Below are 96312 nucleotides of genomic sequence, written 5' to 3'. Positions count from 1 at the left end.
TTTTGGCATGGTGACAACTTGATTTTTAAATGAGTGATATTTCTTCTTTCCCGAATAGTATCTTTTTTGCTCATCATTGTCTTCAGGTCTTTCTATAGCTTGCTCAAAGCTATCTACAATTAACTCAAAATCCTGTAATAGTTCCTGAGCAATTGCATAATCTCCCTCCTGATTTTCTAATTGTTCTAGCATACTAGATGGTAAAATCTTCCTCAATATTCCTAGCCAGTAATGAAATGTATCATTTGCTTCTGTCTTGGAAATACCAAACTGTAATCCTAATACTTCAAATGTTGGCATTTGCCTGAGATAAAATAGTGTCAGGTATATTTCTTCTTCAATTTTTAATTTTGGTTTACGTCCACCACCTGCTGCATTAACACGTCGTTTATTTTTTTCTAAGAGCGCTTTTTGCTCCTGATGAGTTAACTTCGCCACCTCTATCAATGAAATAAATTGATCATAGCTGATTCCCAGTATACCCCTAGCGCGTTTTGGGTACATATGTATATAATTGGTAATATTTTTCATCTTTGGTAGAACCACGGTATATTTTCCATTTACCGTTCTACCATTTTTCCGTTATATATTTCGGACAGGTCTAATGATGAAATATAAAAGCCCTTTTGGGATCTGTCAAACGAGTTTTATGCCACTGCCATCCATCACTCTTGACATATCTTCTTTTTCTCCATGCCTCTGCAAAATTCGCACACACTGAACGAGAAGACCGACGTATTTGGTCAGTCAGAGAATATCTTTCTTCCGCAGGAAACTGTTTTGATAACTCAAAAATTATCATCGCTGCATTAAACGCTTTTTGATATATTACTAAATCTTCATGGGTTTTAATTCTTCTTGGTTCTTCTTCCTTGTCCACTTTCCTTCCTTGTCTACCTTGTCTTTCTCCATTATAAATCTCTATGTAAAAAACCTACCCCTGTGAGCCTTTTCAAGGGGGATCTGAAAATATTTGATACATCATGAGAGACTTTTAAAACATCCTCTAACATCAAAATCCTCGATTTCTTGATAATTCGAGGATGTGTGCCTTTTTTGACTTAATATATATGTAAGTGCATTAACTCTTACTAAAACTTGGTTGTGCCAAAGAACGCAACAACAGTTTTCTACCTAATTCAATATCTGATGGCGCACATTGCCAGTCTGGATGTGCTGTCATTAACAAACTTTCTAAAGTCTCTTGATCAAAAAGATGACACACAGGAGCGTGATTGACTTCTGCTTCTATAGTATAGCAGTTATTACTTATGCACCGAATTATACAACGGTTAGAAATTCTGGCTAGATTCAAGATTTCGCCTGGTTGTAAAGAACGAAACTTGCGAATCACCTGCTTAAACTCTTCAATCGAAGAAACTATTAACCCTGGCAGAGCTAATGTTACCTTTTTCTCTCCATTCACCGCAATCCAGTAGTGACGACTAGGATCAATACCTTCTAACCAACGAGATTCATCATCAAGACGATAGCGGGGTGATAAGCAAAATAAAGGTTTCATAAGCAAGGTGATGAATTTAGTATCAACTTCAGGCTCTTCGATTACCCAAACTGGGTTCCTAATTTTGCAAAGCAGCCTTGTATCTTAAATTATTTGATAAATATCACTAATAAATCAAATAAATTTAGCAAAAGTTATTAATTTTCTTCATATTTCTTAATAACTTACCAAAGTTGTCAGCCAAAAGCTGATCATTCGATTTTGGATTTACGTTAGCGAAGCGGACGCAGCGCAGCGAGTATTTTCTCGTCCTGAAGGACAGGGGAGCGTACCAAATTTGTTAATCTAAAATCTAAAATCTAAAATTTCCGGTCAGTTAACCTGTTTGGGTATAGTAGTTTCCAGCTTGAGACAATTAGCACCATTAACCTGCAAACGATACTCTACTTTATCCATGAGACGATTCATAATTAACCACCCATAACCACCTTCTTGTTTTTGACTAGGATGGGGAGGAAAGTAAGTAGATATATCAAAACCTTGACCATAGTCCCAAATTTCGAGCGCCAACTTGCAATCATTGAGTTCCAAACGCAGTAAAATTGGCGAGCCAGGCTGGTCTTTGTGAGCATGACGTACAGCATTAGTGTATGCTTCAACCAATGCTAAACGCAGACGACCTGATTGTTCTGACCAATCTACAGAGTCTCCCAGATGGATTTTCAAGCATCCTAGCAACCAAGTTTCGACAATATTGACAAAAATCAAGTCACTTGGCACATGAAGCTCACTTTTCATTAGTTACAAAACCTCCAGGGAAAGTAGAGTTTGGTCATCTTCTTGCACAGGATTATTTGTTTGAATACGAGTGAGTAAATTTTCAAGAGATAAAGGTTGAAACTGCTCTTGTATAAGTTGCCAAATACCTTCTTGCTTGAGCATAGAAAAGTTATTAGGTGTAGTGCTACTATCAGTTTTTATAGAACCTTTTGAATTTATTGATACTTTAGCTTCTGTAATTCCATCACTAGCTAATAGTAGGGTATCTCCAGGAGAGAGAATTAAGCGCCCTGACTGTGCTTGCCATTGGGGTAAAATACCCAGGGGAACGCTACGGACTTTGAGGTAATGCGGTTGAGTGACTAAAGTTGCTGATTTTGACCACAAGAAAGGATAGATATGACCGGCATTAGCATAGACAAGTTCCTGGGTAGTTCTGTTATAAGATGCAATAACAAGAGTAATAAAATAATTGTTACTGATTAAGTCATCAGCTAGAGCATAGTTGAGATTTTGCATAACAATATGCGGCTCCGCTGGTGATTCTTGAGATAATTCCCGACGCAACAGAGAAATAGCACTGGCCATAAATAAAGCCGCTGGTACACCTTTACCGGAAACATCACCCACAGCCAGCCACAAATCACCTTGAGGATGGACAAAGACTTCAAAAAAATCTCCTCCTACTTCCCGTGCTGGGTGACAGCAAGCTTGTATTTTTACACCATCAATTTTTGGTAAGGTTTGACGGAGCAGATTGTTTTGAATTTGGCGGGCTAATTGCAGTTCAACCCGGATTTGCTGTTGTTTTTCTTGCAGACTTTGGTAGAGTTTAGCTTGGGAGAGGGCTAAAGCTGCTTGTTCTGCCACACCTGTAATTAGTTGGATATCTTCATCTTGCCAAGGTTGTTGACTTCCCCATTGATAAAGAGTCATTACAGCTAGTAAGTGCTGCTGGTAGCTAAAAGGTACAACTAGGTAGTGATAAGGATTTTGATCATAAGTATCTTGAGCTAATTGATATTTTTGGGTGTGGAGAACTTCTGTAATTAAAGGGATAGAGTCTAGAGGTGGGGTGATTTCTAAGGAGTGAGGAGCATGATAGGAAAACTGGTTTTGTGTCATGCGATCGCCCTCTACTATTCTCAATACACAACTGGTAGCAGCAAATGTTTGTCCAATAGTTACCACAATCTTTTGTAAGCTGCTGTCATAGTCCAAAGATTCTCGAATTGCTGTGGTTACAGCATTAAATAAAGATTCTCTTTTCAGAGCATGGCGGAGTTCTCTTGTACGCTTTTTAACTAAAGTATAAGTATCCCGTCCCTGCTCAACTAATGTCTTGAGTTGTTCAGGTTTCCAAGGTTTAGTGATGTACTTGAACACCTGACCAGAGTTAATTGCATCCACCAAATCTTCAACATCCGTAAAACCAGTCAGTAAAATACGAATTGTGTCGGGAAAACGTTCTACTGTCCGACTGAAAAATTCAGTCCCGTTGATATCTGGCATTCTTTGGTCAGAAATAATTATAGCCATCTCCCCCACCCGATCTAAAATTGCCAAAGCATCATGGGCATTAATGGCTTTATATACTTTAAAGTCTCGCCAAAAAGTGCGGTAGAGCAAGTCCAGATTGTCTGGCTCATCATCTACCACCATGAGTTTAAGCTTTTTTACCTCTTTCTCAGTCATATCTGACCATATTTTTAGATACTTTTATTTATGGCAGGTAACTCTTCACAATGAACAGGAAAAAACTATTGATTTTTAGTAATTAGCTGTACATGATATCACTTATTAGCAGTTAATAGCCCACGATTCCAGAACGCAAAGCCTACTACTCTTCATACCATCCTTGTCTGGTAAACCGATGATTTTTAGGTCAAAGAAGAATGGTGCAAAAAGTAAGCTGATATTTACAATCCGTCTGGGAAAAAATTTGATAAACTAAGCTTCTAAATAATTTAGTGTAAATCTCATAAGAATCTACTATGTATAAATTAGATACAAAATTTTCAGTATTAGGTTTACCAGTTCATCTGATGACAAACTATCCCAACTGGTTGCTAGAATGTCTCCAAGAAGGTAGGGGAACTCATGTAGTCACGCTTAATGCAGAAATGACTATGCAAGCAGAGCGTAATCGCTTCCTAGCAGAAGTAATTCAAGATGCTGATCTGGTGATTCCAGATGGAGCAGGGGTAGTCTTGTATTTGCAGTATTTATTAAGGCAAAAAGTAAAACGTTGTCCAGGAATTGAATTAGCAGAAAAATTGTTACAAGAAATCGCTCAACAAAAAACAGACACCAAAATATTTTTCTATGGAGGAGCTACGGGAGTAGCTGCAAATGCCGCAAAGTTGTGGCAGCAGCAAATTCCAGATTTGAATATAGTAGGGACTCACTCTGGATATCATTCCCCAGAAGAAGAACAAATATTACAGCAGACTTTAACTCAATTGCAACCACAGGTAATATTTGTGGGTTTAGGAGCGCCACGTCAAGAGTTATGGATCGCTAAAAACCGCCATTTCTGTCCTCAAGCAATTTGGATCGGGGTTGGTGGTAGTTTTGATATCTGGTCTGGGAGAAAAACTCGCGCTCCCCGTTGGTTGGCAAATAACAATTTAGAATGGTTGTATCGTTTGTATCAAGAGCCTTGGCGTTGGCGACGAATGCTGGCTTTGCCTGAGTTTGTACTCAAAGCCTTTGTTTATCGGTTGACTGCCAAGAGTATCCATGCTGGGTTTTGAATGGGTAATTGGTGATAAGGTGGGAGAATAACTTTCTACCTGTTCCCAATTCCTCATTCCCCATTCCCCATTCCCTGAGAACTAACTAGGGGTTGCTGAATAAACCCAAAATACTCGTAAATCAAAGGTTTGAGGCTGATTAGGAGGAAAGAAAGTGCAAGATTTTTGAAGGGTATACCTTAAAAACTGTGCATTTTGGGTCTGATAAATTAGAAAATCTGGGGATAACAGATAGCTAAAACTATTCCCTATTCCCTATTCCCCGCCTCAACGAAGGGACTTTTTCAGCAAACCCTAACTAATAAACTTCTTGCTTAACAGTTGTAGAGATTTTTTGAGTTATGGGTACAAGAGGTTTGGCAGTGCTGGATATTACCATTTGTAAACCGTCCACGGTTTGCAAACTATTCAACGCTGCTCGGCGAACTACCATTTCCTCTTCCCTACTCAATAAAAGTTGTAAACATTCAATAACATCTTGCTTTACTGAAACATCAACTTGTTTACGAGTGATGAATTTAGTTAGTTGGCGCACAGCAAGCAAGCGTTTTAAAGGATCTGTTTCTGTTAAGTTATTTAACACTTGTTCCAGATGCTCTTCCTCTTGATTTCCGTGAAAGCTGAAGATTTGCCACACCAACAAAATTAAAGTTAGTAATGTCCCAAACCCTTGCAAAATAGCACCAACAGCTATCCAGAGACTTGGAGAATCAACCCAAATGGCAGCGGCCATATAAGTCATAAAAGTAGCAATACCACCACTAGCAACTGCTAAAGCTAACCGACTGTTAGCACTGTTTAAATACCTGCGTATTTCTAACCAACTTATTTGCCAGTTCCATTTAGGTATTGCATAAGCGATGAGCATTACTCCAATGCCAACTGCAAGTGCTAACAGCAACTTCCAGTTCCAAAACAGCATAGCAACGATGATTGTTAAGAAACCAAGAATGCTTCCAGGTTCAGATAAATGTTTTAATCTTCGCGGCTTTGGGCTTCCTGTCTTAATCTCTGGAAGCCGGTTGATTAATTGCCGCCAAGAAGACGAAGCCTTTGTCACAGTTTTTACCTATTTAATATCAGATTTTTTGATTCGGGGACAGAATGTCCACCTTTCAAGAATTATATTTGATTCATGGACGTTCCGCCGACAAATCTAACCTGTGCTTAATCTAACGCTTAATCTCACGATGGTCAGAAGTTATCTTGTTCTGAGTTAGTTAATAATAAACGAGAATGGAAAACTTGTACCCAATCAGTGAGCATTTTAGAGCTATTTAAGTGGTACGAGTAAGATTAGTTACAAACTTCAACAAATAAGACTTATGTTACAACCTCTAGGATTTGAGCAATTCTCTATAAATACCTCATTAGGTAGGATGATATATTATACTGCTAGTTGCTCTCCTTGGCAAGACAAAAGCGAACAATCTGACAGGGAAACTTTGTTGTTTCTGCATGGTTTTGGAGGTGGTTCTTCTGCTTATGAGTGGTCGAAAGTATATCCAGCTTTTGCGGCTGAATATCAAGTTATTGCACCAGATTTAATCGGTTGGGGTCGCTCGGAACATCCGCAACGCAGTTACAAAATTGAGGATTATTTGACAAGCATTCAAGAGTTTATTGAGCAGACTTGTACAAAGCCGGTGATTGTAATAGCCTCTTCTCTGACCGCAGCTTTTATAATTAGAGTGGCGATCGCTCGTCCCGATTTATTTAAGTCTTTAATTCTTGTCAGTCCTGCTGGACTTTCTGACTTTGGCCAAGACTACTCTCGCAGTTTTTTTGCCCAGTTGATCAGTGTACCTGTGGTTGACCGTTTGTTATATAGTACAGGTATTGCTACTGATGCAGGTATTCGCAGCTTTTTGGAGCAACGACAATTTGCCCAGTCAAATCGAGTTTATCAAGAAATTGTAGACGCTTATTTACAATCTGCCCAACAACCAAATGCTGAATATGCAGCTTTATCTTTTGTTCGGGGAGACTTATGTTTTGATTTATCTCTTTACATTCAACAGTTGACAACTCCCACTGCTATTATTTGGGGACAAAAATCACAATTTACAGGTCCTGATATTGGTCGTCGTTTTTCAGAAATGAATCCCCAAAGTATTAGATTTTTTCAACCTTTAGAAAATGTGGGATTAACTCCCCAATTAGAATTACCTGCGGTGACAATTGGATTAATTCGTAAGTTTTTAACTTTGCTAAATGGGTGATTGGTGATTGGTGATTGGGGACTGGGGATTGGGGACTGGGGACTGGTGACTGGTGACTGGTGACTGGTGATTGGGTAATCAATTTTATTTTTCCCAATTACCCATTACCAATTACCCATTACCAATTACCCATTACCCATTACCAAAATATTATTTATCTTGTAAACGAATATCAATGACAGAAGCGTTGAAATTATAGTTAAACCCTTCTAATTCAAAAGGCATACCTATTTTAACTTTACTATTACCTAAAACTGGACCACTATCAGTAACTTGAGCTTTGCCTTCTAATGTCAAAAGAAAATCTGTACTAAAATTGTTTGCCCTTGGATCTGCTAATTCTTTAACTGTACCATCTGGTTGGGGAACAGTGACAGTTCTTGCTAGTTGTTGAATAGATTTAATGCCAATTTGTCCGTAGGGTTGATTACGAATAATTACATTTGTTTTACCGCCTTTGATAAATCCTTGTTTAAATAACTGCTCAGGATTGCGGACATTTAAACCACGCACTACTAAGTCTACTTCAATAGGTACTGTCTTTGTGCCGACTTGAGCAACAGAACCGGATGTTCCAGGAAATATAAAGATGCCGATGATCACTAATAAGATTACCAGCGCAGCACCCAAATCTAGTAAGTTGATTTTGCCGAATAAGCGACCTTTGGAATCTAAAATACGCATAACAAGTTTTTTTGAGGTTGGGGTGAATTAAAACAGAGTTTTCAAGGGAAGTAACAATTGTTCCTACTAGATAATCAATTAATACGGTTGAATAGTGCAGTTATGCGACAGTCTATCATGGCTGGTATAGTTAGGATCAGGCTGGCTGATAGAACAGTTGACAATTTCTGATTTTTAATCATAGCGTAGACTTTAGGGATTGAGTTGAGAATGCAACCTAGTAAGCTGTAAATGCGTCCTTATTTTCAGTTCTCACACAACTCTCTTGTCACGCTGATTATGATTAACTGGAATAAATTTTTGGCAAGTTACCGTGTATGGCGGCGGCGCTGGTTATATCCGTTGATTTCAGTAATTGTTGCTATAAGTCTGTGCTTGAGTACACCCTTGCCCAGCAAAGCCATAGACTTATTACCACTTTTATTCAAAGGTGTACAAGTATTTCAATTATCTAATTTATCTACTCGTCAGGAAGTTGAGCTTGGTAGGCAGATGAATAATGAACTGCGCCAAGAGGTCAGAATTTCCCGGAATCGGCAGCTTAATAGCTATATAGAAGAAGTTGGTAGAAGGTTAGCAGCTAATAGCGATCGCTCTAATATTCCTTATACTTTCCAGGTAGTTGAAGATGATGCGGTAAATGCTTTTGCAACTTTAGGCGGTTTCGTTTATATAAATACAGGATTGATACAAGCTGCGGAAAATGAAGCAGAATTAGCGAGTGTTATTGGCCATGAAATGGGGCATATTGAGGGTAAACACTTGGTTAAGCAGATGCGACAAAGAGCGATCGCTAGTGGTATAGCAACAGCTACTGGCTTAAATCGCAGTCAAGCTGTAGCTATAGGTGTTGATTTAGCTCTCAACCGTCCTCGCAGTCGTCAGGATGAATATGATGCTGACACAAGAGGACTAAGAATTTTAACACAGGCTGGTTATGCTCCCTCTGCGATGGTTTCGTTTATGAAAAAGTTACAGGGAAGAAGTGTTATTCCCACCTTTTTGAGTACACACCCTGGAGCAAGCGATCGCATTAAGTCACTTCAACGCCAAATAGACAGTTTGCCAAGTCATAGCAATGATGGCTTAGATAATGCAGCTTATAAGAAAATCGAGTGAGCCAAAACCACGCCCGATCAAGTATCGGAGCGTGGCGGAGATACTTGATCGTACTATGGCTTCGCCACGCAAGCTATCAGGCGGTGGATGTAGGCGAACGGCTTGCCCATGCGTGGAGCAGTCATGATATATTGTTTTTCAACAGGCAAGTGTCAATAGACTCGTTGCTTATGGCGACGACTGACTTGGATCTGATGTGGTGAAATCCTCGTAACTGCTTTTTCCAAAGGCAAAGTACGAACCTTGTTGTTAAACACATTGGCTTGATAAACTAAGTTGTTGGTAATATCCAATCCGGTTAACCAACCACTACGGGGATGATAAGCACCTGTATCAATATCTAACCAGCCTTCTCCTTGTGCTAATTGACCAGGGGCAACCCCTGGTAAAGTGAAGGTGATGGTATGACCAACAATAATTAACTTATTACTAAAGTATGGTAGTTCCATGCTGTGAAATTCATCACGTATCCAGCAAAGTTCCTGGGAGGTTTGTTCAGAGACAGACTTTCTGGGGTCAACACCTGCATGGGTTAACCAAACATCTCCCAAATCAAGATATGTTGGTAGATTTGCCAACCAATCTAGATGGTCTTGGGGAATTTGTGCTGATTGATAACTGGTAATCGTTGCTTGTCCGCCACTATAAAGCCATGCCTGTATTGTTTGATTAGAGTTAAAATCCTTACTCATTACACTTAAAAGCATCAACTCATGATTACCGAGCAAACAAGGATAGTTATTTTTCTTAACAAAATCTACTACCTGTGCGCTTTGTGGTCCACGATCTATTAAATCCCCCAAAAAATAAACTTGATCTTCTGATGTAGGGGCAAATTCCTTCAGAAGTATCATTAGACCTTGATAGTAACCATGTACATCACCAATAATGATTCTGCGTGGCCTGGTTTCACTCATTTGTTCTAGTTGGGAATCAATAAATTGACTGATATAGTTTTACTACAGTTTTATTTGTGGTATTTTCATCTGTAGGGTTGACTGATATCTGATTAATTATACAGAAATTCTTAACAAGAAATTTTAACAAAGCTCGGAACTATGACTAGATAGCCATCACAGACCATTCTACAGGTGTGTAAGTTTTGTATTGCACAAGAGAAAAAACCACTAAATTGTTAAGTGATATTACAAACTTTGGAAAAATATTGAGAAATCGTCCGTCAGCCAAACATGGTTCTAAGGTAGAACCTATAGGATAGACTTGAGGCAAATAATGATGAATAAGAATAATATTCAAAACTATCGCTTTGTCTGCACCTTGACATTTGGCGATATATACGGTCAAATCATTGCTTGGTTAATTACAATTACCATTAGTTTGGCATCAGCTTTAGCATTGATGGGCGCTAGAAGACCAGTCTATGCTTTAGCTACGGTAGGACTTGTGATTGTTCTCACTTTGCCTTTCTTGCTGTTTGCTTTTGTTACCACGTTGTTAAATCATATCGAATTGGCTGCCGTAGAACCAGGAACAAAAACTGAACCTATACCTGGTAATATTTCTCAACAACAGCCTGTTCAAGCTACCAGTTAATATTGGTGACTGGTGACTGGTGACTGGTGATTGGGAATAAACTAAGAATTGATAATGAAGAATAGTATCCCTGTTTATGGACAGGGTATTTTTTTGGAATTAAGGATTGAAAATAAAATGTTAGAACATGATGTAATTATTGTTGGTGGTGGTTTAGCGGGATGTCGAGCGGCGTTAGAAATTGCTAGAACTGATCCCAGTTTAAAAGTTGCCGTCGTTGCTAAAACCCATCCTATTCGTTCCCACTCAGTGGCTGCCCAAGGGGGGATGGCAGCATCTCTAAAAAATGTTGATCCTGAAGATAGTTGGGAAGCACACGCTTTTGATACGGTTAAAGGTTCTGATTATTTGGCGGATCAAGACGCTGTAGCTATTCTAACACAAGAAGCGTCAGATGTGGTGATTGATCTAGAACATTTAGGAGTTTTATTTTCCCGTTTACCGGATGGTAGAATTGCTCAAAGGGCGTTTGGTGGACATTCCCATAACCGCACCTGTTACGCAGCAGATAAAACCGGTCATGCAATTTTACATGAATTAGTCAATAACTTACGCCATCATGGTGTGCAAATTTACCAAGAATGGTATGTAATGCACCTGATATTAGAAGATGGACAGGCTAAGGGTTTGGTGATGTTTCACTTGGTAGATGGACATATTGAAGTAGTGCGGGCTAAAGCCGTGATGTTTGCAACGGGGGGATATGGTCGTGTTTATAACACTACTTCTAATGATTATGCTTCCACTGGTGATGGTTTGGCAATGACAGCTTTGGCTGGTTTACCGTTGGAAGATATGGAATTTGTGCAATTTCACCCAACAGGGTTGTATCCGGTAGGGGTATTAATTTCCGAAGCAGTACGTGGTGAAGGTGCTTATTTAATTAATGCTGAAGGCGATCGCTTTATGGCGAATTATGCCCCAAGTAGAATGGAACTTGCACCCCGTGATATTACATCCAGGGCGATCGCCTACGAAATTCGCGCAGGAAGAGGTATTAATACTGACGGTAGTGCCGACGGTCCCTTTGTTTACTTGGATCTGCGACACATGGGTAAAGAAAAAATCATGAGTCGTGTACCCTTCTGCTGGGAAGAAGCACACCGTTTAGTTGGTGTAGATGCAGTCACCCAACCCATGCCAGTACGTCCTACTATTCATTATTGCATGGGTGGTATACCAGTGAACACAGATGGACAAGTGCGCCGCAGTGCAGATGAGTTGGTAGAAGGTTTTTTTGCGGCTGGGGAAACCGCTTGTGTATCTGTGCATGGCGCGAACCGTTTAGGTAGTAACTCGCTGCTAGAATGTGTAGTTTATGGCAGACGTACTGGGGACAGTATAGCTAGATATGTGCAAAACCGCAAATTACCAGCAATAAATGAACAACATTATATAACAAAAGCAAAACAAGAAATTCAAAGTTTATTAGATCAAAAAGGAAAATATCGCATAAATCAAATTCGCCAAGAATTTCAAGATACAATGACTCAATTTTGTGGAGTATTTAGAACCTCTGAATTAATGAGTGAAGGGTTGGAGAAAATAGGAGCAATACAACAGAAATATACAGATATTTATTTAGATGATAAAGGCAGTTGTTGGAATACGGAATTAGTAGAAGCGTTGGAATTAAAAAGTTTAATGGTAGTAGGAAATACGATTTTACAATCTGCATTTAATCGTCAAGAAAGTAGAGGAGCGCATTTTCGGGAAGATTTTCCAAATCGGGATGATGAGAAGTTTTTGAAGCATACAATGGCATATTATTCACCTGGGGGTATTGATATTCAATATATGCCGGTGGTGGTGAATATGTTTGAGCCAAAAGAGAGGAAGTATTAAGTTTATTTAGAGGAATTTTCTCACGCAAAGACGCAAAGGCGCAAAGGAAGAGAAGAAGGTAAAAATTCTTCTTTCTCTGCGTTCTCTGCGTCTGGAGCGGTTCGTTTAAAAAAAGAGGTTCTTCAGTACCTAGTATGCCAAACTATTAATTAAACATCAAAAATGTGTTTAAAAATAAAGGCAAAAAGCCATATCCCATGACAAATACCTAAAATGTTAATAAATAATGCCCGTATTTATTATATCATAAGGGTTTTATGGTTTTTGTGAACGCAATCTAGCATAATATGTAATGAAGACCCAAAAAAGATAGGATTGAACCACGAAGGAGCGAAGGACAAGAAGGAAGAGAGGAGGAAGGAAGAAGGAAGAGAGGAAAAAGCAAGAAAAAAGTAATGTTATTTTGTTAATAACATAGAAAATGAAGTATAATATATATTCTATCTTGATTGATAATTCATTCTTTTTTATGTTCAGTCTAGAGATTGTGGAATTATGACACAAATCACTTATCAAGTTGAAGCATTTTGGGATGCAGAAGCAGAAGTTTGGGTTGCAACTAGCGAAGATGTACCAGGTTTGGTAACAGAAGCTTCGACAATTGAAGTTTTAACAGAAAAATTGCGAGTTATGATTCCAGAATTATTGGTGTTGAATAATATTGTACCTGCTGATTATTTAGGTTATATTTCATTTATTGAACTTGTTGGAACATAATAAACAGAATCGGTTTCATCTAAATTATAGGATAGATATTTAAAATGCGTAGTAAAGAACTTGTGGTATTACATCAAAAAATTTCAGAACTAAATACACATTATTCACATTTTATTTTTATTTCTGAACAATTCATTATTGATAACAAGTCGAAAATAGAATATAATCCAGATAAATATACAAGTGATTTATTTCTAACAAACAAGTTTGCCGATCAGTTTAATTCACGGATCACAGAAATTATAGATGAGAGTGAAAAAACTAGAAATTTTATTCTACGCAGTTTATTTGTTTTAAGTTATTCTCAGTTTGAAATTTATTTGAGAGATGTTTATTCTTTTGCAAAAACTTATATTACAAGTCTACCTGAATTATTTCCTAATAAAATATTAGACCAAGTCGAGAAAAATATTAAAATAATAGATACCGATGGATTGTCAGAAATAGAGTTTAAGACATTAGAATATATATCTTTGAGACGTAATAGCATTGTTCACAGAGATGAAAAACGTGCATATCAAAAAGAGATTGCAGACTGTATAAAAGAAAATGGCAAAGACTTAAACAAATTTTGGTTAGGAGAAAATAATCTTCAAGTCAAGGTACTAGACTTTACAAAAAAACAAGTTTATCACTTTGAATCTATGGAATTAATTGATATTTTAAATATTATTCGCAGGTTATCAGAAAAAATTGATCATCTGATAATTACCAAGATTGGTGTAGATAACCTCTATAAATATCTGATTAAGGAATTTGAAGATCAGTATAAGCCTATTCAATCATGGGAAAATAAAGACAGAGAAAAACTTATAAAAAAGTTTCAACACTTTGCAAGAATTACATTAGGTGCTATACTGAGTTATGATGAAGTAAATAACTTATTGGGGAAGTAGCTCAATGGTAGAGCCCCCTCTTGAAAAGGGTTCTTACGAGAACCTTTTCCAAGGGGACGGTTGTGGGTTCAACTCCCATCTTCCCCATAAAATGTAGGTAGCTAGTTTATATTTGGTGTTACCCGTGTCTGCAAAAGATATATTTCACGAAGCAGTAAAAACCGCTTTACAAAAAGAGCAGTGGTTAATTACAGATGATCCACTAAAATTCAAATTTGGCAGCGTCAAATTTAAAATTGACTTAGGTGCTGAAAAATTAATTGCTGCTGAAAGAGAAAATGAGAAAATCGCAGTAGAAATCAAAAGTTTTATCAATCCTTCCGCTATTACCGATTTTTATGCTGCTTTGGGTCAGTTTCTCAGTTATCGTCTGGCTTTAGAAGCTATTGAAGCAGATCGTATACTATATATATATGGCAGTTCCATTTGAAGTTTATCAGACATTTTTTCAACTTGAGTTTACACAAATAGCTCTCAAAAGGTATCAAGTTTTATTAGTGGTATATGAACCAGAGAATGAGGTGATTGTAAAATGGATAAAATAACCAAATATCGAGAATACATTAAAACCCTACTCACAAATTACGCCAAAGACGATATTTCCACTAACGAAGTAGATGTACAACTGATCTTTGACACAGAAAACGACCATTATCAATGGATGAACGTGGGATGGGAAAATTTAAACCGCGTGTATATAACTATCATCCACCTAGATATTAAAAACGGCAAAATTTGGCTACAACAAAATTTAACAGAAGAAAATCCCGCCGCAGACTTAGTAAAAATGGGCGTTCCCAAAGAAGATATTGTACTAGGTTTACATCCTCCTTATAAACGTCCCTATACAGATTATGGAGTAGCCTAAAAATCTCTCTTCCTCTCTGCGACTCTGCGCCTTTGCGTGAGAAAATAAAAACATCTACCACCCATAAAAAAACCATGATGCAAACCCAAGAAAAATCCCAAAATCAACAACAAATCAACTGGAAACCCATCATCAAAAAATTCATTGCTGTACTGGGAGAAAAAGGAGTAGTGCAACGCAAAGAAGAACTATTAACCTACGAATGTGATGGTTTAACCAGCTATCGTCAACGTCCCGCAGTAGCAGTTTTACCCCGCACTACTGAACAAGTAGCAGAAATTGTCAAAATATGCAATCAATATTCTGTTCCTTTCATCGCTAGAGGTTCGGGAACAGGTTTATCAGGTGGTGCTTTACCCGTTGAAGATTCGGTTTTAATTGTCACTTCTTTAATGCGGCAAATTCTCAAAATTGATTTAGAAAATCAGCGTGTAGTTGTGCAACCAGGAATTATTAATAGTTGGGTGACACAAGCTGTTAGTGGTGCTGGTTTTTATTTTGCACCAGACCCTTCTAGTCAAATTATCTGCTCAATTGGTGGTAATATTGCGGAAAATTCGGGGGGTGTACATTGTTTAAAGTATGGTGTCACAACTAATCATGTTTTAGGTTTAAAAATCGTCCTTCCTGATGGTTCAATTGTTGATGTCGGTGGACAAATTCCTGAAATGCCAGGTTATGATTTAACAGGTGTTTTTGTAGGTTCAGAAGGAACTTTAGGAATTGCCACAGAAATAACTTTAAAAATCCTCAAAAGTGCCGAATCAATTTGTGTTTTATTAGCAGATTTTACCAGTGTGGAAGCTGCGGCTGCAAGTGTTTCTGATATTATCAGTGCGGGGATTATTCCTGGTGGTATGGAAATGATGGATAATATTAGTATTAACGCTGTGGAAGATGTTGTTGCTACTAATTGTTATCCCCGTGATGCGACGGCAATTTTATTAGTAGAAATTGATGGTTTAGAAGTAGAAGTTGCTGAGAATAAAAAAAGAGTGGCTGATATTTGTTTACAAAATGGAGCGAGAAATATCACTTCTGCATCTGACCCAGAAACGAGGTTAAAATTGTGGAAAGGCAGAAAAGCAGCTTTTGCAGCAGCAGGTCATATTAGCCCAGATTATTATGTACAGGATGGGGTAATTCCTCGGACACAATTACCTTATGTTTTGAATGAAATTGAGGCTTTAAGTAAAAAACATGGTTATAGAATTGCCAATGTTTTTCATGCGGGTGATGGTAATTTACATCCTTTGATTTTGTTTGATAATTCTATTCCTGGGGAATTGGAAAAAGTGGAAGAAGTGGGGGGAGAAATTCTCAAATTATGTGTTAAAGTTGGTGGTAGTATTTCTGGTGAACATGGCATTGGTGCTGATAAAAAATGTTATATGCCAGATATGTTTAGTGATACAGATTTAGAAACTATGCAATGGGTAAGGCAAGTTTTTAATCCTCAAGGTTTGGCTAATCCTGGTAAAATGTTTCCTACACCCCGCACCTGTGGAGAAGCTGCAAAAGCATCACCTCAAAAGTTTGCTAATGTAGAAAGGTTTTAATTTGATGATACATTAGTCATTAGACCTGTCCGACAATCAATGTAGAGACTATAGAACGTCTCTACAAGGGTTTCAGGTTATGCACATTTCATTACCGGAGATGTCTATTAGTAATATTTATCCTGATTCCTGACTCCTTAAATACAATGATTAAACTCGATCAGTTTTTAAAGTTTGTAGGTATAGCCTCTACTGGAGGTCAAGCTAAAATCATGATTGTTAATGGTGAGGTGAAAGTTAATGGTGAGGTGGAAACTCGACGGGGGCGTAAATTATTAGAAGATGACACCGTAACAGTCACAGGGAAAACATTTACAGTAGGGGATATCATTTCCTAATGAGAAACATAACACAATAGCACTCGCTTGTATTTGTCAAGCAGCTTATTATAGCAACATGAATACAATAGACTTCTCCGAAAAAGATGTAGGGACAATTCATGAATTGTCCCTACGAATGGGTTTCAGGTTATGCTTATGTAATTTTCGGAGATATCTAAAATATTAGGACTTACGCACTGTACAAATTCACCATGATGTGCATGAACGAAAATCCGTCGTTTCAGGCTTTTGTCGATTAACTTCCGATCAATAGCGATCACTCAAAAATCATTAAAAAATCACGTTAAAAAGCCTGAAATCCGTACCTCATATTTGGTTGATCCTGTCAATGCGTAAGTCCTAAATATATAAGAAATTTTTTTAGCAAAATACACCTATTGATCATTAATTTGTTGTATCATAGTTTTCCCAAGGTAATTTTCTGCAATTCAACTTCATCAAAGCTTGTTGCGGATCTTTCAAAACTTTATTGAAAGACTATCCTAGTCTGTCTGAAAATCAATGATAGGATTCTCAAACTGCTGTATGAAGTTTTCAAAACTTTCATTTCAATGGATCAAATATGAAACTAATTAAAAAATCTGAAAAGTTACTTCTCGATAAAATCAAGAGTATGGAGTTAGAAGAGGAAAATATTCTAACTGAGATTACTAATGAACCAGAACCGTTAGTTGAGGAGAGAAGAGTAATAGATATAGAAAATCAAGTTCCTGATTATATTCCTGTGCGGGATAATCCCATAGTTCATTCTGTTGGTAACACAGGGTGGCAGGTTTCTGAGATTTGGAAGGAGATTAGATTGGATAATTTTTGCAATACTTAGTCAAGTAGGGTTTGCTGAAAAAGTTGAAAAAAACCTTGAGGAGAATTGAGTGGGGAGTCAGGCAGCAATAAAGATAAGATTTTATTGTCTAAACTTCACTAAATAATCAATTTCACTAATCAACCCACAAGTGTTGAATCCTGCAATAAAACTTTACAATCTTTGCATTTTACCCAGGTAAAATCCATTGTCTATTGAGAATAGAGTCATTAATTGCTCAAATTTGGTATCACCAATACCAATGCACAATTTAGACAATATCCTCAAAATCTTAACATTCAACACTTCTGCATAGATCCCAAATGAGTTCTAAGCTGTTGTGCATTTAATTTGTATAAGTGGAACAGGCAAGAGGCTTGTTCCACAAGAGTTCAGAATATTAGGATTATACAATTTAGCGGTGTAACAGCTTATTGAGTGAGAAGCAAAGGGTTTTTTATCTCACATTCCGCACCCCCAGTGTCACAATCGGTAATTTCGGTTCTTAGTCCAAGTTGAGGATAATTTTGATACAAAAACGTCGAAATCTTAGATGGCGATCGCCAATCTCAAATTCCCAAACGACCAATCTTCGTTGTGTGACAGTCTAGGGTGCGGAAGGTGGGTTTTATACCAATTCTATGTGAGGTTGCGCTATAAATTGTAGGGGCAATTCATGAATTGCCCCTACAATGTATAATTTGACAAAAGTCTGATTATTGCATCTTCATACAGAAATGGTATTGAGTTTATTAGGATTGAAAGAATAACAAGTCTGAGATAAAACCAGCCTCATGCGACATTTTATCCTGGTCTTTTGTGCTGATAAGCTGTTATGCCTTTAACTTGAATAATTAATACAAGCAAGATGCTTGTGCTACTGTAACTTCAGGTTTTTTAATTATACAGTTTAGCTGCATATCAGCTTACTTTTATTCTTTGGTATGGAAGATGGATTTAAAAAATACGAAAATCCAGAGAAAACAGAAGCTGAACCAAAATATTATCATATCATTACATAATCCTGAGCAATATCATTTGATTTTGTAGTTATATATAGTTATATACAGCAGATTGCAAATCAATCAGGCTTCGCCGTGAGCGTCAGCCGATAGCGTGGCGTTAGCCATACGGTACAGAATATAAGTTAAAAACTATACACAAAACCAGTTTTACTCCTGACTCCTGACTCCTGCTGTATATGAGTAACCTAAGTTTATTTAGCAGATGAATAGGGTAATATATCGTTGTTTTTCCTTCTTAATTTGTTTGGGTTTTATATTCAGTTTAACCATATTTCCGATTTCCTCAACTTCGATTGTTTCTCAAAAAACAAGTTTTTTAACTACAGAAGTTCGCGGTGTTTGGTTGACTAATGTTGCTAGTGGTGTGCTTTTTGTACCTTGGGGTGTTGAAAGGGCAATAAACCAATTAGCAGCACTGAATTTTAATACTATTTATCCAGTGGTTTGGAATAGAGGTTACACTTTCTATAAAAGTAAGGTTGCTGAAAGTATAATTGGTGAAAAAACCGAACCTTTGTTGAATTTCATCAATAGTGGAAATGATGTTTTAGAGAAGTTAGTCAGGTTGGCAAAAAATAAAAATTTAAGCGTGATTCCTTGGTTTGAATATGGGTTTATGACTCCCCCTAATTCTGCTTTAGCAAAAGCACATCCAGAATGGTTAACCAGTGGGCAAAAAGGCATAAATTCTGTTCACGAAAATCTCCCAGAAGAAATTAACCAGAATGGTGTTTTTAATCGGCAGGTATGGTTAAATCCTCTCCATCCCCAAGTGCAAGAATTTATATTGGGTTTAATTTTAGAAGTTGTGAAAAATTACGATGTTGATGGTATTCAAGTTGATGATCACTTTGGAATGCCTGTAGAATTTGGTTATGATTCATTTACAGTTAAACTTTACCAAAAAGAACATTTAGGAAAGACTCCACCAACTGATCCTTATGATGCAAAATGGATGCAGTGGCGAGCAGATAAAATTACTAATTTTATGGGCAGAATCAATCAAGCAGTCAAAAAAATTAAGCCCCAAGCGAAAATATCCCTTTCTCCTAATTCTCAGTATTTTGCCTATAAATATTATTTACAAGATTGGGAAAATTGGGTAAATAAAGGTTGGGTAGATGAATTGATTTTGCAGGTATATCGAGATGATAAAAAATCTTTTATTGCCGAAATTGAAAAACCTGCGGTAAAATTAGCAATGAAGAAGATTCCTGTGAGCATTGGCATTTCTACAGGAACTTTACTTAGTCCTGTAGATATTGAAAGTATTAAAGAACAGGTACAAATTGTGCGAGATCATAAATTCTTTGGCTTTTCTTTCTTCTATTGGGAAAGTTTGTGGGGTTACATCTCTCCTGAATCACCCCAAAAACGACGTAAGGCTTTTTTAGAGATGTTTGCCAATAAGGCTGTTAAACCTTTAAATTTAAATAGAACTTACGTAAGATTAGACTAAAAACCCCATTCTTGCTTAGGGGTAATCATGAATTACCCCTACTTTTATTCTGTTTTGCGTCAGTTGTGTTAAATAAAGTATAATTTCCCAAAAATAAAATGGAATTAGCCGCTATCAAAAATAAATTCAGTAAATTGTATACTTTTACTTTGGTGTGGAGTTTGACTACTTTAGGTAGTTTTATCTTCAGTTTATTTTTGATTGAAATTGGTGAAAAGTCTGATGTCAGAGTGTTAGATGTTGCTATTGGTGGATTTGCGATCGCCCTTCCCCAATCTTATCTCCTCAGACAAAAAATTTTACCTTTAAGCTGGATGATCTCCACAGTCTTAGGTTGGGTACTCATCACTACTATCGGTGTTGGTGCTGTGGGTTGGTTTGTACTGTCAACAGAGTTGTTTTATTTCCGCATCTTCTTTGGAATTATTTCCGGGGGTATTGGTGGTATGGTAATTGGACTGGCACAATGGTGGTTAGCTATTCCCTCATCACTCCCTTGGGGATGGTGTTGGATGTTCCTCAATTGTGCAAGTTGGGCAGTAGCTCTCAGTATTGGTTCGGTTATAGGTATATTTTTACGTCATTGGACACAGTTATTTTTAGGTGAAGTTGTCGGTTTAGCTATCACCTGGTTGGTAGTCGGTATCCTTACAGGAATCAGTGCTTACAGGTTGTTTAGGTGATTGGTGATTGGGTAGAATTAACTCATGACTAATAACTAATGACTAATGTAAGGGCGAAGCATTCGGAGAATAGCCTTTGGAAAAAACTGATCATTTATGGTTAAGCGGTATTATTAATGTTGAAAATGCAGATCAGCAAATCACCTTCACTGTTAAATTTCCCCTGCATCCAGTTTTTCAACTGCCCCACTAGCGCCAGCCTCAAAAGTCTGCTATTATAGTTTTTATTGATGGGTGATTAGCTCAACGGCAGAGCATCGGACTCTTAATCCGCTGGTTCTGAGTTCGAATCTCAGATCACCCACTGCTTTCATGCCAAATCAGTATTTTAAAACATATATATGTGATAAATTTATTTTTATATTATCAAATTCCCAAACTTAGGACTCCACCACCCTTTTGCAGTATGAAAATAAGCCGCATCCTTATGTTTTTTATCCTTCCAAGAATCTTGACCAGAACACCGTAACATAGTTTTATTCTCCCCATCTTTAATATAACTATACTCCTCCAACGGTTTCTTACATACCGGACAAGGATAAGATGTGAGTTTAGTTTCCGATTTATTAGTCTTTTCATCTGCTGATGTTTTAGTTTTCGGTGCTTCCCAACGTTTATGAAAATCACTCCAAAACAAAACAATATTTTCACACCCACTCACACATTTAAGAAAGTATTTCTTCTTCACCTTACTACTAGGAATTTTCGCTAAAAAGTTACTACATTCAGGACATTTGGTTTTTGAACTTTCATATTTACGCTCAACTTTACCATGATTATTATCAGTATTTCCTGAATTAATAACCACAGTTTTAGCTTTAGACAGCGCAGGGACAAAATAACTTTCATTCCAAGTAGTTAAATAAGATTGCCAGGAATTTTTACCTTCAGCAATTTTATCTAATTCGGCTTCCATCTTGGCGGTAAATTCTGCTTCTAATAAATCCGGTAATGCCTTTTGTAAAAACTCATCAACTTCTAACCCTAAACTTGTAGGATGAAGATGATCTTTTATTAATTCAATATAATTACGTTTCTTTAATGTAGCCACTGTAGGCGCGTAGGTACTAGGACGACCAATACCTTTTCTTTCCATTAATTGTACCAGTTTTGGTTCACTATATCTTGGTGGTGGTTGGGTTTGTTTCTTTTCATGTCCGGCATTTTCTAAAGTTAATTTTTGCCCCTGTTGTACAATTGGTAAAACGGCATCTTTACCCAAATTAGGCCAATATTTCGCATAACCATAAAATTCTACAACTTGTCCCCTAGCTTGCCATAAAATATTACCTGATTGAGTAATTATTAAAGTCTTTCTCACCTGTGCGGGACGACATTGAGACGCAACTGCTCTTTTCCAAATCATCACATACAGGTTAAACTCATCTTCAGGTAATTCTGCTCGTAACTGTACCGACGGACGAAATACATCTGTAGGACGAATTGCTTCGTGTGCTTCTTGTGCTGTTTTGCTACTACGATGTTTTGTTACTTGTTGTGGTACGTTTTGCGGATCATGATCTTCTAACCATTTACGCGCACTGGCACAAAATTCAGGACTTAACATCACTGAATCTGTTCGCATATAGGTAATTAAACCCGCCTCATATAGCTTCTGTGCCACCTGCATAGTTTTTTCCGGGGCAAATTTCAGTTTAGATCCGGCTGCTTGTTGTAGGGTGGAAGTAGTAAAAGGTGGAGGGGGTTGACGATAGGTGAGTTTACCTTCAACTTGGATGACTTGATGGGGATGTTGTTTGGCTTCTGCAACTAATCTATCTGCTTCTGCTTCTGATAAAACCCGCTTAGATTCTGGTTTGTCTGGGTTATTACTAGCTGCATCATCGTGGGTTTCCGTTTCCGTTTTTGGTGTTTCTGTGGGAGTGTTAGCTGTACCTTTGTAAAAAACGCGAAATCCTTCTTGATAATCTACCCACACACTCCAATAATCTTGGGGGACAAATACTTGTATTTCTCTTTCGCGCTGACAAATGAGGTGTAATGTCGCGCTTTGTACTCTACCGACGCTTTTTGCACCATTATTTAATGCCCAAACTAGAGGACTACCTTTGTATCCTACTAGCTTATCGAGACAATCTCGACATAATCCCGCACCGATTAAGTTAGAATCAAGTTTTCTAGGATGAGCGATCGCACTTTTAACCGCCGATGGTGTAATCTCAGTATAAACTACTCGCTTGGGTTCTCTTAATCCCAGGGTTTCTTTGAGATGCCAAGCAATGGTTTCTCCTTCTCTATCTGGGTCCGTTGCTAAAATGACTTCATCAACTTGTTTAACAGCAGTTTTAAGTTGTTGAATGGTTTCTTTAGCGCGTTGGTCACGGGGGATATAATGGCAGCGGACACTGTTACCTTCTATTGTAAATCCTAGCGAATCTTCACCCTCGTTACTGAGTTCGCGGATATGTCCACAACTAGCACGAACTATCCAATCTGTACCGAGAATTTGACTCAGTTTTTTGACTTTACCGGGTGATTCAACCACTAAGAGGCGTTTGGGCATAGCGTACAAAACCTTAACCGAAAAGTATAGAATTAATTATGATCATGGGTTAAAGTAAAAACCATAGATTTTTTTACCATCTTCAAATCTATATTCACAAGAAAATCGCCGAAAGGCACGGAAGCCACTTGGCTATCTTACAGTGGAGGAAGTGCCAACGGCGAATTTATTCGCCGCGAATATGATATGATTGGACTGCGAGTAGGAACAACCATCTACACGAAGAAGTATTTTGATCAGGAGAAACCCCTGATTTATCTCGTCTCGGCATTTGACCGCAGCCTGGGTAAACAAGCAAAGGCAAATATGGAGTGTAATACCGCCAAAATTTGATGGACTCGGAAAGCAAAGAAACATAAAAGTAAACGCAATTGCAATACCTGTCGTACTGGTAGTTGTTTTGAGCGCGTAGGGGGATAATTGACTATCCCTTTTGAGCAAGTCTTAAAGAATCTGCGTGTCTTTAGACCGCAGAGTGTCAAGATTGTACATATCATCGGGATCATAACCCACATCACCGACAAAACAGAATAGACATCTCCAGAAAGGAAATTATGGAACCTATTTATGGGGGCAGGGCGAAGCTTATGGGATATCTAGATGTCTGATTTTTCCGTTAAATTATCGCCCATAAGCTTCGCCCCTACAAATTATGACAAATTAATAGATATCTCCGAAAATTACATAAGCATAACCTGAAACCCATTCGTAGGGACAATTCATGAATTGTCGCTACATCTTTTTCGGAGAAGTCTAATACATTCTATTGTGGAAATGTCTAATGATATAGCTAAATTTAAGGTTCTTTTTTCAAACACAAATTTATCCTTTGGTAGCATTACCAGTAGTGTTACCAGTTAGTCGTGTGTGGGTGATACTGGTCTTACTATGTATGCTGCTTGGTTGTAAATACTTTTATATGTTTGTTTACAAATCAGGTTTTGATCCTCCCAACCCCCTTGAAAAGGGGATCTAAAAATATGTGATACACCATGAGGACTTTTAAAATATCTTCTTATATTAATAAATGTTGCATTTTCTCATCTAAAGCTTAATCCATAACCAGCTTGCATCCAAATATTACTGAGATAGAAAAATTGATATTACTAAGTGCAAATATTGGAAGCATTACCACACAATAGTTACAGCATTTAACAGCTAATATTTTTAACTGATTTCTCAATAACTCGCTTATTGACAAATCAGCCAAAACTCATTTGCTGAAAACGTAAACTTTACGTTATATATGTCAGAGAATTTTTATATTAATCTCAATAACTCGCAGCAGTTGGACAATATTAAAATTAGTACCTAAATTAAATTATCTAATTCGGAGGTAATTAAAAATTATGAAACTTACTATAGAAATCAAGCGATTAGTTGAATAACAAAAATCATTTTTCAACTAACGTTATTTCCCAGGTGAATTTTGGAGAAAAACTGATGTTAAACATCAAAAATGAATTATTTGCTGAACTCACTCCTGAACTTGCTGCTAATATTAACGGTGGTCAAGGTGAACAAGGTGAACAAGGTGGTAAAGAGGATAAAAGTAAGTTCAATTACAGCAGATATCTCAAAGCATTGGGTATTGCTTACTTGAGTCCCCCAGAAGTTGGTAGCATCACAGATAAGGAAGCGTTGTTAGCCCAATACCAAGGCTGGGAAGACTAGCAAAATTGATTTATTTAGGGTTTGCTGAAAAAATGCAAAACGCAGATAAATCAAAAGTTTGAGGCTGATAAATAGGAAAAAAGTGCAAGGGTTTTGAAGGGTATACGTGAAAAAGTGTGCATTTTTTGGTATTTCGAGAGATGGAAAAGGAATTTTCAAACTTCCTCCTGACTCCTGACTCCTGACTCCTGACTCCTATCCCCTCATGGAAAGACTTTCTCAGCATGTCCTATTTATAGGCTTCTTCCACTAAGATTCAACTACTAAAAATAAATCCCGCTTTTAATCCAATTCATGAATAACCAGATACCCGACTTCTTTGAGAAGTTGTAGAGACGTTCCATGGAACGTCTCTACTTTATAGCATTTACCAAGTTAGTGAGGTACAGAGTTTTTTATCTTAGGGAATTGGGAATTGGGAATTGGGAATTGGGAACAGTAAATAAATTAGGGTGTACCTCATGAGACTGGGAAACGCTATATAACCAGATGTTTACTCAAAACAGCAAGTAATAGCTAACTCTGCATGATTGAATAAAACCTCTTTCTCCAGTTGATAAACTGGATATTGAGGTGTAATTTCTAATAAATTTTCGACTCTTGCCCTAGCAGCTTCTACTATTTCTTCATTTAAACTACCATTACTCAAACAATGAGTAAAATCTTCGGCTATTTTATAGGTTCTTTCTAGAGAGGAAGAATTGATATTTCGTGATACTATAAATAAATCACATCCAGCATTAAAAGCCCGTGCTACTGTTCCCGGACGCATGAACATATCCGCAACAGCTTTCATATCTAAATCATCAGAAACAATCACGCCCTTAAAATTTAATTCTTGGCGTAAAATGTGATTTAAAATAGTTTTAGATAATGTCGCTGGAACTTCTGGATCAATTTGCGGGAACAAAATATGTGCTGTCATAATTAGCGGTATTTGTTCCTGAATTAATGCTTGAAAAGGGATTAACTCTCTGTTTCGTAAATCTTCTAAACTTAAATTTAATATTGGTAACTCTAAATGAGAATCTGTGCTAGTGTCTCCGTGTCCAGGAAAGTGTTTAGCACAACCAAGTATACCCTCTTCCCTGAGTCCTTGATAATATTCCCGCGCACTCTGACTAGCAGTTTTGGGAGTGATACCAAAAGCGCGAGAACCAATAATGGGGTTTTGGGGGTTGGAAAAAATATCAGCGACAGGGGAAAAAGAAAGATTAATTCCCAGTGATTTTAATTCTATAGATGTAGCTTTGGCTACTTGATAAGCTTGGGACTTCACCAAATAAGCACAAGGAAAACGAGTAATAGGAAATGGAGTTCTGACAACCCTTCCACCCTCATGATCGAGGCTGGTAAATAGAGTTTTCCGTTCAGTATATTCTTTAATTTGTTTAAGTAAATCTTTAAACTTCTCTAACCAAACTGGATAAGGAACACCATCAAGAAAGTTTTTAGCGAAAAAAATCACCCCCACGGGTTTTAACTCACTCAATGCCCGCTTATCATCATCACTAAGAGTTGTACCAGAAACACCAAGAATTAAATGATTACCAAATTTTTGTAAATCTTTCATATTCAGGAGGCAGGAGGCAGGAGGCAGGAGGCAGAAGGCAGAAGGCAGAAGGCACGAGGCAGAAGGCAGAAGGCACGAGGCAGAAGGCAGAAGGCAGGAGGCAGAAGGCAGAAGGCAGAAGGCACGAGGCAGAAGGCAGAAGGCACGAGGCAGAAGGCAGAAGGCACGAGGCAGAAGGCAGAAGGCAGGAGAAAGTAAATATTTCCTGTTTCCCCAGTCACCAGTCACCAGTCACCAGTCACCAGTCACCAGTCACCAGTCACCAGTCACCAATCACCAGTCACCAATCACCAGTCACCAGTCACCAGTCACCAGTCACCAGTCACCAGTCACCAGTCACCAGTCACCAGTCACCAATTTCCCAAAGCCATGCCAAATGTAACAGAATGCAAAGTATAATGAAAACGACAAAACTATTAAGAAATATTGAAAACAGTAGGTTTAAATGCGAGTAGCTATTGCCGGCGCTGGTTTAGCAGGACTTTCCTGCGCTAAATATCTAGTAGATGAGGGTTACACTCCCATTGTTTTAGAACGGAGGGATGTACTCGGTGGTTTAGTAGCAGCGTGGAAAGACTCTGATGGTGACTGGTACGAAACCGGTTTACACGCCTTCTTTGGGGCATATCCCAATATGTTACAACTACTCAAAGAGTTAGGTATTGAAGACCGACTCCAGTGGAAACAGCATACCCTGATTTTTAACCAACCAGATAAACCAGGAACTCTCTCCCGTTTTGATGTTCCTGACATTCCCTCACCATTTAACATCATTGCTTCCATTATGCGGAACAATGATATGTTGACCTGGGAACAAAAGATCCGTTTTGCCATTGGTTTGTTTCCTGCCATCGTGCGGGGTCAACAGTATGTAGAGGACATGGACAAATACAGCTTCGCTGAATGGTTAAAAAGACAAGGTATAGGTGAAAGAGTCGCTAGTGATGTATTTATTGCTGCTTCCAAAGCCTTAACTTTTATCAACCCTGAAGAAGTTTCCTCTACAATTTTATTAACCGCCCTCAATCGGTTTTTACAAGAACGGTACGGATCAAAAATTGCCTTTTTGGATGGTTCACCCACAGAAAGACTTTGCCAACCCATCGTAGATTACATTACCAAACGGGGTGGAGAAGTCAGACTCAATGCGCCCCTAAAAGAGATTTTGCTGAACTCCGATGGTACAGTTAAAGGTTTCTTGCTGCGGGGTTTAGATGGAAAACCAGATGAAATAGTAACAGCAGACTTTTACGTTTCAGCCATGTCGGTTGACCCATTAAAAGTGATGTTGCCAGAACCTTGGAAAAAAATGGAATTTTTCCAGAAATTAGACGGTTTAGAAGGTGTACCAGTAATTAACCTGCATTTGTGGTTTGATCGGAAATTAACAGATATTGATCATCTATTATTTTCGCGATCGCCCCTCCTCAGCGTTTATGCTGATATGAGTAACACCTGTCGGGAATATGCTAACCCGGATCGGTCAATGCTGGAATTAGTTCTCGCACCTGCCAAAGACTGGATTAGCAAATCTGACGAGGAAATCATCTCCGCTACTATGGCCGAGTTGGAAAAACTCTTCCCTGACCACTTTACAGGAGACAACCCAGCAAAACTGCTGAAGTCTCATGTCGTCAAAACGCCCCGTTCAGTTTACACAGCTACCCCTGGTCGTCAACAGTACCGCCCAGACCAAAAAACCCCTATAGCCAACTTCTTTTTAAGCGGAAGTTATACCATGCAACGCTATTTAGGCAGTATGGAAGGTGCAGTGCTTTCTGGTAAGCTAACAGCACAGGCGATCTCTCAAGCGCCATCGGTAGCCAATACTTCCAACCTGCAAACGCTAACTCGACCGCCCGCAACGAATGCTGCAACTGCCTGATTCACCCCCGCGCATGAAAACGCTGGTCTCTGTAGACGAGTCCTACAAACTTTGCCAAGAACTCACAGCCAAGTACGCCAAAACCTTTTACCTGGGTACATTGCTGATGAGTCCGGCAAAGCGTCAATCTGTTTGGGCAATATACGCTTGGTGTCGCCGTACAGATGAATTAGTCGATGGTCCTGCTGCTGCTAGAACCACCCCAGAAACTTTAGAACTATGGGAAAAGCAGCTGGACTCAATTTTTGCTGGACACCCATTAGATAATTACGATGTCGCTTTAGTAGATACCCTGCAACATTTCCCTTTGGATATTCAACCCTTTCGGGATATGATTGCGGGTCAGCGCATGGATTTATACCGCAGTCGCTATGAAACCTTTGAGGATTTGTATCTCTATTGCTACCGCGTTGCTGGCACTGTGGGCTTGATGTCAACCACGATTATGGGTGTAGATACCAGCATCTATACCGCCCCTTGGCATCGAAATCAAAAACCCTATTTACCCATAGATGAAGCGATCGCCCTGGGTATCGCCAACCAACTAACTAACATTCTTCGTGATGTGGGCGAAGATGCACGTCGGGGTAGAATTTATCTTCCCCTAGAAGACTTGGCTAAATTCAACTATAGCGAAGAAGAACTTTTCCAAGGTGTATTAGATGAACGTTGGCGTTCCCTAATGCGGTTTCAAATTGAACGAGCTAGGGAATTTTATACTAAAGCCGATAAGGGAATTACTTATCTTGACCCGGATGCCCGTTGGCCAGTGTGGGCAGCATCTATGCTCTATGGACAGATTTTAGATGTAATTGAGCGCAATGATTATGAAGTTTTCAGTCAACGTGCTTATGTTCCCCAGTGGCAAAAATTACGCACCTTACCAGTTGCTTGGATGCGATCGCAAGTGCTATAGAAGGAGGCAGGGGGCAGGAGGCAGAAGGCAGGAGTTTTTTATTTTGGATTTTGGATTTTGGATTGTTTTTGTGATCTCCAATCTAAAATCTAAAATCTAAAATCTAAAATTTTCTTCCCCAGTCCCCAGTCACCAGTCACCAGTCCCCTGTTCCCTGACAAATCACAAAATATCTCTTGACGAACCAAAAAACCACTGCTAATATAGTATAGTGTTACCTCTGGAGAGGTGGCTGAGTGGTCGAAAGCGGCAGATTGCTAATCTGTTGATGGAATCGTAAGGTCCATCCGAGGGTTCGAATCCCTCCCTCTCCGTTTACAAATTATAAAAACTCTAGTTGCGGAAAAGAATTCAAGGCAATTCCTTGATAATAAATACTCATTCCTAGATTTCCAAAACTTAATGTTAATATTTAGCTTGTGGAGTTTGAGCCATTAACCAGCTAAACTAATCAGTTAGTTTAATAATTGATTTTCAAGCTCCTCAACATAGAGGAGTGAAAGGAAGATATGCCAAAATTGAGTGTTTCCCTAGCCTTGAGTTTAGTAACTATAGCCAGTAGTTTGTTCATGGCTGCTTGTGAAAATACCACTACAACAAATAATACAGGCACAAACGGAACTACAACTACCCCAGAAGCCAGCACTACCACAACAACCAGCAGTGCTAAAGGTTTGAAAATTGGTAGTTTATTACCAACAACAGGTGACTTAGCTTCCATCGGTCAACAAATGGTTGGTTCAGTTCCCCTACTGGTAGAAACCGTCAACGCTTGTGGAGGAGTCAACGGAGAACCAGTCACATTAATAGAAGTAGACGATCAAACAGATCCTAAAGCTGGTGCAGCAGGTATGACCAAACTAGCAACAGTAGATAAAGTTGCTGGTGTCGTGGGTTCATTTGCTAGTAGTGTTTCTACCGCTGCCATTTCCGTTGCTACCCCTAACAAAGTCATGTTAATTTCCCCTGGTAGCACCAGTCCCGTATTTACCGAAAAAGCGCAAAAAGGCGATTTTCAAGGATTTTGGGCGCGGACTGCTCCCCCAGATACTTACCAAGCATTAGCTTTAGCCCAACTTGCTAAGAAAAAAGGTTTTCAACGAGTTTCTACGGTCGTCATCAACAACGACTATGGTGTAGGTTTTGAAAAAGCATTTGTAGAAACTTTTGAAAAATTAGGTGGAACAATAGTTAATAAAGATAAACCAGTTCGTTACGATCCCAAAGCCCAAACCTTTGATACTGAAGCTGCTGCTGCTTTTGCAGGTAAACCAGATGCGGTATTAGCAGTCATGTATGCCGAAACAGGTAGTTTATTCCTCAAAGCTGCTTACCAGCAAGGTGTAGCTAAGGGAGTACAGATCATGCTGACTGACGGAGTAAAATCAGATGCTTTCCCGGAACAAGTAGGTAAAGGTCCTGATGGCAAATATCTGTTAACTGGGGCTATTGGTACTGTTCCTGGTTCTGATGGTAAAGCATTAGCAGCCTTTAAGAAATTGTGGCAAGAGAAAAAAGGCGGAACACCAGGAGAATATGCACCTCAAGCTTGGGATGCAGCAGCTTTGTTGGTATTATCAGCCCAAGCTGCTAAAGAAAATACAGGTGTCGGTATTGCTGGTAAACTTCGAGAAGTTGCTGCTGGTGAAGGAACAGAAGTTAGTGATGTCTGTGAAGGACTGAAACTACTGAAAGAAGGGCAAAAAATCAACTACCAAGGTGCAAGCGGTAATGTAGATGTTGATGCTAACGGTGATGTAGTTGGTGTTTATGATGTTTGGACAGTAGGAGATGAGGGTAAAATAAAGGTGATAGACAAAGTTAGTCCTCAGTAAACATTTTTCCTGGTAAGCTGTTGTGCATTGAATTTTTATACGTGGAACAGGCAAGAGGCTTGTTCCACAAGAGTTCAGAATATTAGGATTATACAATTTAGCTGTGTAACAGCTTACTACTACCAAAAACAATTTATTTGCCAAAATTAAATTACAGCAAATTTCTTCCTAATGATGTACCTCATCTACCTAGAAACTGCTGTATTTATTTTATAAAATCCTGTATTGATTTTCAATTAACGAAAATTTTGTTCAATAATTTCAGTTACATTTTGGCGAATCAGTTCAATAATTTCATCAAAAAATGATCCCCCATTGGGTAAATCACTTAAATAAGGATCCATCACTGCTGATCGCAAAATTGACATTTCCTCTGGAGTGGTTGCTAGTCCCAAACGTTGAGCATAATTATTAATAAATGTCTCACCATAATCTGCCAATCTAAAAATAGTTCTAGTTAGCATGAATTGGTATTTGTGAATATTTTCAGCTTCACCACTTTGGTAGTAATGAATGTGAAAACGATCATAAATTTGATTATTCAACTCATTAAATAAATCAGCGTTATCATTCAGACGATGATCGCAATGTTTGAAATTAAAGGCGTAACTGAGAATATTTTGATCCGGTCCAACTTCCCGCAATAATGCCATAGCTTCCGGATCTGCAAGTATTTGACTTTGATTTTTTCCCTGGAGATGTTGACGCAAATGGGCTATATAATGCTCATGTTCACCATTAATATAATCACTAATATCACTGCGATCAATAGGTAAACGTGGTAATGGAACAACAATAAAATTATCTGTTTCTGCGGACATAAAAAGTAACCGCAAATAAAACAACTTACTATTAAAAATCGCTTGATTAATAATCTTACCGTAGCCACTTACAGAAGGACGAATTAGTTGATGAGAAAGAAAAACAGAAGCTGCTGCTGCTCCTGGTTTTGAACCTTCTAAACCGTAAATTCCTACCGATGGTTCTAGAGGACGAATAGATTTAGAACCGCCAATATAAGTCCCGGTAAAAGTTGTCAAATGTTTTAATAAACTATGACGATAAAGTGAACCACCAGCCGGATATTGAATATACCCAGATTTGTGAGGATCTATAGTAACAGAATCACAATCTCGAAGGTGTTTAAACTGCCTGATAGTGTGTTCATTAAACATTACTTGACTATAATCATCAATAAATAAAGGTGATTTTTGTTCCTCAAAACTATAATCACGGCGAATAGTAGAAATTTGATAACCACCCCAAGCAGCATCAACGTGAATATTAAACTCTAAACCCTTTTTCCTGTAGGTTTCTCTTAATTCTAAAATCTCATCTATGGGATCAACTGCACTTTCTTCTGTACTGCCTAAAACTGCTAAAGTTAACAATATTGGATGGCGATTTTCTAAACATTGATTTAAAGTTTGATTTAACCTTCCTAAATCTAATCTGGCATCAGCATCAACAAAAATATCAATTAAATTATCTGTGCCAATACCATTAACTGCTGCTGCTTTTGGCCAAGCATAATGTTTAGAGGATGGGGCAATCATTTTTATTTCCCCCACATCCTCAAAACAAGAACGAGTCATTTCCAACCAGCCCCGAACATTAAGATTATAAGGAATAATTAAATCCCAAACATCATAAACATCTTTGATATTTTCACTTTCACCGCATAATTCCCAAATTCGCTGTGGTAAAGCCAAAATATCATCCATGCAAATATTAAATAATTGCCAAGAAGTAGCTTCTAATAATTTTGGTTGACTACCATCAGCAATTTTAATTTCTAATGCTTTAGCTTTAGCTAATACTGGTTGTTTTTGTAAAGCTTTTTTCGCAGCAAAAGGAAAGAATTTTAATTCTCTTGTTGCCCAAGTCGCCTCATTAATAGCAATAGAACCATCAGCAGTAATATGACACCAAGGTTCAATTTTATCGGTTTCAGGAAAACCAATCATTGCACATAAATCACGCCCTACCTGTAATTCTAATAAAGTGGTAGCAGTAGAAGCTTGAATGGTGGCATTATTGGAATTATGCAGCATTGCGGCAAAATAACCAAGCATTCCTGGTATGGTGGTATCCCAAAGAATATGACCTTGATAACGCATACTAAAAAATGGCGTACCATATTCTCGCAAATGCTGTAACAATTGATTGTAGGCATCCCTTAAAGCTTGCATTCCTGCTTGATATTCCAGAGAAGCTTTAACATCCTGAGTAATTGTTTCTGGATCACCTGGTAAATAACTTTGCCGATAATCTATAATATGATCTACAGCTTGGGCAATAAGTTGTTTAAATTCTGTTCCATTTTCCGCCCGTGTACCTAAAAACCAATTAGCAATATTGCCAGGTGGTTGTGGTGGGTTAATATCAGGAACATTAGTAAATTGACCAATAGATAATGCACCGTCGTCTGTTTTTTTGATTTCCTTAAAGCTGAAGTTTTTAACTATACGTCCAACCATAATTATTCCTATTTAATCAAGTATCTCATGTTGTGGGGTAGGCATCCTGTCTGCCCTGTATAACCTGTATAATTAGCGGGCAGGATGCCCGCACCACAAGAAATGAAATATTTATATCTTTTTGTATTTGGAAGTAACTTATTTTTGTAAAATTCCTGATTCTTTAACGGTAAACTCTGTTTTTTTGCATTAACTCTATCTCTAGAAATAAGTATTAATTTACTTTTTATAGATAATTTTTTATAGATAATAATGTTTATATTTTTATAATACGCGTTCAAAAATTGATGTTTTTATTGCTGCCTTGCAAGAAATAAAACGTTAATATACTGGATACTGGATAGATCCCCGACTTTTTAAAGAAGTTGAGGATCTGGGTAGTTAACCTACTTAGAATCCACCAAAGTTGTACCCAACACCAACTAATAAACCGACATCAGTTTGATTAAAAAATCCTGCATTGATAGCGGCTGTGGCAGTGAATCTATTATTTAGAGGTATATCAACTCCACCTGTCACCATGACAGCAGTTTCTGAGTTGTTACCAGTTTTAATAGCTGCACCAACTCCCACATAAGGAGCTATAGGTAAAGGTTCACTAAATGGATCTCCTATGGGCTGGAAGGAAAAATCATAAGTTAGGGGAACGAGAAATACAGTATCATCTCCTAAAATTGCCGATGGTCTAACTGATAGAGTCCTGGTGAAACCAACTTTGCTGATGACTGTAAAATTACCATCGCCCAAGGTTGAAGATCCGCCACTTAACCCAATATTGCCAGCAACGCCAACATAGCTACTACCACCACGGGTAGGTCTTCCTAAATCAATATCTGCTTGTGCTATTTCTTTCGGCTGTGCTACTTGAGCCGCAGATGGTTGGGAAGTAGGCTTTGTATCTTCAGAAGTCAAGATTGTTGATGAGGTCGCTACTGTCCCTGGAATGGGTATAATTGTCCGATTAGCCGTTTTTAGAGTAGCGGCGTTGGGAAATTGCTGTATTTTAGACACAGTGGTGTTAAGTTCTGTGCTTTCCTGGTGATTAGAGATGACAGCGGCCTCTGGATGGGTTGTCTGAGCAGTTGCACAAACGCTGCTACCTAAAACTGTCAGGGTGGCTAGACTTGGTACACAAATAAGATGTTTACGTAGAAACATAGTATTTACATTCACTCCTACATGAATTATGACGACAACAGATATTTTGTTGCTGTGGGTTTAATGTAACAAATTTGAGCAATATTCAACATTTAAAACCAAAAAAACATTTTTTACATCTTTAATTTGACATAAGCAATTAGAATCTCAGGATAAGATTATGAATATGGTGAATCCTGAATCTGATAGATGATTTATAGCACTGATGTACAAGTTACAAAAGTTATCAAGAGCGGTGGCTTTTCCCCGTTCCCTATTCCCTATTCCCTAGTTAGTTATAAATTTTTGTAATCAGATGTTTTCCAGACTAGAAAGCTAATATCTATATGGTGACAGCAGTTTTCATGTCTTTAGACCACAGTAAAGGCGAAGCATTCGGACAATTAATTATCGGTTTTTACCTAAGACTATCATCCGAATGCTGATGCTTCCAGCACGCTTCGCGAACGCCCCTACATTGTTGACGCGAAACCTAAATCAGAAACCTAAATCAAAATGTGGTTTATTTACCTGAAAATTGCTGTAAACTCACACAAGGTGCATCTGTACTGTTAATAATAGAAATTGTAGATATGGCACTATAGCCTCAATGATTCCAGTTCAACTGATCCTAAAAAACTTCCTGAGTTACCGTGATGCAACTTTAGATTTTGGCGGGTTGCATACGGCTTGTATTTGTGGTTCTAATGGTGCGGGTAAATCTTCTCTTCTGGAAGCTATTACTTGGGCTATTTGGGGTGAAAGTCGTGCTACTGTTGAAGATGATGTGATTTATTCTGGCGCAAAAGAAGTCAGAGTAGATTTTACTTTCTACAATAATTTACAAAAATATCGGGTGATTCGTACTCGTGTCCGGGGTGCAACTAGCGTTTTGGAATTTCAAATTGAAACTCCCGCTGGTTTTCGTCCTCTGACTGGTAAGGGGATGCGAGCAACCCAAGATGTGATTTTACAACATATCAAGCTTGATTATGAGACTTTTATTAATTCTGCTTACCTGCGTCAAGGTCGGGCGGATGAGTTCATGCTCAAGCGTCCCACGGAACGGAAGGAAATTCTAGCGGAATTATTAAAACTTAATCAATATGATCTTTTGGCAGAAAAGGCTAAGGATAATTCTAAACAGTATAAAGGACGGGCGGAAGAGTTAGAACGTTCTTTGGATAATATTAAATCTCAACTTCAACAACGAGAAGCAACTACAGCAGAAAAAGCAGAGTTAGAAGTTCAACTCAATCATCTGCAACAACAGCAAGCTGCTGATAATATTCAATTACAAAGTTTGAAAGTTATTCAAAGTCAACGCCAAAATTTAGAGGAAAAACTGAGTTTTGTCAGACAGCAATATCAAAATCTTAGTGAAGATTGCGATCGCCTAGATCAAGACAAGTTAGCTGTCAAATCCCAATTGGCTGCTTTAGAATCTATTTTACATCAATCCGACCAAATTCAAGCTGGATACTCTCAATTTCAAACTTTGCAATCTCAAGAAGAAGTTTTTGCTATTAAGTTTGAACAACATACCCGCGCTATTACTTTAAGACAACAACAACAACAACAACTGGATAAACAAATTCAATCTATTGAACGCAAAATACAAGCAGCAGAGGCTGAATTAAATAATTTAGAAAAAGAACAACAAGAAATCAAACCAATTTTGAAAAAGTCTGGAGAAATTGAAACAGCTTTATCTCAATTATCTGCTGCACGTGAGCATCTTAACTCTTTAGAAAATTTGCAAATACAAGTCAAACCTTTATTAGAACAAAGAGCAAATTTACAAACTGAATTAGAACGTATCCATAGTAGATTATTAGCAAGTTTAGAACAGTTACAAGTTACAGAAAATCAAATTGAATCTAAAATTCGCAAACAATCTCAGTTACAACAAGATGTGATAGAAGTAGATTTACAAATTGAAGAATTGGAGAAGAAGCGAGTTTATTTGCAAAGGGTACAGGACAAAGGCCATGAACGTCGCCATTTTATAGAACGTTTACAAGCTCATCAAAAAGACTACGAAAAATTACTAGGAGACTTAGAACAAAAAATACAACTTCTTCAAAATCCTAATGCTTTGTGTCCCTTGTGTGAACATCCTTTAGATGAAAATCACTGGCATCGAGTAATACAAAAAACCCAAATAGAATATGAAGATACTCAAGGGCAATTTTGGGTACTGCGGGAACAGATGGCAGTTTCTGACCGAGAAATTCAAGTATTAAGGCAGGAATATCGAGAAATATCGCAGCAAGTAGCAAATTATGACGCTTTAAGGGAAAAAAAGGGGAAATTAGCAGCCCAGTTACAAGCGTCGGCTGAACTGCAAACGCAACTAAAACAGGTTTTAACAGAAAAAGAAAAGTTACATAGGGTTTTAGAAGGTGATTATGCACCTGATAAACAGGCAGAAATTCAAGAGTTAGATGAATATATCAAACAACTAAATTACAATGAACAAGATCATGCTTTAGCTAGAAGTGTAGTAGAAAACTTACGATGGGCAGAAATTAAACAAGTCCAGATTAAAGATGCCAAGAAAAAACAAGCTCAAATAGCAGCGAGAAAACCAGAGCTACAAGCTATGATTGAGGAATTGAAGGCGCAAATAGCATCAGAACAAACAAATTCAGAGATAGCAAGAGGAATATTAGCACTAGAAACCCAAATTACAGAAATTGCTTACAGTTCCGAGCAACATAGTAATATTCGTAAAGGTGTTAAAGAGTTTCAATCTTGGCAGTTACCCTATCAGCAGTTTTTATCTGCTCAACAAGAATATCCCCAACTACAGAAAAGATTGGAGGATTTAACAAATGCTTATAATAGCAGAACCGCAGATAAACAAAAACTTGCCATTGAAATGGATAGTATTGTAGAGCAATTAAAAGCTAGTGAGAATCCTGTTGAGCAAATTCATGATTTAGAACAGAAAATAGCCATTTTTCGCCGAGAAATGGATGAAAAAATCGCTTATTTGGGGCGTTTAGAACAACAAGTACATCAGTTAGAACTGTTGCAAAATCAATATGAGCAAGAACAAGAGCAATTACAAGATTGTAAACAGCAACAACGGGTATATCAGGAATTAGCGCAAGCATTTGGTAAAAATGGTATCCAAGCTTTGATGATTGAAAATCTGTTACCCCAACTAGAAGCTGAGACAAATCTACTCCTGGCGCGGTTGAGTGCCAATCAACTGCACGTACAATTTGTTACTCAGAAAGCGGGAAGAAGTGGTAAGTCAACGCGGAAAAATGCCAAGTTGATAGATACCTTAGATATTTTAATTGCTGATGCGCGGGGTACACGAGCTTATGAAACTTATTCGGGTGGAGAAGCATTTAGAATTAATTTTGCGATTCGTTTAGCATTAGCAAAATTATTAGCCCAGCGTGCGGGTGCGGCGTTGCAGTTGTTGATTATAGATGAAGGATTTGGTACACAGGATACAGAAGGGTGCGATCGCCTGATTGCGGCCATAAATGCGATCGCTGCTGATTTTGCTTGTATTCTCACTGTCACACACATTCCTCACCTCAAAGAAGCATTTCAAGCCCGGATTGAAGTAAATAAAAATCAGCAAGGTTCACATTTATCATTGTCAATTTAATCATGATCAAATTGAAAGTGAACTCCCTGTTCCCTGTTTGCTAAAGATCAAGAATTATTCTTCAACTTGTTTAGTATTACCAGCTTTTACCCAACCTTCTTGATCAGTACCTGCAATGCGAATTTTTTGCCAATTTTTATCCGCGCTTTCTTCTAAGATGATGACTTTTTGATTACCACCAACACCACCAATACTTTGTGCATCTGAGGCTGGTTTATCTCGCATACTCAAACCTTGCGGCCAAGTTACAATAGCTTGGTAAGCTCCTGGTGGTAAGGTATCAGGTGATTCAGTGGGAGTAGGAGTAGGACTAGGACTAGGTTTAGGACTGCTAGTAGGACTAGGTTTAGGTGTGGTAGTAGCTTTTACTGGTGTGACTTTTGGTTTGTTCGCTTTGGGTTTGGGACTATCATTAGCAAACATGGGTTTTTCGGGAGGAATGGCGGTACGATTAACAAAATAGAGAGCTATTGTCAGTCCGCTACCTAATAAAACTGCGATCGCTAATACAAAACCAAGTATAAGTTTAAAAAATCCAGAAATTATTTTCATATTTTTTAGTCAGGAGTCAGGAGATCAAGGAGTCAGGAGTCGTAGGGGCGAAGCATTCGGGTAACCAATTATCAATTTTATAAAAAGGCTATTTTCCTGTAAGGGCGAAGCATTCGGGCGACAAATTATCATTTTATCAAAAGGCTATTTTCCGAATGCTTCGCCCCTACTTCGCCCCTACTTCGCCCGTACAGGAGTCAGGAGATCAAGGAATCAGAAATCATAGAAAGTTCTTCTTCACTGTCACCTGTCACCTTCTTCCCCAGTCCCCAGCCAAATATTATTACATTTGACGTTGAATGCGATCGCTTAAAGCATTATGCTTAGAAGCCAAACGCGCTCTCCCTGCTGCTGCCCATTCTTGCAGTTTTTGGATCTGTTCTACCGCAGTTCGCGCCAAAGGTATGATTTGACTAGCCGATTCTAAAATATCATCGGTCGTGAAATCACGATTTTGGCTAAAACCAATGTGCATCGCTTCAATTAACGTTTGTTCAATTTCTGCACCGGAAAAATCGGGAGTTTCGTAAGCTAACCGATCAATGTCATAGCTTTTGAGGTTATGGGGACGCAAGCGGGATAAGTGTACAGTAAAAATGGCTTTTCTTTCTTCTTGGGTGGGTAAACCGACAAAGAAAATTTCATCAAATCGCCCTTTCCGCAGCATTTCTGGGGGTAAAGCTTGAATATCGTTAGCGGTGGAAACGACAAACACGGGTGAAGTTTTTTCTGCTAACCAAGTGATAAATGTCCCAAATACCCGGCTAGTTGTTCCTGCATCACCTTTACTACCTAAACCAGAAAAGGCTTTGTCAATTTCATCAATCCACAATACACAGGGTGCAAGGGCTTCCGCAACTTGAATCATTTGCCGGGTGCGAGATTCTGATTCACCGACTAAACCACCAAATAAGCGCCCCACATCCAAGCGTAATAAAGGTAAATGCCAATGATGGGCGATCGCCTTAGCTGTTAAAGATTTACCAGTTCCTTGAATCCCCACCAACATTAAACCACGGGGATGCGGTAATCCGTACTGTCGCGCTCGTTCTGTGAATGAACCACCCCGACGAATTAACCAATCTTTGAGATTATCCAGTCCCCCAATATCAGATATTTGCTCAGTGGCGGGGTAAAAGTCCAGGATTTGGGTTTGGCGGATAGTTTGGCGTTTTTCCTCCAAAACTAAATCAACGTCTTCTGGTTGTAGTTCTCCGTGGGATGCGATCGCCCTGGCTAAAACTCGGCGTATCCGTTCCATTGATAACCCTTGACAGGAACGCACCAAGTCATCAATAAATTTACCGGAAAGTGCGTTACCAGTGGCTTGTAATAGGCGTTCTACCTCGGTTTTTATTTCTGGTGCTGCGGGTAAGGGAAATTCCACCACGGTTAAAACTTCGGTTAAATCGTCGGGAATAGCAATGCGTGGGGATAATAAAACAATATTTTTCGGTTGAGATTTCAGGAGTCGGGCTAAGTTGCGAAGTTTGCGAGCGATCGCCACATCTTCTAAAAAGCGGTGATAATCCCGGAGAATTAGCACTGCTGGGGCGGAAGGGGGTAATTTTTCAATAAATTCTAATGCTTGCAGGGGGTTGCGTTTGCCAAAGCCAGTATCGTTGGGGTTGCCTTGATAACCATCCACAAAATCCCAGGTATAAACGGGGCGGTTTCCTTGGTTTGTCGCTTCTTCACGGATAGCAGTTTCTACCCGTTCTTCTTCGTGGGTGGGGATGTAAATGAGGGGGTAGCGGGCGCGGAGGAGGAGTTTAAATTCTTCGCGGAAGTTCATGATGTAGATGTTTGGTGATTTTTGTTCTTTTCTTATTTTTAAGGTAATGAACCACGAAGACACTTTCACCGGAGGTGTTCCCGAAGGGTAGGAAGCGAAGGAAGCGAAGGGAAGAAAGTTTTACACAGATTTTTAGTTGGTTTTGGTAATTTGAGAATTTTTTTATTTTGCAGATAGGGCGATCGCTGTTTCTTGTGAAAAACTCTTGAGTATAATTCAGCCGTTACCGAAGGTATCGCTTTAGTCTGAGAATATGATGTTAGTTTACCAGAGTTCTCATTCTCACTTTGTCATCTTCCACAACGCTAAAATGACCATACCAATCATCACGCAGAGCGATCGCTTTGACAGCTTTTTCCGCTACTACTGCACCAGAGGGTGCTTTTATTCTAAATAAAATAATCCCAGTTGTAGCAGGTAACTGTGAACGAAAAGCCAATTCTCCAAAATCTTTATCAAAGGTTAAGAGAATACGGTTTTCTGCTTGGGCGCGACTTAATACTTGAGGATCAGAAATACCAGGTGAGTCTATTCTAATCCAAGCCACATCATGTCCGTTTTCTCTCAAAGCTTCAACCGCATCCAGGGGGAAATTTTCATTAGCTAAAAAACGCATGATTTAGGCAGGAATAGCATAGACTTTTTCAGATTTTAAGGAAGCACTAGCATAGGCAAGACAGGCTTGAATATCTTTAATAGTAATACCTGGATAATTACGCAAAATTTCTTCATTACTCCAGCCTTGGGCAAGAAGATCAATAATAAATTCTACTGCTAGTCGTGTTCCTTTGATGATAGGTTTACCGACTAAGATGTTTGGATCTATAGTAATTCTAGTTTGCCAATCCATAATTATTCAGGGTTCAAATATATGAAAGTGTTTATTAGTCCATTCCATCAATTTTATATTGTACCCATCATCTGAATTGCCTGGGACAAAAATTGTTCTGCGCGGTCAATCTGTTCTGTCGCTTGCTCGCTTTAGCTTTGAGTAGAAGTTCCCGTTGTTCATCGGTCATAGGAAAACGCCTTCTTTACGGATATTCCTGAGTAATGAACCGTTGCCGGTTTGATAGTGGGTTTCGTCCATGAAAAGACAGCTAATGACAACATCATAGTCTAGGGAAAGATCAGCGATCGCCTTTCCTGTGCGTTTAATTTCTTCACCTGGGTTAACGGGAGGTTTCAGCACTACCAACACATCTATATCTGATCCGGGTTCTGCATCACCACGCGCTTGAGAACCATAGAGGGTGAGGTTTTGTAGGCGATCGCCATACAGGTCAGTGAGTTCTGTTTTTAGGCGAGTGAGAATAGGTTTTAGGTTAATATTCATAGACTTTAGACTGTATTTATTTTCCGTAATTCTACACTACCGCCTTCAAAAACTTGAATTATCAGTTGATATCCTTGCATCAATGACATTCCCACCAGAGGTTCTGAATCTGCTTCATCAATGGGAATTTTGATAGGAACTCCATCCCAAATTATAACTGCTTCGTAAACATTAAAAACGCATTCACTACCATCACCGAGAATTGCGCGTCCTCGCCTTTTCCATCTTAAATTTAACTGATTAATTAAATCCTGTGGTAATGAAAGCCAACCATTAAAACCTGTATCTATAACTGCATTTTGTCTAGAGATTTTACTATCTGACCCAAAAATTATCAGTGGTATAATTGCATCTAAATCGTCGTTTACAATTCCTGTAATCATATAGATATTTTATTCCGTCCACCAAAGCGACGCACATAACGAGAACCAATGCGAACTATCCAAATTTGTGCATCAGGGTGACGAGATTCTAGGCGATCGCAAGCTGCTATTTCACTCGCATCAATTTCAAAATCTCCCGTTTCAATATCAATAGCTACAATTTTTCCTTGATTACCTGCTTCTATTTTTGGGCGTATTTGCATTTCGTAGATTTGCTCACCGATTTGGGCAAATTCTTCTTTACTATAGCGGGGTTGGTGAATGGTCATATTTTGAGCTTCTTTTCGATATTAAATATTTTATCTCATGGGATGCGATGCTACTGTAAGAGGGGAAATATGAACATCAGCAATAAAACGTAGGTTATTCATGCTGAAGGAATGCTGGTCATTTTATCTGAAACTGTCCAAGCTGCATAGTTGAGAGTTTGTCTAATATCTTCTTCCTCTAATTCTGGATAAGCTGCTAAAATTTCCTCAATTGAAAGTTTGCTGGCTAGTAATTTGAGAATAAAAGCTACAGTAATACGCATTCCTCTAATTGTTGGTTGTCCTAAACAAATGTGAGGATTAATAGTAATGCGATCTAATTGATTCAGCATTATTAACTCCTAATATCAAACACGATAATAGATTTATATTGCTCTCCTTGGTATCCAAAGCAATTTTACCACTCATTTGCATTTACCCGCCGACATTGAGCAATTGACTGTTTTATCTCTGCTGCTTCTGCATCGCTTAAAATTCCTGTAAATTTAGCAAGAGGATGATCTTTTCGTGTAGCTTTCACAGCAGAATGTACTAATTCATTAGGTACTTGATTTCGTTCAATATAATCATTAATTTCTGCTTGATGATCTAGATAAAAACTCAACGCATCAAATACTTGTGCCAGTGTTAAATACGGTAAATGATTAGGGATTTCTTCTGGCATAATTCCCAATCGCCATAAACCAACAATAGCACGGATCGATGTCCGAGTACCTGTAATAATTGGCTCTCCACCTAAAATTTCAGGATTGCGTGTTACATATCTTGAGGATGTTTCAGCAAACATAATCAAAGTCGCTCAAGTAGTATGATTTTTCTTCTAGTTTATCTTATGCGTTAGCCCTCGCAATTGCTATAATGATGTCAGTGAGCAACTATAAAAAGTCATGCCTGAACTAAAAGTTAGTATCAGTGAAACCACACACAAAACTCTGCTAACGATGGTAGAGGACTCTGGTGAGACAATTCAATCAATTTTAGATCGAGCTATTGAAAATTATCGCAGGTCTTTGTTTCTGACACGAGCCAATGAAGCTTTCACTGTTTTAAGGCAGAATGAAACTCTGTGGGAAGAGGAGGTTTCTGAGAGACAGTTATGGGAGCAAACTATAGCGGACGGGGTTGAAGGTTAGTGGTAAAAATCGCTAGAGGAGAGATATGGCTAGTAGACCTTAATCCTGTGCGCGGACATGAACAAGCTGGTAAACGCCCTTGTTTAATTATTTCAGTGGATCTATTTAATCAAGGTGCATCTGGTTTAGTAGTTGTGTTACCTATTACATCGAAAGATAAAGGAATCCCCTTTCACGTAAAAATTAATTCTCCAGAGGGAGGGATGAAAACCCAAAGTTTTATTAAATGTGAAGACGTGAGATCAATCTCTGTGGAACGTCTTGATAAATGTTGGGGAAATGTTTCTTCAGAGACACTAGCAGAAGTTGAAGACAGGCTGAAAATTTTGATGGGATTGTAGTTTATTGCTGACTATTTAAAATAAAATTGCGATCGCACTTTTCTAGTTTATCTGATGTGTTAGCAAAGTTCGATCTTTGCCTAGTTTTCCCTAAGAAAAGTATCGCTCTTATGCAACTTAACAAAGCAGAAGTGATGAAAGAATGAACCACGAAGGAACGAAGTAAGCGAAGACTAAGAGAGTTTGAGAGGGATTTTTTGTTGGTTTTGGTAATTTGATAATATATCGTTATTTTGGAAATAAGGCGATCGCTTTACCATCCTATACAAAAAATAGCGATCGCTACCCTCGTCGCAGTCATCGCTATCATGTAAACAAAAAATGTGGGCTAATGAAATTTAACTCTATGGGAAAAGCGATAACACTTGTGTTTTAAGAATGAGAAAGAGATTTGAAAACTTGTACTTCCAAGTCATAAATTGGAGACATAATGCCCGTATTTCTGTCATTCAGAAGATTAGCTTCCATTTTTGTTAAATATTCTTTGATCTCGCTCCTAAGAATTGGCTCGTTGACTTTACGAGTTTGATAGTGATCTATTAAGTCCCAAGCAACAATTCCTATCCCTAATATTGGACCTACAATCGGTGCAGTTGCAACTGCCACAGCTTCTCCTAGAGCCTCACTGGCAACTCCTCCGGCTTTTCCTAGCATCTTTCCTACAGTCTTGCCAGTAATTTTACCAACAGATTTTCCTGCAAATTTACCAAAAGTCTTAGCACTTGTTTTTGCCAGAATTACTCCTCCAGCAATAGCTGTACTTCCTGCCGATTTAAAGGCAAGTGAAGTTCCTCTATTACTTTCGGAAGAGCGTGTTACTAGAGAGATATCCTGAAGGTATCGTTGCCATCTCGATTCAGGGATATTAAGGTTTTGTTTAGTAATATTAAGTTGAGTTTTAAGGGTATTGATGTAGACATTGCGAGTCTCATCAGTTAAAGTTTCAATCTCAAGTTGAGCAATTTTTGGCTGCAATACCAGGTTCGTGAATTGAGACTGAACTATTTGATTTAATTTTTCTTCAGCAGTGGGAGTATTACCATTAAGCCAGTGATAACCAGTTTGGAAGAGGGATTGAATACCAATAAATTGCTGATTCCAGTATCCAAAATACCAAGGAAGAAAACTGTCATCTACTTTTACCATTAACTCATCTACCCACACATCTAACTTATTAGATGCAAATTGTTTAGCTTGCTGACGGGCATTTTCTAAATCCTTACGAATTTCTGAATTAAGTTTAGTCACATCTATTACTGGTGGAGGTAGAGTAATGATTGGATCAGAAGGTTTTAACCTGTTTCCAAGTGATGGTACAACAACAAAAGTCCCTATTATTGCTGCAATAATAAACAGTACAAATAACCAAATCAGTTTATCTGCTATTTCTATAATCAGGCGAACAAAAACCGCCCAAGTTGGCAAGTTTTCATCTTGATTTTGTATCGAATTATCTTTTTTCTGATCTTGTTCATTCATGAGAGGTTTGGAGAGGAGTTTTATATTAATTTTGCCAAGCTACTTAGTGATAAAATTACTGTCTCAATCCTGTAAATCCTTACATCCTGGATATCCTTACATCCTGGATATCCTGATTCAGACAGTTTCCCTAACTAACAACTTACGTGATTATTTTAACCACTTACGCCATTTTTTAGGATCTTGAGAACAGTGGAAAACTGCATATATAGTTACTACATTCTCAACATACTCATAAAAAATAGCATAGGGAAACCTACGAATTAAAGCACGCCTATAATTAGCATACCCAAATTCATACATCTCAGTATTTCTCGCAATATATTGTGTACAAGCATCAACACACCGTAGAAACTCTTCACCTAATCCCAGTTCTTGTTCTTCATACCAGTCATAACCATCAGTAATATCTTGTTCTGCCTGTGGTAAGGTAATAACACTCTTAACCATTTTTTCTACTACGGATTCTTGCTTTTACTGATTCCCAAGAACTAGCTAAACTCGGATCTTGTAAATGGAGAACTTTTCTTTGATCCAGTTCGTCTTTTTGCCAGTCTAATACAGGAACATTTGCTGATTGAGTCGCAATATCATCCCATAAATCTTCTAGAAGTTGTAACTTTTCTGACAACCCTAGCTCAAAAATCGGCGCAAAGTCTGCTTTCATAATCAACTAAGCTATCAAAATTATCACTCTATTATTACACACAACACACATTTTAAGAATGCAATTTAAAAGGATTAACAATATTTAAACCATCAATCACTTCATAACCAAAATCTTCTGTATACAAGGTTTGAACATTGGCCTCTAAACAAGCAGCAATAATCATTGAATCCCAATGTGAGAGACTAAAACGTTTCATTAATTCCTCAGCACGATCAATCACATTCCAAGTTGGTAAAGCAGTGTACCAAACTTGTTGTAAATCTCGAATGTATTGATAAGCTTGTGATTTATCATACCCTAATGATTCTAGTTTACGACTTGCAGCTAAATATTCACAGGCAACCTGCCAGAGCAAAACACCATCTGTTAAATTAGCTACTAAAGAAGCTGCTATTCCCTGTTTATTCGTATCCCGTGGATCATGGACGTAAATCAAAATATTCGTATCAACATATTCGTATCAACGGCGTTCATGCAACATATCCCGTGTAAACTGAGGTGCAGTAGGAGGAATGGGGTTTTGTTGCATTCTTTCCACCAGTGATTTTAGAAAGTTGCGTCGCTCATTAATATCAGTAATTTTCGGTGGTATAACTTGAGGAGATTGAACAACAAGCTCAACTTCTACGTCTTCAGGTAAGTTACAAGCGGTTTGTAAAATAAACGTACCATTGCGGTAAATTGCTTTTAGGGTTTGCTGCATAGGATGTGATTCATGAAATAAAATTAGTCTAAATTTGTCTCTATTAATCCTAACTCGCTAAAGTAGGAATTTTCAAAGGCACAAGGGCTTTATGCAGTACACTGGGTTTAGGACTTAAATATACTTCCCGACAATTACTCTCATTGTATCCAACCACAACCGCGCCTATAGTTGTACCAATTTCTGGATACATTTCTGGACTCATCCCCCCTTCATCTAAAAAATCTGGGATTTTGATCAACCCCTTAACTAAAGACTCATCAATATTGACAAAAACGCCAAAGGGTGTATGAAATTCAACTTTTCCCAGAACAAACTGACCTAGCTTATACTTAGATTTAATATTCTCCCAACTTGTACTATCCATAAAAAATTATCTTAACCCAAGTTGCTAGTTATCAAGTTAATGCTGGTAGTAGGTTAAAATTCCGTCTTAATCCTGTAAATCCTTACATCCTGGATATCCTGATTCTGACAATTCCCTCATTCTCACACATAGCAGGGCAACATATAAAAAAGTCAATCAGTCCTAAATTTAGTTACAGTTAGATAACAAATCAATCGTGAGGGGTGATACTATGCGTGTCTTGCTAGTTTATCCAATATTTCCCAAAACCTTCTGGTCCTATGAAAAAATCCTACAACTCGTAGATAGAAAGGTTCTATTACCACCATTGGGTTTAGTCACAGTGGCAGCTATCCTACCCCAAGAATGGGAGTTTAAGCTAGTAGATCGTAACATTCGCCCAGCAACAGAAGAAGAATGGGCTTGGGCAGATATAGTCATTTTCTCGGCTATGATTGTCCAAAAACAAGATTTATTAGATCAAGTCCGGGAAGCAAAACGCCGGGGTAAGTTGGTAGCTTTAGGTGGTCCCTATCCCACATCCACACCCCATGAAGTGGAAGCAGCAGGGGCAGATTTCCTGATTTTAGATGAAGGGGAAATCACTTTACCGATGTTTGTGGAAGCGGTCCAAAAAGGTGAAAAATCTGGGGTTTTCCGCGCCACTGAAAAACCAGATGTGACAACTACACCCATTCCCCGCTTTGATTTATTAGAATTTAATGCCTATGATATGATGTCTGTGCAATTTTCGCGGGGTTGTCCTTTCCAATGTGAATTTTGCGACATCATTGTTTTATATGGACGTAAACCGAGAACCAAAACACCAGCACAACTTTTAGCAGAATTAGATTATCTTTATGAGTTGGGTTGGCGGCGTGGTGTGTTCATGGTGGATGATAACTTTATTGGCAATAAACGGAATGTGAAATTGTTGCTAAAAGAGTTAAAAGTTTGGATGGCTGAACATCAATATCCATTCAATTTTGACACAGAAGCTTCCATTGATTTGGCACAAGATCAAGAAATGATGGAGTTGATGGTTGACTGTGGTTTTAAAGCCGTATTTTTGGGTATTGAAACCCCAGATGAGGATAGTTTACAGCTAACGAAGAAGTTTCAAAATACGCGCAGTTCTTTAACAGACGCAGTACAAACTATTATTAAAGCTGGACTGCGACCAATGGCAGGGTTTATTATTGGCTTTGATGGTGAAAAAGCCGGTGCGGGCGATCGCATTGTCAGATTTGCGGAACAAGCTGCTATTCCTTCCACCACTTTTGCTATGTTACAAGCATTGCCAAATACCGCTTTATGGCATCGTTTAAAAAAAGAAGGTAGACTGCGGGAGAATAAAGACGGAAATATCAATCAAACCACATTAATGAACTTTATTCCTACCCGTCCTTTAGAAGAATTGGCTAGGGAATATGTGGAAGCTTTTTGTGCTTTATATGATCCTGTGGCCTATTTAGATCGCACCTATCGCTGTTTCTTGATGTTGGGTTATCCCCAATGGACAGCACCAGCTAAAACGCCAGAATGGGTAGTTATCAAAGCACTGCTAATTGTGATTTGGAGACAAGGTTTTAAAAGAGAAACTCGCTGGAAATTCTGGCATCACTTCTTTAGCATTCTCAAGCATAATCCCAAGGTGATAGAACAGTACGTTTCTACCTGCGCTCACATTGAACATTTTGTGGAATATCGGCAAATTGTCCGTGATGAAATTGAAAGTCAGTTAGCTGCTTATTTAGCCCAAGGTGCAGAAAAACCTTATGTTCCAGAAAAGGAAAAAGTAGTAGCTTAGGGACTGGGGACTGGGGACTGGGGACTGGGGACTGGGGACTTCTGATCTCCTGACTCCTAGCCCTCAAAAAAAGACTTTCAAAACCATCTTCTATTTAAATTCCTAACTGTTTTTTGATTAAACGACAGAGACTTTCTTTGATTTCTGGATGACGTGGTACAGGCGATTGTTTTCCATTAATAGGGTTAATATATATATCATGTTTCTTACCATGACGTTTTAAATAGCACCCTGCATCAACTAATTCTCTAACAAAATTTCCTCGTTTCACGCCACATCAACCCAAATTTCTTTAGTTTGCGCTTCGGGATGATTTTCTAAGCTTTCTTCTAACATTAGCTGATAGGCATCTTTAATATTTTCTTCTAACTCTTCTAATGATTCTCCCTGACTAAATACTCCCGGAATTTCCTTTAATTTTCCTACATACCAGCTATCATCTAACCAGTATTCGAGAGTAAATTTTTTTTTTGCATATACTTGACTCCTTAAACTAGGTTATTACTGAATAATATTATATCGGTTAAGCTCAAAAAAAAAGGAAATCAGAAAATTATGTAGCGACTGTCTTGAATGTCAAGCGAACGCTAAAAAAACTATTCCAACTTTCGGTGTTATTTAAGGTACTTACTGTTTTTAGAGCAAGATTATGTAATGTAAAAATTAGCACAAATAAGTATAACTACTGTAGAACTTAATTGTGTACTCTGTTAGTCTATAAGAGATGGATATAAATACAAGTGGATTTAGGAGTAATAAAAATGACTTCTTTCAGTGGCTTAAAACAGACCATACAATCTACTACAGATAAATTAATCATTTACAGATGGATTTTATTTGGTATCTTAGCATTTATTCTAGCAGCATTCTTGTTTTTTAGCTGGCCGTGGGTTAAAACAAATGAGAGTGCAAAAATGATAGATGTTATTTTGGGTGGATTAAAAGAAACAAGTGAACTCAATACTGTAAAAATGTCCAGTAAAGCATCATTAGTTGAAACTAAAGAGCAAAGGTTGTTTTCATTCTATGTTGGAGATACTAAGGTTATTTATGAAGGACAAGGTACAATACGTGCTGGTATAGATATGAAAGCATTGAAAGCAACAGATGTAGATATCAACAACCAGAAAATTACAATTACTTTACCTCCTCCTTATATTACCGAAACAGTTCTAGAAGCTGATAAATCTCAACTTTTAGATCATCACAAAAACTGGTTTGGTCCTAACGCTGAGATTGAACTACTAGATCAAGCACAAAAAGATGCACTTGCTAGAATTAAATTAGAAGCTTGCGGAAATGATATTATAGATGCTGCTAATAGTAACGCAAAAAAAATAGTAGAAAGAATATTATCAGCAGCAGGTTACAAAGACATTACTGTAATAACTCAAGAACCTAAAGATGGTTCATGTCCTAAGAATTAATATCTAGGAATATCTATCTTTATTCTCAGTCCCACGTTAAAGTTATAATATCAGAATGTCATCTATCAGGCTCTGACTTACACTAAATAGTATATGAATCAGAGCCTATTATTAAATCTGGACTCTCAAAGATAGGGAAAAATCAAGTCAAAAGTCAAAAACTCTGTTCTCTGTTCCCTCCTATTTATAAATGTAAAACCAAAACTTCCTCCCCTGGATAAACAAAAGTTTTACCCACTGGTAACACAGCTAAAGCATTAGTTTGGGCTAAATTAATTAAATTACCAGAACTATCATTACCTTCAGATTTCTGAAATTGATAAACACCATTTACCAGATTTAACTTACCCCAAATATAAGTTTCCATCTTGCCATTAGATTGTAATTCTGATTGCGATCGCACTTTGATAAATTTACTTTCCCAACCTTTAGCCAGTCCCGACATTTTTTTAATTGCAGGTTTTACAAACCGCCAACAAGTCACCAACGCTGAAACAGGATTTCCCGGTAAACCAAAATATAATTTATTGCCAAAAGTTGCAAAAGTTAAAGGTTTCCCCGGACGCATTTGTACAGAACGAAAATGAATTTTTGCTGCCAATGATGCTAAAGTTTTATATATGTAGTCATAATCACCTACGGATACACCACCAGTAGAAATGACTATATCAGCATTGGCGATCGCATAATCTATAATTTCTTGTAAAGTTGTCGGCTCATCCTGAATAATTCCTAACAGTAACACTTCTGCCCCCAATTCCCGCATCAAAGTAGCTAAAGCATACTGATTAGAATCTACTATTTGTCCTGGTTTCAGCAATTGTTCCGGCATCACCAACTCATCGCCAACTGATAAAATAGCCACACGGGGACGACGGAAAACACTCACTTGTTCACGTCCAGCAGCAGCTAAAACCGCAATTTCAGACGCAGTTAAAGGAATACCAGCCGGTAAAATTTCGTTTCCAGCTTGATAAAAGTCCCCCTTGCGTCTCACAAACTCCTGGGGTTGAGGCGCAATAAACACAAAAACCCGGTTTTCCTGTCGGTGGGTTTTTTCCTGCATAACTACAGTATCCGCACCAGGAGGCATCATTGCACCTGTGAAAATTCTTGCAGCTTGTCCTGGTTTAATTGTTACCTGTGGTTCATATCCAGCAGGAATTTCTTCCACCACTTGCAAAACAATGGGTTTATCAGCCCTTGCTTGCTGCACATCTGCATAACGCACAGCATAACCATCCATTGCCGAGTTATCCCAGTGGGGAAAATCCAGGGAACTGATCACAGGAGTTGCTAAAATGCGATTATTCGCCATTAATAAATCGACAAATTCCACATCTAGCTGGTTATCTAGCGGTTTCACAGCATTTAAAATAGTAGCTTCTGCATCTCTGACTGACAGCATAGTTATAGTTAATGATGATAGTTTTGGATATTTTAATATAAAAAATTACCATATAAAAATCCGTGTGGGAAAAACTGGCTGGTTTAAGTAAGTCGGCACGAAAAAACCGAGGTATGTAAAAAAAATGTAAAATTCCTAAAAACCTCTTCCCTCCTGCCTCCTGCCTTGTCATAACGACAATTTTTAACGCCTACCTACTTATTTGTGTTTCTCTTGATTTTATAAATATTATGACTATCATTAAAACACCACAAAAACACTATCCCAAGCCAGAAATTACCCGTCGTGTGATGGCATTAGGAATAGATTTTACAGGAGCATGGTTAGTTAGTTCTCTTTTAGGAACAAATAATCTAGGTATTCAATTTATCCAAATTTTCGTTTTTATCCTTGCTTGGTTAATTCTACGGGTCATCATAGTTTACAACAATCAGGGGCAAAGTTTAGGAAGATGGGCAGTAAATTTAAAAGTGTTAGAAATAGAAAACGGACAACCCGTAAGCAGAATACCAGAATTACAAGCATTATTACAGCGTGAAGCGATTATTGGCGGTAGCTGTTTATTGGTTTCCATTTGCTTAACGAATATAATAGCTAATCCCACTGCTATACTGCTAATACTTCCCCTAGTCATTGACTGTGGTGCAGCCTTGTCAGATCCTCAGATGCAACAGGCTTTCCATGACCGCTATGCTAGAACTATAATTGTTTCCTCACGGCGTGGCTATTCGCTGGATTTAAAAATTAAGCTAAAAATTAAGCGATTAGTTGAAAAAGTGCAGCGAAATGTGAGAAGATAGTCATTTGTGTTAAATCTCTCCCGGCTTTACTGTTTGTAAAATTATGGCTAAGAGTAAAGGTGCCCGCATAATAGTGACACTAGAATGCACCGAGTGTCGAACCAACCCAGACAAGCGTTCTCCAGGCGTTTCTCGCTATACCAGCACCAAAAACCGCCGGAACACCACCAACCGTTTAGAACTGAAAAAGTTCTGCCCCCACTGTAACAAACACACTGTTCACAAGGAAATTAAGTAAGAGATGAGCTATTATCGTCGTCGCCTGTCGCCAATTAAGCCAGGAGAACCAATTGATTATAAAGATGTTGATTTACTACGTAAATTTATTACTGAACGTGGTAAAATTCTACCCAGACGCATTACTGGGTTAACATCACAACAACAACGGCAATTAACATTAGCGATTAAACGCGCTCGAATTGTGGCTTTATTGCCATTTATCAACGCCGAAGGCTAAAAAAATTTTGGATTTTGGATGAAAGGATTTTAGAGCAGAAGTCAGGAGTCGTAGGGGCGCAGCATTCGGAAAATAAACGGTGATAAAAATTGATGATTGTTCGCCCAAATGCTTCGCCCTTACTTTGGACAAAATATTGATAACTGGTCGTGCGAATGCTTCGCCATTACAAGAGTCAGAAATCAGAAGTAAAACTCTCTTTCTGTCTAGGTTTCAAGTGAGACTGTGTACCAGATTTATCTGTAATCTGCTGTAAAAATCCAACAAAAGTAACGTTGGTAATAACAATGAAACGTTTACTTTCAGTCCAAAATCTAAAATTTCGCTTCCAGCCAAAGGAGTGTATAATATGCTTCGAGATTTCCAATCCTGGGATTTGGGTGATAGGGAACAGGGAACAGGGAACAGGGAACAGGTGACAGGTGACAGCAAAGAGTGTTTACCAATTACCCATTACCAATTACCCATTAACAACCTAAAACAAATCCAAAATCTAAAATCTAAAATCTAAAATTAGTAAAAGAGTGCGAGAGTTGTGGAGAAGGGGACGCTAGTTGAATTTAGGGTTCAAGGCGATCGCCGTCTGGGAGTGGTAGATCGTCCAGACGGAAAGACCCGTTGGTTTGTGGTAGATGAACGAGGTCAATCCCACAGCCTCGCGCCGCGACAACTAACCTATACAGTTAATGAACAAACTTATAAACCTGCTGACATTCCCAGCTTTTTAAGTCAAGTTCAAACCTATCTAGATCCATCTAGTTTAGAAGTAGCTTGGGAAATATTGGTGGAAGACGGGGAAACAGTCACTCCCAGTCAAATGGCAAATTTGCTGTTTTCAGAATCAGAACCACAGCACTGTTACGCCGCCCATTGCTTGTTATCCGATGATAAAATGTATTTCAAGCAAAAAGGCGATGTTTACGAACCACGCAGCGCCGCACAAGTAGCAGAACGGAAACACCAAATAGAAGTAGAAGCGCAAAAAGCCAAGGGACAGCAGGAATTTTTAGCGCGTGTAGAACAGGCACTCCAAGGCGAAAGCGTAGAATGGCAAAAACCAGACCGCCAGCGTTTGGAAGCATTAGAAAAATATGCGACTTTCGTGGCGGATATTGTGCGAATGGGGATAAATGCGGAGGCCTTGGTACGGAATTATCCACCCCCAGCCCCAGTATTAGAAACCATGAATATGCTGGGACGTTCTGCAACTCCTCAAGCAGCCCTGCAACTATTGATCGACTTGGGTTGGTGGAGTCCCCATGAAAACCTGTTCCTGCGTCGTTCTTCAATTCCCGTTCAGTTCCCTAGTAAGGTATTAGAAGTGGCGCAACAACATTTGGATTTTCCACCAGCAGACTTAGACACCAATCGTCTGGATTTAACACATCTCAAGGTATACACTATTGATGATGAAAGTACCACAGAAATAGACGACGGTTTAAGTTGTGAAAATCTCGCCGATGGACGACAACGGCTTTGGGTGCATATTGCTGATCCTACTCGCTGGTTAATGCCAGAAGATGAATTAGATTTAGAAGCGAGAAAACGGGGTAGTACAGTTTACTTACCTACGGGAATGATACCTATGTTCCCCGAAGTCTTAGCTACAGGTCCAATGAGTTTGGTACAGGGGAAAATTTGTTGCGCTCTCAGCTTTGGTGTAGTTTTAGATGAAAGCGGTGCAGTTGAAGACTATAGTATTCATCCCACTTTAATCAAACCTACCTATCGCCTCACCTACGAAGATGTAGATGAAATGCTGGAGTTGGGAGTACAAGCAGAACCAGAAATAGAGGCGATCGCCAATTTGGCACAAAAGCGGAAAACCTGGCGATATAACCAAGGCGCGATCAGCATCAATATGCCCGAAGCAATGATCAAAGTCAAAGACGATGATATCAGCATTGATATATTAGATGATTCTCCATCTCGGCAGTTAGTAGCAGAAATGATGATCCTTGCTGGGGAAGTAGCAGCACGTTATGGTCAAGCTCATAATATCCCCCTGCCCTTTCGCGGACAACCCCAACCAGAACTACCCCCAGAAGAAGAACTCTTACAGCTTCCCGCCGGTTTCGTTCGTTTTTGCGCCCTGCGTCGCTGTATGCCTAAAAGTGAAATGAGTATTACCCCAGTACGTCATGCCGGTTTAGGCTTAGATACTTACACTCAAGCAACTTCCCCCATCCGTCGTTACAGCGACTTACTTACCCACTTTCAACTGAAAGCACATTTACGGGGTGAAGATTTGCCATTTTCCGCCGAACAACTCAAAGAAGTGATGATGACCGTCAGCACTACCACCCAAGAACTAACAATGGTAGAACGGCAAACCAACAGGTATTATGCTTTAGAATATTTACGTCGTAATCCTGAAGAAATATGGCAAGTCACAATTTTGATGTGGTTACGGGAAGATAGCAACTTAGCATTAATTCTCTTAGAAGACTTGGGTTTACAGTTACCAATGGTTTTTAGGCGTTCTGTAAGTTTAGGTGAACAAGTATTAGTAAAAGTCAGCATTGCTGATCCTCAAAAAGACATCATTCAGTTTCAAGAGATAATTTATCAAGAAGCTGTTAGTGGGTAGGTGACTGGTGACTGGTGACTGGTGACTGGTGACTGGTGACTGGGAAAAATCTTTTTCTCCCCACCTCCCCATCTCCTGAACTCCTGACTCCTTAACAAATATTTTCCCCCCCAGATATAATTTTGAGCTTGAAAAAGGGATAAATAAAATATAGTTCCATCTTGGTGCATAATCCCTTGGTTTGTATATGACCTATTGCCTCAGAATTGCCGACCTACCTGAAAATGAGCGTCCCCGTGAAAGATTGATGACTCATGGAGCGAAAATATTAGCCACTGCGGAATTAATTGCTATTCTGCTAGGAACTGGACAAGGACCGGGTAAACTGTCTGCTGTCGGTTTAGGGCAACTTATGTTACAAGAGTTAGGAAAAGATCAAAGAGATCCTTTAGCTGCTTTACGGGATGTTACCCCCGCAGAGTTAATGGAAATTCATGGTGTGGGTTCTGCAAAAGCTACATCAATTCTGGCAGCGATAGAATTAGGTAAACGGGTTTTTTTATCCCGTCCTGCGGAGGGTGCAGTTATTGATAGTCCTTTAGCAGCAGCAGCTACCCTAAGTCAAGACTTAATGTGGCAAAGTCAAGAACGGTTTGCAGTCTTATTATTAGATGTGAAAAATCGGTTTTTGGGGACAAAAATAATTACTATTGGTACTGCTACGGAAACTTTAGCTTCTCCCCGTGATATTTTTCGGGAAGTTATTCGACATGGTGCTACACGGATGATAGTGGCCCATAATCATCCTTCTGGTAATCTAGAACCTAGTGAAGCAGATATAGAATTAACTCGGCAATTATTATCAGGGGCGCAACTTTTAAATATTCCTCTATTGGATCATTTGATTTTGGGTAATGGTACTCATCAGAGTTTGCGAGAAATTACTACTTTGTGGGATGATTGCCCCCAGGAAGATTGATAAAAGAATATTGGATTGCTGATTACCGAGGGCTGGGTGGTGTTGCTTTTATCGGTAGATCCAAACAGCCAACTTTCAGCGTTTGTCAGTTGAGTGGTGATGATTATAGCCAAAAACAGTATCGTCTTGGTCAGTCGATCATTTCTGGCATTTTACCGATTACAATTTTAGCAAACTATCTAATCATAGTCCCAATAGTTTTAGTCTTCATTTTTAATTATAGCTTCCTTATCCTCCTAAACCTCAGTGTCCAAGATTTTAAATGAACCCTTGGTTTGTTCCATAGAAGTTAAATATTCCTTCTCATATTCTTCAAACCGTACCATGTTTTCATGGTGCAAGGGTACAGTCCAAATCGCCTTGGGGATTTTTGCGATCGCCTGACGCTTGTGTGCTTTAGCATGGAGAGCAATTAAGCAACCAGTTTTTTGCAAATCCTCTCTCACCCAATCGCAAGTATAACGGATCGTATCAGGGAATATCCGGTGAGTAATCAGCCATCCTACCACCTGTCCTTGGTAACGTAACCCAAAACTCGTTAAAGCTTCCATACCTTCCTCATGGAGAAAAGGAACTAACTCTTCAGGAATCCAAGGATCTGTCTTTTGCTGTTCTTCAATAGTAATTCGTTCCTCATTAGTTAATTCGCACCAGGGAAAAATAGTAAATGAGGGCGGTAGTTTTTCATACATTTTCAGCCAAGGAGCATCTAAAACACGGCGATCGCTCTTGCAAATCAACATTCGTGGTGTTGGTGAAGACCAACCGCATTTTTCCAGCAGCTTTTCCAGAGCCGGCGTTGTTGGCTTTCCTGTCATATAGACCATGCTCAAACTTCGACAACCTCTTTTCAACAAAACTTCCTCTAAAAAATTGAGGAGGGCTGTACCAATGCCAGCATTGCGGCGTTCAGCACTGACATATAAAGATAAAACTTCCGTCGAAATAGCCCCTGGTTGGATTTGGGCGAGTACCAATCCTATAGGCTTTCCTAAATCAGTAGCCCCAACTGCCACAGTCATTCCTTCCGGGTCTAAAGTTTGCAGTCGAGGTCGGAAGAGAGGAAAAGTCATCTTCTCATAAACCTTAGCTGTTGAACTATCCAGAACCTCTAATGAATACATGAGTTTATATGTAGAAAAGTTAAGTAATCCTGGGACTTTTACCCATACTATATGAAAGTACAGATTAATGTCATCAGTCTCAAACCCTTATCAATACTGAATTTCCACCTATATTTAGACATTAGATAAATAAACTCCTAAACTTTCCTGAACTTTCCTGAACTTTCTTGTCTAGCTATTTCTGAATTTCTGTATTAAATTTAAAAAAAACAAATACCAGCATTCATCGTCACAGATGAAACAAATCTTTAGCTGGTATTACTTAATCTCAATTTACAGGATAAAAAACCATGACTCAAGCAGGATCACATCCATCTGATAGCGAATTAGAATTTCTTGATGAACAACTCAAAGCCAGAATGGCTATTCAGTCATCATTAGTCGCCAAATCCTGGTTAGATGAAAGCTTTAAGGAAGAATTAATCAGCGATCCCAAAGGGGTAATTGAACGGGAATTAGGTACAGAACTTGCTGATGATGTTGAAATTCAAGTAATTGAAGAAACTCCCACCACATTCTACCTATCTATTCCCGTTAAACCTAGTGCTGGTGTAGAAGGCGAACTCTCCGATGAAGAACTAGAAGCCGTTGCTGGTGGAAAATCAATAGAAATAAGTGTTAAGGTGGAGTGTTGATCAGAATGATTAACAATGCCAAGGCTTACCAGCAACTGAAAAGATTAATTAATATCAAAAACAAGCCCAAATATTGATTGTCAAAAGGTTCTAGCGATAGCTTCTCTCACCTTAGGTAACGCAATTTTAGAGAATGAAAACGCTCTGGGGGATTAAGGGCTCACAGGGGTAGGTTTTTAATATTATCTATTAAGGCAGGACTAGGAAGACAAGGAGGGAAAGTAGACAAGGAAGATTTTCTCCGCACAATAGTCTTTTTGTTACCAAGATAATATGATTTTGTACGGTTTTCCCCCCTTGTCCACTGTCCTTCCTTGTCCCCCAAGTCTTGGCCTCACGACAATGTAAAATACCTACCCTTGTGAGGGGATTAAGGGGGGGTAGCAATGTGATGAAAATGACGGTATACCTCTTTTCAAACATCCTCCGAGCAGTAAAAAAACTTTATTGTTTGCATTACTTAGTAATAGGGATTTATTGTTGATAGAAAGCAGAAAAACTGCAAAATTGAGATGGAAATTTAGATGAAATTATCACAAACAGATTTAGCTGCAATAGTTGGCAAGTCCAGTACAATCGCTGAACGCTTAAAATCTAATTTATTAACTAATCAAGATTCTATAAATAACTCCACCGTTAACTCCCGACTTCAGCACTGGTGTCGGGTTGCCGCTAAGGGAGATACTAAAAAGTTTGCTAAACGTCTCGCTTGGGATGGACTAGATATAAATACAGTTTGTTTAGCTTTGGATACTAATTTTTCCCTTGGAGATGCACCCCTACCAGATTGGGCAGAAACTCTTGCATCTGTAATGGAAAAAATGGGTACTATCACCTTAGAAATAAGTCAGTATCCCTTTCTAGATCCCCACAGACCAATTGCTTTTGAAACTCTTTTTATACCCTTTGTGGAGGTAGCTAAAGAAAAACTCATTGCCCAAGCTAACAGTCAATATCAGTTACTAGAACCACAAGTACAGGTAGTTCTAGAGCGTCATCTTCTAAAAAAGTTGGCTAGTGTAGGCGGACAAACTCTGTATGCAGAATTTGTCACTTTTCGGAACTTTAGACGATCTGGCCTTGTTTCCTCCCTAGTCAAGTCTTCTGGTGGTCCGTCTAGAAAACTTTACCAGAAGTTTATCGAGGAACTACTCCAGGATAATCTTCTGTCCTTCTTCCATAAATACAGTGTCTTAGCTCGGTTATTGTCAACAATAACTAACTTCTGGGTTGAAGCTATGAGCGAGTTTTTAAATCGCTTAGGTAAGGATTGGGAAGAAATTCAAAAAACCTTTCAACCAGAAATCGAACTAGGGCAAATTGTCAAACTAAATTTAGATATTGCCGATGATCACAATCGTGGACGTTGTGTAATGATTCTTGAATTTAGTAGCGGTTTGAAATTAGTTTATAAACCCAGGTCTTTAGGATTAGAGTCCGGTTATTTTCAATTACTGGATTGGTTAAATCAACAAGGATCACCCCTACCCTTCCAGGTGATTAAAGTAATTGATCGCTATCATTATGGCTGGATGGAGTATGTGGCGCAATTACCCTGTGAAAACCAAGCGGCCGTGAAGCGATACTATCAACGAGCCGGATTTCTGCTGTGTTTACTTTATGCCTTAAAAGGTAATGATTGCCACTATGAAAACCTGATTGCTAGTGGGGAACATCCCATCCTGATTGATTTAGAAACCCTGCTCCAGCCACAAATTCGGGAAATGGAAGATCAGGGAGATGATGGAGAGTTGCAAGCCTTATTTAATCAACTTCTGGATAGTTCCGTACTGAGTATAGGGTTGTTACCAAACTGGGAACTAGGTGCTGATGGGCAAACACTTTTTGATGTCAGTGGATTAGGAGGAGAAGGGGGACAACAAATGCCCTATCAACTCCTCAGTTGGCAAAACATTAACACTGATCCTATGTCTTTAGGACAACAATATGGTAAGTTACCTCCTCAAGCCAATTTACCCAGCCTCGACGGCGCTATCCGCTCGCCTAATAGCTATACAGAGGAAATTGTGACTGGATTTCGCCTCATGTATCAGTTACTACTAGAACGCCAGGATAATATTTTAGCGCCTGATGGACCACTAGCTTCTCTATCTCATCAACTATTACGCTGCCTATTCCGGAATACTAGGCTTTATGGAGTGATACTGAAAAATGCCCTCAGTCCCCAATATCTGCAAAATGGTGTGGACTTTAGCATTGAATTAGATATCCTGAGTCGGGCATTTCTCGTCTGTGATCAAAAACCATACTGTTGGGAATTGCTGGGACGAGAACATGAGGCCTTGACACAATTAGATATACCTTATTTGAGTGCTTATGCCAACAGCCAAGACATGATCATTTCTCCAGAACAGAACATTTCTGGAGCATTTCGTGAACCTAGCTACAATTCGGTCATTGCCCATATACAGCGACTCAACCCTGAAGATATGGAACAGCAGATTTCTATCATTAGGGGTTCTCTTTATGCCTTGGTTGCTAATGAACTCGACACCACCGCAGTAGATAGCAATAATTGGCCTGATTTTAATGATTTTACGCCTTTAAGCCAGGAGGCAATGTTACAACAGGCTATGGCGATCGCCACCGATCTCCGCCAAAAAGCAATTTACACTGCTGACGGTATTCCCCGATGGACTGGTTTAGAGTATCTGCCCAAAACAGGAAAATTACAATTACAACTCATAGACTTTGGTTTAGAAGGTGGCTGTGGGATTGCTTTATTTTTAGCTGCTTTAGAAAAGGTGACAGGAGGAGCAGGATATAGAGACTTGGCTTTGTCCGCGCTGCAACTTTTGAGCAGAATGATTAACAATTCCAAGGCTTATCAACAACTGAAAATGTCCGTAGATTTAGGAGCTATGGGTGGTTTTGGCTCGATGCTTTATACCTTAGTCAAGGTGAGCCAATTCTTAGACGCACCATCACTCCTAGAAGATGCTAAACAACTAGCTTCTTTACTAACTCCGGCAGATATTAGCAGTGATCGCAACCTAGACATCGCCATGGGAACAGCCGGGGCGCTACTGGGATTATTGACATTGTACCAAGCCACAGGAGATGCTGCCGTTTTGGAAATGGCTATGATCTGCGGTCAGCACCTACTCGCCCATCGCTGTATCAGCGCAACAGGTTACAAAACTTGGCAAGGGATGGGATTAGAAAAACCCCTCACCGGATTTTCCCACGGGGCAGCCGGTATTGCCTATTCCTTATTGCGATTATACGGCGCAACTTCCGATCCAGCTTATTTAGCCGCCGCCCAAGAAGCGATCGCCTACGAAACCAGCGTCTTTTCACCAAATGCCAACAATTGGCCGGATTTTCGTCCCTTCGTCCTCAAGGACAACCAACCCAGTTTTATGAGCAGTTGGTGTCACGGCGCACCTGGTATAGGTTTAGCCCGGTTAGGGAGTCTGCCATACCTCGATACTCCCGAAATCCGGCGAGATATTGACATTGCCCTCCAGACAACCGAGAAATATTCCTGGCAGGGAGTAGATCATCTCTGTTGTGGCAATTTAGGACGAGTTGACATCCTTCTAGAAGCATCCCGCCGACTTTCCCGACCAGAGTTAATGGCACAAGTCCCTCAACAGATTGCTTGGGTAGTAGATAGAGCTAAACAAACGGGAGGGTTTCATTTATTCCACAAAGTCACACAAGGCGTTTACCATCCAGGATTCTTTCGCGGAGTGGCTGGTATCGGCTATGAACTTTTGCGGTTAGCCAAACCAGATGTACTGCCCTCAGTGTTGTTATGGGATTGAAATGGGAGGATTGGTAAGAAGGGAAGGACGATATTAAGGGACTTTTAAATAAAAAATTCCCAATGTCTTTCAGAACAAAAGCTTTCTAGCCAGAGGAGGAAAAGTCGTTTTCACCAGGAATGAAATTGCTTAATTTATTTTTTGGTGTTCGTTAATTAAAATTAATTGCCAATTTTATACCAGTAAGGAGGTAACATGAATTTCTCGTCCATTTTTGAGAAGGCTATAGTAAAAAAGCAGTACGAATTAGTAAACAGCGCCCTGGATACTTTGAAATTGGGCGAACCAATATTCACCCTAAATCTTGGATATGTTCCCATTCAGGGGATTCCTTCCTTATCTGTAGTGGAATTATCACAGGAATTACCAGAGTATCAATCTTATCAATTGATACTAGAGGTGATAGGGGATTGTCTAATTGATGATCAGGATATTTTAGATATAAGTTGTGGTCGTGGGGGAGCAGCATTTATACTCAAAACCTACTTTCATCCCCGTAAATATTTAGGCATAGATATTAGCCCGAATGCCATAGAATTTTGTCGTCAACAGCATGGGGCAGACAACATATTATTTCAGCAAGGAGATGCAGAAGCCCTCCGTGTAGAAGATATGTCTTTCGACGTGGTACTCAATATTGATTCATCTCAACACTATCCCAATATTCTAGCTTTCTACCGCGAAGTTCATCGAGTTCTACGGCAAGATGGTTGGTTTCTCTATTGTGTCTGGCTACCTGCCAAAAAGATTGATGCTCACCTCAAAGTAATTACATCTATGGGGTTTGAGGTTATCACTAATGTAAATATTTCCCCCAATGTTCTCCAGTCCTGTAAGGAAACAGCAGAAAAGTACTTAAAGATATGGGCAGATAATCCTCTCTTAGAAGAGAAATTAACAGGGATATCAATAAATAATTTTATATGTTCCCCTGGCTCTGAAAAATACGAAGGGTTTGTCTCAGGAGAGTATGAGCAACGAATATTCAAATTTCGCAAAGTTAGCAAAAAAATTTTGGTTTAACTCACCTGATAATTGTACTTAGTACGACTGCCTTAGAACTAGGGTGTTGATTTTGATCGCAGTTCCCTATTTTGGGTTTAATTTTTACTCGTCTTCCCTTGTAGGGAAAGGGTTAGGGGTTAGGTTTGAGAGAAAGTTGCACACGGCGTTGACAATAACTAATACTGGTATGAAAACTTTAAACCTTATTGATATCTTGCAATCGAGATCCGTTACCGAACCGGATCGCTTGGCTTTAAACTTTTTGCAGGATGGGGAAATAGAATCTGGTCGCTTAACTTATCAACAGCTAGATCAGCAAGCAAGAGCGATCGCTGCCCAGTTGCAATCTTTACAGATGCAGGGTGAAAGGGCTTTACTGCTGTATTCTCCTGGGTTGGAATTTATCAGTGCCTTTTTTGGCTGTTTATATGCTGGAGTCATTGCCATTCCTGCCTATCTGCCCCGACGGGAGCGCGGCATGGATCATCTTCTCAGGATAATTATTGATGCTACACCTAAAGTTATTTTAACTACTACCTCAAATTTACCCGATTGGTCACGGCGATTTGCCTTAGAACCAGGATTATCCTCCCTTTCCTGGTTAACTACGGATAACATCACGCCAGAATTAGGACAACAATGGCAAAAACCAGCGATCGCTAAGGACACCTTAGCATTTCTGCAATACACCTCTGGTTCTACTGCCATGCCTAAAGGTGTGATGGTCAGTCACGGAAATCTGATCCACAATTTAGAACAGATATATCGCTTTTTTGGGCATACACCCGATAGTCGAGGAGTAATTTGGTTGCCTCCCTATCATGATATGGGATTGATTGGGGGAGTATTACAAACAATTTACGGCGGATGTACCGTAACTTTAATGTCTCCCGTAGCATTTTTACAAAAACCCCTACGTTGGTTAACAGCGATTTCTGAATCCAAAGCCACTACTAGCGGTGGACCGAATTTTGCTTACGAACTTTGTATTGAAAAAATCACTCCTGAACAACGGCTAAATCTCGACTTGAGTAGTTGGGAAGTAGCTTTCAATGGTGCTGAACCCATTCGACCCGAAACCCTAGAGCGATTTACCCAAGCCTTTGCTCCCTGCGGTTTTCGCCCCGAAGCTTTTTATCCCTGTTATGGAATGGCCGAAGGAACTCTCATTGTTAGCGGTGGAGAGAAAACCTCCTTACCCACTGTTTGTCAGGTGGAGAGCAAAGCCATCCAGGAAAATCAAGTAGCGACTGGGGAATCAGTAAATAGTAAAACTTTTGTCGCTGTGGGTGAGGCTGGAGTTGATCAACAAATTCTCATTGTTGATCCGCAAAACTTAACCCAGTGTCCATCTGATCGAGTCGGAGAAATTTGGCTATCTGGTGCTAGTGTCACTTTAGGATATTGGCAAAAGCCAGCAGCAACTCAACAAACTTTCCAAGCTTATTTATCCGATACTCAACAAGGGCCTTTCCTGCGGACTGGAGACTTGGGATTTATCCACAATGGTCAATTATTTATTACTGGTCGTCTCAAGGATTTAATTATTATTCGGGGACAAAATCATTATCCCCAAGATATTGAACTGACTGTGGAACAAAGCCACCCCGCCTTACGAATGGCAGGAGGTGCGGCCTTTAGTGTAGAAGTGGATGGAGTGGAAAGACTGGCGATCGCCTACGAGGTAGAACGAAATTACCTGCGTCATCTAGATGTTGATGAAGTAGTTGCTGCCATTCGTCAAGCCATTTCAGAAGTTCACGGACTACAAGTTTATGCTATCCTGTTGCTAAAAACCGGAACTATACCCAAAACTTCTAGCGGCAAAATTCAGCGTTATTCCTGCCGGACTAGTTTTTTAGAAAACACTTTAGAAATTGTCGGCCAGTGGCAAGAACCACTCATTAACCCAGTAGATTTAGAATCACTAGCATTATCAACTGCTTCACTAGAACAGCAATTTTCCCAAAATTCCACCATCACAGTAGAACAGATTCAAACTTGGTTAATTAATCGCTTATCCACTGAGTTAAAAATCCCGCCCCAAGAGATAGATATTCAGGAAGCCTTTGCTTACTATGGTTTAGATTCCTCAGCAGCGATCGCTATTACAGGAGAATTAATTGATTGGTTGGAATGTGAAGTTGAACCTACATTATTTTGGGAATATCCCAACATTGAAGAATTAGCATCCTATCTAGCTCAAGTGTTGAGTGAGTCATCAGTAAAAATCTGTGTTTAAGCAAGCATGAATATGGATTTACCTAAACCACCAAAGTTAAAATTTAATCCCTTCCAGCCAGAGTTTTACGCTGATCCTTATGGAATGTATGATCGCCTCCGTACTGAAGACCCGGTTCACGTCAGTTCTTTGGGCGTATTTATGATCAGCCGCTATGCTGATGTTGTTCCAGCTTTGCGCGATCCCCGGTTAAGTTCGGCACAATCTCAAATTTCCCACTATTCCAAACAGAAAGAAACTCTTTCTCCTGTAGCTGCTCTCAGTAATAACTGTTTATTTTTCCGTGACCCACCGGATCATACTAGGTTGCGAAGGCTGACAAGTAAAGCTTTTAATCCTCGTGTTATTGAAGCGATGCGTCCCAAAATTGTGGAATTTGTCAATGACCTACTTGATCAGGTGGAGGGATCTGCAACTATAGATATTATTGCTAATTTCGCCGCACCTTTACCTATTAGAACAATTTCGGAATTGTTGGGCATACCAGAAGCAGACCGCAACCAGTTGAAACAATGGTCCCATTGGTTAGCCCATATTTTCGATCCCATGAAGTCCTCAAATGTGAGTGCAGAAGTCAATCAAGCAATATTAGATTTTCGAGACTATTTAATTACTCTAATTGCTCAGCGTCGCCAGTATCCCCAACATGATTTGATCACCGCCCTGATTCAAGCTAGAGACGAGCAAGATCAGCTAACCGAGGATGAACTATTAGTAACTTGTATGCTGCTGTTTGCTAGTGGGGAAGAAACCACAGTGAATTTAATTGGTAATGGTATCCTGTCTTTGCTGCGCCATCCCGATCAACTGGCAATGTTGCAAAATGACCCCTCTCTGATTCCCAGTGCGGTAGAAGAACTACTACGCTATGAAAGCCCTTTGCAAATTTGCGGGAGGACGGCTATCGAAAATCTAGAAATTGGTGGCAAAATCATCCGTAAAGGAGTGCCTGTGTTTTTGTTAGTCGGATCAGCTAATCGTGATCCATCTCAGTTCGCTAATGCTGATCGTCTCGATATAACTCGTTCTGAAAACCGACATTTGGCTTTTGGTGATGGGATTCACTCTTGTTTAGGATCTGGGTTGGCTCGTCTCCAAGGCCACATTGCCATTAATGCCCTAATTCAACGCTTACCTTACCTGAAATTGCAAACTGATACACCCCAATGGCGAGGGAATATTTTTTTACGGGGTTTGGAGTCTCTCCCAGTTGCCTTTAATCAGGAGGAATAAGAATAATGAATAGAGAACCGATCGCCATTGTGGGTATAGGATGTCGTTTTCCAGGAGCTAAAAATAAACAAGCTTTCTGGGAGTTGTTGCGGGATGGTGTGGATGCCATTACTGAAGTTCCTAGCGATCGCTGGGATATCAACTCTTTTTATGATCCTGACCTCAGCAAACCCGATAAAATGAATACCCGTTGGGGCGGATTTTTAGCAGATATTGATCGTTTCGATCCAGAATTTTTTAAAATTTCCCCCCGGGAAGCCGTCAGTCTTGACCCCCAACAACGTCTATTACTAGAGGTAACTTGGGAAGCTCTAGAAGATGGTGGACAAGTACCCGAAGGTTTAGCTGGGACACAGACCGGGGTATTTATGGGCATCAATGGCTTTGATTATTATGGTCTATTGATGGAAAATTCTACTCAAATTGATGCTCATGCTGGCACGGGTAACACAAATTGTATTGCTGCTAACCGCATTTCTTACTTATTAAATCTCAATGGTCCTAGTTTGGGTGTAGATACGGCCTGTTCTTCTTCCCTAGTGGCGGTTCACCTGGCCTGTCAAAGTTTGTGGAGTGGAGAATGTACAATGGCGATCGCTGGAGGAGTACGGATCATGCTCTCTCCCTGGATTACTGTCAGCTTTGCCCAAGCTGGATTTATGGCTGCTGATGGTCGCTGCAAGGCCTTTGATAGTCGAGCGAATGGTTATGTTCGCAGTGAGGGTGCAGGAGTTGTCATTTTAAAGCCACTGTCCGATGCCATCAGCAATGGTGACTCTATTTATGCTGTGATACGTGGTAGTGCTGTGAACCAGGATGGCCGCAGTAACGGACTGACAGCACCTAATCCCCACGCCCAAGAAGCTGTACTGCGGGCTGCTTACCGTAACGCTGGAGTTTCCCCCGGTCAAGTTCAATATATTGAAGCCCATGGTACGGGAACCAAGTTAGGTGATCCCATAGAAATTAAGGCACTGGGAAAAGTATTAGCTGAGGGTCGTCTTCCTGAAAACTACTGCGCTGTCGGTTCGGTAAAGACAAATATTGGACACGCTGAAGCTGCCGCCGGAATTGCCGGATTGATTAAGGTAGCTTTATCTCTTCAACATCGTCAAATTCCCCCCAGTTTACATTTTCAACAAGCAAATCCTTACATTCCTTTCGATAAGCTACCGTTACGGGTGCAGCAAACCCTCACACCTTGGCCATCAGGTGGGAATCAACCCCTGGCTGGTGTCAGTTCCTTTAGTTTTGGCGGTACGAATGCCCATCTGGTTTTAGAGGGACGGTGGCAGGAGGCAACCGTCAACCGTCAACAAAAAGAGATTACACCCTACCTGCTGACTCTTTCGGCAAAAACTGAATCTGCATTGCAGGATTTAGTTAAATCCTATCAAGAATATTTGAGTCTTAATCTTGATGAAAGGATAGAAGATATTTGTTTTACTTCTAATACTGGGCGATCGCATTTTGCCCATCGTCTAGCTATCACTACAACATCAACGGCACAGTTACAGGAGCAGTTAAAGGCTTTTCCTAGTCCACAACCGGGGGTATGCAGTGGACAGGTACAAGGTAAAAAGCCGCCCAAAGTCGCTTTTCTGTTCACTGGTCAGGGTTCTCATTACTCGGATATGGGGCGGGAACTTTACGACACCCAACCGATATTTCGCCAAGCTTTGGAGGAATGCGATCGCTTATTGCGTCCCTATTTAGAACTATCTCTATTTTCTGTTTTATATCCGCAAACAAACCAGGAGGCTTTGTTATTAAATAAACCCGCTTATCTCCAACCCACTATGTTTGCCCTAGAGTATGCCCTAGCGCAACTATGGCAATCTTGGGGAGTTGTACCGGCGGTGGTTATGGGTCATAGTCTGGGAGAATATGCTGCCGCTTGTGTAGCAGGTGCATTTACTCTCAAAGCCGGACTGGAACTAACTGCCCAACGAGGACGGTTGATGGAAAAGCTGTCCCAAATCGGACAAATGGCGGTTGTTTTTGCTGCCCGTGAGCGTGTAGCACAGGTAATTGCACCCTATACAGAAGAAGTCACGATTGCGGCTCTCAATGGTGCGGAAAATACGGTAATTTCTGGATCTGTTCCCGGAGTGGAAAAGGTACTACAGCAGTTAGAGTCTGAAGGTGTTACAGTCCAATTATTGCCTGTTGCCCAAGCTTTTCACTCCCATCTCATTGAGCCAATGCTTGATGAATTTATACAAATTGCTAGGGGTGTCAAATATTTTCCTACCCGTATTCCTTTTGTTTCTACGCTCACTGGGAAAAAATTACAGCCTAAACAACTCTTAGATGCTCAATATTGGCGACAACAAACCAGAGAAATGGTACAATTTGCTACTGGTATGGAGTCTCTGATTCAGGAAGGTTACGAGTGCTTTGTGGAAATCGGACCCCATCCTACTCTCATCGGTATGGGAAAACGCTATTCTCCTGAAAATAAGGCTATTTGGCTACCTTCTCTAAAGAAAGGTGAACAGAACTCCCAGGTGATGTTGAACAGTTTAATCCATCTCTATATCCAAGGTTTAGAGATAGATTGGACTGGGTTCTTTTTTGACGATCAACCGCAGAAATTACACCTACCAACCTATCCTTTTCAACGTCAACGCTATTGGATTGCTACCCCTGAACAAGATATGAATGTACAAGAATTAACTACTTCATTTCCTAAAACTAACTCCAAAGAGGCGAACTGCTTGCAGCAGCGCTTCGCTATCGCCGCCAAACTACAACATATTATGGCTGGTGTGATGCAAACCGAGCCAGAACGAGTTAACGTTCACAGTAATTTTCTGGACATTGGTGCAGACTCTATAGTATTAATTGATGCAGTACGCAGAATTCAAGATACTTTTAAAGTCCAGTTATCCATAGCTCAGTTGTTTGAAGAATTAACTACTATTGATGATATAGCTACTTATATTAGTCAAAATCAACCTCAAACTTTCGTCTCCACTGCTGTGGCTAATGTTCCACCACCAGTTACCCCACAAAAAACGGCGGTAGTAGTTCCTGAACCTGCATTTTCACCACGTCCAGTTCCCACGCAAATAGAAGGTAATAGCTATCTAGAAAAAGTTGTCGCTCAACAGTTGGATTTAATGGCGCAACAATTAGAACTTCTGCGTCATCACAATCTACCACTCACAAATCAACCTATTCAAAACGTTTTTGTTGGCGAAACTAAACCAGAAACCAATAGCAATTCTAATTTATTAAAAACCCCATCATTAATTAATTCTCATCAGTCTACAACTCCCCAGCCAGTACCATCTGATCATAATGGCAAAGCTAAGGAGTCAAAACGTCATCATCCTCAGAAAAAAGATAGTGCTGAGAGTTTAAATCTCCAACAGAAACAGTATTTACAAACATTTATTGCCGACTATACCCAACGTACTCAAAAATCGAAACAGCGATCGCAAGCTTACCGTCCAGTTTTGGCTGATAGAAGGTCGGCCTTTGGGTTTTGGCAACTAACAAAGGAGATGTTTTATCCCATTGTCGGTGATAAGTCCCAAGGGGCAAGATTTTGGGATGTTGATGGTAATGAGTATGTAGACCTAACCATGGGCTTTGGGGTTCATCTTTTCGGTCATAATCCTGATTTTATTACCACGGCCATCACAGAGCAAATGCAGGAAGGAATACAAATTGGGCCACAATGTAAACTAGCAGGTGAGGTAGCAGAATTAATTTCCGAAATGACCGGGATGGAACGAGTTGTTTTCTGTAATTCTGGTACAGAAGGAGTCATGACGGCGGTACGAATAGCCCGTGCTGCCACAGGCCGGAATAAAATTGTTATCTTTTCTGGTTCTTATCATGGACACTTTGACGGAACTTTGGTCATGGCTCAACCCGTAGATGGTCAGATGCAAACTGTACCTTTAGTTCCTGGAGTCCCCCAAAAGGTCGCTGATGATGTTTTAGTTTTGACCTATGGTGATCCTAAATCTCTAGAGATGATCCATACTCATGCTGATGAGTTAGCTGCGGTTTTGGTTGAACCGGTGCAGAGTCGCCGTCCTGATTTACAACCCCAGGAATTTTTGCAACAATTACGACAACTGACTCAAGAAAAGCAAATCACCCTTATTTTTGATGAGGTCTTAACGGGTTTTCGTGTCCATCCCGGTGGTTGTCAAGCTTTATTTAATGTCCAAGCTGATTTAGCTGTTTATGGTAAGGTTCTGGGTGGGGGCTTACCCATTGGTGTGGTTGCTGGTTCTCGTGCCTATATGGATAGAATTGATGGCGGTATGTGGCTTTATGGAGACGATTCCTATCCAGAAGTACCCATGACATTTTTTGCGGGAACTTTCTCTAAAAATCCTCTGACCATGACAGCGGCCAGGGCTGCGCTTAGATATATGCGAATGGAGGGGGGAAAGTTACAACAACAGTTGAATCAACGCACCTCCCAACTAGCTGCAACTCTGAATGCTTTTTTTCAGGAGCAAAATGTTCCCATTGAAGTCAAGTATTTTGCTTCTTTTTTCCGTTTTACTTACGCGGGTAATACGAGTGAGTTCTATTTACCCTTGCAATTTGAATTACTATTTTATCACCTGATTGCTAAGGGCGTTTACATCTGGGAAGGTCGCACCTGTTTTCTTTCTGTTGCCCATACAGAAGAGGATATAGAACGGGTGATTGCAGCAGTTAAAGATAGTGTCCTATGTTTTGGTCACATCTTTGTCTAAGGTGATGACTGTTGACACCTGAGTTCGATATAAATAGGACTTACGCAAGATGTGACTTAAAACCTTATTCTTGTGTAGGGGTAATTCATGAATTACCCCTACTTTCATTCCCTTTTACGTAAGTCCTGATAAATAATCTTCTGGAAAACTAATTAGGGTTTGCTCAAAAAGTCGAAAAAAAACCTTGAGGAGAATTGAGTGGGCAGTCAAGCAGACATAAAGATAAGTTTTTGTTGTCTAAAAATTGCTAACTTATCAATAATGGTATTGCCATTCAAATTTATGCTAGTCTTATCGCCTATCTAATTTTACAACTTGTATTTGTTCCGAAAGAATGGGGTTAAAAAATGTTAGATAAATTCCGCTATCTACAAGCTTGTATGTGTCAACAAATCAGTTATGTTCATTGGATGGAAGATAATACATTTTCTTAATCTCCTAATTTATGAAGGGTTTTGAATCCTGCTGCTTACATGGTTCACAAGACAAGTTATACTAGGAATGGTGGACTATTAAAATTACACCCATGACTGAACAACCCAACCCAGACTCATCCAACACACCAACGGATGCACCAAAACCCAAGTCAGAAAATGATTCTTGGCAAAATCGCATTGTTGGTGTTGTCAGTAAAACTACTGCTAAATTAACCCAACTCCTACCAGTAGACCAAGTAAAACAACAAGTAAAACAAAATATAGGACAATGGTTTAGTGTCAATGATGCCCAAGTTGCAGAAATTTTAGCAACTATCCGCACTCAACTACCGACTACAGAAGCTTTATTAATAGGAAAACCCCAAACTGGTAAAAGTTCTATTGTTCGCGGTTTAACCGGGGTTTCTGCGGAAATTATTGGCCAGGGTTTTCGGCCCCATACTCAAAATACCCAACGTTATGCTTATCCTGCTGATGATTTACCTTTAATTGTATTTACTGATACGGTGGGTTTGGGTGATGTTAATAAAGATACGGAAACTATTATTCAAGAGTTAATCACTGATTTAAAAACCGAAATTAATGGTGCCAGGGTTTTCCTTTTGACTGTGAAAATTAATGATTTTGCTACGGATACTCTGCGAAATATTGCCCAAAAATTACGCCAACAATATCCCAATATTCCCTGTTTGTTAGCGGTAACTTGTTTGCATGAAATTTATCCCAACGAAATAGAAAATCATCCCCATTATCCCCCAGAATTTGAGGAATTAAACCGGGCTTTTACAGAAATTAAAAATAATTTTACTGGTTTATATGATCGGGCAGTTTTGATTGATTTTACTTTAGAAGCAGATGGTTATACTCCAGTATTTTATGGTTTAGAAGCACTGCGAGATAATTTAGCTGAACTTTTACCGGAAGCTGAATCAAAAGCTATTTATCAATTGTTAGATAAACAAGCAGGTAAGGAATTAAGTAATATTTATCGTGATGCTGCTAGAAGATATATTTTACCTTTTTCCATTATGGCAGGTACTTTAGCTGCTGTACCTTTACCTTTTGCAACTATGCCAGTTTTAACAGCTTTACAAGTTTCAATGGTGGGATTATTGGGTAAATTATATGGTCAGACATTGACACCATCTCAAGCTGGGGGTATTGTAAGTACCATTGCTGGTGGTTTTTTAGCTCAAGCAGTGGCACGGGAATTAATTAAATTTGTCCCTGGTTTGGGTACTGTTATTGCGGCATCTTGGGCGGGTGCTTATACATGGTCTTTAGGTGAAGCTGCTTGTGTGTATTTTGGGGATTTAATGGGTGGAAAAAAGCCAGATCCTCAAAAAATTCAAAATGTCATGCAAGAGGCTTTTGAAGGGGCAAAAGAACGGTTTAAGAGCATGAAAAGTTAGGAATTAGAAAATTCAAGAGACCAGAGTACAGGAAAAAAATGCCAGTATAATGCTAGTATTTTGGTATGGCAGTTATAATCCACATTCCGCACCCTCAACTGTCATAGAGAGAAAACACGGGGAAAAAGAATATAAGTAAGCATAAAAATAAACATAGAGATTGAAAAAAGGCATTTGAGAAATAGTAAATCACCAAAAACGTCATTAAACCCCATTCTCAATAAGGAGCAATAAGAATGAACACCACCCAGAGGAGTCAACAGATAACTAAAAAAAGATACTCAAGACAAAAATTATAACCTAGACTAATAAATAGAAGTAAAAAATTTGAATAATTTTACTACTACTGATGAAGATATATCCAAGAAAGAAGCAGATAAACAATTAACAGAAATTGGTAATCAATAGACCTCTCCAAAATAGAATGTATTAATTTGTCATAAGTTGTAGGGGCGAAGCTTATGGGCGATAATTTGACGGAAAAATCAGACATCTAGATATCCCATAAGCTTCGACCTGCCCGCATAAATAAGTTCCATAATTTCTTTTCTGGACAAGTCTAATGGTTAGAATTAGTCAGGAAAATTATCAATTGACATCTGGTGAAATGAATTTAGGGACAATTCATGAATTGTCCCCAACAGTTTTAGACTACGCTTATGGAGATGCTAATGAGTAAATTTAACCCAATGGTCATAAAGGAGCGCAGATTTTTGATTCAACGAGTCCACTTAGACTAGATCCCGGTAAAAATATTTGATACCCCATGAGAGACTTTTCAAACAACCTCTAAGCTTCTTTCCAACAACGATTTAACAGCACCCCAGACGCTAATACTTTCAAAACTTCCAGCATAAAGTAACTACCATGCAGTAAATTCATACTGTAGGGAACACCACCTGCACTAGCAAATAGACTTAAATCACTACCCAAAGCGCACATTTGCGGAGTTAGAAAATAGGTATCCAGCAAAGCTATTGTTAACAGCAAGCAAGATAAAAATATACTTCCCAAACACCAATTAGATTTAGTCTTGCAAATAACCAGCACAGATGTCAAGACAACAGCAGCAGCTAGTAATTCTAAGCGGTTAAAATTCCAAAAAATTGCATATCCAGCAGTGGTAAAATTCGCTTCCTTCATCATGCCAGTAATGTAAAGACTAGGCATAATTACCCAATCTAATACTAGACTAGAACTGAGCCAAAAGCCCAAGGTCAACAGAGTGGCGGTTTGCCAAGTTGAGCGTTTTAATTGCAGGTTAGAAATAGTGTTCATAACAATAATTGCTTGGTTAAATCTATTTCTAGTTTCTAACTAAGAAAACCACTTTGACAACAAATATAAATTAACTGTTACAAACAAGACTATATGCAACATTTTTATAATGTTTTTTGAATTAATTTTTGTTGTTTTTTTAAGTTTTATTACCAAATAATAAGAAGAATTAAAAAACAAAAACTTGTGCTAAATCTGGTGAAGATAAATCGTAAGTATTCAGCTATCAGCTATCAGCTTTAAGATAGTAGACAATATTATTTCCTTCTCATGACTGGGAACTGGGGACTGGGGAGATAGGGAGAAAAACTAATTCTTTCTCCTGAATAGCTGATGGCTGACTTTTATTTTTCATGAAAAGTCCAAACACCAGCATCCCAAGTTGTATCTGTGGGAGGTGTTTGTAGCCAATGTTGACAACGACTCAGATATAACATTGAAGCTTTATCATTATTATCAGCAGTTAAAGCTTTCACAAATTCCATTTGAGCCAGTGAAAACTGACGTTGCAGATAATACTCTCTTCCTTTCTGATAATGTTCAATTAGTTCTTGTTTGGCACTGTTAATAGAATCAGAACGCATTCCGATCAACTCATAGATAGATACAGGCTCATTTCTGCCTTTAACACGAATTAAATCTAGTTCCCTTGCCCAAATATCATCATGACAGAAGTTAAAGGTATTGTCGCTGATGATAATATCGCAACCATATTGTTTGCTAATACTTTCTAATCGAGAACCAAGATTGACACCATCACCAATAGCGGTAAATTCCATCCGCTTACTAGAACCGATATTACCACTAATTACAGTATCAGAATTAATGCCGATGCCGATTTTGATTTTTGATTGATTTAAGGCTTCTCGACGTTGATTTAATTCCTGCAAACGATAGCGCATTTCTAGAGAAGTTTCGACTGCCATACGGGCGTGTTTTTCTAAAGGTAAGGGAGAACCAAATACAGCCATAATGGCATCACCGATATATTTATCGAGAGTGCCTTTATGTCTAAATACAGCTTCTACCATTGATTCAAAATATTCATTAAGCATACTTACCACTTCCTCAGCTTGCATATTTTCTGTGAGGGTGGTATAGCCACGAATATCCGAGAATAAGATAGTAACTTCTTTGCGATCGCCTCCTAATTTAGCATCATCTAATTTGAGTAATTCTTCTGCCAACTCCTGAGTCATGTAACGGTACATGGTGCTTTTCAGACGCTTTTCATCGCTGATATCATCCATTACCACCAGTGCGCCACACACTTTATTTTCGTCATTCGCATCAGCAATAGTGTTGAGTGATAAATTAATGCTGTGCTGTTCTTGGGTAGTAGTTAGAAGTGTACGATCTGGATAATACTGCTGGGTATCTTTGACATCATTTGCAGCTAAAGCATCTGCAAACCATTGGCTAAAATCTCCGTCTTTAATATTGATAACATCACTAACTAATTTCCCCTCTAAACGCGCCTCTGTAGAATAACCTAGTAAACGTTTAGCACTTTCATTAGCAGTGATAATATATCCAGACTTATCCGAGGAAATTACACCATTAGAAAGACTCCGCAAAATATCCCGCTGCATTTTTTCTTGCTGTTTGACTTTGGCAAACAATTGGGCATTTTGCAATGCTACACCTGCTTGAATATTAAAAGCTTCCATGAATACTTCATCATTGCCGTCAAAACTAGCTTGGAAGCATTCAGGAGGTTGAGGCCAAAGGGAGGGATTATAAGGTGCAAAATCTCCTCCTTTCTTTTTATTTACTAATTGAGTAACACCAATTAATTTTTGATCACTGTTAAATACTGGCATACACAACAGACTACAAGTGCGATAGCCATTTTCTTGATCTATTTTTTGGGCAGTTTGTGAATCTGGATGTTTATATAAATCAAAGGGAATATTTAAGGTTTTTCCAGATGCAGCAACGATCCCAGCAAAGCCTTTACCTATGGGTACTCGTAATTCTTTAGTTGTACCGTTATCTTGAGTAATTGTTGTCCATAATTCCTGGTGATCGCCATCTATCAACCACAGGGTACTGCGATCAGCATTCATCAATTCTTTAGCTTCATCCATTACCCGTTTTAGGGTATCTTTTAAATCTAAACTACTGTGACTTAAAGACTTAATCGCTTTCATCAAAGCTGCTGCGGCTCTTTGTTTTTGAGTAGCAATATAAAAAGAGCGAGACGACTCTAAAATCAGGCGAATTGACGGCGCAAAATCTTGAAATAATTTTTCATCTGCACTGGTAAACCCCTTTTTATCAATGCGTTCTTTCAGAGGATCATCGGGATTGTGTAGGTATTTTAATTTATTTAATAACTGCACTACCGCTACTAATTCTGCATTTTCATTTAATAGCGGTAAAGCTAACATTGTGTAAGTGCGGTAGCCATTTCTCTTGTCTTGTTCTTGAGCAAATTTTGACCGCACATCGTTATAAAAATCATAGGGAATATTGATGACTCGCTTAAAAGTTGCCACTTCCCCGGCAATACCTTTATCCGCTGGAATTCTAATTTCTAATGGTCGCTTTCCTTCCCCTTCTGCTAAAATAGACCAGAGTTGTTGTTTTTCTTCATCTAATAAAAATATCGTTGTCCGATCTGCTCCTAGTAATTCCCCTGTTTTCAAGGTAATTGAATGCAGCATTTCTGGAAGAATTGTTTCAAAACCTTTATAATCCAACATGGATAAGGTTTCGTTAACAATTTTCAATTTATGCTCAACTTCCTGAACTACTTGTTTAAAAGTATCCTGGGTTAAGGGAGCAAGAAACTGGGAAATCGTTCCTTTTCTGGTAGCCAGACTAACTACAGGTGAAGAGTGTGTTTGTACCTGATATGTTCCTTGGTGGTTAACACCAAAATTCAAATCCATTGTCTCTTCAGCATTGGGGTTTTGCGCTGACATAACTTTATTTGATATACTATGATTTAGTGTTGACGAAGGTTGAATTGGTCTAGAAAATTTATTATGTTAAGTTTCCGTTATAACTATCATTCCTTGACAGTATACCCTGTTCGTTAATCAATTGTTTAGCCCCATTGATCCTGTTGAGGATAGAGGCTGAAAATTTGATAATTCAAATTAGAGTTAAAAACTACTTGCATGGTGAAACAATCCTAAACGTGAAAGCAGAAAGGTTTACCAGTCATTATATAGGAATCTTAAGCAGCTTTTAAACCTCTTCATTTGTTCTTTTGATTCGACGTTTTAACCCACGTATCAATTCTCGCAACACATCTAGGGAAATTATTTGAGTAAATTATCGGCATAAATGTGTAAAATACAACTATATGGTTCGACTTAGATTAAATGGTTTCAGTAAAAATTCGTATAATCCAATTTCAATTTTCAGCTTTTATCTAGTAGATATACCAAGAAGATAAAAAACTTTGTTTTTAGAACAAATTTGAAAATAACCATTTTGCTCAATTCAAAGGGGAATTGAAATTTGTCAGAAAATCGTAAATTTTCGGTTTTATTTAAGTAAGTCGGCATGAAAAAAACAAGTTATGTAACAAAATGTAAAATGCCTAAAAACCTCATCCCTCCTGCCTTCTGCCTCCTGCCTTGCCACAACGATAAATTTCAACGCCTACCTACTTATACATAAATCTTTAGTTAAAAAAAATAAACACCGTTGGTTATTTCGTAAAAAATAATTATAAAATCTGACCTAGTATTACTTTCCAACAGCAATAAACACTACTAGGTTATTTACCATGAAGAATTGGCAACAACGATTTTTGCTAGGCTTATTATGTTGTGTTTTCTTATTATTCGGATGGTCACAGCGGGCTTTAGCTGCAAATAATAGTACACAAATACTAAATGTACAATTAGCCCAAGCAGAATTACCTGTCAATGTTTATGAGTATCTATTGCAATATCAACCAGAAACTTATAATGTTTTGAGCAAGACATTAGCAGATGCTGTTGAAGATGCAAAACAGCCGTTAGCAGATGAAGTAGTGAGTGATCTGTGGGCATTATCTCCCAGTAACCCTAGAATTAAATGGAGAGAAAATAATGGCAAAATTGAATATTTAATGTCAACTTGGAGATATGTGAGTAACCCCAGTGTAGATTGGCCAATAGGTGCAAAAAAACAACTGGCTTATCAAACATGGTTTACAGCAGTACCACAAGTTAAAGAATTTTGCCAGCAATATCAAGCCATAGATGCCAATATTCCTGATAAAATTGAACTTTCACTAAGGTTACAGCAATATTTGGGATTGATTTTAAACAAATATTCTAGCAAAACCCATTTTGTGGAAATGTGGGTAAAAGCAGAAGATTTAATCAGACCATGTATTGATCCAGAAATTGACGATGCTAGTTGTAATGTTTTACCTTTACCAGTACCAGATAGCAGTCCTGTAATTAAGACAATATACACCAATTCTTTCAGCAATGCGAAAAAAGAATATTATCCTTGGTCTGGTTTAGGTTATACCTATGATTGGGGAAATCCACAAAAACCCCATGTAGGTCCTAGTGAATTTATTATTAACCCCACACCAGAAAAACCTGTTGAGGTGGAAGTGGTTTCTGTAACCCCAACTCAGGAATATTGTCAACAGGATTATATTTCATCTAATCAGTCTTTGAATTAGTTGAATTAAATTTAACCTCAAACTTTTGGGTAACAAATAAGGGTGAAAGGGTAAGGAGTAATAACACCTTTACTCTTTACCCTTTCTGAGATGAGGTCAACATTCCTTATTAAGGGGGGAGATCAATAAAGGTCTCCCTTTAAAACCTGGTAATTTATGAGGTATGGGTCATTAAATCTACATGGTAAAATTCGATATATAAAACTTGAAATGTGACTACAAATGTTGGCATTTGTATGAAAAAATAATCACTGACTGCAAACACTATAAAAAGGCAGAATCTTAATCAAAAAACCCTAAATTTAAACCAGTCTCAGGACAGATGAGGACTAATTGAAATCGCTTTAAATTAGCAGACAAGAAGCAAAGGGCGTGACGATGGGTGCAGCTGCCCCAATCACCAAAATAAAAAACACAGAGTAACAAGCATAGTGTTTACTCTGTGTTTATCTGTTTATCAGTTGAAAATTGACAATTGATAATTTTTTATTAAAGGTTTAAAACCTTCCCTTTCCAGGGGAAAAAGCCAAAAATTCCGTTTTTTTCTCCTCTGACTCCTAAATGATTATGAATTATTTTCATCTCGTCGTTGTTCATAATCTTCAGAGGATTTCGGTTCTAGTTCCCAACGTGCATCATCACGATGTTTTAAAATATCGTTGGTGCGAAGAAAAGCATAATCATTCATTTCTAAACCTACTGCTGTTTCTAATTCCTCCGTTACATTTTTTTCAGGAGTAGCAACAGTACCACCCACAGCTTCATCTCCTACCGTATCTTGCCAATAACTATCAACTTCATCACCTGCAATAGGGTATTCAGCAGGAAATTCAGGACAGTTTTCTGTATACTCTTGTCTATTTTCCCACAGCGATCGCTCACCAATATTATATCCCGGTAAGTTTTTTACGCCTGTACCATAGGATTCAGTAATTCCCTGTGGCAAATCATCAGTTTTATTTTCCTGTTTTTTTCGTTTTTTTGTCATGATAATAGCTACTTGCTGCAATAACAAAGATTTAGAAATTGTAATTTCATGAACCTTATCTGCATCTGTTTATTTTCACTCTTTGTATTTCAATATTTTAGCTACATGGCTGATGGCTGAGGGCTGAATGCTTAACTTTTTTATTATAACTTTTTTATTATAACTTTTCACCAAATATATTTATCTAACTAAAGATTTATAACTTTAGTTATAAAAAATATATCCCTTGAGAACGAAGTGAAGCAATCTATGAAGTATTAATCTAGTAGGTGGTAAATCATTAGCAATTATAACTAGCAATTAGTTTAGTAAGGTAATTGGTAAGAAATTATTTTCAGATTTTCAGATTTAATAAATAGAGGAGATTAAAAAATGGAATATACAGAGTTTATTACCCATGTACAAAGTCTAGCTCAATCAAATTCCCGTGAAGAAGCAGAAGTTGCTACTCGTGCGACATTAGAAACAGTGAGAGAACTGATTCCTAAAGATGAAGCACAAGAATTAGCTGCACAAATACCACCAGAATTAGGTAAATATTTACGTGGCAGAGAAACAGAAGCTAGTCAATCTTTTCATCTGCAAGAGTTTATTGAGCGTGCTAGTCAGAAAGAAAATATAGAACCAACTACAGCAGCAATGCACGTGCGGGCAGTTTTTGCGGTTTTACAAAATGCGGTAACTCCAGAGAAATTCAAGAAATTTCATGCTTATTTTACCCATGATTATGAGGAATTATTTGCCACTTCATCAACAAGTGAAATGCCAGCATAACGAAGGCAGGAGGTCTATTTTACAGGGATTTAGACACTGCTCCAAAAACTTTGAACGAAGTCCGGTTTTAGACCAGATTGTTGCTATAACAATCAATTACAGTTCGAGATGGCTGGCTCAAATCACTGAAACTGAATAAGTGTAAAAAATCAATTTATTTGATAATTAGCCAGGGGAAGAAAACCAATGATCAACAATAATCATCATTCTAGTCAGAAAAAAGTTGCTATTCTCGTTGAACAAGAAGTAGAAGATTTAGAATTTATAATTCCTTGTCACGCACTCAAACAAGCGGGAATGGATGTAGTAGTTTTGGGTTCAAGGATGAATGAAAAATATAAGGGTAAAAGGGGAAAACTGAGCGTACAAGCTGATGGAACAACAACAGAAGCTATAGTTGATGAATTTGCAGCAGTGGTTATTCCTGGGGGTATGGCTCCTGATAAAATGCGGCGTAATTGTCACACAGTTTGCTTTGTGCGGGAAGCCATGAAGCAAGGTAAATTAATAGCCGCAATATGTCATGGACCACAGGTTTTAATTGAAGGTGATTTACTCAAAGGTAAACAAGTAACTGGGTTTACTGCTATTCGTAAAGATATCAGTAATGCAGGAGCAAATTATATAGATGAGCCTGTAGTTGTGGATGGTAATTTGATTACATCTCGTGAACCTGGAGACTTGGCAATTTTTACAACGGCACTTTTAAAACGTTTAGGTTATGGTGGTAAAGATGCTAATTTGCCTGATGAAAAAGACACAAGTGCAGAATGGTGGAAGTTAGCTGATGCTTGGGGTGGTTCAACCAAGAATGAAATTGTTAAAGGTTTAAATATTGCTTTAGGTGGAGAACGTTATTCTTTAGAAGCTCTAGAAAAGTATCTAGAAAAAGAATCTGAACAGGAGGTAAAAAACCTGTTTCAAGAAATGATAATTAATAAGCAACGTCACATTCAAAAACTGGAAACTTATCTGCATAGATTACATGAAAAACCATCTTTTGGCGCTAATGTTGCTAATCAATATGCTAAGGTAAAATCTGCATTGACTGGTAGTGATGATATCTATCAAATTCGTTGTGCATTGGGTGATGTACAAACAGGTATTGGTGATGTTAGCCATTTGTCGGCAATGTATACTGACCCAGTAGCAACGGCAATTTTTAAAGAAATTTACAATGATTTAGGTAAATATGAACAGCGATTAGTTGAACTATATCGTTCACGAATTGCTGCTGGTATTAAGCCTCCTAAACCTACTTCTAGTGCTGCTGTGGTGTAAGCATTTATTATTCAGGAAAACCCTATGAGCAAGGATAATTATGAATCGTCTTTTTAAGAGTTTTCAACGTCTAATTTTACGTCTGCTAGTAATTTCTTTTGTAGTATTTGCCTTTTTTGGCTTCCAAGCTTTTAGCTCTAGTAATGCTATGCTATTAGCACAAGCTGATACCGTGACAACTCCAGAAGGTACTTATTATAAAGGTACTCCTGATCAAGAAGCAATCAGAAATGAGCAGCCGCTAGAAAATACTCAAAGACAACTTCAAGAAACTGCTGATAATATTAGAGAAAAACTCAATCTTGATGAACCTATTCCTGAATCTACCAGACAGTTTTTAGAAGATGTACGCACAAATATTGACAAAAGTTTAGAGCCAATTACTGGTGATAAACCAGGTTATTATCAAGAGAATATACCACCAGAAAGAATGTTGAGAGACAAGAGATAAGGAAGGTAGGAGGCAGTTTTTGTAATGGGAAATTATCAATTGACAATTGACAATTGACAATTGACAATTGATAACTGTTTCATTCAAGGTTTAAAACCTCCCTTTTTAAGGATAAAAAAGCCAAAAATTCCGCTAATAACTTGTTAATAAGGATCATAAATTATATGAGTGACACAAGTGTTAAAAAAGTAGATTCTGCTTATTCTCCCACAGGTAAACTTGGTCAAAAGTATCTAGCATCGGGAAAAACTGTTTCGATGCGACTATGGGAAAATGAAGAACCAGGTGAGGAAAAAGTACCAACTCAACGGGAATATGAAACTGTTGGTTATGTAATTGATGGACAAGCAGAATTAGATATTTTTGGTCAGACAATTTTACTAGAAAAAGGTAGTTCTTGGGTTGTACCAAAAGGTGCAATTCATTCTTATAGAATTCTGCAACCATTTACAGCAGTTGAAGCGACGAGTCCCCCGGCTCAAATTCATGCTAGGGATGAAAATTAAATATAAAAGATAAAAATATCAAAGGTGTAGGATGTAGATCCCCGACTTCTGTAAAAGGTTGGGGATTTATTTTTGCAGATTATTGATATTTTTGTTGTTTTGTTGTAATATCATTTCTGAAAATTTACCAAGATATCTATAATTTATTGTTTTCATCATGTTGAATTTAACTAAAGTTAAACCTCCTGATATTAATGCTATCGTTAATTTTACTCTTCCACTTACCGCTGAAGAACGCACCCGTAGCCGTCACAAATTTACATTAACAGATGGAAAGGAGGTTTTTCTGCGTTTACCGAGAGGTACAGTTTTACATAATGATGATCTTCTCACTGATGAAAATCAAAACAATTTCATCAGAATTATTGCTAAACCTGAACCTGTTTTGACTGTGGTTGCACACACACCTTTACTCTTATTAAGAGCAGCTTATCATTTGGGTAATCGTCATGTACCTGTGGAAATTACTCCTAATTATTTACGCTTATCTCCCGATTCAGTTTTACGCACGATGTTAGAAAAGTTAGGGTTAGAAATTAAGGAAGAAGTTGTACCTTTTCAACCAGAATTAGGCGCTTATGGAGGAGCTTATGGACACCATCACTCTAACTCATAGTCATTTTTTATCTATTTTACAGTTAGCTAGTCCGGCTTTACCTGTGGGAGCTTATAGCTATTCTGAAGGTTTGGAAATGTTGGTAGAAAATGGTACTATTAATAGCAGTAATAGCTTAAAAAATTGGTTAGAAGCTGAGTTGAATTATGGGTCAATTCGCATAGATGGCGCTGTGATGATTAGAGGTTTAGAAGCTGCAAAAATGGGAAATTTAGCAGATTTAAAACGATGGAATTTGTGGTTATCTGCGGTGAGAGATACAGAAGAATTACGCGCTGGTAGTTGGCAAATGGGGCGATCACTCATCCAATTATTAAGTAAACTTGCACCAGAAACTTTACCATTAGCTACCGCAGTGGGTTATCCTTGCAATTATGCGATCGCCTTTGGTATTGCTTGCGCTCATTGGCAAATTAACACTGATGCGGCATTATTAGCATATCTGCATAGTTGGGCAAATAATTTAATTACTGCTGGAGTCAAACTCATTCCCCTTGGTCAAACTGCTGGACAAGAATTATTATTAGAGTTGCAAACATTATTAAATATTACAATGTCAGAAATTCTCACCTTAGAAGATGATAATCTAGTTTGTTGTAGTTGGGGTTTATCCTTAGCTAGTATGCAGCATGAAACCCAATATACTAGATTATTTAGAAGCTAGGGAACAGGGAACAGGGAACAGGGAACAGTAAGAGAAGATAGGTAATAATTTTACTAATTACCAATTACCAATCACCAATCACCAATCACCAATTACTTATGAATGCTTTTCGAGTAGGAGTAGCAGGACCCGTAGGTTCTGGAAAAACAGCTTTAGTAGATGCTTTGTGTAAAGCACTGCGAGAAAAATATAAATTAGCGGTTGTTACCAATGATATTTATACTCAAGAAGATGCACAATTTTTAGTACGTTCTCAAGCATTGGAGAGCGATCGCATTTTAGGAGTAGAAACAGGAGGTTGTCCCCATACTGCTATTCGTGAAGATGCTTCCATGAATTTAGCTGCAATTGAACAACTAGAAGAAAAATTTATAGATTTAGATTTAGTTTTTTTAGAAAGTGGTGGTGATAATTTAGCCGCTACCTTTAGTCCCGAATTAGTTGATTTAACAATATATGTCATAGACGTTGCTGCTGGGGATAAAATTCCCCGCAAAGGTGGTCCAGGTATCACTAAATCAGATTTATTAGTCATTAATAAAATTGATCTTGCACCATTCGTTGGAGCAGATTTAAACGTCATGGAAAGAGATGCAAAAAAAATGCGTGGAGATAAACCCTTTATTTTCACTAACTTAAAAACCAAAATCGGTTTAGCGGATGTGATTCAATTCATTACCACACAAATCTGCTAAATTTGGAAATTTTATATTTTTTTACTTTTATAGGACTTACGCATTGACAGAATCAACCAAATATGAGGTATGGGTTTCGGGCATTTTAACGTGATTTTTTAATTATTTTTGGGCGATCGCTATTGATCGGAAGTTAATCGCCAAAAGCCTGAAACGACGGATTTTCGTTCATGCACATCATGGTGAATTTGTACAGTGCGTAAGTCCTATTTTAGATCCCCAACTTCTTAAAAAAGTCGGGGATCTGAGTATGATAGGTATTTTTGTAATATAAATTTATATTTTTTTATATTTTGCTGCACTCTAGTCGTTTGTAAATAAACAATGCTATGATATCCGTCGAATCACCAATAATACATAGATGTTTCCTAGAACGTCGATTCAGTAATGCTAGGTAATCTGTTTTTACCTTGTAGGGGCGAAGCATTCGGGTGATAACCTATCGCTGAAACCAGTTCATATTCTGTCCGAATGCTATGCCTCCAGCACGCTACGCGAACGCCGTTACGATTAATGAATTGGTGTTCTAGAACATCTGAATATTGGTCAAAATATTACTCAAAATTTTTGATGAGGACTTAGTGATGACAGTGAATTATTCCAAAGCAGTGAAAATGGCAGTGTGCTGTCAAGAAATTTATCAAGACTTCTCTAAAATAGCCTTTAGCGGCTGGACTGAAAAACCAATTCTGATTAGCGACAAAACCACCGATACTCAATTGGCAATTTTAGCAGATTCCTCAGCAGTAACTATAGTTTTTCGTGGTACTGAATCAAGAATGGACTGGCGATATAACTTCGATACTGGCAAGATAGGTATTGATGAAGAAAAGGAAAATAGAGAATTTGATGAGAAAATAATTCAACAAGAAATTGTTGCTAAAACCGAGCAAACTTACCCATATAAAAAAGGTAAGAACTCTGGATCACTCATGCATTCTGGTTTTAGCAATGCTTACCTTTCCGTTAGAGATCAGATTCATCAATATATCAAAGATAATCAGACTGCTAATATCATTGTCACAGGCCATAGTTTAGGAGGAGCATTAGCAACCTTATGTGGTGTAGATATTGAATATAATTTTCACCCTCAATTATCTTCCTTAGAAGTCTATACATTTGGCTCGCCCAAAGTAGGCAATAAGGAATTTTCTCAATCTTATAATCAGAGAGTTCCTAACACTTATCGCTTTATTTATGGCATGGATATAGTACCAGCATTACCCAGGTGGTGGCAAGGAAGATATAGTCATGTAGGTCAACAATTACGACTAGGACCTTGGTTTAGTTTCAACTTCATTTCTGCACGAGTGAAAGATCATGATGTCCGCAATTATATTAGGTTGCTGGAAAAAACACTCTGAAAACTCAAAATAACCTGTTATCAATTGACAATTGACAATTGACAATTGACAATTGATAATTGTTTATTCAGCCATCAGCATCTGCAAAAATGACTCACCACATTTTAAAAGCTACGAAAGAAACTGTACATTTAGGTGGCTTTTCTCACCTCTTAAAACCAGCATTATTTGTTGATTCCCATGACACAATAGACATAGAAACATATACAGGTTATTACGTTTACGACAAAGCTCCTTCAGAATTTCTTACACCAGAATTTATTGATATCTGTGAAAATTTACCACCAGAACAAAAAATAGCACCAGGACCCCATTTACTCACCGGACCAATTTACATCAATAATGCACAACCAGGGGATATTTTAGAAGTACAATTAAAGTCAATTTCACCGCGTTTACCTGTTGGTTTTAACGCTATTCGTGCAGGTTGGGGAGCATTACCACAGCAGTTTACAGAAGCTGCATTAAGATTTATTCCCCTCGATTTAAAAAATAATTTTGCCGAATTTCCACCCGGTTCAAATATTAAAATTCCTCTCACACCTTTTTTTGGCATTTTAGGAGTTGCTACCCCAGAAAATAACCGTAATTCTATACCTCCAGGTGCTTATGGAGGAAATATTGATAACCGTCAATTACAAGCAGGTGCAAAATTATTTTTACCTATATATGTTCCTGGTGCATTATTTTCCATTGGTGATGGACATTCTGCACAAGGAGATGGTGAGGTAAATGTAACTGCTATTGAAACATCTATGAATGGCAGAATTAAACTCATATTACGTAAAGATTTACAACTGACAACACCCATAGCAGAAACTCCTACAGATTTCATCACAATGGGTTTTGCAGAAACATTAGATGATGCTTTGGAATTGGCGTTAAAAAATATGATTGATTTTCTAGAACGTTTTGCCAATTTATCACCAGAAGATGCTTATGTTTTATGCAGTTTAGTAGTAAATTTTCATATTACTCAAGTGGTGAATAGTCCACAAAAAGGGGTTCATGGAATGTTATCTAAATCTATTTTACCAAAGCTCAGGTTATAGGTGAATATTCAATAATTGATAATTGACAATGAACAATTGACAATTAGCCCTCCATTGAAGGGAGAGGATTGAAAAAGCTTATTTTTTATTTTTCCCGTTGAAAGGAGAGGTTTTAAACCGTATGGCTAACGCCACGCTACGCTATCGGCTGACGCTCACGGCGGAAGCCTTTAATGAAACAATTTTCAATTTTCAATTGAAAATTTTACTCTATTTGTTCCAAAAAGTTAATTTTTTTATACAGTTGTTTTAAAGATAATTGAAGGTTAATTGATGCAAGTTTTAAAATAGCATCTTCTGTTTCATACTCTGTCAAAATCCATTGATTTTCATGATTTTTGACATATTGCATGACATAATGTTTATGTTGATCAATCAAAATATATTCTTTAAATTCGGGAATTGAACGATAATAAAGAAATTTATCACCCCGATCATAGTCTTTTGTAGATTTAGATAGGACTTCGGCAATTAATAAAGGATTGGTAACAATTGTGGTGTTTGTACTATAATAAATAGGTTCACCTTCTATGACCATGACATCAGGATAAGTAAATTCTCGATAACGTTGTATCCACAGTTTTACATCTCCAATATAAATTTCATAGTCTAAATCATTTAATGCTAAATTCAGGCTAGTAGCTAAATTTAATGCTAGTTTATTATGATTTGTTGTTCTGCCTGTCATGGGTATAATTTCTCCATCTCTATATTCATTTTTGTACTCTGATTTTTCTTCCAGTTCTAAATATTCTTCTGGGGTATAGTAGGCTTTAACTGTTTTGATTTCTTGGATAGTTGTTTGTAGTTTCATAGAATTAGTATACTCCCTATTCTTTGATTAAAATAATTCGGCTATGGAAAATTGTCTTTGTTTATCTAATTCTTGTATTCGTCTTTTTTCAGCAATAGCATTATCATAATATGATTTATTTTTTTCTGGTTCTATTTGTGGATCAACTTTTTCCCACAGTTCCATAAAATGACGATAGCGTTTTTCCCTCAAAACTATTTCCATACAAGCTAAGGTTGCTTGTACAACTTGGGGAGTACGCAGTATTTCTTGCTTGTTTTTTTCATTCAAATGAAATACATGAGATACTATTTTTAAATCTTCTTCTAATTCTAAATACCGATTTTGTAAGTTAGAAATTAAGTCTACTTCTTCTAATGGAAATTCTAAACTTTTTTGCCACAAAAACCGATGATGAGAAAGGCTAAATTCTAAATTTCTTTCTTCTAATTCCTCAAATATAATTTGACGTTGTTCAGGACAATGGAGAAAAATTCGTAATAATAACGCCTCTGCTTGTTCTAATAAACTGCGTTCAGTGGTTACTAGAGATAGCTTTGGCGTTTTTGACTCTGGTTTGCGTAAACGCAAAGGTGGAGTTTGTACACTAGCAGGTGCAATTTGAGTTAGTAGGTTCTCAACTCGTAGGGGTATAAGTCTAGCGTCCCCTAAGCTGAGTATTTCTGCACAGTAGGAGATATAGTAATTAAGTGTATCACTATTAACGATTTTCTGCAAGATTTTAACCATTTCTTTTGTAACGATTTGAAAATTGGTAGCTTGTTTTAAATCTCTATTTTTAATAATTTCCTCAATTTGCCAATTTAACCACAGTGGTGCATTTGTTAATAGTTGCTGATATTCTGCTGCTGTATGAGTTTGCAAATATTCATCCGCATCTTTACCGTCGGGAATGTTGAGAATTTTTAACTGTACTTCCCCTTTATATGCTAAGGTGGCAATTTCACCAATTGCTCTTTCTGCGGCATTAATTCCAGCGTTATCTGCATCAAAATTAAGTATTAATTGTTTGGAATCTGAGTAACGCAATAATAGCCGCACTTGTTCTATACTTAATGCTGTACCCAGGGATGCAACGACGTTATTAATTCCTGCTGCATGAAGGGCGATCGCATCAAAATATCCCTCTACTACTACCCCTTGATCTGATTTAGAAATACCATCTTTAGCTTGATCTAAAGCAAATAAAGTTTTACCTTTACTAAATAATTCTGTTTCTGGGGAATTTAAATATTTTGGTTGTTCATCTGTTAAAGTTCTGCCACCAAAAGCAATTACTCTTCCTTGAACATCGTGGATAGGAATCATTAATCTATCCCGAAATACATCATAATAACCTCCCCCTTCTTTTCTAGGTTTAATTAAACCAGCTTTTTCTACCAACTGCACAGGATAATTTTTATTTTCCACCAAATAACGATGTAAAGTTTCCCAACCAGGGGGAGCATAACCTAAACCAAATTGTTGAATTGTTTCTATTTTTAATTGCCGATTTTCCTGTAAATATTGCATCGCTTTTTGACCCAAATTTTGTCTTAAAGCGTGTTGATAAAATTGGGCTGTAGATGCTAAAATTTCATATAATTGCTCACGTAAAGATATTTGACGTTGTAATTCTTGTCTTTGTTCAGGTGCTAAGGTTTTGACAGGAACTTGATAACGTTTTGCTAAATCTAGAACTACTTCTGCAAAATGTCGTTTATTCAAATCCATGACAAACTTAATGGCATTACCCGCAGCTTGACAACCAAAGCAATAATACATTTGCTTAGTTGGGCTAACTGTAAAACTAGGGGTTTTCTCGTCATGGAAAGGACATAACCCGACAAAATCTTTGCCTCGTCTACGTAAAACTACATAATCTGAGACAACATCAACAATATCAGCCCGGTGTTTAACTTCTTCTATTGTATCTGGATGTAAACGGGGGATTTGCATTTTTGGGTGATTGGTGATTGGTGATTGGGGAAAAATCAAAACTCCTGACTCCTGACTCCTGACTCCTGACTCCTGCCTTATTATAATTCTTGATCCCAAACCCAAAATAATCGTTAAAATTGCTTCATGCTGGAGCTTAACAATGGGAATCATTAAAGATGGGACGTATTTTTATTTCGGCCGCGCATGGAGGTAGGGAAGCTGGCGGTATTGATCCTGGTGCGATCGCAGGTGGTACAACTGAAGCTAAGGAAATGATTCTGTTACGGGATTTAATTGTAACAGAACTGCGGGCGCGTACTGTGGAAGTTTTAGCTGTGCCTGATGATTTAAGTGCTGCCCAAACTATCACCTGGATTAACTCTCGCGCTCGTTCCACTGATGTGGCTGTAGAAATTCAAGCTGATGCAGCTAGTAGTCCTACTGTTAGGGGTGCTAGTGTTTACCACATTGCCAGCAACAATCAACGCAAGCAAAATGCAGAAACGTTACTCATGGGATTGTTGCGCCGTGTACCTCAATTACCTAATCGCGGAGTCAGACCAGATACAGACAGTGGCTTAGGTAGTTTGCAGTTTTGTCGCCGCACTACTCTACCGGCTTTAGTCATGCAAGTAGGGTTTCTCAGCAGTCCAGACGATCGCAATTTATTACAAACTCGTCGTCGTGATTTTGCTTTAGGAATTGTTGACGGATTAATAGCCTGGAGTCGAGGAGTTGATCCAAATCCGGGAACTCCTGTAGAACCAAATTATCCACCAATTAATATTAACATCAATGGGCAAAATTATCCAGAACAAGGAGTATTAATTAATGGTAATTCCTATATTCCCATTGACTTAGTAGATCGGTTGCGAATTGATTTATCAAAATCACCTAATATTAACCGTGTAACCTATCGCCGTGTAGTTTATATCAAAGCTATCGAACTGCGAGATTTTAATATTTCTATTAGTTGGGATAGTGCAACTAAAACTCTTAAACTCCGTTCCATTTTAACAATTTGTCCGGCACACATTGAGCAAATTATTTCTAATGGAAATACCACAGAAGTACAGCTACAAATATTTTTGCGGAATAACAATGAAAACGCTCTAGTGCAGTTTCCTGACATTCCTAAACTTTATCGGGAAGAAGCGATCATTGAAGGCGTAAATCATGATCTTGCCTTTTGTCAAATGTGTTTAGAAACTGGCTTTTTACGTTTTGGAGGAGACATTAAACCTCAACAAAATAACTTTGCTGGTTTAGGAGCAATAGGTGGTGGTTCAGAAGCAGCATCTTTTCCTAGTGCCAGAATAGGAGTAAGAGCGCATATTCAACATTTAAAAGCCTATGCTAGTTTAGAACCTTTGGTACAACAAGAAGTAGATCCTCGCTTTAGATTTGTGACTAGGGGTGTCGCTCCTTCTGTAGATCAACTATCAGGAAGATGGTCCGCAGATTTAGATTATGGAACTAAAATTAAAGCTTTGTTTAAAAGACTTTATGAATCAGCAGGATTGATTTAATTAGCAGGAGGCAGGAGGTTTTTCGGTTTCTTTCTACTAATACCCAGATCCCTAGCTTCTTGAAGAAGTCGGGGATCTATCGAAAAAAAGATTTTTATCAATAAAGGGGGGTATATTATCAACATTATTGAGAATGAAGTCAATAATTTAAGGATTTTTGGGGATTTTTGGGGATTTCAGGGATGGGGGTTGACGACGAATTACCACATCTAAATTAACCCTAATTTTATTCAGGGATAAAAGTAAGTCGGCACGAAAAAACCAAGCAAGTACAAAAATGTAAAATTGCTAAAAACCTCTTCCCTCCTGCCTCCTGCCTTGCCATAACGACAATTTTTAACGCATACCTACTAAGTAGCAATATTTACTATTGTGATGCTATGGAAATTAAACCAAAGGTAGCCACCAAATGCAGGTATAGTAAGTATAATTTATGTCGCAAATATCTAGTTATTATTTAAGTGATTTTGTCACTGATATACAATTTAAAATACAATGAGTGAAAAATTAGCTAAAGTTACTAAAATTTTAGCTAAAGTTACTAAAATTAACGATATTCAATATTGACATTGCGTCAAATGTGCTTATTATTATATTCATGACCTATGCAACTGGCACATTCGTAGGGTGCATCAGATATCAAAAATCTGTTTATTTACATGATTTATGCCGTCTAGCACATCTTGCAAAAGTTTCTATGGTGTAATACTTGCATAAGTCATAATAGATAAAAATAGCGTGCTTGTTACATCGATCTAAGGTTCTAATAGTACGGGATAACACGGGCTATTTTTAGCTAATTCTTTCCTATTAGTGAATGCACGAACTTGTCTTAATATTCACCAATCATTGAATAAGAACAATGATTTTATCGCGTCTGACTAGGGCGCGAAATTCTACTGAGGGATAGCCGCTCCCATGCTCTCATTTCTCATTGAAGTAGAAACTCAAGTCTAGTTTTGTCTAGGTTGTATACAACGGTTCACCATCCAACAAACACCAAAAGGAATTTTATGGCTTTCACTCGCAGAAATGTATGGGCAAAGAATGGAGATTTCGATGATCCCGTGTTGTACTGGTATGCTAGGGGTGTTAGAGTCCTCAGAGCTAGGACAATTTCAGAGCCTACAAGCTGGGAATTTTTGGCTGCACTTCATGGTTTTGACCCCGTAATATGGCACGTTGAAGGCTTCCTGACCTTGGGTGAAAAGTTACCACCTTATTGGGTACAAAGCCTTTACTGGAAACAATGTCAGCATGGAAGCTGGTACTTCTTACCTTGGCATCGTGGCCATTTGCTGTCATTTGAAACAATAGTGCGTGAAGCTATTAAACAGGAAATGATAGAAGACGAAAAGAAAGGTATCAAAGTTAATTACCATTGGACAGATTGGGCTTTACCTTACTGGAACCCCGCAGATCCAAAAGATGATTATCGTGCAACACAAATACCACCAGCATTTACCAATGAGTATATGCCGGATGGGTCTGAAAATCCCCTTTATATCAAACAACGGGACGGAGATCTAGTCACACTGCCACAAGAAATTGCTAAAGGAACACCAGGGGCAAAGCAAAAGTACGAACTTATACAAAGAAACTTGCTAAGCCTAAAACAGGCATTGACTCAACCCAGTTTTATAGGAACATCTAACTCTTCAACTGGTTTTGGTGGGTTAAAAACCAGTTTTAGCCATGACCCTGTAGCCTTTGGTCAAATAGAAAGCAATCCACATAACAACATTCATGGTCTTGTTGGTGGACTGATGGGTGACGGAGTCACCGCCGGTCTTGACCCTCTATTTTGGTCGCATCATGCCAATATTGACCGCCTGTGGGAAGTTTGGCTCAAAAGTGATCCGGAGCATAAAAACCCATATAAGAAGGAGCCACTACCAGATACACCAGAAAACAAAGCGGACAACCACACAATAAAACTGTTAAACCAAGCGCAAGAACAGTGGCTCGACGGTCCGGGTGAACGTGGCTTTATGGTACCTTTGACATCTGGACAAGTCTGGGAGTTCAAACCAAAGGATGTTGTCAATACCTTGGCACTGAAAGTAGATTACCAGTATGATCTCAGTTATCAATATGATGACATTTCAAATCCCCTCAAAGATATCCCTACCACGCCTGCCGGAACAAAATCCGAACTGCTTGGTGCTAGTACCACCAGCACAGGATTAAAAGAAGCAAATAGAACTTCGATAGAGATTCCAATAGGAGAACCTGCTACAGGAGAAGGCGTAAAATACTCCTCAGAGCATAGGTTTTTCCTGCATCTGGTGAACATCACCAGCAACAAGGATGGTAGGATCATTAACGTGTTTGTTAATCTTCCTAAAGGCGCTTCAGGTTATGATTATCCTGATCTGTATGCGGGTAGTATCTCCTTTTTTGGTGTGCGCCAAGCATCCGCAGGTGGGGGACTAGGAGTTACCGAAGTTTTTGAAATTACCGATATCCTTGCTAGACTTCGATTTGGCGGATGGGAAGGAACTAAGAACCTTAAAGTTACTTTCATCCCACTAAATGAAGATAATCCAGCCGATGATATGAACGTGGAGCAAGTACTCCTGTATCGTGAGACGTGTGCAGTCAAGTAATGAGAATCACATTAAGTAGATACATATCATTTATTAGTGAGCCTCCTCTACCGACGCTGCTGAAAGTTTCCCTGATTGCTTGGGGGGTGATGTTGCTACCAGGAGAACTTCATCAGGTAATGTCAGGACGGATGATTGCTGTCTCAGTTCATGGGCATGGACAGATGATTCACTCACTAGATGATATGCTCTCTTTCCACTCCCTGGCAGTGATCGTATTGTATTGGTTGGTGATGTTGGTTGCTATGATGTCTCCTGCGTTAGCCCAACCAATCCGTCACCTTTGGGGACGTAGCTTAATCCGGCGGCGTTGGATTGCTATTGTTTTGTTTCTTTTTGGCTATATCAGTATCTGGACTCTGGCAGGTCTGATATTAATGCCTGTTGCAGCTTTGCTGAGGTTTTTTGTGGGCGAGGGATGGTTTGGCGCTTCTGGTGTTGCCTTGCTATTAGCCATTTTTTGGCAGTCTAGCCCGTGGAAGCAGTCCTGCTTGAACCACTGCCACTGGACTCCTGGCCTTTCACCTTTTGGACTGGCTGCTAATTTAGATTGTTGGCGCTATGGGATGGTTAACGGCCTTTGGTGTGTAGGAAATTGTTGGGCTTTAATGCTCTTACCTCTAACTGTCCTACAAACACACCTGATTATTATGGCTGTGGTAACTTTAATACTAATGTTTGACCGATACCGTCCCGTTCGTCCTATAAAATGGCGGATTCCCTTTGAGGAAGAAATCCTGTACAAGCTGTCACAACTTATTTGTGACTATCAACTATGGCGTAGAAAGAAATTGACGATTGATTAACTCATTGTGTAGTTAATGCAAAAATGTAGAGATGTTATATAGAACGTCTCTAGAATAGACCACTGGTAACATAAGATGTAGGGACAATTCATGAATTGTCCCTACATCTTTTTCGGAGATGTCTTATAGACATCTCCAGAAATTACATAAGTGGTTTCCAGAATTTATCAAGGTTTTATCTTTATTCAGCAAGCCCTAATTACGAATTATATACTTCTTCCATTTTCTTAGCTGTTCTGTAGTCTGGTATCGGGTGTCCAAGCTTGCATATTGTCAGAATCAGGATATCCAGGATTTAAGGATTTTCAGGATGTGATTGATAAATTGGTAGTGGGGTTAGTAGCTAGTTAATGTTTTCTTAACCAATACTAACAAATACTCACATTTGCTGAAAATTTTCTGTCATCTTTTGGCTTTGTCACAGAATTACAGTAAAATCACTGTATGCTACTAGGATTCAAAACCCAACTCAAAGTTAACAAGCAACAACGACTACTACTGGCGCAACACGCAGGAGTAGCCAGACACGCTTGGAATCAAGGTTTAGCACTGTGTCAACAGGTATTATTACATAACAAACTGCAACCAGAAGAAAAAATCAAATTTCCCACAGCCATAGATTTACACAAATGGTTAGTAGCAGCCATTAAATCTACCCATCCTTGGTATTATGAAGTGTCTAAATGCGCCCCTCAATACGCATTAAGATATTTGTCAGATGCTTTTAAATCTTTCTTCAAAAAAAGTAAAGGGTTTCCTAAGTTTAAGAAAAAGGGTAAACATGATTCTTTTACCTTAGATGGTGTCATAAAAATTGACTACAGAAAGGTAAAAGTACCCGTAATTGGTTGGATAAAAACTTATGA

Annotated in this window: 86 protein-coding genes, 3 tRNA genes and 5 pseudogenes; 57 read left to right on the top strand and 37 right to left on the bottom strand. The window is 38.6% G+C overall.

Annotated features, from left to right (window positions below; all coding sequences use genetic code 11):
* From H6F47_RS03260 to H6F47_RS03240, 5 genes and pseudogenes are all read right to left on the bottom strand, one after another.
* A partial coding sequence (locus H6F47_RS03260) for a transposase family protein (protein WP_190647648.1) occupies positions 1-531 on the bottom strand: 531 nt, incomplete at its 3' end.
* Between the two features lie 145 nt (positions 532-676).
* Positions 677-880: pseudogene (locus H6F47_RS27730) on the bottom strand (four helix bundle protein); the annotation flags it as partial.
* Between the two features lie 201 nt (positions 881-1081).
* On the bottom strand, positions 1082-1522 hold the full coding sequence (locus H6F47_RS03250; protein WP_190647644.1) for a hypothetical protein: 441 nt from the start codon (positions 1520-1522) through the stop codon (positions 1082-1084).
* Between the two features lie 312 nt (positions 1523-1834).
* Entirely contained in the window at positions 1835-2260 is a 426-nt protein-coding gene (locus H6F47_RS03245) for an anti-sigma regulatory factor (protein ID WP_096572443.1), read from the bottom strand.
* A 3-nt stretch (positions 2261-2263) separates the two neighbouring features.
* Positions 2264-3937, bottom strand: coding sequence for a SpoIIE family protein phosphatase (locus H6F47_RS03240; RefSeq protein WP_190647642.1), 1674 nt, complete (start codon positions 3935-3937; stop codon positions 2264-2266).
* A 299-nt stretch (positions 3938-4236) separates the two neighbouring features.
* Here H6F47_RS03240 and H6F47_RS03235 point away from each other — a divergent pair, with 299 nt between their 5' ends.
* Positions 4237-4998 carry a WecB/TagA/CpsF family glycosyltransferase gene (locus H6F47_RS03235; RefSeq protein WP_190647641.1) on the top strand — a complete coding sequence of 254 codons (762 nt, stop codon included), beginning with the start codon at positions 4237-4239 and terminating at the stop codon, positions 4996-4998.
* Positions 4999-5296: 298 nt separating this feature from the next.
* On the opposite strand, the gene H6F47_RS03230 is transcribed toward H6F47_RS03235, so the two are convergent.
* Complete coding sequence (locus H6F47_RS03230) at positions 5297-6058, bottom strand: armadillo-type fold-containing protein (RefSeq protein WP_190647639.1); 762 nt, start codon at positions 6056-6058, stop codon at positions 5297-5299.
* Positions 6059-6323: 265 nt separating this feature from the next.
* On the opposite strand from H6F47_RS03230, the gene H6F47_RS03225 reads away from it, so the two are divergent.
* Positions 6324-7220, top strand: coding sequence for an alpha/beta hydrolase (locus H6F47_RS03225; RefSeq protein WP_190348067.1), 897 nt, complete (start codon positions 6324-6326; stop codon positions 7218-7220).
* A 150-nt stretch (positions 7221-7370) separates the two neighbouring features.
* On the opposite strand, the gene H6F47_RS03220 is transcribed toward H6F47_RS03225, so the two are convergent.
* Positions 7371-7904 (bottom strand): DUF4330 domain-containing protein, encoded by a 534-nt coding sequence (locus H6F47_RS03220; protein WP_096572438.1) that lies wholly within the window; start codon positions 7902-7904, stop codon positions 7371-7373.
* Between the two features lie 279 nt (positions 7905-8183).
* Here H6F47_RS03220 and H6F47_RS03215 point away from each other — a divergent pair, with 279 nt between their 5' ends.
* Complete coding sequence (locus H6F47_RS03215; protein WP_096572437.1) at positions 8184-9023, top strand: M48 family metallopeptidase; 840 nt, start codon at positions 8184-8186, stop codon at positions 9021-9023.
* Between the two features lie 152 nt (positions 9024-9175).
* On the opposite strand, the gene H6F47_RS03210 is transcribed toward H6F47_RS03215, so the two are convergent.
* Positions 9176-9940, bottom strand: coding sequence for a metallophosphoesterase family protein (locus H6F47_RS03210; protein ID WP_096572436.1), 765 nt, complete (start codon positions 9938-9940; stop codon positions 9176-9178).
* A 319-nt stretch (positions 9941-10259) separates the two neighbouring features.
* Here H6F47_RS03210 and H6F47_RS03205 point away from each other — a divergent pair, with 319 nt between their 5' ends.
* The 13 genes and pseudogenes from H6F47_RS03205 (at position 10260) to H6F47_RS03145 (ending at position 21076) form a co-directional block, all read left to right on the top strand.
* Entirely contained in the window at positions 10260-10577 is a 318-nt protein-coding gene (locus H6F47_RS03205) for a hypothetical protein (RefSeq protein WP_096572435.1), read from the top strand.
* Positions 10578-10694: 117 nt separating this feature from the next.
* On the top strand, positions 10695-12422 hold the full coding sequence (locus H6F47_RS03200; RefSeq protein WP_190647652.1) for a succinate dehydrogenase/fumarate reductase flavoprotein subunit: 1728 nt from the start codon (positions 10695-10697) through the stop codon (positions 12420-12422).
* Positions 12423-12917: 495 nt separating this feature from the next.
* On the top strand, positions 12918-13139 hold the full coding sequence (locus H6F47_RS03195) for a DUF1902 domain-containing protein (RefSeq protein ID WP_190647637.1): 222 nt from the start codon (positions 12918-12920) through the stop codon (positions 13137-13139).
* A 44-nt stretch (positions 13140-13183) separates the two neighbouring features.
* Positions 13184-14035, top strand: coding sequence for a hypothetical protein (locus tag H6F47_RS03190; RefSeq protein WP_190647635.1), 852 nt, complete (start codon positions 13184-13186; stop codon positions 14033-14035).
* Positions 14026-14122, top strand: a tRNA-OTHER gene (locus H6F47_RS03185). Before H6F47_RS03190 ends, H6F47_RS03185 begins: the two co-directional genes overlap by 10 nt.
* Positions 14123-14159: 37 nt before the next feature.
* Positions 14160-14580, top strand: a pseudogene (locus H6F47_RS03180) (XisH family protein).
* The gene (locus H6F47_RS03175; RefSeq protein ID WP_137668703.1) at positions 14568-14903 is read left to right on the top strand and encodes a XisI protein; all 336 of its coding nucleotides are present in this window, start codon (positions 14568-14570) and stop codon (positions 14901-14903) included. Before H6F47_RS03180 ends, H6F47_RS03175 begins: the two are co-directional and overlap by 13 nt.
* 77 nt (positions 14904-14980) lie before the next feature.
* The gene (gene glcD / locus H6F47_RS03170) at positions 14981-16462 is read left to right on the top strand and encodes a glycolate oxidase subunit GlcD (protein ID WP_137668707.1); all 1482 of its coding nucleotides are present in this window, start codon (positions 14981-14983) and stop codon (positions 16460-16462) included.
* 146 nt (positions 16463-16608) lie between these two features.
* Positions 16609-16800, top strand: coding sequence for an RNA-binding S4 domain-containing protein (locus tag H6F47_RS03165; RefSeq protein WP_096572432.1), 192 nt, complete (start codon positions 16609-16611; stop codon positions 16798-16800).
* A gap of 565 nt (positions 16801-17365) precedes the next feature.
* On the top strand, positions 17366-17626 hold the full coding sequence (locus H6F47_RS03160; RefSeq protein ID WP_096572431.1) for a hypothetical protein: 261 nt from the start codon (positions 17366-17368) through the stop codon (positions 17624-17626).
* 1206 nt (positions 17627-18832) lie between these two features.
* Positions 18833-20089, top strand: a complete 1257-nt coding sequence (locus H6F47_RS03155) for a glycoside hydrolase family 10 protein (RefSeq protein WP_096572430.1) — start codon at positions 18833-18835, stop codon at positions 20087-20089.
* A 98-nt stretch (positions 20090-20187) separates the two neighbouring features.
* A complete protein-coding gene (locus H6F47_RS03150) occupies positions 20188-20772 on the top strand; it encodes a hypothetical protein (protein ID WP_096572429.1) in 585 nt (194 codons plus the stop codon).
* Positions 20773-21004: 232 nt separating this feature from the next.
* Positions 21005-21076: transfer RNA gene (locus H6F47_RS03145), tRNA-Lys, on the top strand.
* A 54-nt stretch (positions 21077-21130) separates the two neighbouring features.
* Here H6F47_RS03145 and topA read toward each other — a convergent pair.
* Positions 21131-23296, bottom strand: a complete 2166-nt coding sequence (topA, locus tag H6F47_RS03140; RefSeq protein ID WP_190647633.1) for a type I DNA topoisomerase — start codon at positions 23294-23296, stop codon at positions 21131-21133.
* 1443 nt (positions 23297-24739) lie between these two features.
* Between topA and H6F47_RS03135 the strand changes: the two genes are divergently transcribed.
* Entirely contained in the window at positions 24740-24970 is a 231-nt protein-coding gene (locus H6F47_RS03135) for a hypothetical protein (RefSeq protein WP_096572427.1), read from the top strand.
* A 493-nt stretch (positions 24971-25463) separates the two neighbouring features.
* On the opposite strand, the gene nagZ is transcribed toward H6F47_RS03135, so the two are convergent.
* A complete protein-coding gene (gene nagZ, locus H6F47_RS03130; RefSeq protein WP_137669409.1) occupies positions 25464-26543 on the bottom strand; it encodes a beta-N-acetylhexosaminidase in 1080 nt (359 codons plus the stop codon).
* Between nagZ and H6F47_RS03125 the strand changes: the two genes are divergently transcribed.
* The 5 genes from H6F47_RS03125 to H6F47_RS03105 all read left to right on the top strand — a co-directional run bounded on the left by H6F47_RS03125 (position 26489) and on the right by H6F47_RS03105 (position 31179).
* Entirely contained in the window at positions 26489-26998 is a 510-nt protein-coding gene (locus H6F47_RS03125; RefSeq protein WP_190647631.1) for a hypothetical protein, read from the top strand. The genes nagZ and H6F47_RS03125 overlap by 55 nt on opposite strands.
* Positions 26989-28428: a 15-cis-phytoene desaturase gene (pds, locus tag H6F47_RS03120; RefSeq protein WP_096572426.1), complete on the top strand. Its 1440-nt coding sequence runs from the start codon at positions 26989-26991 to the stop codon at positions 28426-28428. Before H6F47_RS03125 ends, pds begins: the two co-directional genes overlap by 10 nt.
* Positions 28412-29344, top strand: a complete 933-nt coding sequence (gene crtB, locus H6F47_RS03115; RefSeq protein WP_096572425.1) for a 15-cis-phytoene synthase CrtB — start codon at positions 28412-28414, stop codon at positions 29342-29344. Before pds ends, crtB begins: the two co-directional genes overlap by 17 nt.
* Positions 29345-29566: 222 nt before the next feature.
* Positions 29567-29658, top strand: a tRNA-Ser gene (locus H6F47_RS03110).
* A 195-nt stretch (positions 29659-29853) separates the two neighbouring features.
* Positions 29854-31179: an ABC transporter substrate-binding protein gene (locus tag H6F47_RS03105; protein ID WP_096572424.1), complete on the top strand. Its 1326-nt coding sequence runs from the start codon at positions 29854-29856 to the stop codon at positions 31177-31179.
* Between the two features lie 236 nt (positions 31180-31415).
* Here the strand turns inward: H6F47_RS03105 and H6F47_RS03100 are convergent, their stop codons facing one another.
* Together H6F47_RS03100 and H6F47_RS03095 are read right to left on the bottom strand one after the other, a co-directional pair.
* Entirely contained in the window at positions 31416-33659 is a 2244-nt protein-coding gene (locus tag H6F47_RS03100) for a pyridoxal-dependent decarboxylase (protein ID WP_137667954.1), read from the bottom strand.
* A gap of 390 nt (positions 33660-34049) precedes the next feature.
* Positions 34050-34817: a hypothetical protein gene (locus H6F47_RS03095; RefSeq protein ID WP_137667953.1), complete on the bottom strand. Its 768-nt coding sequence runs from the start codon at positions 34815-34817 to the stop codon at positions 34050-34052.
* A 589-nt stretch (positions 34818-35406) separates the two neighbouring features.
* On the opposite strand from H6F47_RS03095, the gene sbcC reads away from it, so the two are divergent.
* The gene (gene sbcC / locus H6F47_RS03090) at positions 35407-38430 is read left to right on the top strand and encodes an exonuclease subunit SbcC (RefSeq protein ID WP_137667952.1); all 3024 of its coding nucleotides are present in this window, start codon (positions 35407-35409) and stop codon (positions 38428-38430) included.
* 54 nt (positions 38431-38484) lie between these two features.
* Here sbcC and H6F47_RS03085 read toward each other — a convergent pair whose 3' ends face one another.
* The 9 genes from H6F47_RS03085 to H6F47_RS03045 form a co-directional block, all read right to left on the bottom strand.
* Positions 38485-38976, bottom strand: coding sequence for an SH3 domain-containing protein (locus H6F47_RS03085; RefSeq protein WP_096572896.1), 492 nt, complete (start codon positions 38974-38976; stop codon positions 38485-38487).
* Positions 38977-39265: 289 nt separating this feature from the next.
* Positions 39266-40777: an AAA family ATPase gene (locus tag H6F47_RS03080; protein WP_137667955.1), complete on the bottom strand. Its 1512-nt coding sequence runs from the start codon at positions 40775-40777 to the stop codon at positions 39266-39268.
* Between the two features lie 259 nt (positions 40778-41036).
* Positions 41037-41393: a DUF5615 family PIN-like protein gene (locus tag H6F47_RS03075; RefSeq protein WP_137667951.1), complete on the bottom strand. Its 357-nt coding sequence runs from the start codon at positions 41391-41393 to the stop codon at positions 41037-41039.
* Between the two features lie 3 nt (positions 41394-41396).
* Positions 41397-41627: a DUF433 domain-containing protein gene (locus tag H6F47_RS03070; RefSeq protein WP_137667950.1), complete on the bottom strand. Its 231-nt coding sequence runs from the start codon at positions 41625-41627 to the stop codon at positions 41397-41399.
* Between the two features lie 165 nt (positions 41628-41792).
* Entirely contained in the window at positions 41793-42113 is a 321-nt protein-coding gene (locus H6F47_RS03065) for a nucleotidyltransferase domain-containing protein (protein ID WP_137667949.1), read from the bottom strand.
* 5 nt (positions 42114-42118) lie between these two features.
* Positions 42119-42496, bottom strand: a complete 378-nt coding sequence (locus tag H6F47_RS03060) for a clan AA aspartic protease (RefSeq protein ID WP_096572419.1) — start codon at positions 42494-42496, stop codon at positions 42119-42121.
* Positions 42493-42765 carry a hypothetical protein gene (locus H6F47_RS03055; RefSeq protein WP_190348055.1) on the bottom strand — a complete coding sequence of 91 codons (273 nt, stop codon included), beginning with the start codon at positions 42763-42765 and terminating at the stop codon, positions 42493-42495. The genes H6F47_RS03060 and H6F47_RS03055 overlap by 4 nt, the downstream gene beginning before the upstream one ends.
* Positions 42766-42863: 98 nt before the next feature.
* Complete coding sequence (locus H6F47_RS03050; RefSeq protein WP_190647629.1) at positions 42864-43097, bottom strand: DUF433 domain-containing protein; 234 nt, start codon at positions 43095-43097, stop codon at positions 42864-42866.
* 65 nt (positions 43098-43162) lie between these two features.
* Entirely contained in the window at positions 43163-43552 is a 390-nt protein-coding gene (locus tag H6F47_RS03045) for a DUF433 domain-containing protein (protein WP_190647627.1), read from the bottom strand.
* Between the two features lie 100 nt (positions 43553-43652).
* On the opposite strand from H6F47_RS03045, the gene H6F47_RS03040 reads away from it, so the two are divergent.
* The 3 genes from H6F47_RS03040 (at position 43653) to H6F47_RS27575 (ending at position 44615) form a co-directional block, all read left to right on the top strand.
* On the top strand, positions 43653-43898 hold the full coding sequence (locus H6F47_RS03040; RefSeq protein ID WP_190647625.1) for a toxin-antitoxin system protein: 246 nt from the start codon (positions 43653-43655) through the stop codon (positions 43896-43898).
* On the top strand, positions 43898-44239 hold the full coding sequence (locus tag H6F47_RS03035; protein ID WP_190647623.1) for a type II toxin-antitoxin system PemK/MazF family toxin: 342 nt from the start codon (positions 43898-43900) through the stop codon (positions 44237-44239). Before H6F47_RS03040 ends, H6F47_RS03035 begins: the two co-directional genes overlap by 1 nt.
* 214 nt (positions 44240-44453) lie before the next feature.
* Positions 44454-44615, top strand: a complete 162-nt coding sequence (locus H6F47_RS27575) for a hypothetical protein (protein WP_206755134.1) — start codon at positions 44454-44456, stop codon at positions 44613-44615.
* Here H6F47_RS27575 and H6F47_RS03030 read toward each other — a convergent pair.
* The 6 genes and pseudogenes from H6F47_RS03030 to H6F47_RS03005 form a co-directional block, all read right to left on the bottom strand.
* A complete protein-coding gene (locus tag H6F47_RS03030) occupies positions 44612-45718 on the bottom strand; it encodes a hypothetical protein (protein WP_190647622.1) in 1107 nt (368 codons plus the stop codon). The two genes, H6F47_RS27575 and H6F47_RS03030, sit on opposite strands and share 4 nt — an antisense overlap.
* Before the next feature lie 150 nt (positions 45719-45868).
* A complete protein-coding gene (locus H6F47_RS03025) occupies positions 45869-46168 on the bottom strand; it encodes a type II toxin-antitoxin system RelE/ParE family toxin (protein ID WP_190647620.1) in 300 nt (99 codons plus the stop codon).
* Entirely contained in the window at positions 46161-46385 is a 225-nt protein-coding gene (locus tag H6F47_RS03020) for an addiction module protein (protein ID WP_190647618.1), read from the bottom strand. The genes H6F47_RS03025 and H6F47_RS03020 overlap by 8 nt, the downstream gene beginning before the upstream one ends.
* Before the next feature lie 52 nt (positions 46386-46437).
* Positions 46438-46830, bottom strand: a pseudogene (locus H6F47_RS03015) (PIN domain-containing protein); the annotation flags it as partial.
* Positions 46831-46848: 18 nt separating this feature from the next.
* The gene (locus H6F47_RS03010; protein WP_190647616.1) at positions 46849-47091 is read right to left on the bottom strand and encodes an antitoxin AF2212-like protein; all 243 of its coding nucleotides are present in this window, start codon (positions 47089-47091) and stop codon (positions 46849-46851) included.
* Between the two features lie 49 nt (positions 47092-47140).
* On the bottom strand, positions 47141-47458 hold the full coding sequence (locus H6F47_RS03005) for an RNA-binding protein (RefSeq protein WP_190647614.1): 318 nt from the start codon (positions 47456-47458) through the stop codon (positions 47141-47143).
* Positions 47459-47669: 211 nt separating this feature from the next.
* Here H6F47_RS03005 and H6F47_RS03000 point away from each other — a divergent pair, with 211 nt between their 5' ends.
* Entirely contained in the window at positions 47670-49247 is a 1578-nt protein-coding gene (locus H6F47_RS03000; RefSeq protein WP_190647612.1) for a B12-binding domain-containing radical SAM protein, read from the top strand.
* A 94-nt stretch (positions 49248-49341) separates the two neighbouring features.
* Here the strand turns inward: H6F47_RS03000 and H6F47_RS02995 are convergent, their stop codons facing one another.
* Positions 49342-49518, bottom strand: coding sequence for a type II toxin-antitoxin system HicA family toxin (locus tag H6F47_RS02995; protein ID WP_096572413.1), 177 nt, complete (start codon positions 49516-49518; stop codon positions 49342-49344).
* 490 nt (positions 49519-50008) lie between these two features.
* Here H6F47_RS02995 and H6F47_RS02990 point away from each other — a divergent pair, with 490 nt between their 5' ends.
* Entirely contained in the window at positions 50009-50674 is a 666-nt protein-coding gene (locus tag H6F47_RS02990; protein ID WP_096572412.1) for a DUF4230 domain-containing protein, read from the top strand.
* A gap of 184 nt (positions 50675-50858) precedes the next feature.
* Here the strand turns inward: H6F47_RS02990 and glp are convergent, their stop codons facing one another.
* Positions 50859-52082: a gephyrin-like molybdotransferase Glp gene (gene glp / locus H6F47_RS02985; RefSeq protein WP_190647610.1), complete on the bottom strand. Its 1224-nt coding sequence runs from the start codon at positions 52080-52082 to the stop codon at positions 50859-50861.
* Positions 52083-52312: 230 nt separating this feature from the next.
* Between glp and H6F47_RS02980 the strand changes: the two genes are divergently transcribed.
* The 5 genes from H6F47_RS02980 to H6F47_RS02960 all read left to right on the top strand — a co-directional run bounded on the left by H6F47_RS02980 (position 52313) and on the right by H6F47_RS02960 (position 55929).
* Positions 52313-52882 (top strand): RDD family protein, encoded by a 570-nt coding sequence (locus H6F47_RS02980; RefSeq protein ID WP_190647608.1) that lies wholly within the window; start codon positions 52313-52315, stop codon positions 52880-52882.
* 43 nt (positions 52883-52925) lie between these two features.
* The gene (gene rpmG, locus H6F47_RS02975; RefSeq protein WP_096572409.1) at positions 52926-53120 is read left to right on the top strand and encodes a 50S ribosomal protein L33; all 195 of its coding nucleotides are present in this window, start codon (positions 52926-52928) and stop codon (positions 53118-53120) included.
* 3 nt (positions 53121-53123) lie between these two features.
* Positions 53124-53339 carry a 30S ribosomal protein S18 gene (gene rpsR / locus H6F47_RS02970; protein WP_096572408.1) on the top strand — a complete coding sequence of 72 codons (216 nt, stop codon included), beginning with the start codon at positions 53124-53126 and terminating at the stop codon, positions 53337-53339.
* Between the two features lie 349 nt (positions 53340-53688).
* Entirely contained in the window at positions 53689-53850 is a 162-nt protein-coding gene (locus H6F47_RS02965; protein WP_190348423.1) for a hypothetical protein, read from the top strand.
* A gap of 24 nt (positions 53851-53874) precedes the next feature.
* Positions 53875-55929: an RNB domain-containing ribonuclease gene (locus tag H6F47_RS02960; RefSeq protein WP_190647606.1), complete on the top strand. Its 2055-nt coding sequence runs from the start codon at positions 53875-53877 to the stop codon at positions 55927-55929.
* On the opposite strand, the gene H6F47_RS02955 is transcribed toward H6F47_RS02960, so the two are convergent.
* Positions 55908-56099 carry a hypothetical protein gene (locus tag H6F47_RS02955; protein ID WP_190647604.1) on the bottom strand — a complete coding sequence of 64 codons (192 nt, stop codon included), beginning with the start codon at positions 56097-56099 and terminating at the stop codon, positions 55908-55910. The genes H6F47_RS02960 and H6F47_RS02955 overlap by 22 nt on opposite strands.
* 17 nt (positions 56100-56116) lie before the next feature.
* Here H6F47_RS02955 and radC point away from each other — a divergent pair, with 17 nt between their 5' ends.
* Together radC and H6F47_RS27725 are read left to right on the top strand one after the other, a co-directional pair.
* Complete coding sequence (radC, locus tag H6F47_RS02950) at positions 56117-56848, top strand: DNA repair protein RadC (protein WP_096572405.1); 732 nt, start codon at positions 56117-56119, stop codon at positions 56846-56848.
* Positions 56848-57006 (top strand): annotated as a pseudogene (locus H6F47_RS27725) (Uma2 family endonuclease); the annotation flags it as partial. The gene radC and the pseudogene H6F47_RS27725, both read left to right, overlap by 1 nt.
* 78 nt (positions 57007-57084) lie before the next feature.
* On the opposite strand, the gene H6F47_RS02945 reads toward H6F47_RS27725, so the two are convergent.
* Positions 57085-57972, bottom strand: coding sequence for a GNAT family N-acetyltransferase (locus H6F47_RS02945; protein WP_190647602.1), 888 nt, complete (start codon positions 57970-57972; stop codon positions 57085-57087).
* A 290-nt stretch (positions 57973-58262) separates the two neighbouring features.
* On the opposite strand from H6F47_RS02945, the gene H6F47_RS02940 reads away from it, so the two are divergent.
* From H6F47_RS02940 to H6F47_RS02905, 8 genes and pseudogenes are all read left to right on the top strand, one after another.
* The gene (locus H6F47_RS02940) at positions 58263-58607 is read left to right on the top strand and encodes an NHLP leader peptide family RiPP precursor (RefSeq protein ID WP_190647600.1); all 345 of its coding nucleotides are present in this window, start codon (positions 58263-58265) and stop codon (positions 58605-58607) included.
* A gap of 524 nt (positions 58608-59131) precedes the next feature.
* Complete coding sequence (locus tag H6F47_RS02935) at positions 59132-62398, top strand: type 2 lanthipeptide synthetase LanM family protein (protein WP_190647598.1); 3267 nt, start codon at positions 59132-59134, stop codon at positions 62396-62398.
* A 195-nt stretch (positions 62399-62593) separates the two neighbouring features.
* On the top strand, positions 62594-63421 hold the full coding sequence (locus H6F47_RS02930) for a class I SAM-dependent methyltransferase (RefSeq protein WP_190647596.1): 828 nt from the start codon (positions 62594-62596) through the stop codon (positions 63419-63421).
* Positions 63422-63590: 169 nt separating this feature from the next.
* Positions 63591-65645 carry an AMP-binding protein gene (locus tag H6F47_RS02925; RefSeq protein WP_190647594.1) on the top strand — a complete coding sequence of 685 codons (2055 nt, stop codon included), beginning with the start codon at positions 63591-63593 and terminating at the stop codon, positions 65643-65645.
* 12 nt (positions 65646-65657) lie between these two features.
* On the top strand, positions 65658-66878 hold the full coding sequence (locus H6F47_RS02920; protein WP_242027322.1) for a cytochrome P450: 1221 nt from the start codon (positions 65658-65660) through the stop codon (positions 66876-66878).
* Between the two features lie 5 nt (positions 66879-66883).
* Complete coding sequence (locus tag H6F47_RS02915) at positions 66884-71608, top strand: type I polyketide synthase (protein WP_190647590.1); 4725 nt, start codon at positions 66884-66886, stop codon at positions 71606-71608.
* A 230-nt stretch (positions 71609-71838) separates the two neighbouring features.
* Positions 71839-72042, top strand: a pseudogene (locus tag H6F47_RS02910) (hypothetical protein); the annotation flags it as partial.
* 92 nt (positions 72043-72134) lie between these two features.
* The gene (locus H6F47_RS02905) at positions 72135-73457 is read left to right on the top strand and encodes a DUF697 domain-containing protein (protein ID WP_096572404.1); all 1323 of its coding nucleotides are present in this window, start codon (positions 72135-72137) and stop codon (positions 73455-73457) included.
* A 789-nt stretch (positions 73458-74246) separates the two neighbouring features.
* Here the strand turns inward: H6F47_RS02905 and H6F47_RS02900 are convergent.
* Positions 74247-74735, bottom strand: a complete 489-nt coding sequence (locus tag H6F47_RS02900; protein WP_096572402.1) for a hypothetical protein — start codon at positions 74733-74735, stop codon at positions 74247-74249.
* A 344-nt stretch (positions 74736-75079) separates the two neighbouring features.
* Positions 75080-77665: an adenylate/guanylate cyclase domain-containing protein gene (locus H6F47_RS02895; protein WP_190647588.1), complete on the bottom strand. Its 2586-nt coding sequence runs from the start codon at positions 77663-77665 to the stop codon at positions 75080-75082.
* 815 nt (positions 77666-78480) lie between these two features.
* On the opposite strand from H6F47_RS02895, the gene H6F47_RS02890 reads away from it, so the two are divergent.
* Positions 78481-79377 carry a hypothetical protein gene (locus tag H6F47_RS02890; RefSeq protein WP_137668990.1) on the top strand — a complete coding sequence of 299 codons (897 nt, stop codon included), beginning with the start codon at positions 78481-78483 and terminating at the stop codon, positions 79375-79377.
* A 565-nt stretch (positions 79378-79942) separates the two neighbouring features.
* Here H6F47_RS02890 and H6F47_RS02885 read toward each other — a convergent pair.
* Positions 79943-80365: a DUF6335 family protein gene (locus H6F47_RS02885; RefSeq protein ID WP_190647586.1), complete on the bottom strand. Its 423-nt coding sequence runs from the start codon at positions 80363-80365 to the stop codon at positions 79943-79945.
* Positions 80366-80737: 372 nt separating this feature from the next.
* Between H6F47_RS02885 and H6F47_RS02880 the strand changes: the two genes are divergently transcribed.
* From H6F47_RS02880 to H6F47_RS02840, 9 genes are all read left to right on the top strand, one after another.
* A complete protein-coding gene (locus tag H6F47_RS02880; RefSeq protein WP_096572398.1) occupies positions 80738-81139 on the top strand; it encodes a DUF2267 domain-containing protein in 402 nt (133 codons plus the stop codon).
* 186 nt (positions 81140-81325) lie between these two features.
* The gene (locus tag H6F47_RS02875; protein WP_190348429.1) at positions 81326-82420 is read left to right on the top strand and encodes a DJ-1/PfpI/YhbO family deglycase/protease; all 1095 of its coding nucleotides are present in this window, start codon (positions 81326-81328) and stop codon (positions 82418-82420) included.
* A gap of 40 nt (positions 82421-82460) precedes the next feature.
* On the top strand, positions 82461-82871 hold the full coding sequence (locus H6F47_RS02870; RefSeq protein ID WP_096572396.1) for a hypothetical protein: 411 nt from the start codon (positions 82461-82463) through the stop codon (positions 82869-82871).
* Positions 82872-83035: 164 nt separating this feature from the next.
* Positions 83036-83377 (top strand): cupin domain-containing protein, encoded by a 342-nt coding sequence (locus H6F47_RS02865; protein WP_187038786.1) that lies wholly within the window; start codon positions 83036-83038, stop codon positions 83375-83377.
* Between the two features lie 157 nt (positions 83378-83534).
* Positions 83535-83993 (top strand): urease accessory protein UreE, encoded by a 459-nt coding sequence (ureE, locus tag H6F47_RS02860; RefSeq protein ID WP_096572394.1) that lies wholly within the window; start codon positions 83535-83537, stop codon positions 83991-83993.
* The gene (locus H6F47_RS02855; protein WP_137668995.1) at positions 83968-84657 is read left to right on the top strand and encodes an urease accessory protein UreF; all 690 of its coding nucleotides are present in this window, start codon (positions 83968-83970) and stop codon (positions 84655-84657) included. Before ureE ends, H6F47_RS02855 begins: the two co-directional genes overlap by 26 nt.
* A 98-nt stretch (positions 84658-84755) precedes the next feature.
* Positions 84756-85352, top strand: coding sequence for an urease accessory protein UreG (ureG, locus tag H6F47_RS02850; protein ID WP_096572392.1), 597 nt, complete (start codon positions 84756-84758; stop codon positions 85350-85352).
* A 584-nt stretch (positions 85353-85936) separates the two neighbouring features.
* A complete protein-coding gene (locus tag H6F47_RS02845) occupies positions 85937-86716 on the top strand; it encodes a lipase family protein (RefSeq protein ID WP_190647584.1) in 780 nt (259 codons plus the stop codon).
* 89 nt (positions 86717-86805) lie between these two features.
* Positions 86806-87768, top strand: coding sequence for an acetamidase/formamidase family protein (locus H6F47_RS02840; protein WP_190647582.1), 963 nt, complete (start codon positions 86806-86808; stop codon positions 87766-87768).
* 205 nt (positions 87769-87973) lie between these two features.
* Here the strand turns inward: H6F47_RS02840 and H6F47_RS02835 are convergent, their stop codons facing one another.
* Both H6F47_RS02835 and dnaG read right to left on the bottom strand, forming a co-directional pair.
* Positions 87974-88582, bottom strand: a complete 609-nt coding sequence (locus H6F47_RS02835; protein ID WP_190647580.1) for a Uma2 family endonuclease — start codon at positions 88580-88582, stop codon at positions 87974-87976.
* 27 nt (positions 88583-88609) lie between these two features.
* On the bottom strand, positions 88610-90520 hold the full coding sequence (gene dnaG, locus H6F47_RS02830) for a DNA primase (RefSeq protein WP_190647650.1): 1911 nt from the start codon (positions 90518-90520) through the stop codon (positions 88610-88612).
* A 158-nt stretch (positions 90521-90678) separates the two neighbouring features.
* Here dnaG and H6F47_RS02825 point away from each other — a divergent pair, with 158 nt between their 5' ends.
* Both H6F47_RS02825 and H6F47_RS02820 read left to right on the top strand, forming a co-directional pair.
* Positions 90679-92031, top strand: coding sequence for an N-acetylmuramoyl-L-alanine amidase (locus H6F47_RS02825; RefSeq protein WP_190647578.1), 1353 nt, complete (start codon positions 90679-90681; stop codon positions 92029-92031).
* Positions 92032-93044: 1013 nt separating this feature from the next.
* Positions 93045-94640 (top strand): tyrosinase family protein, encoded by a 1596-nt coding sequence (locus tag H6F47_RS02820; RefSeq protein ID WP_190647576.1) that lies wholly within the window; start codon positions 93045-93047, stop codon positions 94638-94640.
* A 33-nt stretch (positions 94641-94673) separates the two neighbouring features.
* On the opposite strand, the gene H6F47_RS02815 is transcribed toward H6F47_RS02820, so the two are convergent.
* Complete coding sequence (locus H6F47_RS02815; RefSeq protein WP_190647574.1) at positions 94674-94817, bottom strand: hypothetical protein; 144 nt, start codon at positions 94815-94817, stop codon at positions 94674-94676.
* 32 nt (positions 94818-94849) lie between these two features.
* Between H6F47_RS02815 and H6F47_RS02810 the strand changes: the two genes are divergently transcribed.
* The gene (locus H6F47_RS02810) at positions 94850-95446 is read left to right on the top strand and encodes a DUF2182 domain-containing protein (protein WP_190647572.1); all 597 of its coding nucleotides are present in this window, start codon (positions 94850-94852) and stop codon (positions 95444-95446) included.
* A gap of 444 nt (positions 95447-95890) precedes the next feature.
* On the top strand, positions 95891-96312 hold a 422-nt coding region (locus tag H6F47_RS02805; RefSeq protein ID WP_190647570.1), incomplete at its 3' end, for a helix-turn-helix domain-containing protein.

The organism is Sphaerospermopsis sp. FACHB-1094 (assembly GCF_014696195.1).
In the GTDB taxonomy this organism is placed as follows: Bacteria; Cyanobacteriota; Cyanobacteriia; order Cyanobacteriales; family Nostocaceae; genus Sphaerospermopsis; species Sphaerospermopsis kisseleviana.
The sequence above is the reverse complement of the archived record's forward strand: the minus strand, read 5'-3'. Positions and strand labels throughout refer to the sequence as shown.

Excerpts from the sequence above, each read along its gene's own strand:
- H6F47_RS03250 (WP_190647644.1), bottom strand. The coding sequence starts at position 1,522 with ATGAAACCTTTATTTTGCTTATCACCCCGCTATCGTCTTGATGATGAA.
- H6F47_RS03245 (WP_096572443.1), bottom strand. The coding sequence starts at position 2,260 with ATGAAAAGTGAGCTTCATGTGCCAAGTGACTTGATTTTTGTCAATATT.
- H6F47_RS03240 (WP_190647642.1), bottom strand. The coding sequence starts at position 3,937 with ATGACTGAGAAAGAGGTAAAAAAGCTTAAACTCATGGTGGTAGATGAT.
- H6F47_RS03235 (WP_190647641.1), top strand. The coding sequence starts at position 4,237 with ATGTATAAATTAGATACAAAATTTTCAGTATTAGGTTTACCAGTTCAT.
- H6F47_RS03225 (WP_190348067.1), top strand. The coding sequence starts at position 6,324 with ATGTTACAACCTCTAGGATTTGAGCAATTCTCTATAAATACCTCATTA.
- H6F47_RS03220 (WP_096572438.1), bottom strand. The coding sequence starts at position 7,904 with ATGCGTATTTTAGATTCCAAAGGTCGCTTATTCGGCAAAATCAACTTA.
- H6F47_RS03215 (WP_096572437.1), top strand. The coding sequence starts at position 8,184 with ATGATTAACTGGAATAAATTTTTGGCAAGTTACCGTGTATGGCGGCGG.
- H6F47_RS03210 (WP_096572436.1), bottom strand. The coding sequence starts at position 9,940 with ATGAGTGAAACCAGGCCACGCAGAATCATTATTGGTGATGTACATGGT.
- H6F47_RS03205 (WP_096572435.1), top strand. The coding sequence starts at position 10,260 with ATGAATAAGAATAATATTCAAAACTATCGCTTTGTCTGCACCTTGACA.
- H6F47_RS03200 (WP_190647652.1), top strand. The coding sequence starts at position 10,695 with ATGTTAGAACATGATGTAATTATTGTTGGTGGTGGTTTAGCGGGATGT.
- H6F47_RS03195 (WP_190647637.1), top strand. The coding sequence starts at position 12,918 with ATGACACAAATCACTTATCAAGTTGAAGCATTTTGGGATGCAGAAGCA.
- H6F47_RS03190 (WP_190647635.1), top strand. The coding sequence starts at position 13,184 with ATGCGTAGTAAAGAACTTGTGGTATTACATCAAAAAATTTCAGAACTA.
- H6F47_RS03175 (WP_137668703.1), top strand. The coding sequence starts at position 14,568 with ATGGATAAAATAACCAAATATCGAGAATACATTAAAACCCTACTCACA.
- glcD (WP_137668707.1), top strand. The coding sequence starts at position 14,981 with ATGCAAACCCAAGAAAAATCCCAAAATCAACAACAAATCAACTGGAAA.
- H6F47_RS03165 (WP_096572432.1), top strand. The coding sequence starts at position 16,609 with ATGATTAAACTCGATCAGTTTTTAAAGTTTGTAGGTATAGCCTCTACT.
- H6F47_RS03160 (WP_096572431.1), top strand. The coding sequence starts at position 17,366 with ATGAAACTAATTAAAAAATCTGAAAAGTTACTTCTCGATAAAATCAAG.
- H6F47_RS03155 (WP_096572430.1), top strand. The coding sequence starts at position 18,833 with ATGAATAGGGTAATATATCGTTGTTTTTCCTTCTTAATTTGTTTGGGT.
- H6F47_RS03150 (WP_096572429.1), top strand. The coding sequence starts at position 20,188 with ATGGAATTAGCCGCTATCAAAAATAAATTCAGTAAATTGTATACTTTT.
- topA (WP_190647633.1), bottom strand. The coding sequence starts at position 23,296 with ATGCCCAAACGCCTCTTAGTGGTTGAATCACCCGGTAAAGTCAAAAAA.
- H6F47_RS03135 (WP_096572427.1), top strand. The coding sequence starts at position 24,740 with ATGTTAAACATCAAAAATGAATTATTTGCTGAACTCACTCCTGAACTT.
- nagZ (WP_137669409.1), bottom strand. The coding sequence starts at position 26,543 with ATGAAAGATTTACAAAAATTTGGTAATCATTTAATTCTTGGTGTTTCT.
- pds (WP_096572426.1), top strand. The coding sequence starts at position 26,989 with ATGCGAGTAGCTATTGCCGGCGCTGGTTTAGCAGGACTTTCCTGCGCT.
- crtB (WP_096572425.1), top strand. The coding sequence starts at position 28,412 with ATGCTGCAACTGCCTGATTCACCCCCGCGCATGAAAACGCTGGTCTCT.
- H6F47_RS03105 (WP_096572424.1), top strand. The coding sequence starts at position 29,854 with ATGCCAAAATTGAGTGTTTCCCTAGCCTTGAGTTTAGTAACTATAGCC.
- H6F47_RS03100 (WP_137667954.1), bottom strand. The coding sequence starts at position 33,659 with ATGGTTGGACGTATAGTTAAAAACTTCAGCTTTAAGGAAATCAAAAAA.
- H6F47_RS03095 (WP_137667953.1), bottom strand. The coding sequence starts at position 34,817 with ATGTTTCTACGTAAACATCTTATTTGTGTACCAAGTCTAGCCACCCTG.
- sbcC (WP_137667952.1), top strand. The coding sequence starts at position 35,407 with ATGATTCCAGTTCAACTGATCCTAAAAAACTTCCTGAGTTACCGTGAT.
- H6F47_RS03080 (WP_137667955.1), bottom strand. The coding sequence starts at position 40,777 with ATGAACTTCCGCGAAGAATTTAAACTCCTCCTCCGCGCCCGCTACCCC.
- H6F47_RS03075 (WP_137667951.1), bottom strand. The coding sequence starts at position 41,393 with ATGCGTTTTTTAGCTAATGAAAATTTCCCCCTGGATGCGGTTGAAGCT.
- H6F47_RS03070 (WP_137667950.1), bottom strand. The coding sequence starts at position 41,627 with ATGGATTGGCAAACTAGAATTACTATAGATCCAAACATCTTAGTCGGT.
- H6F47_RS03065 (WP_137667949.1), bottom strand. The coding sequence starts at position 42,113 with ATGAATATTAACCTAAAACCTATTCTCACTCGCCTAAAAACAGAACTC.
- H6F47_RS03060 (WP_096572419.1), bottom strand. The coding sequence starts at position 42,496 with ATGATTACAGGAATTGTAAACGACGATTTAGATGCAATTATACCACTG.
- H6F47_RS03055 (WP_190348055.1), bottom strand. The coding sequence starts at position 42,765 with ATGACCATTCACCAACCCCGCTATAGTAAAGAAGAATTTGCCCAAATC.
- H6F47_RS03050 (WP_190647629.1), bottom strand. The coding sequence starts at position 43,097 with ATGCTGAATCAATTAGATCGCATTACTATTAATCCTCACATTTGTTTA.
- H6F47_RS03045 (WP_190647627.1), bottom strand. The coding sequence starts at position 43,552 with ATGTTTGCTGAAACATCCTCAAGATATGTAACACGCAATCCTGAAATT.
- H6F47_RS03040 (WP_190647625.1), top strand. The coding sequence starts at position 43,653 with ATGCCTGAACTAAAAGTTAGTATCAGTGAAACCACACACAAAACTCTG.
- H6F47_RS03030 (WP_190647622.1), bottom strand. The coding sequence starts at position 45,718 with ATGAATGAACAAGATCAGAAAAAAGATAATTCGATACAAAATCAAGAT.
- H6F47_RS03025 (WP_190647620.1), bottom strand. The coding sequence starts at position 46,168 with ATGGTTAAGAGTGTTATTACCTTACCACAGGCAGAACAAGATATTACT.
- H6F47_RS03020 (WP_190647618.1), bottom strand. The coding sequence starts at position 46,385 with ATGAAAGCAGACTTTGCGCCGATTTTTGAGCTAGGGTTGTCAGAAAAG.
- H6F47_RS03010 (WP_190647616.1), bottom strand. The coding sequence starts at position 47,091 with ATGCAGCAAACCCTAAAAGCAATTTACCGCAATGGTACGTTTATTTTA.
- H6F47_RS03005 (WP_190647614.1), bottom strand. The coding sequence starts at position 47,458 with ATGGATAGTACAAGTTGGGAGAATATTAAATCTAAGTATAAGCTAGGT.
- H6F47_RS03000 (WP_190647612.1), top strand. The coding sequence starts at position 47,670 with ATGCGTGTCTTGCTAGTTTATCCAATATTTCCCAAAACCTTCTGGTCC.
- H6F47_RS02990 (WP_096572412.1), top strand. The coding sequence starts at position 50,009 with ATGACTTCTTTCAGTGGCTTAAAACAGACCATACAATCTACTACAGAT.
- glp (WP_190647610.1), bottom strand. The coding sequence starts at position 52,082 with ATGCTGTCAGTCAGAGATGCAGAAGCTACTATTTTAAATGCTGTGAAA.
- H6F47_RS02980 (WP_190647608.1), top strand. The coding sequence starts at position 52,313 with ATGACTATCATTAAAACACCACAAAAACACTATCCCAAGCCAGAAATT.
- rpmG (WP_096572409.1), top strand. The coding sequence starts at position 52,926 with ATGGCTAAGAGTAAAGGTGCCCGCATAATAGTGACACTAGAATGCACC.
- rpsR (WP_096572408.1), top strand. The coding sequence starts at position 53,124 with ATGAGCTATTATCGTCGTCGCCTGTCGCCAATTAAGCCAGGAGAACCA.
- H6F47_RS02965 (WP_190348423.1), top strand. The coding sequence starts at position 53,689 with ATGCTTCGAGATTTCCAATCCTGGGATTTGGGTGATAGGGAACAGGGA.
- H6F47_RS02955 (WP_190647604.1), bottom strand. The coding sequence starts at position 56,099 with ATGCACCAAGATGGAACTATATTTTATTTATCCCTTTTTCAAGCTCAA.
- radC (WP_096572405.1), top strand. The coding sequence starts at position 56,117 with ATGACCTATTGCCTCAGAATTGCCGACCTACCTGAAAATGAGCGTCCC.
- H6F47_RS02945 (WP_190647602.1), bottom strand. The coding sequence starts at position 57,972 with ATGTATTCATTAGAGGTTCTGGATAGTTCAACAGCTAAGGTTTATGAG.
- H6F47_RS02940 (WP_190647600.1), top strand. The coding sequence starts at position 58,263 with ATGACTCAAGCAGGATCACATCCATCTGATAGCGAATTAGAATTTCTT.
- H6F47_RS02935 (WP_190647598.1), top strand. The coding sequence starts at position 59,132 with ATGAAATTATCACAAACAGATTTAGCTGCAATAGTTGGCAAGTCCAGT.
- H6F47_RS02930 (WP_190647596.1), top strand. The coding sequence starts at position 62,594 with ATGAATTTCTCGTCCATTTTTGAGAAGGCTATAGTAAAAAAGCAGTAC.
- H6F47_RS02925 (WP_190647594.1), top strand. The coding sequence starts at position 63,591 with ATGAAAACTTTAAACCTTATTGATATCTTGCAATCGAGATCCGTTACC.
- H6F47_RS02920 (WP_242027322.1), top strand. The coding sequence starts at position 65,658 with ATGGATTTACCTAAACCACCAAAGTTAAAATTTAATCCCTTCCAGCCA.
- H6F47_RS02915 (WP_190647590.1), top strand. The coding sequence starts at position 66,884 with ATGAATAGAGAACCGATCGCCATTGTGGGTATAGGATGTCGTTTTCCA.
- H6F47_RS02905 (WP_096572404.1), top strand. The coding sequence starts at position 72,135 with ATGACTGAACAACCCAACCCAGACTCATCCAACACACCAACGGATGCA.
- H6F47_RS02900 (WP_096572402.1), bottom strand. The coding sequence starts at position 74,735 with ATGAACACTATTTCTAACCTGCAATTAAAACGCTCAACTTGGCAAACC.
- H6F47_RS02895 (WP_190647588.1), bottom strand. The coding sequence starts at position 77,665 with ATGTCAGCGCAAAACCCCAATGCTGAAGAGACAATGGATTTGAATTTT.
- H6F47_RS02890 (WP_137668990.1), top strand. The coding sequence starts at position 78,481 with ATGAAGAATTGGCAACAACGATTTTTGCTAGGCTTATTATGTTGTGTT.
- H6F47_RS02885 (WP_190647586.1), bottom strand. The coding sequence starts at position 80,365 with ATGACAAAAAAACGAAAAAAACAGGAAAATAAAACTGATGATTTGCCA.
- H6F47_RS02880 (WP_096572398.1), top strand. The coding sequence starts at position 80,738 with ATGGAATATACAGAGTTTATTACCCATGTACAAAGTCTAGCTCAATCA.
- H6F47_RS02875 (WP_190348429.1), top strand. The coding sequence starts at position 81,326 with ATGATCAACAATAATCATCATTCTAGTCAGAAAAAAGTTGCTATTCTC.
- H6F47_RS02870 (WP_096572396.1), top strand. The coding sequence starts at position 82,461 with ATGAATCGTCTTTTTAAGAGTTTTCAACGTCTAATTTTACGTCTGCTA.
- H6F47_RS02865 (WP_187038786.1), top strand. The coding sequence starts at position 83,036 with ATGAGTGACACAAGTGTTAAAAAAGTAGATTCTGCTTATTCTCCCACA.
- ureE (WP_096572394.1), top strand. The coding sequence starts at position 83,535 with ATGTTGAATTTAACTAAAGTTAAACCTCCTGATATTAATGCTATCGTT.
- H6F47_RS02855 (WP_137668995.1), top strand. The coding sequence starts at position 83,968 with ATGGACACCATCACTCTAACTCATAGTCATTTTTTATCTATTTTACAG.
- ureG (WP_096572392.1), top strand. The coding sequence starts at position 84,756 with ATGAATGCTTTTCGAGTAGGAGTAGCAGGACCCGTAGGTTCTGGAAAA.
- H6F47_RS02845 (WP_190647584.1), top strand. The coding sequence starts at position 85,937 with ATGACAGTGAATTATTCCAAAGCAGTGAAAATGGCAGTGTGCTGTCAA.
- H6F47_RS02840 (WP_190647582.1), top strand. The coding sequence starts at position 86,806 with ATGACTCACCACATTTTAAAAGCTACGAAAGAAACTGTACATTTAGGT.
- H6F47_RS02835 (WP_190647580.1), bottom strand. The coding sequence starts at position 88,582 with ATGAAACTACAAACAACTATCCAAGAAATCAAAACAGTTAAAGCCTAC.
- dnaG (WP_190647650.1), bottom strand. The coding sequence starts at position 90,520 with ATGCAAATCCCCCGTTTACATCCAGATACAATAGAAGAAGTTAAACAC.
- H6F47_RS02825 (WP_190647578.1), top strand. The coding sequence starts at position 90,679 with ATGGGACGTATTTTTATTTCGGCCGCGCATGGAGGTAGGGAAGCTGGC.
- H6F47_RS02820 (WP_190647576.1), top strand. The coding sequence starts at position 93,045 with ATGGCTTTCACTCGCAGAAATGTATGGGCAAAGAATGGAGATTTCGAT.